Origin of the sequence: Rhodococcus sp. 06-1474-1B, assembly GCF_002258885.1 — a bacterium.
In the GTDB taxonomy this organism is placed as follows: domain Bacteria; phylum Actinomycetota; class Actinomycetes; order Mycobacteriales; family Mycobacteriaceae; genus Rhodococcoides; species Rhodococcoides fascians.
In genome coordinates, this window is sequence record NZ_NOYR01000023.1 from 517,209 (window position 1) to 632,551 (window position 115,343).

100 protein-coding genes (2 of these 100 cut by a window edge) are annotated in these 115,343 nt (G+C 65.7%); 77 read left to right on the plus strand and 23 right to left on the minus strand.

What is annotated here, in order from left to right; translation table 11 throughout:
- The 6 genes from yajC to CH266_RS12725 form a co-directional block, all read left to right on the plus strand.
- A protein-coding gene (gene yajC / locus CH266_RS12700; RefSeq protein WP_027496947.1) for a preprotein translocase subunit YajC crosses the window boundary here: on the plus strand, nucleotides 1-282 show its 3' portion. It extends 144 nt beyond the left edge of the window; the window shows 282 of its 426 coding nt (coding positions 145-426); its start codon lies off the left edge, out of view; the stop codon is at nucleotides 280-282.
- 160 nt (nucleotides 283-442) lie between these two features.
- On the plus strand, nucleotides 443-2,212 hold the full coding sequence (secD, locus tag CH266_RS12705; protein ID WP_094715380.1) for a protein translocase subunit SecD: 1,770 nt from the start codon (nucleotides 443-445) through the stop codon (nucleotides 2,210-2,212).
- 1 nt (nucleotide 2,213) lies between these two features.
- Nucleotides 2,214-3,395, plus strand: a complete 1,182-nt coding sequence (secF, locus tag CH266_RS12710) for a protein translocase subunit SecF (protein ID WP_032372500.1) — start codon at nucleotides 2,214-2,216, stop codon at nucleotides 3,393-3,395.
- A gap of 20 nt (nucleotides 3,396-3,415) precedes the next feature.
- Complete coding sequence (locus CH266_RS12715; protein WP_094715381.1) at nucleotides 3,416-5,119, plus strand: ABC transporter substrate-binding protein; 1,704 nt, start codon at nucleotides 3,416-3,418, stop codon at nucleotides 5,117-5,119.
- Nucleotides 5,116-5,673, plus strand: coding sequence for an adenine phosphoribosyltransferase (locus CH266_RS12720; RefSeq protein WP_094715382.1), 558 nt, complete (start codon nucleotides 5,116-5,118; stop codon nucleotides 5,671-5,673). Before CH266_RS12715 ends, CH266_RS12720 begins: the two co-directional genes overlap by 4 nt.
- Nucleotides 5,674-5,879: 206 nt before the next feature.
- Nucleotides 5,880-8,228 (plus strand): RelA/SpoT family protein, encoded by a 2,349-nt coding sequence (locus tag CH266_RS12725; protein WP_441347056.1) that lies wholly within the window; start codon nucleotides 5,880-5,882, stop codon nucleotides 8,226-8,228.
- Between the two features lie 72 nt (nucleotides 8,229-8,300).
- Here CH266_RS12725 and CH266_RS12730 read toward each other — a convergent pair whose 3' ends face one another.
- On the minus strand, nucleotides 8,301-9,098 hold the full coding sequence (locus tag CH266_RS12730) for a peptidylprolyl isomerase (RefSeq protein ID WP_052068830.1): 798 nt from the start codon (nucleotides 9,096-9,098) through the stop codon (nucleotides 8,301-8,303).
- Entirely contained in the window at nucleotides 9,095-9,958 is an 864-nt protein-coding gene (locus CH266_RS12735; protein ID WP_027496954.1) for a peptidylprolyl isomerase, read from the minus strand. The genes CH266_RS12730 and CH266_RS12735 overlap by 4 nt, the downstream gene beginning before the upstream one ends.
- A gap of 191 nt (nucleotides 9,959-10,149) precedes the next feature.
- Between CH266_RS12735 and CH266_RS12740 the strand changes: the two genes are divergently transcribed.
- Genes CH266_RS12740 through CH266_RS12750 form a run of 3 tightly spaced genes read left to right on the plus strand, consistent with a single transcriptional unit; the run spans nucleotide 10,150 to nucleotide 12,744 of the window.
- A complete protein-coding gene (locus tag CH266_RS12740) occupies nucleotides 10,150-10,842 on the plus strand; it encodes an MBL fold metallo-hydrolase (RefSeq protein ID WP_094715383.1) in 693 nt (230 codons plus the stop codon).
- A 2-nt stretch (nucleotides 10,843-10,844) separates the two neighbouring features.
- On the plus strand, nucleotides 10,845-12,116 hold the full coding sequence (gene hisS, locus CH266_RS12745; RefSeq protein WP_094715522.1) for a histidine--tRNA ligase: 1,272 nt from the start codon (nucleotides 10,845-10,847) through the stop codon (nucleotides 12,114-12,116).
- Nucleotides 12,106-12,744 carry a hypothetical protein gene (locus CH266_RS12750; RefSeq protein WP_094715384.1) on the plus strand — a complete coding sequence of 213 codons (639 nt, stop codon included), beginning with the start codon at nucleotides 12,106-12,108 and terminating at the stop codon, nucleotides 12,742-12,744. Before hisS ends, CH266_RS12750 begins: the two co-directional genes overlap by 11 nt.
- 13 nt (nucleotides 12,745-12,757) lie before the next feature.
- Here the strand turns inward: CH266_RS12750 and CH266_RS12755 are convergent, their stop codons facing one another.
- On the minus strand, nucleotides 12,758-13,228 hold the full coding sequence (locus CH266_RS12755; protein ID WP_094715385.1) for a DUF3237 family protein: 471 nt from the start codon (nucleotides 13,226-13,228) through the stop codon (nucleotides 12,758-12,760).
- Nucleotides 13,229-13,356: 128 nt separating this feature from the next.
- Between CH266_RS12755 and CH266_RS12760 the strand changes: the two genes are divergently transcribed.
- Nucleotides 13,357-14,385, plus strand: a complete 1,029-nt coding sequence (locus CH266_RS12760; RefSeq protein ID WP_094715386.1) for an Rv2578c family radical SAM protein — start codon at nucleotides 13,357-13,359, stop codon at nucleotides 14,383-14,385.
- A gap of 11 nt (nucleotides 14,386-14,396) precedes the next feature.
- Here the strand turns inward: CH266_RS12760 and ypfJ are convergent, their stop codons facing one another.
- Nucleotides 14,397-15,314 carry a KPN_02809 family neutral zinc metallopeptidase gene (ypfJ, locus tag CH266_RS12765; protein WP_032372495.1) on the minus strand — a complete coding sequence of 306 codons (918 nt, stop codon included), beginning with the start codon at nucleotides 15,312-15,314 and terminating at the stop codon, nucleotides 14,397-14,399.
- 169 nt (nucleotides 15,315-15,483) lie between these two features.
- Here ypfJ and aspS point away from each other — a divergent pair, with 169 nt between their 5' ends.
- The gene (gene aspS, locus CH266_RS12770; RefSeq protein ID WP_032372494.1) at nucleotides 15,484-17,271 is read left to right on the plus strand and encodes an aspartate--tRNA ligase; all 1,788 of its coding nucleotides are present in this window, start codon (nucleotides 15,484-15,486) and stop codon (nucleotides 17,269-17,271) included.
- 81 nt (nucleotides 17,272-17,352) lie between these two features.
- On the opposite strand, the gene CH266_RS12775 is transcribed toward aspS, so the two are convergent.
- Nucleotides 17,353-18,387, minus strand: a complete 1,035-nt coding sequence (locus tag CH266_RS12775) for a hypothetical protein (protein WP_094715387.1) — start codon at nucleotides 18,385-18,387, stop codon at nucleotides 17,353-17,355.
- Between the two features lie 230 nt (nucleotides 18,388-18,617).
- Between CH266_RS12775 and CH266_RS12780 the strand changes: the two genes are divergently transcribed.
- The 13 genes from CH266_RS12780 to aroB all read left to right on the plus strand — a co-directional run bounded on the left by CH266_RS12780 (nucleotide 18,618) and on the right by aroB (nucleotide 37,584).
- A complete protein-coding gene (locus CH266_RS12780) occupies nucleotides 18,618-22,007 on the plus strand; it encodes a transglutaminase family protein (RefSeq protein WP_094715388.1) in 3,390 nt (1,129 codons plus the stop codon).
- Nucleotides 22,008-22,133: 126 nt separating this feature from the next.
- Nucleotides 22,134-24,818, plus strand: a complete 2,685-nt coding sequence (locus CH266_RS12785) for a circularly permuted type 2 ATP-grasp protein (RefSeq protein WP_032370481.1) — start codon at nucleotides 22,134-22,136, stop codon at nucleotides 24,816-24,818.
- A complete protein-coding gene (locus CH266_RS12790) occupies nucleotides 24,815-25,723 on the plus strand; it encodes a transglutaminase family protein (RefSeq protein ID WP_032370482.1) in 909 nt (302 codons plus the stop codon). Before CH266_RS12785 ends, CH266_RS12790 begins: the two co-directional genes overlap by 4 nt.
- 153 nt (nucleotides 25,724-25,876) lie before the next feature.
- A complete protein-coding gene (locus CH266_RS12795) occupies nucleotides 25,877-27,046 on the plus strand; it encodes a kinase (protein ID WP_027496966.1) in 1,170 nt (389 codons plus the stop codon).
- A 133-nt stretch (nucleotides 27,047-27,179) separates the two neighbouring features.
- A complete protein-coding gene (locus tag CH266_RS12800; RefSeq protein WP_371828011.1) occupies nucleotides 27,180-28,487 on the plus strand; it encodes a replication-associated recombination protein A in 1,308 nt (435 codons plus the stop codon).
- Between the two features lie 43 nt (nucleotides 28,488-28,530).
- The gene (gene alaS / locus CH266_RS12805) at nucleotides 28,531-31,200 is read left to right on the plus strand and encodes an alanine--tRNA ligase (RefSeq protein ID WP_032370484.1); all 2,670 of its coding nucleotides are present in this window, start codon (nucleotides 28,531-28,533) and stop codon (nucleotides 31,198-31,200) included.
- A 2-nt stretch (nucleotides 31,201-31,202) separates the two neighbouring features.
- Entirely contained in the window at nucleotides 31,203-31,736 is a 534-nt protein-coding gene (gene ruvX / locus CH266_RS12810) for a Holliday junction resolvase RuvX (protein WP_032370485.1), read from the plus strand.
- Nucleotides 31,733-33,166 carry an endolytic transglycosylase MltG gene (locus CH266_RS12815; RefSeq protein ID WP_080729238.1) on the plus strand — a complete coding sequence of 478 codons (1,434 nt, stop codon included), beginning with the start codon at nucleotides 31,733-31,735 and terminating at the stop codon, nucleotides 33,164-33,166. The genes ruvX and CH266_RS12815 overlap by 4 nt, the downstream gene beginning before the upstream one ends.
- Before the next feature lies 1 nt (nucleotide 33,167).
- On the plus strand, nucleotides 33,168-33,980 hold the full coding sequence (locus CH266_RS12820; RefSeq protein WP_094715389.1) for a shikimate dehydrogenase: 813 nt from the start codon (nucleotides 33,168-33,170) through the stop codon (nucleotides 33,978-33,980).
- 142 nt (nucleotides 33,981-34,122) lie between these two features.
- On the plus strand, nucleotides 34,123-34,710 hold the full coding sequence (locus CH266_RS12825; protein ID WP_080729239.1) for a prepilin peptidase: 588 nt from the start codon (nucleotides 34,123-34,125) through the stop codon (nucleotides 34,708-34,710).
- Nucleotides 34,711-34,722: 12 nt separating this feature from the next.
- Nucleotides 34,723-35,910 carry a chorismate synthase gene (gene aroC / locus CH266_RS12830; RefSeq protein ID WP_027496973.1) on the plus strand — a complete coding sequence of 396 codons (1,188 nt, stop codon included), beginning with the start codon at nucleotides 34,723-34,725 and terminating at the stop codon, nucleotides 35,908-35,910.
- Complete coding sequence (locus CH266_RS12835) at nucleotides 35,907-36,461, plus strand: shikimate kinase (protein WP_027496974.1); 555 nt, start codon at nucleotides 35,907-35,909, stop codon at nucleotides 36,459-36,461. The genes aroC and CH266_RS12835 overlap by 4 nt, the downstream gene beginning before the upstream one ends.
- A 10-nt stretch (nucleotides 36,462-36,471) precedes the next feature.
- Entirely contained in the window at nucleotides 36,472-37,584 is a 1,113-nt protein-coding gene (gene aroB / locus CH266_RS12840) for a 3-dehydroquinate synthase (RefSeq protein ID WP_032365738.1), read from the plus strand.
- A 101-nt stretch (nucleotides 37,585-37,685) separates the two neighbouring features.
- On the opposite strand, the gene CH266_RS12845 is transcribed toward aroB, so the two are convergent.
- Nucleotides 37,686-38,336, minus strand: coding sequence for a B-4DMT family transporter (locus CH266_RS12845; protein WP_027496976.1), 651 nt, complete (start codon nucleotides 38,334-38,336; stop codon nucleotides 37,686-37,688).
- Between the two features lie 115 nt (nucleotides 38,337-38,451).
- On the opposite strand from CH266_RS12845, the gene CH266_RS12850 reads away from it, so the two are divergent.
- From CH266_RS12850 to CH266_RS12940, 19 genes are all read left to right on the plus strand, one after another.
- On the plus strand, nucleotides 38,452-39,543 hold the full coding sequence (locus CH266_RS12850) for a M24 family metallopeptidase (RefSeq protein ID WP_032388425.1): 1,092 nt from the start codon (nucleotides 38,452-38,454) through the stop codon (nucleotides 39,541-39,543).
- A gap of 76 nt (nucleotides 39,544-39,619) precedes the next feature.
- On the plus strand, nucleotides 39,620-40,183 hold the full coding sequence (gene efp / locus CH266_RS12855) for an elongation factor P (protein WP_027496978.1): 564 nt from the start codon (nucleotides 39,620-39,622) through the stop codon (nucleotides 40,181-40,183).
- A gap of 1 nt (nucleotide 40,184) precedes the next feature.
- Nucleotides 40,185-40,739: a transcription antitermination factor NusB gene (gene nusB / locus CH266_RS12860; RefSeq protein WP_032365740.1), complete on the plus strand. Its 555-nt coding sequence runs from the start codon at nucleotides 40,185-40,187 to the stop codon at nucleotides 40,737-40,739.
- A 141-nt stretch (nucleotides 40,740-40,880) separates the two neighbouring features.
- The gene (gene pyrR / locus CH266_RS12865; protein WP_027496980.1) at nucleotides 40,881-41,468 is read left to right on the plus strand and encodes a bifunctional pyr operon transcriptional regulator/uracil phosphoribosyltransferase PyrR; all 588 of its coding nucleotides are present in this window, start codon (nucleotides 40,881-40,883) and stop codon (nucleotides 41,466-41,468) included.
- On the plus strand, nucleotides 41,465-42,433 hold the full coding sequence (locus CH266_RS12870) for an aspartate carbamoyltransferase catalytic subunit (RefSeq protein WP_094643175.1): 969 nt from the start codon (nucleotides 41,465-41,467) through the stop codon (nucleotides 42,431-42,433). Before pyrR ends, CH266_RS12870 begins: the two co-directional genes overlap by 4 nt.
- Entirely contained in the window at nucleotides 42,430-43,746 is a 1,317-nt protein-coding gene (locus CH266_RS12875) for a dihydroorotase (RefSeq protein WP_094643176.1), read from the plus strand. Before CH266_RS12870 ends, CH266_RS12875 begins: the two co-directional genes overlap by 4 nt.
- 4 nt (nucleotides 43,747-43,750) lie before the next feature.
- Entirely contained in the window at nucleotides 43,751-44,257 is a 507-nt protein-coding gene (locus CH266_RS12880; RefSeq protein ID WP_027496983.1) for a PH-like domain-containing protein, read from the plus strand.
- A complete protein-coding gene (carA, locus tag CH266_RS12885) occupies nucleotides 44,143-45,384 on the plus strand; it encodes a glutamine-hydrolyzing carbamoyl-phosphate synthase small subunit (protein ID WP_373454737.1) in 1,242 nt (413 codons plus the stop codon). The genes CH266_RS12880 and carA overlap by 115 nt, the downstream gene beginning before the upstream one ends.
- Nucleotides 45,384-48,725: a carbamoyl-phosphate synthase large subunit gene (carB, locus tag CH266_RS12890; RefSeq protein ID WP_094715390.1), complete on the plus strand. Its 3,342-nt coding sequence runs from the start codon at nucleotides 45,384-45,386 to the stop codon at nucleotides 48,723-48,725. The genes carA and carB overlap by 1 nt, the downstream gene beginning before the upstream one ends.
- Complete coding sequence (gene pyrF / locus CH266_RS12895) at nucleotides 48,722-49,552, plus strand: orotidine-5'-phosphate decarboxylase (RefSeq protein ID WP_094643178.1); 831 nt, start codon at nucleotides 48,722-48,724, stop codon at nucleotides 49,550-49,552. Before carB ends, pyrF begins: the two co-directional genes overlap by 4 nt.
- Nucleotides 49,553-49,757: 205 nt before the next feature.
- Nucleotides 49,758-50,078 carry an integration host factor, actinobacterial type gene (gene mihF, locus CH266_RS12900; protein WP_027496987.1) on the plus strand — a complete coding sequence of 107 codons (321 nt, stop codon included), beginning with the start codon at nucleotides 49,758-49,760 and terminating at the stop codon, nucleotides 50,076-50,078.
- Between the two features lie 5 nt (nucleotides 50,079-50,083).
- Nucleotides 50,084-50,695 (plus strand): guanylate kinase, encoded by a 612-nt coding sequence (gene gmk, locus CH266_RS12905; RefSeq protein WP_176457079.1) that lies wholly within the window; start codon nucleotides 50,084-50,086, stop codon nucleotides 50,693-50,695.
- 72 nt (nucleotides 50,696-50,767) lie between these two features.
- On the plus strand, nucleotides 50,768-51,073 hold the full coding sequence (rpoZ, locus tag CH266_RS12910; RefSeq protein WP_008716576.1) for a DNA-directed RNA polymerase subunit omega: 306 nt from the start codon (nucleotides 50,768-50,770) through the stop codon (nucleotides 51,071-51,073).
- Nucleotides 51,074-51,096: 23 nt separating this feature from the next.
- Nucleotides 51,097-52,350 carry a bifunctional phosphopantothenoylcysteine decarboxylase/phosphopantothenate--cysteine ligase CoaBC gene (gene coaBC, locus CH266_RS12915; protein WP_094643179.1) on the plus strand — a complete coding sequence of 418 codons (1,254 nt, stop codon included), beginning with the start codon at nucleotides 51,097-51,099 and terminating at the stop codon, nucleotides 52,348-52,350.
- A 180-nt stretch (nucleotides 52,351-52,530) separates the two neighbouring features.
- The gene (gene metK, locus CH266_RS12920) at nucleotides 52,531-53,745 is read left to right on the plus strand and encodes a methionine adenosyltransferase (protein ID WP_032365746.1); all 1,215 of its coding nucleotides are present in this window, start codon (nucleotides 52,531-52,533) and stop codon (nucleotides 53,743-53,745) included.
- 156 nt (nucleotides 53,746-53,901) lie between these two features.
- Complete coding sequence (locus CH266_RS12925) at nucleotides 53,902-55,869, plus strand: primosomal protein N' (protein ID WP_176457092.1); 1,968 nt, start codon at nucleotides 53,902-53,904, stop codon at nucleotides 55,867-55,869.
- A 516-nt stretch (nucleotides 55,870-56,385) separates the two neighbouring features.
- Nucleotides 56,386-56,805: a PadR family transcriptional regulator gene (locus CH266_RS26120; protein ID WP_032365748.1), complete on the plus strand. Its 420-nt coding sequence runs from the start codon at nucleotides 56,386-56,388 to the stop codon at nucleotides 56,803-56,805.
- Nucleotides 56,806-56,892: 87 nt separating this feature from the next.
- Nucleotides 56,893-57,816 (plus strand): methionyl-tRNA formyltransferase, encoded by a 924-nt coding sequence (gene fmt / locus CH266_RS12935; RefSeq protein WP_032372469.1) that lies wholly within the window; start codon nucleotides 56,893-56,895, stop codon nucleotides 57,814-57,816.
- Nucleotides 57,813-59,282, plus strand: coding sequence for an RsmB/NOP family class I SAM-dependent RNA methyltransferase (locus CH266_RS12940; RefSeq protein WP_032400775.1), 1,470 nt, complete (start codon nucleotides 57,813-57,815; stop codon nucleotides 59,280-59,282). Before fmt ends, CH266_RS12940 begins: the two co-directional genes overlap by 4 nt.
- Here CH266_RS12940 and CH266_RS12945 read toward each other — a convergent pair whose 3' ends face one another.
- A complete protein-coding gene (locus CH266_RS12945) occupies nucleotides 59,283-59,672 on the minus strand; it encodes an MmcQ/YjbR family DNA-binding protein (protein WP_094643180.1) in 390 nt (129 codons plus the stop codon).
- A gap of 36 nt (nucleotides 59,673-59,708) precedes the next feature.
- Here CH266_RS12945 and rpe point away from each other — a divergent pair, with 36 nt between their 5' ends.
- From rpe to CH266_RS25180, 16 genes are all read left to right on the plus strand, one after another.
- Nucleotides 59,709-60,383 (plus strand): ribulose-phosphate 3-epimerase, encoded by a 675-nt coding sequence (rpe, locus tag CH266_RS12950; protein WP_032365752.1) that lies wholly within the window; start codon nucleotides 59,709-59,711, stop codon nucleotides 60,381-60,383.
- A 38-nt stretch (nucleotides 60,384-60,421) separates the two neighbouring features.
- Nucleotides 60,422-61,414 (plus strand): bifunctional diaminohydroxyphosphoribosylaminopyrimidine deaminase/5-amino-6-(5-phosphoribosylamino)uracil reductase RibD, encoded by a 993-nt coding sequence (gene ribD, locus CH266_RS12955; RefSeq protein WP_094643252.1) that lies wholly within the window; start codon nucleotides 60,422-60,424, stop codon nucleotides 61,412-61,414.
- Nucleotides 61,415-62,026 carry a riboflavin synthase gene (locus CH266_RS12960; protein WP_027496999.1) on the plus strand — a complete coding sequence of 204 codons (612 nt, stop codon included), beginning with the start codon at nucleotides 61,415-61,417 and terminating at the stop codon, nucleotides 62,024-62,026.
- Between the two features lie 87 nt (nucleotides 62,027-62,113).
- Complete coding sequence (locus tag CH266_RS12965) at nucleotides 62,114-63,445, plus strand: bifunctional 3,4-dihydroxy-2-butanone-4-phosphate synthase/GTP cyclohydrolase II (RefSeq protein WP_255175898.1); 1,332 nt, start codon at nucleotides 62,114-62,116, stop codon at nucleotides 63,443-63,445.
- Nucleotides 63,442-63,939 (plus strand): 6,7-dimethyl-8-ribityllumazine synthase, encoded by a 498-nt coding sequence (ribH, locus tag CH266_RS12970; RefSeq protein ID WP_032382074.1) that lies wholly within the window; start codon nucleotides 63,442-63,444, stop codon nucleotides 63,937-63,939. The genes CH266_RS12965 and ribH overlap by 4 nt, the downstream gene beginning before the upstream one ends.
- Nucleotides 63,936-64,409: a PH domain-containing protein gene (locus CH266_RS12975; protein ID WP_027497001.1), complete on the plus strand. Its 474-nt coding sequence runs from the start codon at nucleotides 63,936-63,938 to the stop codon at nucleotides 64,407-64,409. The genes ribH and CH266_RS12975 overlap by 4 nt, the downstream gene beginning before the upstream one ends.
- Nucleotides 64,410-64,489: 80 nt before the next feature.
- Nucleotides 64,490-66,583, plus strand: coding sequence for an excinuclease ABC subunit UvrC (gene uvrC / locus CH266_RS12980; RefSeq protein ID WP_048318514.1), 2,094 nt, complete (start codon nucleotides 64,490-64,492; stop codon nucleotides 66,581-66,583).
- Nucleotides 66,584-66,669: 86 nt separating this feature from the next.
- Nucleotides 66,670-67,536 carry an RNase adapter RapZ gene (gene rapZ / locus CH266_RS12985; RefSeq protein ID WP_057474741.1) on the plus strand — a complete coding sequence of 289 codons (867 nt, stop codon included), beginning with the start codon at nucleotides 66,670-66,672 and terminating at the stop codon, nucleotides 67,534-67,536.
- Nucleotides 67,533-68,561, plus strand: coding sequence for a gluconeogenesis factor YvcK family protein (locus tag CH266_RS12990; RefSeq protein ID WP_094643181.1), 1,029 nt, complete (start codon nucleotides 67,533-67,535; stop codon nucleotides 68,559-68,561). The genes rapZ and CH266_RS12990 overlap by 4 nt, the downstream gene beginning before the upstream one ends.
- Nucleotides 68,552-69,535 carry a DNA-binding protein WhiA gene (whiA, locus tag CH266_RS12995; protein ID WP_027497005.1) on the plus strand — a complete coding sequence of 328 codons (984 nt, stop codon included), beginning with the start codon at nucleotides 68,552-68,554 and terminating at the stop codon, nucleotides 69,533-69,535. Before CH266_RS12990 ends, whiA begins: the two co-directional genes overlap by 10 nt.
- 121 nt (nucleotides 69,536-69,656) lie before the next feature.
- Nucleotides 69,657-70,676, plus strand: a complete 1,020-nt coding sequence (gap, locus tag CH266_RS13000) for a type I glyceraldehyde-3-phosphate dehydrogenase (RefSeq protein ID WP_008716538.1) — start codon at nucleotides 69,657-69,659, stop codon at nucleotides 70,674-70,676.
- Nucleotides 70,677-70,681: 5 nt separating this feature from the next.
- On the plus strand, nucleotides 70,682-71,893 hold the full coding sequence (locus tag CH266_RS13005; RefSeq protein ID WP_094643182.1) for a phosphoglycerate kinase: 1,212 nt from the start codon (nucleotides 70,682-70,684) through the stop codon (nucleotides 71,891-71,893).
- Nucleotides 71,894-71,896: 3 nt separating this feature from the next.
- Nucleotides 71,897-72,682: a triose-phosphate isomerase gene (gene tpiA / locus CH266_RS13010; RefSeq protein ID WP_027497007.1), complete on the plus strand. Its 786-nt coding sequence runs from the start codon at nucleotides 71,897-71,899 to the stop codon at nucleotides 72,680-72,682.
- 119 nt (nucleotides 72,683-72,801) lie between these two features.
- Nucleotides 72,802-73,035, plus strand: coding sequence for a preprotein translocase subunit SecG (gene secG / locus CH266_RS13015; protein WP_027497008.1), 234 nt, complete (start codon nucleotides 72,802-72,804; stop codon nucleotides 73,033-73,035).
- 51 nt (nucleotides 73,036-73,086) lie between these two features.
- Nucleotides 73,087-75,918: a phosphoenolpyruvate carboxylase gene (gene ppc / locus CH266_RS13020; RefSeq protein WP_032372464.1), complete on the plus strand. Its 2,832-nt coding sequence runs from the start codon at nucleotides 73,087-73,089 to the stop codon at nucleotides 75,916-75,918.
- Between the two features lie 61 nt (nucleotides 75,919-75,979).
- Nucleotides 75,980-76,165 carry a hypothetical protein gene (locus CH266_RS25180; protein ID WP_139278435.1) on the plus strand — a complete coding sequence of 62 codons (186 nt, stop codon included), beginning with the start codon at nucleotides 75,980-75,982 and terminating at the stop codon, nucleotides 76,163-76,165.
- 53 nt (nucleotides 76,166-76,218) lie between these two features.
- On the opposite strand, the gene pgl is transcribed toward CH266_RS25180, so the two are convergent.
- From pgl to tkt, 5 genes are read right to left on the minus strand one after another with little or no spacing between them, the layout of a single operon-like run.
- The gene (pgl, locus tag CH266_RS13025) at nucleotides 76,219-76,962 is read right to left on the minus strand and encodes a 6-phosphogluconolactonase (protein ID WP_027497010.1); all 744 of its coding nucleotides are present in this window, start codon (nucleotides 76,960-76,962) and stop codon (nucleotides 76,219-76,221) included.
- Nucleotides 76,955-77,863 carry a glucose-6-phosphate dehydrogenase assembly protein OpcA gene (opcA, locus tag CH266_RS13030; protein WP_027497011.1) on the minus strand — a complete coding sequence of 303 codons (909 nt, stop codon included), beginning with the start codon at nucleotides 77,861-77,863 and terminating at the stop codon, nucleotides 76,955-76,957. Before opcA ends, pgl begins: the two co-directional genes overlap by 8 nt.
- Entirely contained in the window at nucleotides 77,860-79,416 is a 1,557-nt protein-coding gene (gene zwf, locus CH266_RS13035) for a glucose-6-phosphate dehydrogenase (protein ID WP_027497012.1), read from the minus strand. Before zwf ends, opcA begins: the two co-directional genes overlap by 4 nt.
- 3 nt (nucleotides 79,417-79,419) lie before the next feature.
- Nucleotides 79,420-80,544: a transaldolase gene (tal, locus tag CH266_RS13040; protein ID WP_027497013.1), complete on the minus strand. Its 1,125-nt coding sequence runs from the start codon at nucleotides 80,542-80,544 to the stop codon at nucleotides 79,420-79,422.
- 3 nt (nucleotides 80,545-80,547) lie between these two features.
- On the minus strand, nucleotides 80,548-82,647 hold the full coding sequence (gene tkt, locus CH266_RS13045; protein WP_032372782.1) for a transketolase: 2,100 nt from the start codon (nucleotides 82,645-82,647) through the stop codon (nucleotides 80,548-80,550).
- 444 nt (nucleotides 82,648-83,091) lie between these two features.
- Between tkt and CH266_RS13050 the strand changes: the two genes are divergently transcribed.
- Nucleotides 83,092-84,096, plus strand: coding sequence for a heme o synthase (locus tag CH266_RS13050; protein ID WP_027497015.1), 1,005 nt, complete (start codon nucleotides 83,092-83,094; stop codon nucleotides 84,094-84,096).
- 28 nt (nucleotides 84,097-84,124) lie between these two features.
- Here CH266_RS13050 and CH266_RS13055 read toward each other — a convergent pair whose 3' ends face one another.
- Nucleotides 84,125-85,090, minus strand: coding sequence for a quinone oxidoreductase family protein (locus tag CH266_RS13055; protein WP_094715392.1), 966 nt, complete (start codon nucleotides 85,088-85,090; stop codon nucleotides 84,125-84,127).
- 135 nt (nucleotides 85,091-85,225) lie between these two features.
- Here CH266_RS13055 and CH266_RS13060 point away from each other — a divergent pair, with 135 nt between their 5' ends.
- The gene (locus CH266_RS13060; RefSeq protein ID WP_027497017.1) at nucleotides 85,226-85,600 is read left to right on the plus strand and encodes a hypothetical protein; all 375 of its coding nucleotides are present in this window, start codon (nucleotides 85,226-85,228) and stop codon (nucleotides 85,598-85,600) included.
- A 190-nt stretch (nucleotides 85,601-85,790) separates the two neighbouring features.
- Here the strand turns inward: CH266_RS13060 and CH266_RS13065 are convergent, their stop codons facing one another.
- The 4 genes from CH266_RS13065 to mptB all read right to left on the minus strand — a co-directional run bounded on the left by CH266_RS13065 (nucleotide 85,791) and on the right by mptB (nucleotide 90,259).
- Nucleotides 85,791-86,795, minus strand: a complete 1,005-nt coding sequence (locus tag CH266_RS13065) for a COX15/CtaA family protein (RefSeq protein ID WP_255175899.1) — start codon at nucleotides 86,793-86,795, stop codon at nucleotides 85,791-85,793.
- 67 nt (nucleotides 86,796-86,862) lie between these two features.
- Nucleotides 86,863-87,663, minus strand: coding sequence for an ABC transporter permease (locus tag CH266_RS13070; RefSeq protein WP_027497018.1), 801 nt, complete (start codon nucleotides 87,661-87,663; stop codon nucleotides 86,863-86,865).
- On the minus strand, nucleotides 87,660-88,604 hold the full coding sequence (locus tag CH266_RS13075) for an ABC transporter ATP-binding protein (RefSeq protein ID WP_032372458.1): 945 nt from the start codon (nucleotides 88,602-88,604) through the stop codon (nucleotides 87,660-87,662). Before CH266_RS13075 ends, CH266_RS13070 begins: the two co-directional genes overlap by 4 nt.
- A complete protein-coding gene (mptB, locus tag CH266_RS13080) occupies nucleotides 88,601-90,259 on the minus strand; it encodes a polyprenol phosphomannose-dependent alpha 1,6 mannosyltransferase MptB (protein ID WP_205912936.1) in 1,659 nt (552 codons plus the stop codon). The genes CH266_RS13075 and mptB overlap by 4 nt, the downstream gene beginning before the upstream one ends.
- A gap of 217 nt (nucleotides 90,260-90,476) precedes the next feature.
- On the opposite strand from mptB, the gene CH266_RS13085 reads away from it, so the two are divergent.
- From CH266_RS13085 to CH266_RS13115, 7 genes are read left to right on the plus strand one after another with little or no spacing between them, the layout of a single operon-like run.
- Nucleotides 90,477-91,358, plus strand: coding sequence for a helix-turn-helix transcriptional regulator (locus CH266_RS13085; protein WP_303396115.1), 882 nt, complete (start codon nucleotides 90,477-90,479; stop codon nucleotides 91,356-91,358).
- Nucleotides 91,355-92,800, plus strand: coding sequence for a Fe-S cluster assembly protein SufB (gene sufB, locus CH266_RS13090; protein WP_027497021.1), 1,446 nt, complete (start codon nucleotides 91,355-91,357; stop codon nucleotides 92,798-92,800). Before CH266_RS13085 ends, sufB begins: the two co-directional genes overlap by 4 nt.
- Nucleotides 92,801-92,824: 24 nt before the next feature.
- Nucleotides 92,825-94,015: a Fe-S cluster assembly protein SufD gene (gene sufD, locus CH266_RS13095; protein WP_094715525.1), complete on the plus strand. Its 1,191-nt coding sequence runs from the start codon at nucleotides 92,825-92,827 to the stop codon at nucleotides 94,013-94,015.
- A 39-nt stretch (nucleotides 94,016-94,054) separates the two neighbouring features.
- Nucleotides 94,055-94,831, plus strand: a complete 777-nt coding sequence (sufC, locus tag CH266_RS13100; protein ID WP_027497023.1) for a Fe-S cluster assembly ATPase SufC — start codon at nucleotides 94,055-94,057, stop codon at nucleotides 94,829-94,831.
- Nucleotides 94,832-94,833: 2 nt separating this feature from the next.
- Entirely contained in the window at nucleotides 94,834-96,126 is a 1,293-nt protein-coding gene (locus tag CH266_RS13105; RefSeq protein WP_032387338.1) for a cysteine desulfurase, read from the plus strand.
- On the plus strand, nucleotides 96,126-96,623 hold the full coding sequence (gene sufU, locus CH266_RS13110; protein WP_032387339.1) for a Fe-S cluster assembly sulfur transfer protein SufU: 498 nt from the start codon (nucleotides 96,126-96,128) through the stop codon (nucleotides 96,621-96,623). Before CH266_RS13105 ends, sufU begins: the two co-directional genes overlap by 1 nt.
- The gene (locus CH266_RS13115) at nucleotides 96,620-97,000 is read left to right on the plus strand and encodes a metal-sulfur cluster assembly factor (RefSeq protein WP_027497026.1); all 381 of its coding nucleotides are present in this window, start codon (nucleotides 96,620-96,622) and stop codon (nucleotides 96,998-97,000) included. Before sufU ends, CH266_RS13115 begins: the two co-directional genes overlap by 4 nt.
- A 21-nt stretch (nucleotides 97,001-97,021) precedes the next feature.
- Here CH266_RS13115 and ku read toward each other — a convergent pair whose 3' ends face one another.
- The 3 genes from ku to CH266_RS13130 are packed head-to-tail and all read right to left on the minus strand — an operon-like array spanning nucleotide 97,022 to nucleotide 99,972.
- Nucleotides 97,022-97,993 carry a non-homologous end joining protein Ku gene (ku, locus tag CH266_RS13120; RefSeq protein ID WP_094715393.1) on the minus strand — a complete coding sequence of 324 codons (972 nt, stop codon included), beginning with the start codon at nucleotides 97,991-97,993 and terminating at the stop codon, nucleotides 97,022-97,024.
- A gap of 51 nt (nucleotides 97,994-98,044) precedes the next feature.
- On the minus strand, nucleotides 98,045-99,187 hold the full coding sequence (locus tag CH266_RS13125; protein WP_032391434.1) for a lycopene cyclase family protein: 1,143 nt from the start codon (nucleotides 99,185-99,187) through the stop codon (nucleotides 98,045-98,047).
- The gene (locus CH266_RS13130; protein ID WP_045841762.1) at nucleotides 99,184-99,972 is read right to left on the minus strand and encodes an SDR family oxidoreductase; all 789 of its coding nucleotides are present in this window, start codon (nucleotides 99,970-99,972) and stop codon (nucleotides 99,184-99,186) included. The genes CH266_RS13125 and CH266_RS13130 overlap by 4 nt, the downstream gene beginning before the upstream one ends.
- Before the next feature lie 156 nt (nucleotides 99,973-100,128).
- Here CH266_RS13130 and CH266_RS13135 point away from each other — a divergent pair, with 156 nt between their 5' ends.
- A complete protein-coding gene (locus tag CH266_RS13135) occupies nucleotides 100,129-101,760 on the plus strand; it encodes an ABC-F family ATP-binding cassette domain-containing protein (protein WP_094715394.1) in 1,632 nt (543 codons plus the stop codon).
- Here the strand turns inward: CH266_RS13135 and CH266_RS13140 are convergent.
- Together CH266_RS13140 and CH266_RS13145 are read right to left on the minus strand one after the other, a co-directional pair.
- Nucleotides 101,748-102,329: a TetR/AcrR family transcriptional regulator gene (locus CH266_RS13140; protein WP_027497031.1), complete on the minus strand. Its 582-nt coding sequence runs from the start codon at nucleotides 102,327-102,329 to the stop codon at nucleotides 101,748-101,750. The genes CH266_RS13135 and CH266_RS13140 overlap by 13 nt on opposite strands.
- Nucleotides 102,330-102,446: 117 nt before the next feature.
- Entirely contained in the window at nucleotides 102,447-105,257 is a 2,811-nt protein-coding gene (locus CH266_RS13145; protein WP_027497032.1) for an aconitate hydratase, read from the minus strand.
- Nucleotides 105,258-105,604: 347 nt separating this feature from the next.
- Here CH266_RS13145 and CH266_RS13150 point away from each other — a divergent pair, with 347 nt between their 5' ends.
- The 8 genes from CH266_RS13150 to CH266_RS13185 all read left to right on the plus strand — a co-directional run bounded on the left by CH266_RS13150 (nucleotide 105,605) and on the right by CH266_RS13185 (nucleotide 114,521).
- Nucleotides 105,605-106,147, plus strand: coding sequence for an Rv1476 family membrane protein (locus tag CH266_RS13150; RefSeq protein ID WP_032382060.1), 543 nt, complete (start codon nucleotides 105,605-105,607; stop codon nucleotides 106,145-106,147).
- Nucleotides 106,148-106,550: 403 nt separating this feature from the next.
- Nucleotides 106,551-108,101 (plus strand): NlpC/P60 family protein, encoded by a 1,551-nt coding sequence (locus tag CH266_RS13155; RefSeq protein WP_441347052.1) that lies wholly within the window; start codon nucleotides 106,551-106,553, stop codon nucleotides 108,099-108,101.
- Between the two features lie 221 nt (nucleotides 108,102-108,322).
- A complete protein-coding gene (locus CH266_RS13160; protein ID WP_441347057.1) occupies nucleotides 108,323-109,687 on the plus strand; it encodes an AAA family ATPase in 1,365 nt (454 codons plus the stop codon).
- On the plus strand, nucleotides 109,684-110,670 hold the full coding sequence (locus CH266_RS13165; protein WP_094715396.1) for a DUF58 domain-containing protein: 987 nt from the start codon (nucleotides 109,684-109,686) through the stop codon (nucleotides 110,668-110,670). The genes CH266_RS13160 and CH266_RS13165 overlap by 4 nt, the downstream gene beginning before the upstream one ends.
- A complete protein-coding gene (locus CH266_RS13170; protein WP_027497035.1) occupies nucleotides 110,667-111,665 on the plus strand; it encodes a VWA domain-containing protein in 999 nt (332 codons plus the stop codon). The genes CH266_RS13165 and CH266_RS13170 overlap by 4 nt, the downstream gene beginning before the upstream one ends.
- 66 nt (nucleotides 111,666-111,731) lie before the next feature.
- A complete protein-coding gene (gene fabG1 / locus CH266_RS13175) occupies nucleotides 111,732-112,454 on the plus strand; it encodes a 3-oxoacyl-ACP reductase FabG1 (protein ID WP_032365773.1) in 723 nt (240 codons plus the stop codon).
- Between the two features lie 60 nt (nucleotides 112,455-112,514).
- A complete protein-coding gene (gene inhA / locus CH266_RS13180; RefSeq protein WP_027497037.1) occupies nucleotides 112,515-113,339 on the plus strand; it encodes an NADH-dependent enoyl-ACP reductase InhA in 825 nt (274 codons plus the stop codon).
- 102 nt (nucleotides 113,340-113,441) lie between these two features.
- Nucleotides 113,442-114,521 carry a ferrochelatase gene (locus tag CH266_RS13185; protein ID WP_032365774.1) on the plus strand — a complete coding sequence of 360 codons (1,080 nt, stop codon included), beginning with the start codon at nucleotides 113,442-113,444 and terminating at the stop codon, nucleotides 114,519-114,521.
- An 83-nt stretch (nucleotides 114,522-114,604) separates the two neighbouring features.
- Here the strand turns inward: CH266_RS13185 and CH266_RS13190 are convergent, their stop codons facing one another.
- On the minus strand, nucleotides 114,605-115,343 hold the 3' portion of the coding sequence (locus tag CH266_RS13190; protein ID WP_176457081.1) for a hypothetical protein. 95 nt of this gene lie beyond the right edge of the window; only the last 739 of its 834 coding nucleotides appear in the window; its start codon lies off the right edge, out of view — the gene reads right to left on this strand; it ends in the stop codon at nucleotides 114,605-114,607.

Below are 115,343 nucleotides of genomic sequence, written 5' to 3' on the forward strand. Positions count from 1 at the left end.
CTGTATGCACGAGTGGTCCTGGTCGAGGACGACACGATCGACCTCGAGATCGCCGACGGCGTCATCACGACGTGGTCACGCGCCGTCGTGCGTGAGGTTCTGCCCGACGACACCGAGTTCGACGACGGCGAGTCGGACGAGAACACCTTCGATTCGGTGCCCGGTGCCGGCACCGCTGCGGTCGGCCCCACCGAGCCGGCAGCTCCGTCGCTGCACAAGGACGTCGGGAACCCCGCCGACGAAACCGTCGAGCAGACGACGAAGCGCCTCGAAAAAGAGTGACGTAACGAAGATCCGAACCGCTGTCGGAGACACAATCCGGCAGCGGTTTCGTCTGCGGTGAGCGTCGTGGTGCACAATCGCACCGCCCGCCGCTGACACAACGAGGCACGAGCCAACAGGAACAGACACTTTTCCACCGCCCAGAGGAGAATCACACACCGTGGCACCTTCCAGCGGATCGGTGCATCCCGCCCGCTATCTCGCCGTCTTCGCGGTGCTGATGGCGGCGGTGTATGCCCTGGTCTTCTTCACCGGAGACAAAGACCCCTCGCCGAAGTTGGGAATCGACCTGCAGGGCGGCACGCGAGTGACGCTGACTGCACGCACGCCCGACGGAAATGCGCCGTCGCAGGACAGCCTCAAGCAGGCGCAGCAGATCATCGAGACCCGCGTCAACGGTCTCGGCGTGTCCGGTTCCGAGGTGGTCATCGACGGCGACAATCTCGTCATCACGGTGCCCGGTGACGACAGCTCTCAGGCGAGAACTCTGGGGCAGACCGCTCGACTGTTCATTCGTCCGGTGGTGGGGTCGGTTGCACCATCCGCAGGCCAGGCGACGCCGGGTTCTCCGCAGACTCCGACGGACCCGACTGCGCCGGCAGATCCGGCGACAGCCGTCGATCCTGCTGCCCCGGCGGCTCCGCAGAGTCGGGTGTTTCCGGCGCAGGATCCGACGACGGTCGACCCGACCCCCGCTCCGACAACCGGTGCTCCCGCCTCGGACGCACCCGCGACGGACGCCCCGACCTCGAGTGATCCCGCCGAAAACGCGTCGCTGTCCGACGCCGATCGGGCAGCCCAGGAGATCGCCGACGCGAAGGCGCTTCGTCAGAGCGAGGATCAGCAGATACAGCAGCTCGCCATGCAGTCGCTCGATTGCAACGCCGCGGACCCGCTCGCCGGCAACGACGATCCTGCACTCCCGCTCGTGGCCTGCTCCACCGACGGAACAGCTGTCTACCTTCTCGGTCCCACGATCATCGACGGCCAGCAGATCGCCGACGCGACGTCCGGATTCGACAACCAGCAGGCTCAGTTCCAGGTGAGCCTGACGTTCGATTCCGAGGGGTCGAACACCTGGGCGCAGTTCACGGCTGCGAACCTGCAGAAGCAGGCCGCATTCGTACTGGACTCGAAAGTGATCAGCGCGCCGGTCATTCAGGGTGCCACTCCCGCCGGTAGTGCCACGTCGATCACCGGCAACTTCAACGCGCAGAGCGCTTCCGAACTGGCCAACACGCTCAAGTACGGTTCGCTGCCGCTGTCGTTCGTGTCCTCCGAGGCCGAAACAGTCTCGGCCACACTGGGATTGGCGTCACTCGAAGCAGGCCTGATCGCCGGTGCCATCGGCTTGGCCCTCGTGCTGGTCTACTGCCTGCTGTACTACCGAGCCCTCGGCCTGCTCACGGCTCTGTCGTTGGCGCTGGCCGGGCTCGTCGTCTACGGCATCCTGATCCTGCTCGGCAGGTGGATCAGCTTCACCCTCGACCTCGCCGGCATCGCCGGCCTGATCATCGGTATCGGTATGACCGCGGACTCTTTCGTGGTGTTCTTCGAACGCATCAAGGACGAGATTCGGGAGGGCCGCAGCTTCCGGTCCGCAGTGCCCCGCGGTTGGGCCCGCGCACGCAAGACCATCCTGTCCGGCAACGCGGTCAGCTTCATCGCCGCTGCCGTTCTGTACGTACTGGCAGTCGGTCAGGTGCGCGGCTTCGCGTTCACGCTGGGACTGACGACCATCCTCGACGTCATCGTCGTGGTGCTGGTGACGTGGCCGCTGGTGAATCTGGCGTCGAAGTCGAAATTCTGGTCCAAGCCGTCCGTCAACGGTCTCGGCGCGGTTCAGCAGATAGCGCTCGAACGAAAGCGCGCCGCCAACAAGGCAGTCGCCGTCAAGACCGGCGCCGCGTCGCCGTCGAAGGAGGCATGACATGTCCGATACGGCCACCTCGACCCCATCGCCTCTCGACGATTCGAGCGTCGACCAGTCCACGCAGCCCAGGCACAGTTGGTTCTCTCGTCTCTACACCGGCACCGGGGCATTCGAGATCGTCGGACGCCGTAGGTTCTACTACGTGCTGACCGGCGTCATCGTGCTGATCTGCCTGCTCAGCTTCCTCGTGCGTGGGTTCACGCTCGGTATCGACTTCGAGGGCGGCACCCGCATCGCATTGCCCGCCGCGGACAACATCTCCACCGAGCAGGTCGAAACCGTCTACAACGACTCGCTGGGCATGCCCCCGGTGTCGGTCCAGACGGTCGGCTCGGGTGCCGCGGCGACGGTGCAGATCCGTTCCGAGGCGCTCGATCCAGCCGAAGTCGACACTCTTCGACAGGCGCTGTTCCAGTCCTTCCAGCCGCAGGACAACTCGGGCACCGCAACGCCCAATGCCATCAGCGTCTCGGACGTGAGTGAGACATGGGGGAGTCAGATCACCCAGAAGGCTCTGATAGCCCTCGCGGTGTTCCTGGTGATCGTCAGCATCTACATCGCCATCCGATACGAACGAGACATGGCGCTGGCGGCCCTGGCCGCACTGGGCTTCGATCTCGTCGTCACCGCGGGCGTCTATTCACTCGTCGGCTTCGAGGTAACCCCGGCCACGGTGATCGGTCTGCTGACCATTCTGGGATTCTCGCTGTACGACTCCGTCGTGGTGTTCGACAAGGTGGAGGAGAACACCCGAGGCATCTTGAATCTGCACCGCAAGACGTACGCGGAGCAGGCCAACCTCGCCGTGAATCAGACTCTGATGCGATCGATCAACACGACCGTGATCGGTGTTCTGCCGGTCATCGCGTTGATGATCGTCGCGGTCTGGCTGCTGGGCGTGGGAACGCTCAAGGATCTCGCTCTCGTGCAGCTCGTCGGCATGATCGTCGGTGCCTACTCGTCCATCTTCTTCGCCACGCCGCTGTTGGTGACCTTGAAGGAGAAGTGGGGCCCGGTCGCGGTCCACACTCGCAAGGTCCACTCCAAGCGTGCCGACGCGGCGGCGCGCGCCGCCGGTCTCGCACCCGAACCGGTGGCCGTCGGCGTGGATGTCAGCAAGGCGTCGGCACCGCAGCCCGGCAATCGCCCCACTGGGAAGCGGAACAAGAAGCGCCGATAGCGAGATCGTAGAGATGGAGAGTGCACGTGGAACGTAGGTGGAGCGCGGCACTGCTGGCAGCGGGTCTGGCCGCAGCGTCGCTCACCGCATGTTCGGCCTCGGAGGACAAGGTGCCTTCCATCGGGTACTCGTTCGACAACGTGGTGAACAACTACAACGCCAGGACCGTCGCCGGGGCCGCGTCGGGAGCGCGTCAGGCGTTCACACGAGTCCAGGTCGGGTTCAGCTATCTCGGACCGGACGGTGATGCGCTGTCGGACAACGACATCGGTACCGTCGCGGTCGTGCCAGGGGACGTTCTGACGCTGCAGTACACGATCGCGCCTGCGGCCAAATACTCCGACGGCGCACCGATGGCGTGCGATGACCTGGTGCTGGCGTGGGCCGCCAACAGCGGCCGGTTCGCCACCGACCGTCCCCTGTTCGACGCGGCGTCGACGGCGGGATACTCCGACATCGCGAGCATCGACTGCGTCCCCGGGTCCAAGGACGCCACCGTCGTCTTCGCCCCGGGCCGTAGCTACCAGAACTGGCGAGCTCTGTTCGGTGCCACCGATCTTTTGCCCGCACACGTGGCTGCGCGCGCGGCCGGGGTACCGAACGTCGTCGATCCCATAGTGGCCGGCGATGACGGTGTCGTCTCTCGGATCGCCGATTTCTGGAACACCGGGTGGACGTTGACGCCCGGTTCTGTCGACACGTCTCTGTTGCCGTCGGCCGGTCCGTACCGCGTCGACTCGTACACCGCCGAGGACGGGTTGGTTCTGGTCGCGAACGACGCCTGGTGGGGCATTCCGCCGGAGACGCAAAGAGTCGTGATCTGGCCCAAGGGCACCGACGTCCCGGCCAAGATTGCCGATGGATCTCTGGACGTGATCGACCAGGGTGCGGGCGCGATCGATCTGGGTTCTACCGAGGGGTTCGAGACCGTCACGGAACCGTCGCGAGGCGTCGAGCAGCTGACGTTCGCGACCCAGGGCGCGCTGGCGGAGGCGAGTGCTCGCCGGGCCGTGGCCGCATGCATCCCGCGAACGGACCTGTTCGACACACTCGGGCACCCTGGCTTCGAGGCACCGCCGGCCGGGCCCGGCTCCGGGGTCGTCGATTCTCGGCTGATGCAACCGGACACACTGGTGTACCCCTCGGTGGCTGCGACGGTCGGGGACCGGTACCAGCGGTCGGACCTGGACCGCGCGGGCAAGGAACTGGCCGCATCGGGTAGCAGTGCGCTGACCGTACGCGTCGGCTACCTGGCACCGGACGCGCGCCGCGCTCAGCTGGTCAGCCGAATGGCGACCGATTGTGCGGCGGCGGGGATCACCGTCGAGGACGCGAGCTCACCGGAGTTCACGCCGTCCGCGCTTCGTGCCGGAACAGTGGACGCCGTTCTCGGCGGCGCGGGGTCGCTGCCAGGGCCGACCGGCTCGGCGTCGTCCGTCGTTGCACGGTACTCGTTGCGAACCGGTATCGGCCTCAACGTGGGCGGGTACAGCAACGGGCGGATCGACTCGATCGTCGACCAGCTGGCGGTGACCGACGATCCCGAGCGCGTGCTGGCGTTGGCGACCGAGGGCGAGAACATTCTGTGGAACGACATGCCGTCGCTTCCGCTGTACAGCGAGCCGCGCACCACCGTCGTGAGCGACGGTATGCAGGACGTCGTGGCCAACCCCACGGCGGCCGGTGCCGGCTGGAACATGGATCGGTGGGTACTTTTGAAATGAGCGATGCGACAGTGGCTCAGGACGGCGGGGTGCGCGGTGATGCCGTGTCGGCCGTGCATCGGCTGACGCGGTGGGTGGACGATTTTCCCGTGGACGGGGTGCGGTTCGGCGACCTGACCCCGGTGTTCGCGGAGGGGCCCGCGTTGCGCAGCGTCGTCACGGCACTGGCGGAGGGTTTCGAGAACGTCGATCTGGTGGCCGGCATCGATGCCCGAGGGTTTCTGCTGGGAGCGGGCGTGGGACTCGAGCTCGGTTGCGGGGTGCTCGCTGTACGCAAGGCGGGCAAACTGCCGCCGCCCGTGCACTCGCGAACCTACGATCTCGAGTACGGAACCGCGGAACTGCAGATTCCGACCTCCATCGAGCTGGCCGGTCGACGGGTGCTCGTGGTCGACGATGTCCTCGCCACCGGCGGTACCGTCGATGCGACAGCTCGGTTGTTGGCCGAGCAGGGCGCGGTGGTGGTCGGGGCGACCGTGGTGTTGGAAATCGAGGCGCTCGACGGCCGCAGCAAGTGCAGTGACTACCCGCTCGCCTGCCTGGTTCGAGTCTGAGGACTAAAGTCGACTGATACAGCGTCGACCGGATCTGTCCTGGCGTCGGCGCGAATGTGTGGCAGGAGGTGATGAGAGTGACCCGTTACATCGATCAGCCCTTGCCCGAGCGGCCCGCAGTCGCCGATCGGCCGGGAACCGGTGCGGATTCGGTCGCGTCCGGCGATACGAGCGCGGTCGTCGATACCGCAGTGGTCAACGATCCGGTGGTGGACAGACCGGGCGTGCGCGAGCCGGGGTCGAGTGATTCGGCGCAGGCCGGCGACCAGGCGCCGTCGGGTGCACGCAATTCGGCACCCGTGCCCACCTCGGCCTCCCGTCGAGTTCGGGCGCGGCTCGCTCGTCGCATCACGGCCGGACGCAGCGCGGCGGTCAAGCCCGTCCTCGAACCTCTGGTCAGTCTGCATCGCGAGCTGTATCCCAAGGCCGATCTGACGCTGCTGCAGCGGGCCTACGACGTCGCGGACGAGCTGCATTCCACGCAGATGCGCAAGTCCGGCGATCCGTACATCACCCATCCACTTGCCGTGGCGAACATCCTCGCCGAACTGGGTATGGACACCACCACGTTGGTTGCGGCGCTGCTGCACGACACGGTGGAGGACACCGGCTACTCGTTGGCCAAGTTGACCGAGGAGTTCGGTGACGAGGTGTCCCATCTTGTCGACGGGGTCACCAAGCTGGACAAGGTCGTACTGGGGACGGCCGCCGAGGGCGAGACCATCCGAAAGATGATCATCGCGATGGCGCGGGACCCGCGGGTGTTGGTCATCAAGGTCGCCGATCGACTGCACAACATGCGCACGATGCGATTCCTGCCCCCGGAGAAGCAGGCCCGCAAGGCCAAGGAAACACTGGAAGTCATTGCGCCGCTTGCTCATCGGCTGGGTATGGCCACCGTCAAATGGGAGCTCGAAGACCTGGCCTTCGCCATTCTCCATCCCAAGAAGTACGACGAGATCGTTCGGCTGGTCGCCGATCGGGCACCATCCCGCGACACGTACCTCGAGAAGGTACGGGCCGAGATCAACGCCACACTGGCGGCATCGAGAATCAGCGCCGTCGTCGAGGGACGTCCCAAGCACTACTGGTCGATCTACCAGAAGATGATCGTCAAGGGCCGCGACTTCGACGACATCCACGACCTCGTGGGAGTGCGCATTCTGTGCGACGAGATTCGCGACTGCTATGCCGCAGTCGGCGTCGTGCACTCGCTGTGGCAGCCGATGGCGGGCCGCTTCAAGGACTACATCGCGCAGCCACGGTACGGCGTCTACCAGTCGCTGCACACGACGGTGATCGGGCCCGAGGGCAAGCCACTCGAAGTGCAGATTCGCACCAGGGACATGCACCGCACCGCGGAGTTCGGTATCGCTGCTCACTGGCGATACAAGGAGACCAAGGGCAAGCACTCGCAGGACAACGCCGAGGTCGACGACATGGCGTGGATGCGCCAGTTGCTCGACTGGCAGCGTGAAGCGGCCGACCCGGGCGAGTTCCTCGAGTCTCTGCGCTACGACCTGGCGGTCAAGGAAATTTTCGTCTTCACCCCGAAGGGCGATGTCGTCACGCTTCCCGCCGGATCGTGTCCGGTCGACTTCGCCTATGCGGTGCACACCGAAGTGGGTCACCGCTGTATCGGAGCCCGGGTCAACGGTCGCCTGGTGGCACTCGAACGAACCCTCGACAACGGCGAGGTGGTCGAGGTCTTCACGTCCAAGGCCGTCACGGCCGGGCCGAGTCGAGATTGGCAGGGCTTCGTCGCGTCACCGCGTGCGAAGACCAAGATCCGTCAGTGGTTCGCCAAGGAACGTCGCGAAGAGGCCCTCGAAGCCGGTAAGGACGCCATCGCGAAAGAGGTCCGTCGCGGCGGACTTCCGTTGCAGCGCTTGATGAATGCCGAGTCCATGTCGGCCATCTCCCACGAACTGCGGTACGTGGACGTGTCGGCGTTGTACACCGCGGTCGGTGAGAACCACGTTTCTGCTCGCCACGTCGTGCAGAGGCTTGTCGCTCATCTCGGTGGTGTCGGTGACGTCGAGGAAGAGCTCGCGGAGCGCTCTACGCCGTCGACCATTCCGACCAGACCGCGTCAGGTCGGAGACGCCGGGGTACTGGTCACCGGTGCCGAGGGTGTCGTGGCAAAACTTGCCAAGTGCTGCACCCCTGTACCCGGGGACGAGATACTCGGGTTCGTCACCCGCGGCGGGTCGGTCAGCGTCCACCGCACCGACTGCACCAATGCGCGGTCGCTCGAGGAGCAGTCCGAGCGCTTCATCGAGGTGCAATGGGCACCGTCGGCCTCCTCGGTGTTCCTCGTGGCCATTCAGATCGAGGCCCTGGACCGGCATCGGTTGCTCTCGGACGTCACGAAGGCTCTGGCCGACGAGAAGGTCAACATCCTCTCGGCATCCGTCGCGACGTCGGGTGATCGGGTGGCGATCAGCAAGTTCACGTTCGAGATGGGTGACCCCAAGCATCTGGGGCACGTGCTCAACGTCGTGCGCAACGTGGAGGGCGTGTACGACGTGTACAGGCTCACCTCGGCGGCCTGACCGAATTCCGACCCGATACGACAACAGGGTGAGCAGAAATTTCTGCTCACCCTGTCCTCGTCGTGCGGTACGTCAGGTTGCCGAGGTGATGACCACCGGATTCGCCGGCGCTCCGTCCTCTGCACCGCCGCTGACTCCACCGGCCGCAATGGCGTCCAGGGTCTGCAGGCCGGCATCGGAGATGGTGCCGAACACCGTGTACTGCGGCGGCAGCACCGAGTCGGCGTACACCAGGAAGAACTGGCTGCCGTTGGTGTCAGGGCCTGCATTGGCCATGGCCAGGGTGCCACGGGGGTAGACGACCGGGTTCTGGGCCTGCGCGGGATCGTCGGCGAACGCCGTTGTGGGGTATTCGTTGGCGAAGCTGTAGCCGGGGCCGCCACGACCCGATCCCGACGGGTCGCCGCATTGCAACACTTCGAGGCCGGGGGAGGTGGTCAACCGATGACACGGTGCGCCGTCGAAGTAGCCCTGCTGAGCCAGGCTGACCACACTGTTGACGGCGCACGGGGCTTCGGTACGGTCGAGCGTCATTCCGATGTCGCCCTGGGTCGTCGACAGCGTCACGTCTACCGTTCCGAAGACGTCGATGTTCTCGGTCGGAGGCGGAGCAACCTCCTTGGCGGCCGGAGACTCCGCCGGGTACGCACACGAGACCGTATCGGTGGTCGGCTGCGGAACGGGCGGCAGCGCACCGAACCGCGACAGATTCAGCGGCGGCCGCGGGGTGGTCGTCGTGGCCGCCGTCGAGGCAGCGGTCGTCGAACCGGCCGGAGTGGGCGTGGCAGCGGTCTCCGTCGATCCGGAGCAGCCGGCGATAAGAAGTGCCGCAGCGGAGGCTGCGATCACCAGACCGGGTACGCGTGTCACAGGTCGCTCTGCATCGAGGTGATGTCTACCGGCTCGGCCGGTGCGCCGTCGGAGGCACCGCCCTGCGCCCCCTTGGCCGCGATGGCATCCAAGGTGGCGAGACCGGTCTCGTCGATCGTGCCGAAGGCGGTGTAGGCGGGCGGGAGTTGCGAATCGCCGTAGACGAGGAAGAACTGGCTGCCGTTGGTTCCCGGGCCGGCGTTGGCCATCGCCAGGGTTCCGCGGGGATACAGGACAGGAGTCTGCGCGGCAGGATCGCCCTCGGCGTACGTGTCGGTGGGGAACTCGTCGGCGAACTGGTAGCCCGGCCCGCCACTACCGGAGCCGGTGGGATCGCCGCACTGCAGCACCTGCAGGCCGGCACCCGTCGTCAGGCGGTGGCAGGTGGTGCCGTCGAAGTAGCCCTGATTGGCCAGGGACACGAAACTGTTCACCGTGCACGGGGATTCGGGGTTGTTCAGTGTCAGGCCGATGTTGCCGGCGGTCGTGGCCATGCTGTAGCTCAAGGGCTCGTCGCTGGTGGGGATGTTCTCGGTGCGGGGAGGGGTGTTGGGCTTGGCGGCCGGCTGCGCGGCGGCAGGGTAGGAACAGTTCACCGTCTCGGGCAGCGGTTCCGTACGGCCCGCAGCGATGATCGAATCGGCCGGTGCAGACGTGGTCGAGTCCTGCGCCGTGCTCGCGTCGTCGTCACCGCGGGTCACCACGAAGACGACCGAGACAACGGCCACGACCGCAACCACACCGAGGATGGAGCCGGCGATCGTCAACTGCTTCCGACGTCGTGCTCGCTCTGCGCGTCGTACGAGTTGGCGTTCGAGCTTTCGCTTGGCAGCCTCGCGCCGTTGCTCGTTGCTGGGCAATTCGTGTCCTCCCGCTTGTCCTGGTTCGACCACGCCTGCTCGCTGAGCGGGTGGGTCGTGTGGTAGCCGGCCGACAATCGGCCAACGCGAGTTTGCCATCATTGCCTGAGAGCATGCTGGGGGGACCCGACGAGAACCTCCCCACTAAGCTGGCTCGGTACTTCGGCCTCTGCCTCTTAGGAGCGATTGTCTTGCTCGTCACCGGATTCCCCGCAGGAATGTTTCAGACGAACTGCTACATCCTCGCTCAGGACGACGCATCCGAGTGCGTCGTGGTCGATCCCGGCCAGGATGCCGTCGATCCGTTGGTCGACTTCCTGACGCGATCCTCGCTGACCCCGACAGCGGTGCTGCTGACCCATGGTCATCTGGACCACACGTGGTCCGTGGAGCCGGTCTGCTCGAAGTACGGAATCCCCGCATACATCGCGCCCGAGGATCGATACATGTTGGCGGACCCGATCAAAGGGACCGGTCCGACGCTCGCTGCCGTGCTCGGCGACCTCGAGTTCCACGAGCCGGACGAGGTCATCGAGTTGGCGCACGAGCAACGTCTGAGCCTCGCGGGAATCGACTTCACGGTCGTGCACACTCCAGGGCACACGCAGGGCTCGGTGGTGTTCCTCACCGAGGCCAACGGTCCCGACGGGACGGTTCCGTTGGCGCTGACCGGCGACACCTTGTTCGCCGGGTCGATCGGCCGGACAGATCTGCCCGGCGGCGACCACGATCAACTTCTACGGTCCATCGCGTCGCGGTTGCTGCCGCTGCGCGACGAGACCGTCGTGCTCCCCGGACACGGCGGACAGAGTTCCATCGGTCAGGAGCGCGGGTCCAATCCGTTCCTCGTTGGACTCGGCGACCCCGAGCAAGGAAAGCTGTGACCGTGAGCAAGCCGACCACCTTTTCCGCGCCCAAGGGCATTCCCGATTACTTCCCCCCGAATTCGGCCGAATTCGTCGCTGTCCGTGAGGGCCTTCTCGGTGCGGCGCGCGCCGCCGGGTACGGCCACATCGAACTCCCGATCTTCGAGGACACCGGGTTGTTCGCCCGGGGAGTCGGCGAATCGACCGACGTGGTCAGCAAGGAGATGTACACCTTCTCCGACCGCGGCGATCGGTCGGTGACTCTGCGTCCCGAGGGGACTGCGGGCGTCATGCGTGCGGTGATCGAGCACGGCTTGGACCGCGGGGCGCTGCCGGTCAAGTTGGCCTACGCCGGGCCGTTCTTCCGGTACGAGCGCCCGCAGGCCGGCCGCTACCGCCAACTGCAGCAGGTCGGTGTCGAGGCGATCGGGGTCGACGACCCGGCGTTGGACGCCGAGGTCATCGCCGTGGCCGATGCCGGGTTCCGCGCCCTCGGTCTCACCGGTTTCAGGCTCGAGATCACCTCGCTCGGCGACGACACCTGCCGCCCGCAGTATCGAGAGTTGCTGCAGCAGTTCCTCTTTGCGCTTCCGTTGGACGAGGACACGCGTCGACGCGCCGAGATCAACCCGCTGCGGGTTCTCGACGACAAGCGGCCGGAGGTCCGCGAGATGACTGCCGACGCGCCGTTGATGCTCGACCATCTCTCCGATTCTGCGAAGCAGCATTTCGACGAGGTGTTGGCCTACCTCGATGTGATGAATGTTCCGTACTTGGTCAACCCGCGCATGGTTCGTGGGCTCGACTACTACACGAAGACGACGTTCGAGTTCGTGCACGACGGCCTCGGGGCCCAATCGGGCATCGGCGGCGGCGGCCGCTACGACGGCCTGATGGAGCAGTTGGGCGGGCAGGCGCTGTCGGGTATCGGATTCGGGCTCGGTGTCGATCGCACCGTTCTCGCGTTGGCCGCCGAGGGCAAGACCGCAGGCACGACGTCGCGGTGTCAGGTGTTCGGCATCCCGATGGGTGCCGCGGCCAAACTCGCGATCGTCGACATCGCAGCTCAGTTGCGTGAACGTGGCATCGCGGTGGACATGGCGTACGGAAATCGCGGCATGAAGGGAGCGATGAAAGCGGCTGATCGTTCGGGAGCCCGATACGCGCTCGTGCTGGGCGATCAAGAGCTGTCGGCCGAATCCATCGTGGTGAAAGACCTTTCGAACGGCGAGCAGGAGACGGTCGCGTTGGCCGACGTGGTCGACGTCCTCGGAGTGCACCTTGGCCGATGACCCTCGGCCCTCGGCGGGTCCGGTAGCCCTCGATCTGGTCTCGGCGGAGTTTCTCGCGCCGCGGTTGCGCAAGATCGTGGTCGGTTCGCTACTGGTCGGGGTCGTGCTGGGCGTCGTTCTGGCGCTCGTCGTCCCCGTGTGGGTGGCAGTCCTCGTCGGAGTGATCGTCGGTGGTCCGGCGGCGCTGTCGGGTTGGCTGGGATTGCGCCGCCGGGTGTGGCTCGACGGGCCACGGCTGTGCACTCGGGGACTGCGTACCCGACGGCTGAACATGCCGGAGGTGGTGACGGCGGAAATGACCATCCGCACGGCCGGAATCGACCAGATCTCGCTGCGGCTCTACGACGGTCGTACTCGTATCGTTCTGCCGTTGGCGCTCTACACCAGGGGCGGCGGCCGCGAACTGCCGATTCTTGCGTTGCGCACGCTCGCCGATTCGCTGTGGACCACCGAACTCGTTCCCGCGGCGGCCATCGCGTCGGTGCTGGTGGATCAGCTGCGGGCCGAGGCTCGCGACGCCGGGCTCGACGAGCGCCCTCTCTACCGAGCGATCGAACTTGTTCGCAGCAAAGGTCGCACTCCGCATGCGACGTTGACCGACCGGGAGGTCGCGCAGCTGCTCGGATGAGAGCGGACGGCTCTCAGGTCACCAGGAATGCGTCGAGCACCACGGCCTCGGCCGATCGTGAGCCGGAGGTGACGACGAGGGCCCGGTTGAGGTACGTGAACTTCGGAACAGCGGTCGACACTCGCAACGTGCCGCGGAAGTAGTAGGTCGCCGGGTCGACCTCTCGGCCGGGATCGTTCAAAGCGTTGATGACCTCGGCCGGTCCGAACTGGACTCCACGATAGTCGAGCGAAAGGTAACCGCCGGTTGCCAATTCGAGGACGAGATCGCTGCTGAACTCGGTGCACCCGTCGGGCCGGGTGACGCTGACGACGGTCGATCGAGCAGCAAGAGTGCCCTCGATGTCGGGGCCGGGTGCGGCCCCGCCGAGGACGGTGGCGACGACTCGGTCGCCTTCGGGCACCGAACCGATCTCGATGGCCGGTCCCAGGGTGAGGCCCAGGCGCAGAATGGGTTCCAGGGTCGGTGTGTTCGGGGCGGTCACGTGCGGTGCACTCCTAGGATCGACTTCGGGCCCTACGCTATCGCTTGTCGGCTGCCGGACCCGACCGGGGGATGCGGGGGAGCGATGCCGACCTTGACACGGCATAGAACAAATGTTCGACTGTGTGCATGCGATGGGCCGGTCAGACTCTCGATGCCGCAGACGAGGGCGCGCTACCGGGGCTGGAACGGTCCGGGCTCGTCCGCAGCGTGCAGACCCCGGAGTTCGAGGGCATCACATTTCACGAGGTGCTGTGCAAGAGTGCCCTGAACGAGGTTCCGGGCGAATCGCAGGTGCCGTTCTCGTGGACCGTCAATCCGATGCGCGGATGCTCGCATGCGTGCCGGTACTGCTTCGCGAGGCCGACACACGAATACCTGGACCTCGATTCCGGCAACGATTTCGACTCGCAGATCGTCGTCAAGACGAACGTTGCGGCAGTCCTCCGCAAAGAGCTCGCACGTCGATCCTGGAAGCGGGAGCCGGTCGCGCTGGGGACCAACACCGATCCCTATCAACGCGCCGAGGGGCGATATCGGTTGATGCCCGGCATCATTCGCGCGTTGACCGAGTCGGGTACGCCGTTCTCGATCCTGACCAAGGGAACGCTGTTGCGACGGGATCTGCCGCTGCTGACCCTGGCTGCACAGAAGGTCGACGTACACGTGAGCATCAGTTTGGCGATCCACGATGCGGATCTGCAGAAGCAGCTCGAACCCGGAACACCAAGTCCGCGAGCACGATTGGACCTCATCCGCGCTGTGCGGGATGCGGGACTCGACTGCAGTGTGCTGGTGGCTCCGGTCATTCCGTTTCTCACCGACGGAGCCAGACAACTCGACGGGCTGATCGCTGCGCTGGCCGAGGCCGGGGCGACGACCGTCACGGCGCTGCCGATGCATCTTCGATCGAGCACCAAGGACTGGTACATGAGCTGGCTGGTGAAGGAGCACCCGGCGTTGGTACGCAGATACCGCCAGCTCTACGGACACGGGGCGTACGTCACTCCGGAGTACAAGCAGTGGCTGAAGGCGAGAATCGATCCGCTGCTCGACACCTACGGTTTCGCCGCCGACCAGATTCGCGCGTTGCCCGCGAACGAGCCTGCCGAACCCCGCGGGTTGGTGACCTCGGGGCCGGCACTCACGCTGTTCTGAGTAGTACTGGTTCAGGGATTGTCGAGGTCGCGAGCCGAGAACGTGTCGCAGGCCGCCACTTGTCCGGTCTCGTAGCCGGTGGAGAACCACGCCTGGCGCTGGGCGGACGAGCCGTGCGTCCAGCCCTCGGGGTTGACCCGGCCGGTGGACGCCTGCTGAATCCGGTCGTCGCCCACCGACGACGCTGCCGACAGGGCATCGTCGATATCGGTGGCGGTCAGCGGTTCGAGGAACGGGACGCCGGTGTCCGGGTCGACGGTCTCGGCTGCGTAATGCGCCCAGATTCCGGCGTAGCAGTCGGCTTGCAACTCCACCTTGACGCCGCCGGACTCGGGTCCCTGCGGATCGGCCTGCGCGCGGCCTATGTCGCCCAGCTGATTCTGGATGTGGTGGCCGATCTCGTGCGCCACGACGTACTCCTGCGCCAGGGGGCCGCCGCTGGAGCCGAATTGATCGACGAGGACCTGAAAGAAGCTCGTGTCGAAATAGGCGGTGGAATCGGCCGGGCAGTAGAACGGACCGACGGAGCTGGTCGCGTTACCGCACCCGGTGTTCGTAGCGCCGGAGAACAACCGCACGTCCGGCTGGACGTAGGCGACGCCGGTCTGCGACTGCAATTGTGATTCCCAGACGGTGTCCAAGCTCGACGCCGTGAACCCGATACGGCAATCGACGCTGCTGTTCGCCTCTGCGACGGTGCATTCGAGAGTTCCCGACGACCCGGAGCCGTTCTGCCCGGCGGAACTGTCGCCGCCGCTGATCTGGTTCAGGATTGCGCCGGGATCGCCGCCGAACAGCAGTGCAAGGACGATGATGACCAGTCCACCCGCTCCGCCGCCGATGGCCAACTTGCCTCGTCCGCCGCCCCCTCCGCTACCGCCGACGGAAACTCGGCCCGGCTCCATTTGCGAGCCTTCTCTGAACGTCATGCTGGAGTTCCCCTCCGCCGAGCCCGCATACTCCGTGCGAACCGATACCGCCGTTGTCGGCCCTAGCTTCGCATGCCGGGACGGGATCTCGTTTCCTTCTGCGGCGATGCGCTCCGTAGGATCGAGGATCGAACAACACGATCAGCGGATTTTTCTCGAAAGGACACCCGTGCTGCGCACCCATCTCGCCGGCTCATTACGCCCCGAGCACGTCGACCGAACTGTGACGTTGACGGGATGGGTGGCCCGTCGACGCGATCACGGTGGCGTCATCTTCATCGATCTGCGTGACGCGTCCGGTGTGTCCCAGGTCGTGTTCCGTGAGGGTGCTGCGCTCGAGCAGGCCCACCGACTGCGCGCCGAGTACGTGGTGAAGGTGACCGGCAAGGTCGAGGGTCGTCCGGAGGGCAACGCGAACTACGAGATCCCCACCGGCGCCATCGAGGTCGAGGCATCCGAGATCGAGGTGTTGTCCGAGGCCGCACCGTTGCCGTTCCAGCTCGACGATCAGCCCGGTGAGGAAGCACGCCTCAAGTACCGCTACCTAGACTTGCGCCGTGAGGGCCCCGGCCATGCCATTCGACTGCGTTCGCACGTCAACGCCGCCGCCCGATCGGTTCTGGCGCACCACGAGTTCGTCGAGGTCGAGACCCCGACGCTGACGCGTTCCACCCCCGAAGGCGCACGGGACTTCCTCGTTCCCGCTCGTCTGCAGCCGGGTAGCTTCTACGCACTGCCGCAGAGCCCACAGCTGTTCAAGCAGCTGCTGATGGTCGGCGGTATCGAGCGGTACTACCAGATCGCTCGCTGCTATCGAGACGAAGACTTCCGTGCCGATCGTCAGCCCGAGTTCACCCAGCTCGACGTCGAGATGAGCTTCGTCACCCAGGACGACGTCATCCTGTTGGCCGAGGAAATTCTGGCGTCGCTGTGGAAGCTCGTCGGGCACCACTTCACGGCACCCATCCCGCGGATCACCTATGCCGAGGCCATGCGCCGGTACGGCTCCGACAAGCCCGATCTTCGATTCGACATCGAACTGGTCGAGTGCACGGACTTCTTCTCCGACACCACGTTCCGCGTCTTTCAGGCTCCGTACGTCGGTGCGGTCGTCATGCCCGGTGGTGCGTCGCAGCCCCGTAAGCAGCTCGACCGTTGGCAGGAATTCGCCAAGCAGCGTGGCCACAAGGGCCTGGCCTACGTGCTGGTCGGTGAGGACGGCACCCTCGGCGGCCCGGTCGCGAAGAACCTGACCGACGCCGAACGGGACGGCCTCGCTGCGCACGTCGGCGCGAAGAACGGCGACGCGATCTTCTTCTCCGCCGGTCCGGTCAAGGCCTCCCGCGGACTGCTCGGCGCCGTCCGCGGCGAGATCGCACGCAAGCTCGACCTGATCGACCCCAAGGCGTGGGCGTTCGTGTGGGTCGTCGACGCGCCGCTGTTCGAGCCCACGTCCGACGCCACCGCCAGTGGCGACGTCGCCGTCGGGTCCGGGGCGTGGACGGCCGTGCACCATGCGTTCACGTCGCCGAAGCCGGAGTCGATGGACACATTCGACACCGATCCGGGATCTGCTCTGGCCTACGCCTACGACATCGTCTGCAACGGAAACGAGATCGGCGGCGGCAGTATTCGTATCCATCGCAAGGACATTCAGGAACGAGTGTTTGCGATCATGGGGATCGGCAAGGAAGAGGCCCAGGAGAAGTTCGGCTTCCTTCTCGATGCCTTCAGCTACGGCGCGCCGCCGCACGGCGGAATCGCGTTCGGTTGGGATCGCATCACCGCGCTGCTCGCCGGAGTCGATTCCATCCGTGAGGTCATCGCATTCCCCAAGTCCGGTGGCGGCATCGACCCGTTGACCGACGCGCCTGCACCGATCACCGCGCAGCAGCGCAAGGAATCGGGCGTCGACTTCAAGCCGGAGAAGAAGGAAGAAGCGCCGACAGAGGCCTAGCTTCCACTCGAGGTCCGCAAGAACGAATGTCCCCGTAACGCAGTGCGTTACGGGGACATTCGCGTCTGTCGTGGTGCGAGATCAGCGCGCGGGAGTCAGGGGCCCGCCGGTGAGTACGCGGTAGGCGTAGTTGGTGGCGATCACCGAGACCGGAAGGGTGATGAGCAGACCGAGGCCGCACAGCACAATGCCGACGAAGTTGATGGCGGCGAGGGCCAGCAACAGCAGCAGGACCGGGCCGAAGTTCTTGACCGTCAGGTCTATAGACGACTTGATCGACTCGATCGCCGACTGGTTGCGATCGATCAGGAAAGTCAGTGCGAAGTTCGCGAGGAAACCGATCACGATCAGCAGGACGGTGCCCAGGAACGGAACGAAGCTCAGCACGACGCTGGCCACCGTCCAGATCACAGCCAGTACCGCAATCTGCGGAACGTTCGTGAGTTGGAAGAACCTGCCGAACGTCGGCTTCTGTGGCCCACCCGTTTCGTCCAACGCTCCCCGTACGTATGCCGCATTCACGAAGTAGGACACGAATGTCGCGATCGTGGTCACCACCAGGAATACGCCCGACGTCGCCGCGACGGCAGTACTTTCACCTCGGTCGGCGGCAGCGACCGCGGCCGTCAGGGTCGACGCGAACGTGACGATGAACACGGCGACGCTGACCGCCCACACGATGGCCGTGATACCGAGCCACGGTCCGGTGTTGGCCTTGAACTTTTCGAAGCCGTAGCTCAGTGCGGCACCGACGTCGAGTCGACCGGGGTTGGGTCCGAGAGGTGTCTGTCCGTAGTTCTGATTTCCGTAGTTCCCGTAGTTCCCGGGCGGCGGTGGGTAATTGCCGAGCGGGGGTGGATAGCCACCGGGCGCACCCTGAGGTGGGTAGTTTCCGGGCGGCGGTGGGTAGTTTCCGGGAGGGGGAGGATAGCCGCCCTGAGGCGGGTAGTTGCCTTGGGGCGGGTAGTTGCCGGGCGGGGGAGGGTAGCTGCCCTGAGGCGGGTAGTTGCCGGGCGGTGGGTACCCGCTTCCCGGTGTCTGCGGCGTGTTCGGGTCCGGCTTGTCCGGGTTGGGTCCGCGACCGTATTGCGGTCCGTCGGGCGGGTTTTCACTCACGATTCACCCTTCATGTCTGGCGTGGTACGTCGACGATTCGTCCGCATTTTCGAAGCTGAACGAACCGTAGACCGCTGAGTTGTGTCAAGGCGTTCGACACGTGGACGGTCGTGCGGGCCCGAATACCGTCGGGCATCGTCGATGGTTCGAATTCTTGCCGAGCGCACCGGGCCGGGGCCCACTAGGGTTGTTGTTTCTACCCATACCGGGACTATCACGAGGGGCTCGCCGTGGGCATCAAGGTTGCACTCGAACATCGCACCAGTTACCGATTCGACCGCACGGTCAAGATCTTTCCGCACGAGATCAGGCTGCGACCGGCACCGCATTCGCGCACTCCGATCGAGGCGTATTCGCTGAAGATCGAGCCGGCCGAGCATTTCGTCAACTGGCAGCAGGACGTCTTCGGCAACTTTCTCGCCCGCGTGGTGTTCCCCGAGCGAACCGACCATCTGTCCATCACGGTCGGACTCGTTGCGGACATGGCGTCGATCAATCCGTTGGATTTTTTCGTCGAGGAATGGGCGGAGCACTTCGGCTTCGCATACGAGGAACACGATCTGCCCGATCTCGAGCCCTATCTTCGCCCGGTGGACGAGGACAAGGCCGGTTCCGGGCCCGGGCCGGTCGTGTCCGCGTGGGTGGAGAAGCTGCAGGCCGCCGTCGTCGAGCGCGGAGAATCGTTGCGCACCATCGACTTTCTCGTCATGGCCAATCAGGCCGTGATGGCGGACGTCGGCTACTCGGTGCGGATGGAGCCCGGAGTGCAGACCCCGGACCTGACGTTGACGTCCGCCGTGGGATCGTGCCGTGACTCCGCGTGGTTGCTGGTGTCGGTCCTTCGTCAGATGGGCCTGGCCGCGCGTTTCGTCTCGGGTTACCTCGTCCAATTGTCCTCGGACGTGAAATCGCTGGACGGTCCGTCCGGGCCGGTCGAGGACTTCACCGACCTGCACGCCTGGACCGAGGTGTACCTCCCCGGTGCCGGTTGGGTCGGAATGGACCCCACCTCGGGCCTGTTCGCCGGCGAGGGTCACATTCCACTGTCGGCCACGCCGCATCCGTCGACCGCGGCCGCGATCTCCGGCGCGACGAGCAAATGCACAGCCGAACTGGACTTCTCGAACACGGTGGTGCGTGTTCACGAGGATCCGCGCACAACGTTGCCCTACACGGCCGAGCAGTGGGACGCGATCGAGGCCACGGCCGAGAAGATCGACCGGCGCATGCTCGACCAGGACATTCGATTGACCGTCGGTGGTGAGCCGACGTTCGTCGCCATCGAGAACCAGGAAGCGCCCGAGTGGAACACCACCGCAGACGGTCCGCACAAGCGCAAGCTGGCCAGCGTTCTCGCAGAACGACTTCGAACCATCTACGCGCCCGACGGCATGGTCCAGCGCAGCCAGGGCAAATGGTATCCCGGTGAGCCTCTCCCACGATGGCAGGTGGGTTTGTTCTGGCGCACCGACGGCCAGGCACTGTGGCACGACTCGGACCTCATAGCCGATCCGTGGTCGGCGGACGATCTGCGTCCTGATCCAGTCGACAATTCCGTATCGCAGAAGCTGATCGACCGACTGGTCGACGGATTGGGTCTGCCCGCCTCGCAAGCGCGTCCGGCCTACGAGGACCCGCTCGTCAAGCTGTTGGATCTGGTGCGTCAGCCCTACGGGGATCCGCCGGCCGACGCCGACGATCTCGAACCGGGGACAGATTCCGCAGCTGCGAGAAGGCTTCTCCTCGAACGGCTCGACGCCAGTACCGACGAACCGGCGGCATTCGTGTTGCCGATCTCGCGGACCGAGGACGGCACTGGCTGGCAGAGCGCAGACTGGAAGCTGCGACGTGGGCGAATCGTGTTGTTGGAGGGGGATTCTCCCGCCGGGCTCCGTCTGCCGCTACGAGCGATCTCGTGGGACGGGGGTCCGGTCGAGAACCCGGCCGATCCCACCGCACCGAAACCCGATCTGCCGACCCCGCAGCTGACGCAGCAACCACCCCGGGCCGTCGACCCGGCCGAGTCACGCTACGCGCAGGCGGTGCGGGAGACGTCCGGAGTGGGTGGAACTGCGGTGACCGCACTGGTCGCCGAGGTACGCGACGGCGTACTGCACGTGTTCATGCCGCCGATGGATCGATTGGACGACTTCGTCGATCTGGTCTCTCGGGTGGAGCGCGCCGCATCCGCGATCGAGACACCGGTCGTCCTCGAGGGTTACGGCCCGCCTTCGGATCCCCGTATCCAAACCCTCACGGTCACTCCGGATCCCGGGGTCATCGAGGTGAACGTTCAGCCGACGTCGTCGTGGGCGGAGCAGAACGAGCTGATGGAGCGCTTGTATCTCGAGGCGCGTAAATCACGGTTGAGTACCGAGGGTTTCGACAACGACGGCACCACCCGGGGCACCGGCGGTGGCAACCACATCACCCTGGGTGGCGTCACACCGTCCGATTCGCCGGTGCTGCGCCGACCGGACCTGCTGGTGTCTCTGTTGACACACTGGCAACGTCACCCGTCGCTGTCGTACCTGTTCTCGGGTCGATTCATCGGTACCACCTCGCAGGCCCCCCGAGCCGACGAAGGTCGTGAGGAGTCGCTCTACGAGCTCGAGGTTGCGTTCAGCGAGATCAAGCGTCTGACCGGTGCCGACCGTTCGGCATCGCCGTGGGTCGTCGATCGGGCGCTGCGGCACCTGCTCACCGACATCACCGGAAACACGCACCGTGCCGAGTTCTGCATCGACAAGCTGTACAGCCCCGACTCCACCCGCGGCAGGCTCGGTCTGCTCGAACTTCGCGGATTCGAGATGCCGCCGCATCATCAGATGGCGATGGTGCAGTCCTTGCTCGTGCGCTCGATGGTCTCGCGATTCTGGGATACCCCGCTCGAAGCACCACTGATTCGGCACGGTGCCAACCTGCACGGTCGATACATGTTGCCGCACTTCGTGATCAATGATATCGGCCGGGTCGCCGAGGATCTCCGTGACCACGGCATCGAATTCGATACCAGCTGGCTGGACCCGTTCACCGAGTTTCGTTTTCCGCGCATCGGTACCACCGTCGTCGGCGATGCCGAGATCGAACTGCGCGGTGCGATCGAGCCGTGGAACACGCTCGGGGAGGAGTCGACGTCGTCCGGCACGGCGCGTTACGTGGATTCCTCGGTCGAGCGCATCCAGGTTCGCGTTGCCGGTGCCGATGTGGGCCGCTACCTGTTGACGTGCAACGGGGTGCCGGTACCGATGTTGCGTACCGAGCGACAGGATGTTCAGGTCGCCGGAGTGCGCTATCGCGCCTGGCAACCGCCGAGCGCGCTGCATCCCACGATCGAGGTACAGAGTCCCTTGCGATTCGATCTGGTGGAGATGCAGACCGGGCGCGCAGTCGGTGGGTGTTCGTATCACGTGGTGCACCCCGGCGGTCGGTCCTACGACGGTCCACCGGTCAATTCGGTCGAGGCAGAAGCGCGACGCAACGGCCGGTTCGAGGAGGGCGGGTTCACGTCCGGCAAGGTGGACATAGCAAGATTGCTCGAGATGCACGCTCGCCAAGCGATCGACGTGACTGCGCCCGGCATGCTGGACCTGCGCCGGACCGGGGTTCACACGTCCTGAGGCGGGCAGAAAAGAACGAGTCGACCGGTAGCGATTGCGGTCCGACGCGGAACGGGTGGATTCGGCAACGACCACACCTCATCCGGCGACGGAGTGTGATCGACCGACGGAAGGAACAACGGCTCGATGGTGCCCGTGGATACCGCTCACAGTGAGGCGGGCCGCAACGAGACGGCGGCCGGTGCGCCCGACCCCGTGTCTCCCGACCTGGTGTCACCGTGGCTCGAATACCACGGTCGACGTGAGGCCGTGACGGGTCGTAGAGATCTGTTCGACGAGATGCTCGGTGCCGACGACACGGTGCGTCCGCACTGGGCGGAGCTGGTCGACGGTATGCGCGACGCCGGCCCGGGTGCGATGCAGACGTTGCAGTCTCGGGTCAGCCGGCTGGTCGACGACCACGGAATCACCTACAACCCGATTCCGACGGGCGGCAACGAGCCCGGGCCCAGTTCCGTGCGGTGGGGACTGGACAGCGTCCCGTACGTCGTTGCAGCGGACGAATGGGATCGGCTCGAAGCGGGGCTGGTCCAGCGTTCGCAACTGCTCGACGCCATCCTGACCGACATCTACGGAGCGCAGGAGACAGTCCGGCGCGGTCTGATTCCGCCCGAGCTGATCTTCGGCAACCCCGGCTATCTTCGGCCTGCTCATGCCATCACCGTTCCGGGTCCGCATCAGTTGTTCATGCACGCAGCCGACATCGCGCGCGGGTCCGACGGCCGGTTCTCGGTCGTTGCGGATCGCACTCAGGCACCGTCCGGGGTGGGGTATGCGCTGGCCGATCGCCGAGTGATGTCGCGGGCGATGCCCGAGTTGTTCCAGGCGAGCAATCCGAGGCCGTTGTCGACATTCGCTCGGGCGATGCGCTTGGCTCTGCGTGACGCTGCACCCGCGTCCGCCGAAGATCCTGTCGTGGTGGTGTTGACGCCGGGTTCGCATTCCGAGACGGCATTCGACCAGGCTTATCTGGCAACGGTTCTGGGCTTTCCGCTCGTCGAGAACGCCGATCTGGTGGTGCGGGACGGCTGTTTGTGGATGCGTTCGCTCGGCACACTGCGTCGGGTGGACGTGGTGTTGCGGCGCGTCGACGCCGAGTTCGTCGACCCGCTGGATCTGCGCCCGGATTCACACCTGGGTGTGGTCGGTCTGGTCGAGGTCCTTCGGCGCGGTGCGGTGAGCGTGGTCAACACTCTCGGTAGCGGAGTCCTCGAGAATCCCGCACTGACACCGTTGCTGCCGGCGTTGAGCCGGGCTCTGCTGGACGAGGATCTGGCTCTCGACTCGGTTCCCACGTACTGGGGTGGAGACCCAATCGCGCTCTCACACATACGAACTCGGTTGCGATCACTGGTGTTGAGATCCACGGTCTCGCGACGTGCGGTCGTGGGTCACGATCTCACCGAGCACGCGGCCCGGGCGCTGTGGGACGAGGTCGAGGCAGCTCCGTGGAAATGGACCGGTCAGGAAGTGCCGGAGTTCTCGCTGGCTCCGGTGGGTTCGTCGTGGGGCAGCGGGTCGGGGGAGCAGTTGGCGGTTGCTCCGGCCCAGGTCGGAATGCGCTTGTTCACCGTCGCGCAGCGGGTCGGCTACACCCCGATGCGAGGCGGTCTCGGTCAGGTCATGATCACGGCGCCGGTCACCGAACCACTGATCACCGTCGCGTCCAAGGACGTGTGGGTCAAGTCGGTGGAGAGGGTCACTCCGGCCGATTCGGCTCCGCACACCCCGCCTGCCACGGTGGAGGAGTTGCCGCAGTACGCCGCGTCCAACGTCGAGGTGGTCAGTTCCCCGCGTGTGCTGGGCGATCTCTTCTGGTTCGGTCGGTACAGCGAACGCGCGGAGGACATGACGCGTCTGCTCATCGCCGCCCGGGAGCGGGATCAGGACTATCGGTCGATGCCGTGGCTCGACGGCAGCGACAGCCTGCCGATTCTGCTGGAAGCGGTCACGAAGGTATCGCGCACGGGACCGGGATTCCTGGACGAGACGATCCGCGCCGATGCGATGGCCGAAATGCGCTCGCTGATGCTCTCGGTGGAGCGCCTCGGTTCACTGGCGCAGTCGGTCGACCGGATGCAACAGGCAGCTCGTGCGGTGCGCGATCAACTCTCGAACGACACCTGGGCAGTGCTCGCTCGCATCGACACCGCGCTCGAGGAGTTGGGCGAGTCGGCCGTCAACAACGGTGCCCAGTTGGCTGCATCGCAATCGAGCGTGCTGCGTGGTCTGCTCGCGCTGTCCGGACTGGCGTCGGAGTCGATGGTTCGGGACGCCGGTTGGTACCTGATGGACGCGGGCAAGCGAATCGAGCGGGGATTGCAACTGACAGCGTTGCTGTCAGCGACACTGAGTCACGCCCTGACGCCGTCCACCGAACAGGCGGTCATCGATTCGGTGCTGTCTGCGGCAGAGTCCTCGGTGATCTATCGCCGACGCAACAGTGGTCGTGCACGGCCGGCTGCAGTTGCGCAGCTGCTGCTGTTCGACGCCGGCAACCCTCGCGCACTGGTGTACCAACTCGACCGCCTTCGTGACGATCTCGGGGCGCTACCGGATGCGTCCGGTAGCTCGCGGCCCGAACAGCTCGTCGAGCAGATGCGGGTTCGGTTGCGGCGCGTCGACCCGGGTGATCTGGAGTCGGTCGACGCCACCGGGCGGCGGGTGGAACTGATCGATCTCGTGGACGGTATTCACGATTCGCTCGAAGAACTGTCCCGAGTTGTTCTCGCGACGCACATGTCGCTGCCGGGCGGTACCCAGCCGCTGTGGGGCAGCGTCGGTGCGCGGATCGGAAGCGGGGCACGATGACGAGTCGTCGGTACCGAATCAAGCACATCACCACGTACACCTACTCCGATCGCGTCACGTCGTCCTACGGGCGAGGATTTCTCGCGCCGCGGGACATGGACGGGCAGCACTGCGTCGAGAAGTCGGTCACGGTGGAGCCGCCACCCACCGATCAATCGTTCGGCGTCGATGTCTACGGCAACGAAGACGTGTACTTCCACGTGACCAACGATCACGAGAAGCTGGTCGTCACGGCGGATTCGCTCGTCGAGGTGTACCCGCGGCCGGTGGACGAGACCACGTCGTGGCCTGCGACTGCCCCGTGGGAATCGGCCCGGATGGCCATGTTCGACCCCACCAGGACCGATGCAGCGGAGTCGGCACGTTCACCGGCGGTGGAGTTCGCCCTCGATCTGCCGACGCCGGAGATCACGGACGAGGTGCGAGCGTACGCCGCGCCCAGTTTCACGCCGGGGCGTCCGCTCGCGGACGTCATCGTCGATCTGACGCACCGAATCTTCACCGACTTTCGGTATCTGTCCGGGTCCACGACGGTATCGACCACCGTGGTCGACGTCCTCGCCGCACGTTCGGGGGTCTGTCAGGACTTCGCTCGGTTGGCCATCGCCTGTCTGCGGTCGCAGGGGTTGGCGGCACGGTACGTGTCGGGCTATCTCGCCACGGAACCGCCACCGGGCAAGGAACGCATGATCGGTGTCGATGCGACCCACGCGTGGGCCGCGGTGTGGATGCCCGACGACCGCTGGCTGGCCTTCGATCCGACCAATGATCAGCTGGTCGACGAGCGGTACGCGACGGTCGCCTGGGGCCGCGACTATGCCGACGTTCCGCCGTTGCGCGGGGTCATCTACACCGAGGCCGAGAAGAGCACGATCGCGGTGTCGGTCGACGTTGCACCGATGTAATTCGCGCTGCATACTTTGGTGGCTTCGGGGTAACCGGCCAGCTGGTCGGGTCTACGAATGGGATCTCGAAAGCCGCAAAACGGACAATCGTGTCTCTTTCGTAGCCGGCGACACGGCACAGTACGACGTAGCGAACAGGTAGCTTGGACAACGATGACCGCAACACTTGCAGACCCTGTATCCGAGGTAGTGGCAGCAGCCCAGCGACTACTGACCAAGCGCACCGGGGCACCGGTGACGCTGATCGATCCCGTCGACCTCGGGGGTAGTGGCCAAGCCATCGTGTTGCGAGTGAAGGTGTCCGAGAATCCTTTTCAGCTTCCGCGAACCCTTGTCATCAAGCAGGTGCGCGATCTTCCCGGAGAATCGGAGCTGCATTCCGAGCTCACCGATGTCGCCGGGTCGAGTGCATTTCTACGCGAGGCCGCCTCGTACCAGTTCGCGAATGCGCTGGCCACCGACAGCAGGCCGGGGCCGGAGCTGCACGCCTACGATCTCGATGCTCGGCTGTTGATTCTGAGCGACCTCGGTGACGCCAGTGCGATCCCCACGCTGCTGCGCAGTTCCGACGCATCGATGGTCACCAACTCGTTGATGGCCATGGCTCAGGCGCTCGGGCGCATGCATGCGGCAACCGTCGGCCGCGAGGACGATTTCGCAGCATTGCTCCGGCGGGTCGGGCAGCCCGACTCTGCAGACGGGATTTCCGCGCAGATACCCGACGCCCTCGCCGCGGTACCCGGCATGTTGACCGGATTGCTCGGAGTAGGGGCGCCACCGGACGTCCTTCTCGAACGGGTCTCGCGCAGCGGACGGCTGTTCGCACACGGCGCGTTCCGTGCCTTCAGCCCGTCGGATCTGTGTCCCGACAACATCATCGTCAACGACGAAGGCGTTCGATTCCTCGACTACGAGTGGGGCGGTTTTCGAGACGCCACTCTCGACATCACGTACGCGTTGGCGTCGTTCCCGGGGTGTCTGTGCAGTTTCGAGCTCTCGCACGATCGCGAGCAGGCCATGATCGACGCGTGGCGTTCGGAGGTCGTCGGCATCTGGCCTGCACTGGCGGACGACCACGTGCTGGCGACCAAGCTGCTCGACGCGAGGTTGATCTGGGTGTGGCTGACCACGTACTGGTTCCTACCCGACGATCACACTCGAATTGCCGCGGCGCGCGCACACCAGCTGTCGGTACCGCGGTCGCAGGCGCTGATTTCGCGTTGGTCGGTGCTCCAGGACAGCGCAGTGCGTTCGGGAGAGCCCGATATCGCCGACTACGCCGAGTCGGTCGTGTCCGCTCTGCGCGCGAAGCGGGACCGCTGAGCGCGAACGCGTTCGCCTTTCGTACCGTCGAATCGGTAGCGTTCGACCGGTGAGCGGCGGTTTCGGAAGTGACATCTCGGACGACAAGTCGGACGGCGACGGATTGTTCGATCCGCCCGCGGCACCGGATCCGATGATCGACGAGCCGCGTCCGACTTCCACGTACACGCGACCCGACGCACCGCTCGCGGTACGCATGCGACCGACGACGCTCGACGAGGTCGTCGGACAGTCTCATCTGCTGGCACCCGGCGCACCGTTGCGTCGTCTCGTCGAGGGATCCGGAGCGTCCTCGGTGATGCTGTACGGCCCGCCCGGAACAGGAAAAACCACGCTGGCGTCGTTGATCTCGGGGGCGACCGGTCGCAAGTTCGAGGCGTTGTCCGCCCTGTCGGCCGGGGTCAAGGAAGTGCGCAACGTCATCGAACTCGCGCGCCGCCGGCTGTTGTCCGGTGAGCAGACCGTGTTGTTCATCGACGAGGTCCACCGTTTCTCCAAGACGCAGCAGGACGCACTGCTCGCCGCCGTCGAGAACCGAATCGTGTTGCTCGTGGCCGCCACGACGGAGAATCCGTCCTTCTCGGTGGTGTCACCACTGCTGTCGAGATCGCTGGTGCTGCAATTGCAGCCGCTCCGCTCCGAGGACATCGAACTGTTGCTGACCCGTGCGGCAAACGATCCCCGAGGCCTGGACGGTGCGGTGACCATCGCCGAGGACGCAATGGATCACCTGGTGCGGCTCGCGGCCGGTGACGCCCGCCGAGCGTTGACGGCCCTCGAGGCGGCAGCGGGTGCCGCAACCGACGGAACGCTGGACCTCGCGACGGTCGAGGCCAGTGTCGACAAGGCCGCGGTGCGCTACGACCGTGACGGCGACCAGCACTACGACGTCATCAGCGCGTTCATCAAGTCGATCAGGGGATCCGACGTCGATGCCGCACTCCATTACCTCGCGCGCATGATCACCGCGGGGGAGGACGCCCGTTTCATCGCGCGGCGGCTCGTCGTCCATGCGAGCGAGGACATCGGGATGGCCGATCCCACCGCACTGCAGACGGCCACCGCCGCGGCGAGTGCCGTGCAGATGATCGGAATGCCGGAGGCGCGACTGGCGCTGGCGCAGGCAACCATTCACCTGGCGACAGCGCCCAAGTCCGGTGCCGTGATCGGCGCCCTCGGAGCGGCCATGGCCGACGTCGCCGCAGGCAAGTCCGGATCGGTGCCTCCGCATCTACGCGACGGCCACTACAAGGGTGCCCAGGGGTTGGGCAACGCGGTCGGATACAAATACCCGCACAGCAGTCCGGGTGGCGTGCTGGGGCAGCAGTATCCGCCCGACGAACTGGTGGGCGTGAACTACTACGAGCCCACCGAACACGGTGCCGAGCGCGAAATCGCGACCAGGGTGGGGAAACTGCGGCGCATCATCCGAGGCCGATAGGCCCTCGAATCGGCACAGGGTCTGACGACGCTAACCTGTATCAGTGCAGACCCATGAGATCCGCAGGCGTTTCCTCGACCATTTCGTGAAGGCGGGACACACCGAAGTACCCAGTGCGTCGTTGATCCTCGACGATCCGAACCTGCTGTTCGTCAATGCGGGCATGGTTCCCTTCGTGCCGTTCTTCCTCGGGCAGCAGACGCCGCCGTACAAGACGGCGACGAGCGTCCAGAAGTGCGTGCGCACCCTCGACATCGAGAACGTCGGTATCACCACTCGGCACAACACGTTCTTCCAGATGGCCGGAAACTTCTCGTTCGGCGATTACTTCAAGCGTGACGCGATCAAGCATGCCTGGACCCTGCTGACCGACAGCGTCGAAGACGGCGGCTACGGGTTCGATCCCGAGCGGATCTGGGCCACGGCCTACCTCGACGACGACGAGGCGATCGAGCTGTGGAAGGAGATCGCCGGTCTGCCCGACGAACGCATCCAGCGTCGTGGAATGGCCGACAACTACTGGTCCATGGGAATCCCCGGACCCTGTGGGCCCTGCTCGGAGATCTACTACGACCGAGGCCCCGAGTTCGGTGCCGAAGGCGGCCCAGAAGCCGACGAGGACCGGTACATCGAAATCTGGAACCTCGTGTTCATGCAGAACGAACGCGGCCAAGGCATCAGCAAGCACGATTTCGAGATCCTCGGCCCACTGCCGAAGAAGAACATCGACACCGGCATGGGCGTCGAGCGCGTCGCATTCCTGCTCCAAGGCGTCGACAACGTGTACGAGACCGATCTCGTGCGGCCGGTCATCGCCAAGGCAGAGGAGCTGTCGGGTCGGACCTACGGCAGTAACCACGACGACGACGTCCGCTTCCGCGTCATCGCCGACCACGCGCGCACCGCTGCATTGCTGATCTCCGATGGAGTCAATCCCGGCAACGACGGCCGCGGCTACGTGCTTCGGCGCCTGCTGCGTCGCATCGTCCGATCCGCGCGACTCCTCGGCGCACCCGACGAGACGATGGCGCAGTTCATCACCGTCGTCCGCGACACCATGGCCGAGTCGTACCCCAACCTTGTCACGGACTTCGATCGCATCCTCACCGTCGCAGTGGGGGAGGAGACCGCCTTCCTCAAGACCCTGACGTCGGGCTCGCGGCTGTTCGAGGGTGCCGCGGAGGCCGTCAAGGCGTCGGGCGCGAAAAAGATCGGCGGTGCCGAAGCCTTCGCGCTGCACGACACCTACGGGTTCCCGATCGACCTGACGCTCGAAATGGCCGCCGAGGCCGGACTGTCCGTGGACGAAGACGGATTCCGCTCGTTGATGGCCGAGCAACGCACTCGCGCCAAAGAGGACGCCCGCGCGCGCAAGCATGCACACGCCGACCTCACCGTCTACAAGGATTTCGTCGACGGTTCGCCGACCGAGTTCACCGGGTTCGACGAACTCGGGTCCGAGGCAACGGTTCTCGCGTTGATCTCCAACGGCGTTCGGGTTCCGACCGCGGTCGCCGGCGAGAGCGTGGAGATCATCCTCGACCGCAGCCCGCTGTACGCGGAATCAGGTGGTCAGATCGCCGACATCGGCACCATCACCGCACCCGGCCTGACCGTCAAGGTCAACGATGTGCAGAAGATCGCCAAGAAGGTGTGGACCCACAAGTCCGTGGTCGACGCCGGCCAGATCACCGAGGGCGACACCGTGCACGTCGACGTCGACCACGCCTGGCGCAAGGGTGCGACCCAAGGGCACTCGGGCACGCACATGGTCCACGCTGCACTGCGCCAGGTGCTCGGACCCAATGCGACGCAGGCAGGCTCGCTGAACAAGCCGGGGTACCTGCGTTTCGACTTCTCCTGGCAGGGATCGTTGTCCGAGGCGCAGCGCGACGACATCGAGAATGTCGCCAACGATGCGGTCGGCTCGGACTACGAGGTCAACACCCTCGTCACCGACCTCGACAGCGCCAAGAAGATGGGGGCCATGGCGCTGTTCGGCGAGAACTACGGCGACGAGGTCCGCGTGGTCGAGATCGGCGGGCCGTTCTCGATGGAACTGTGCGGTGGCACTCACGTCCAACACTCGTCGCAGATCGGTCCGGTCACCATCCTCGGCGAATCCTCGGTCGGCTCGGGAGTACGCCGCGTCGAAGCCTTCGTCGGCCTCGACTCGTACCGCTATCTGGCGAAGGAACGCGCGCTGTTGGCCGGCGTCGCGTCGTCGTTGAAGGTCCCGTCCGAGGAGGTGCCGGCGCGCATCGAGAACCTGGTCGAGCGTCTTCGGGTCGCCGAGAAGGAACTGGAGTCGGTCAAAGCCGCGGCCGTTTTGGCCTCGGCGGGAGAGTACGTCGGTAAGGCCGAACGGTTCGGTGACGTGCGAGCAGTCGTCGCGCAGGCACCCGACGGCGTCGGCGGCAACGACCTGCGGACGCTCGCCACCGACATCCGCGGCCGACTCGGCACCGATCCGGCCGTCGTCGTGCTGTTCGGCACGGTCGGCGGCAAGGTCCCGTTCGTGGTCTCGGTGAACAAGGCCGCCCAGGAAGCCGGAATCGCGGCCGGCGAGCTGGTCGCGTCGTTCGGTCCGAGCATCGGTGGCCGAGGTGGTGGCAAGCCCGAACTCGCCCAGGGATCGGGCTCGGATGTCGCGGGCATCGCCGCAGGGATCGACGCCGCTCGGGCGCGATTGACCGAACTCACCACCCACTGACGATCGTGCCGACTCAGGGGCGAGGCCCCGATCGACCCGGCGTCGACGATCCGGGCCGCGGCAGACGCATCGGCATCGACGTCGGGAGCGTTCGCATCGGCGTCGCGTCGTCCGACCCCGACGGCGTCCTCGCGACGCCCGTCGAAACGGTGCCGCGGTCCAAGGTCAAGGGACCCGATGCGCCGGACGTCGTCCGGGTGGCGGAAATTATCGCCGAGTACGAGGCCGTCGAGGTCGTCATCGGACTGCCTCGGACGTTGCGCGGTGAACGTGGAAGTGCAGTCGACGCGGCGGAGAGATTCGGCCGTTCTCTGCACAGGCGGTTGGCCGGCGTGCCGATTCGCATGGCCGACGAGAGACTGACTACGGTGAGCGCGTCGCGTGCCTTACGGGAGAGTGGTGTGCGCGCGAAGGATCAGCGATCGGTCATCGACCAGGCCGCCGCGGTAGCGATACTGCAGGGTTGGCTCGACGAACGACGGGCCGCGGCGCATCGAGCAACGACGAATTCAGGATCGACGGAGGTCGACGAGTGAGCAACCATGGGTCCGATGATCGGGGTCGACGGCGGGTGGCCCCGGACGAGGCCCACACCGATCCGATCGGGTATCGCGTGGACGAGGGCAGTGAGTTCCACCGGAGTATGAATCGGTCCCGGCCGCCGCAACGCAGTGAACCGCATACGCAGGGCACCCGTCGTGCGGACCGCGAGGCCGGCGGCGGCCCGGCAGTCGACCCGGATGCCGGAGCGATGCCGCAGGCCGTGGGTCGGAGCCGCGCCGCCGGTCGCAGGGAACGCGCCGCGTCCAGCCGGAAGCGTCGTGGCCGAGTCGTCGCCCTGGTTCTCGGGCTGCTGTTGGTCGTCGCCGTGGCAGGAGGGGGGTACTTCGCAGTGAACAAGTTCGGGAATCGAACGACACCGAACGAGGACTTCGCGGCCGGTTCGTCCGGTGACGGAGTCGTGGTTCAGGTCCATCCCAACGACACCGCCCAGCAGATCGGTACCGAGGCTGCGGACAAGGGCGTGGTGGCGAGTTCCGGAGCGTTCCTCGAAGCTGCGCTGCAGAACAATGCGATCACGTCGGTCCAGCCGGGCTTCTACCTGCTCACCAGCGGTGTTCCGGCTTCCCGCGCGGTCGAGGAGCTGGTGGATCCTGCCTCGCGGGTGGGAAACATGGTCATCTCGGAGGGGCGTCAACTCCACGACGCGAGAGACGTCAACACCGGTTCGGTCAAGAAGGGGATCTACACCTTGATCTCCGAGGCCAGCTGCGTGGATCGGACCGGCAGCGGCAGTCCGACGTGCATCAGCTACGACGATCTCAACGCAGCAGGAGCGGTCGACGATCCGGCAGCCCTGGGAGTGCCGCAGTGGGCAACCGACCGCGTCGAGGGCGTGCCGGACCGAGACCGGCAACTCGAGGGTCTGATCTCCGCCGGAACGTGGGACTTCGATCCCAGCGCCGCTCCTGCGGACATCCTGAAGCAATTGGTGTCCGAGAGCGCCACCCGGTACGAGGACACCGGAATCCTCACCGCGGGCAGCAACTCCGGACTGACCCCGTACGACACACTCGTCGCGGCCTCGCTGGTGGAGCGTGAATCCCTGCCGCAGGACTTCAGCAAAGTGGCGCGGGTGATCCTCAACCGTCTCGCGGTGCCGCAGAAGCTCGAATTCGACTCGACGGTGAACTACTCGCTCGACACCACCGAGGTGGCCACCACCGACGCCGATCGCGCCACGGTGACGCCCTGGAACACCTATGCCAGCGAAGGGCTGCCCGCCACTCCGATCTCGTCCCCGAGCATCGGTGCGGTACAGGCCGTCGAGATGCCGGCCGACGGAGACTGGCTGTACTTCGTGACCATCAACCAGGCTGGGGAGACGCTGTTCACCCGCAGTTACGACGAGCACCTGGCCAACATCGGCAAGGTGGAAGCCGGATTCCTCGACAGCGGCCGCTGACATGCGTGCCGCCGTACTCGGCAGCCCGATCGAGCACTCGAAGTCACCGGTGCTCCATCGGGCGGCTTACCGCGCCCTCGGCCTCGACGAGTGGACCTACGACCGCATCGAGTGCACGGCCGAGCAACTTCCCGGACTGGTCGACGGTTTCGGGCCGGATTGGGTCGGCGTGTCGGTGACGATGCCCGGCAAAGTCGCTGCTCTGACGTACGCTTCGGACCGTACCGAACGCGCCGTCCTGGCCGGGTCGGCCAACACTCTGCTGCGGACGGCGTCGGGATGGCGGGCGGACTGCACGGACGTGGACGGCGTCGTCGGCGCACTGCGAGATGCTCGAATCGACGATCTGACCGGTGCCGCCGTGACGGTGGTGGGTGCAGGAGGTACGTCGAGACCCGCGATCGTGGCACTGGCAACACTGGGTGCCGCGTCGGTCACGGTGGTTGCTCGATCGGCCGATCGTGCGACGGCCACTCTCGAGTGCGCGGTGGCCGCCGGGCTCCGCGCCGACTTCGCGCAGTTGAGCGATCCCGGGCTCGCCGACGTCGCAGCGGCGTCGGCCGTGCTGGTCAGCACCGTCCCCGCAGCCGGGGTTGCCCCCTTCGCGGCCGCTCTCGGCCGGGCACCCGTCGTACTCGATGCGATCTACGAACCCTGGCCGACCGCACTCGCCGCTGCGGTCGACGACGCCGGCGGAACGGTTATCAGCGGACTGTCGATGCTGCTCAACCAGGCCTACGGGCAGGTAGAGCAATTCACCGGTATGCCGGCACCACGATCGGCCATGCGAGAGGCGCTCGGCGTCGTTCTGTAGCCGCGTCTGTGGTCGACCGGCGAGCGACCTCGATCTGCGCCCGTCGGGTATGGCTGTGCACAGGGCGGCGGTTGTCCACAGGTCTTTTCGTGACCTGGACTGTGCGCGCAACTCGGTTCGTCTCGGTGCGACGCTTCGAGCCATGTGGAGTCTGGGTGTTGCCGTCACGGTCGGTGCGGTCGCCGGTGTGGTGCTGCGCGTCGTGTTGCGTCGATGGGAGCCGCGTCTTCTACCAGCGCTGTGTGTCCTCGGATCCGGGTGGGCGTGGTGGCGGTTCGGGGAGAGCCCGGATGCCGCGTCGTGGGGGCTGATCACCTGGTGCGTACTGACGTGGTGGTTCGCAGCGCTGATCGCCGTCGACTTGCGGTGTCGCCGGCTGCCGAACGTGTTGACCGTTCCCGGTGCGGTCGTGGTTCCGGCAGTGCTGGTGGCGACGGGTTCGGCTCAGGCTCTGCTGGGCGGCGGGCTGCTGTTCGGCATCTACCTCGTGGTTCATCTCGGTGCGCCGAGGGCGTTCGGCGCGGGTGACGTCAAGCTCGCCTGGTCGGTGGGTTCGATCGCTTGCCTGGGCGGTACAGCCGGGTGGACCGTCGCGGCGTTGGCGGCGCCGGTGGCCACAGCCGTGGTGGGGTCGATCGCGGCGGTCTGCGGATACCCCGGTGCGCGCATCGCGCACGGGCCGTCGATGTGCGCGGCCACCCTGCTGGCAGTTGCGGCGGCCACGACGTGAAAAGATGTTCGAGTGCTGCGCTGGATAACTGCCGGAGAATCCCACGGACCCGCTCTCGTCGCCATCCTCGAAGGAATGGTCGCGGGAGTCGAGGTGACCTCGGACGACATTGCTCGCCAACTCGCTCGCCGCCGCCTCGGTTACGGCCGCGGTGCCCGCATGAAGTTCGAAGCGGACAAGGTGACCCTCACGGGCGGCGTTCGTCACGGCCGGACCATGGGCGGGCCGGTGGCGATCGAGGTCGGTAATACCGAATGGCCGAAGTGGGAACAGGTGATGTCGGCCGACCCCGTCGACGAGGCCGTCCTCGCCGATCTGGCCCGCAACTCTCCACTGACTCGACCACGACCCGGGCATGCCGACTTCTCCGGGATGCTCAAGTACGGTTTCGACGACGCACGCCCGGTGCTCGAGCGTGCCAGTGCGCGTGAGACCGCGGCGCGGGTGGCGATCGGAACGGTCGCGCGGCTGTTCCTGAAGCAGGCGTTCGGCATCGACGTCGTCTCGCACGTGATCTCCATCGGTGCCTCGGATCCCTACGTCGGCCCGCCGCCCGCGGGCGCGGACATCGATGCCATCGACGAGTCTCCGGTACGGGCCTTCGACAAGGCCGCCGAGGAGTCCATGATCGCCGAGATCGAAGCCGCCAAGAAAGACGGCGACACCCTCGGCGGCATCGTCGAGGTCGTCGTGCACGGACTGCCGGTCGGCCTCGGCTCGTTCGTCTCGGGTGAACGCAAGCTCGACGCCAGACTGGCGGCTGCGCTGATGGGCATCCAGGCGATCAAGGGTGTCGAGGTGGGCGACGGTTTCGAGACCGCGCGCCGACGCGGCAGTGTCGCACACGACGAGATCAAGCCAGGGCCCGACGGAGTTCTCCGCTCGACGAACCGCGCGGGCGGGATCGAAGGCGGAATGACCAACGGCGAGGCTCTGCGGGTGCGTGCCGCGATGAAGCCCATCTCCACGGTTCCCCGCGCTCTGTCGACGGTGGACATGTCGACCGGCGACGAAGCGGTTGCCATCCACCAGCGCTCGGACGTATGCGCTGTTCCGGCCGCCGGAGTCGTGGCAGAGACGATGGTTGCCCTCGTGCTCGCGCAGGCAGCGTTGGAGAAGTTCGGTGGGGATTCGCTGGCGGAGACGACGAGCAACGTCGACCACTACGTGAAGGGCACCGCCGCCCGACCTCCGCGATGAGCCCGTACGCGGTCCTCGTCGGACCGCCGGGTGCAGGAAAATCGACCATCGGACGGCGACTGGCCCAGGCGTTGAATCTGGATCTGTTCGATACCGACGTGGCCATCGAACGAAAAACCGGGCGAACCATTGCGGATATCTTCTCGCACGACGGTGAGCCTGCATTTCGCGAGATCGAAGAGCGGATCGTCGCCGATGCCCTGGCCTCGCACGACGGCATTCTTTCCCTCGGCGGCGGAGCCGTGTTGTCGGCTGCAACCCGGAAGCTGCTTGCTGCGCACACTGTGGTCTATCTGGAAATCAGTGTGTCGGAGGGGCTTCGGCGAACGGGAGCCAACACGTCTCGGCCACTGCTCGCGGGCCCGGACCCGCGCGCCAAGTACCAGGAATTGATGCGTCACCGCCGCCCCCTCTATCGCTCGGTTGCCACCGTGCGAGTGCGGACGGACAGTCGTAGTCCGGCCCGAGTCGTGAATCAGTTGGTGGCCAAGCTCACTGCTCTCGCACCGGTGCCCGTTCGCGAAGTGAACGACGAAACCCCCAGTAGATGAAGGTGATTCGATGACAGAGCCCGTACGCGTCCAGGTCGAGAGTGCCAACCCTTACCCGGTGATCATCGGCCGAGGCCTGTTGACGGACCTCGTCGACGAGCTCGCCGGAACCGCGACGGTCGCGATCTTCCATCAGCCACCCCTGGCCGAGACGGCCGAAGCAGTGCGAGCAGCGTTGGCGGACAAGGGGATCGATGCACACCGCATCGAAATTCCGGACGCCGAGGACGGCAAGGACCTCGCGGTCGCCGGATTCTGCTGGGAGGTGCTGGGACGCATCGGCCTGACCAGAAGTGACGCCATCGTCTCGCTCGGCGGCGGCGCGGCCACCGATCTCGCCGGTTTCGTTGCGGCGACGTGGATGCGCGGCGTTCGAATCGTCCACGTTCCGACGACTCTGCTGGCCATGGTCGACGCCGCCGTCGGTGGAAAGACCGGAATCAACACCGATGCCGGCAAGAACCTGGTCGGCTCGTTCCACGAACCGGCCGCGGTGCTGGTCGACCTCGCGACACTCGAGACAGTGCCGAAGAACGAGATCGTGTCGGGCCTGGCCGAGGTGATCAAAACCGGCTTCATCGCCGACCCGGTGATTCTGGACATCATCGAATCAGACCCCGCTGCGGCGCTCGATCCGACCGGCGACGTACTGCCGGAGCTCATCAGACGGTCCGTGGAAGTCAAGGCCAGGGTCGTGGCCGCCGATCTGCGGGAATCGAATCTACGGGAGATCCTGAACTACGGGCACACCCTCGCCCACGCCATCGAGCGACGCGAGCAGTATCGCTGGCGGCACGGAGCCGCGGTGTCGGTCGGGCTCGTGTTCGCCGCCGAGCTCGGTCGTCTGGCGGGCCGGCTCGACGACGCGACCGCGGACCGCCATCGGGCGATTCTCGAATCGGTCGGTCTGCCGGTGACCTACGACGAGCACGCGTTCGCGGATCTGCTCAAGGGAATGCAGACGGACAAGAAGAACCGCGCAGGCCTGCTTCGATTCGTCGTCCTGGACGGATTGGCCAAGCCCGGTCGACTCGAGGGCCCGGACCCGGCTCTGCTCGTCGCGGCTTTCTCGGCTGTGGGGCGCGAGGCTCCGGCGGCCGGTGGTTCCGCCATCATGTTGTAGATCCAGGTGTTGTACGCCTGCCACACGCTTTGAACACACAACGGGCGGTGGTCGATGCATCGGTGCATCGACCACCGCCCGTTGGACGTGTGCCGCGTGGATCAGGAGCCGTCGGCGCTCCCGTGACGGTTGCCGCGCTTGTCCATCCGGGGCTTGCCGTCGGCGTCGACAGCCGAGAACACCTCGGTGTCGGCCTCGCCGTGCTCGGGTGCCCATTGCGGTTCGGCCTGCGACCGTGTGCCCGCCTGGTCCGCCCGCTCGGCCGAGCCCGCGTTCACCAGCTGGCGCTCGTGTGCTCGCTCGGCGTCGGAGGTGGCCAACTTCTTCTTCGCCTCGCGGTTGACGATCTGCCTGCCGACGAACATCGCGATGCTCGCGACGACGAACACCGTCAGGATCGTGAACGCTGCGCCCGAGGTCAGCTCGAAGATCAGTCCGTTCTGGCCCAGGCTGAAGTCGACGAAGAAATCGATGATCCAACTGATCAATCCGGCAAGCAGGCCGCCGACCACAGCAGCCTTCAGCCAGACCATCGTCAGGTCCTCGCCCTTGTCCGGGTCGGGGTTCCTGCGTCGGTCGCGGATCCCGTCGATGCCGGCCCAGACGGCGATGACGAGCACGACGAGGGCATACGCCACCCATCGCAGCGCCGAACCGCTCAGAGGCCACATCGACACCGCTGCCCCCAGCAGCAGTCGAGCGACGACGTTGATCAAAGCCATACCTATGCCACGCACTGCCCACCCAGTCATGCGGCACAGCATATCCGCACGTGGCCGATTGTGTGTCGGGGCCCACAGGTTCGCCGTGGGGGCGGCGCAGCCGAGGCTCCCGATCCGTTGACGGCCGACCAGTAATGTCGGGAACATGTCTGCTGATTTCGGCGCCCGCCGCGGTGCCTTGCGAGAGCTGTTGACCCAGGACGGCCTCGACTCGATTCTGATCACCGACCTGCTCAATGTGCGCTACCTGACCGGCTTCACCGGCTCGAATGCCGCGCTGCTCGTGTCGACCGGAGGTGACGAGCGAACAGTGATCTGCACCGACGGCCGCTACGTCACCCAGGTCGCCGAGCAGGTTCCCGATTTGCGCGCAGAGATCGACCGCGCGTCGGCGCTGCACCTGCTCGGTGCCGGTATTTCCGGTCGCGGCACCCGTGTCGGCTTCGAGAGTCATGTGGTCACGGTCGACGCCCATCGTGCGTGGGCTCAGCTCGACGGCGGCCTCGAACTGGTGCGTGCGCCGGGAGTCGTGGAATCGCTGCGCATGGTCAAGGACGAGTACGAGGTGGGTGTGCTTCGAGACGCGTGCCGCGCCGCCGACGACGCGCTCGCCGAGCTTCTGAGCGGCGGCGGGATTCGTGCGGGCCGGACCGAGCGTGAGGTGGCTCGCGAGCTCGAATCGCTGATGCTCGATCACGGTGCCGACGCCGTCTCGTTCGAGACCATCGTCGCCGCCGGGGTGAACTCCGCGGTGCCGCATCACCGGCCGACCGACGCCGTCCTGGCCGAGGGGGACTTCGTCAAGCTGGACTTCGGCGCGCTGGTGGACGGGTACCACTCGGACATGACGCGCACCTTCGTCATCGGCGAGCCGGCGCAGTGGCAGCGCGAGCTGTACGAACTGGTGCAGCGGTCGCAGGCCGCAGGCCGCGAGGCGCTGGCACCCGGTATCGAGACCGCTTCGGTCGACGCCGCATCGCGGTCGGTCATCGAGGAGGCAGGGTACGGCGAGTACTTCCTGCACGGGCTCGGTCACGGAGTCGGCCTCGAAATTCACGAAGCGCCGGGAATCGCGAAGTCGAGCACCGGTACACTGCTGAGCGGTGCAGCGGTCACGGTCGAACCGGGTGTCTACTTCTCCGGCCGCGGCGGCGTTCGGATCGAGGACACACTCGTCGTTCGCGACGAGGGTCCGGAACTGCTCACCCTGACAAGCAAGGAACTCACGTCCGTCTAGCGCGCGGGCGGGAGCGAATCCCGCACGTGACCGACGGCGCGTCACGCGCACAAACGATTGAGGAGACGCGAAGCAAGTGGCTTCCACCAGCGATTTCAAGAACGGACTGGTTCTCAACCTGGAGAACCAGCTGTGGTCGATCATCGAATTTCAGCACGTCAAGCCCGGTAAGGGGCCTGCGTTCGTGCGAACCAAGCTCAAGAACGTGCTGTCGGGCAAGGTCGTCGACAAGACGTTCAACGCCGGTGTGAAGGTCGAGACCGCAACGGTCGACCGACGCGACATGACGTACCTCTACCACGACGGTAGCGACTACGTGTTCATGGATGCCGACACCTACGACCAGCTCTCCATCGGTGAGGCGACCGTCGGCGACGGCGCGCGATTCCTGCTCGAGAACCTCCGCGTCCAGGTCGCGATGCACGAGGGCGTCCCGCTGTACGTCGAGCTTCCCGTCACCGTCGAGCTCGAGGTCAAGCACACCGACCCCGGCCTGCAGGGAGACCGCTCGACCGGTGGCACCAAGCCGGCCACGCTCGAGACCGGAGCTGAGATCTCGGTGCCGTTGTTCATCAACACCGGCGACAAGCTCAAGGTCGATTCCCGTGACGGCAACTACCTCGGGCGTGTGAACTCCTAACGTGTCATCGAAGAAGTCGACATCCTCCGGTTCGCAGAACGGCGTCCCCGGCGCGAAGAAGCTGGGTGCGCGCCACAAGGCCCGCAAGCGTGCCGTGGATTTCCTGTTCGAGGCAGAAGCGCGCAACGTCGACCCGGTGAATCTGACCAGCGAACGGATCGAACTCGCGCGCGGCGACGACACGATCGCACCGGTCAGTGAGTACACCTCCACGCTGGTCGAGGGGGTGGCAGAGAACCTGGACCGACTGGACGGCGTGATCGCCGATCATCTCAAGGATTGGACGATCGGTCGCCTGCCCGCAGTCGATCGGGCGATCTTGCGGGTCGCGGTGTGGGAGCTCTTCCACGCCACCGACGTCCCACCGGTCGTTGCTGTCGACGAGGCCGTCGAGCTGGCCAAGCAGCTGTCCACCGACGATTCGCCGGGCTTCGTCAACGGTGTACTCGGCCAGATCGTGCTCGTGGCACCGCAGGTTCGCGCCGCTGCGGCTGCTGTGTCGTCGCGTCCCCAGGCCGCAGGCCCGGACGATGCGACGGTCGACTCCGATCTGTGACACACCCGTCCACGGCAGTGTGACCGAACGCTCTGCGAGCCTGGTGGGTTCGGTTCGCAGAGCGTTGCTAGGCTTTACGCAGTTCTAGTGCCAGACATCCTTTAACGATCCGTCCAGAGAGGCGGAGAAGGAGGTCGTAGTTTGCCTGCGCCCGAAAGTTCATCCGCCGATTCTGCCGTCCGTGAGCTGCTGTCCGCAGCCGATGTAGGTCGGACCATCTCTCGCATGGCTCACCAGATCATCGAGAAGACCGCGCTCGACGCTCCCGACTCGCCGCGTGTCGTGCTACTGGGCATTCCCACTCGCGGTACCACCCTGGCCGAGCGTCTCGCCGAACGTATCGAGGCGTTCTCCGGCGTGCGGCCCCCGCTCGGCTCGCTCGACATCACCCTGTACCGCGACGATCTGCGCAACAAACCGCACCGTCCACTCGAACGCACCTCGGTGCCGACCGGCGGAGTCGACGATGCTTTGGTCGTTCTGGTCGACGACGTGCTGTTCTCCGGCCGTACCGTCCGCTCGGCGCTCGACGCGCTGCGCGATCTCGGACGCCCTCGCGCCGTCCAACTCGCGGTCCTGATCGATCGCGGCCACCGCGAACTTCCCCTCCGGGCGGATTACGTGGGCAAGAACGTGCCCACGGCCCGCTCCGAGGACGTCTCGGTACTGCTCTCCGAGCACGACGGGCGGGATGGCGTCAGCTTGTCCGAGGGAGGATCGACGCGATGAAACACCTGCTGTCGGTCGCCGACCTCACTGCGGAATCCGCCACCGAACTGCTCGACGAGGCCGAGCGTTTCGAGCAGGCACTGCTCGGTCGCGAGGTCAAGAAGCTGCCGACGTTGCGCGGCCGGACGATCATGACCGTCTTCTTCGAGAACTCCACCCGAACTCGGGTGTCGTTCGAGGTCGCGGGCAAATGGATGAGCGCCGATGTGATCAACGTCAGTGCCAGCAGTTCGTCGGTATCCAAGGGGGAGTCCCTCCGCGACACTGCGATGACCCTGCGCGCGGCCGGTGCCGACGCACTCATCGTCCGCCACCCTGCGTCGGGTGCCGCGCACCAAATCGCCCGGTGGACCGCCGACCAAGGCGCTGGTCTCGATAGCCGTTCCGCTGGTGCCGGTCCTGCGGTCATCAATGCGGGCGACGGTACCCACGAACACCCCACTCAGGCGCTACTCGATGCCCTGACGGTTCGGCAACGCCTGGGCGATATCGCCGGTCGCCGCATCGCGATCGTCGGCGATGTTCTGCACAGCCGGGTAGCGCGATCGAATGCGATTCTCCTGTCCACCCTCGGAGCCGACGTCGTGCTGGTAGCGCCGCCGACTCTGCTGCCGGTCGGTGTCGAGGGCTGGCCGGTTCGGGTCTCGCACGACATCGATGCCGAGCTACCCGGGTTGGACGCGGTGTTGATGCTTCGGGTGCAGGCCGAGCGGATGAACGGCGGGTTCTTTCCGTCGGCGCGGGAGTACTCGATCACGTACGGGCTCTCGCAGCGCCGACTCGACTTGCTGCCCGAGCACGCCGTGGTGCTGCATCCGGGGCCGATGCTGCGCGGTATGGAGATCGCGTCCTCGGTGGCCGACTCGCCCAAAACTGCAGTCTTGCAACAGGTTACGAATGGAGTTCACGTGCGGATGGCAGTCCTGTTCCGATTGCTGGTCGGTTCGGACGGGGGAGCATCATGACCGCTCCGGCACCGTCGGTACTGCTGCGTGGAGTCCTGCTGTACGGCGAGGGCCCCGAAACGAACGTCCTGATCACTGGCGAGGAGATCGTCGAGATCGGGCCTGACGTCGACGCCGACGGTGCCGACGTGGTCGAGGCGCGCGGCCAGGTTCTGCTGCCCGGCTTCGTCGACATGCACACCCATCTGCGGGAGCCCGGTCGGGAAGACACCGAGACCATCGAATCCGGCTCCGCCGCAGCCGCTCTGGGTGGGTACACCGCCGTGTTCGCCATGGCCAACACCTCGCCGGTCGCGGATTCGGTCGTCGTGACCGACCATGTGTGGCGCCGCGGACAGGAAGTCGGGCTCGTCGACGTGCACCCCGTCGGGGCCGTCACCGTGGGGCTCGAAGGCAAGCAGTTGGCCGAGATGGCCACGATGGCTACCGGGGTCGGTCGGGTCAAGATGTTCTCCGACGACGGCCACTGCGTCGACGACCCACTGATCATGCGTCGCGCACTGGAGTATTCGAGTTCGCTCGGAGTGTTGATCGCCCAGCATGCGGAAGAGCCGCGATTGACCGTCGGTTCGGTCGCTCACGAGGGTCCCAACGCCGCCCGGCTCGGTCTCACCGGTTGGCCGCGTGCCGCCGAGGAATCGATCGTCGCGCGCGATGCCCTCCTCGCTCGGGACGCGAATGCGCGGGTGCACATCTGCCATGCCTCCACTGCCGGCACCGTCGAGTTGCTGAAATGGGCTCGGGGGCAGGGAATTTCGATCACCGCCGAGGTAACGCCCCATCACCTGCTCCTCGACGACTCGCGTCTGGAGACGTACGACGCCGTCAACAAGGTGAACCCGCCGTTGCGCGAGAAGTCCGACGTGGACGCGTTGCGCAAGGGTCTTGCCGACGGCGTGATCGATTGCGTGGCAACCGATCACGCACCGCATGCCGAGCAGGACAAATGCTGTGAGTTCTCCATCGCGCGGCCCGGGATGCTCGGACTGGAGACCGCGCTGTCAATCGTCGTCGACACGATGGTGAACCCGGGTCTGCTGGACTGGCGCGGTGTGGCGAGGGTCATGAGCGAACGCCCGGCCGAGATCGTCGGCCTGGCCGATCAGGGCCGTCCGATCGAGGTGGGCGAAATCGCCAACCTGACGCTGGTCGATCCGCAGGCCGACTGGACGGTGTCGGGCAAGAAGCTCGCCAGCGTCGCACACAACACACCGTTCGAGGACATGAGCTTCTCGTCCAAGGTGACCACGACCGTCTTCCGTGGACGTATCACCGTCCGCGACGGAGTCGTGGCGAACAGGGCAGGGGAGTAGAGCCGTGGACAGAGTTCTCATCGTCATCGGCTTCATCCTGTTCTGGGCGCTGATGATCGCGCTGATCTTCTGGGGTTGGCGCGGGCGTCAGAAGCGTCAGGAAGGACGCATCGGCGAGTTCCCGGCCGTGCCGGACGATCTGGGTGCCAACCGAATCCAGCCGGCCACCGGGCTCTACGTCGGCAGCACCATTGCGCCGAGTTGGCAGGACCGGATCGCCGTGGGCGACATCGGCCACCGCGCCACCGGCGAGCTGTCACGACACGAGAAGGGAATCCTCCTCGATCGGGACGGCGAGTCACCCATCTGGATTCCGAACGAATCGATCCGGGCGATCCGTACCGAGCGCGGACTCGCAGGCAAGGTCATGACCAAGGACGGTCTCCTGGTCATCCGATGGGAATTGCCGACGGGGACCGAAATAGACACCGGCTTCAGGGCCGACGACAAGCAGATCTACCCGGTGTGGACAGAGGGTTTCACCGGAGAAACCAAGGAGGAAACCGCGTGAGCAGCGCAGTTCTTGTTCTGGAGGACGGCCGGACGTTCCGCGGCACCGCGTTCGGGGCCCAGGGGCGCACGCTCGGCGAAGCCGTCTTCTGCACCGGTATGACCGGATACCAGGAGACGCTGACCGATCCGAGCTACCACCGCCAGATCGTGGTGGCCACGGCTCCGCAGATCGGCAACACCGGCTGGAATCAGGAGGACGGCGAGGCGGCCAGTGCCCAGGATCCCAACAAGATCTGGGTCGCCGGTTACGTCGTCCGAGATCCAGCGCGCCGCACCTCGAGTTGGCGTTCGACCGGAACTCTGCAGGATCAGCTCGAGGCGCAGAACGTCGTCGGCATCGCCGGAATCGACACGCGCGCCCTCGTCCGCCACCTGCGCACCCGCGGTTCGATGCGAGCGGGAGTGTTCTCGGGCGACGCCCTCGGCACCTCGGACGAGATGCTCGAGCAGGTGGTCGGTCAGCAGTCCATGCTCGGTGCCGATCTCGCCGGTGAGGTGACCACCGGTGCCGGGTACACCATCGAACCGACCGGCGATGCTCGATTCACCGTCGTGGCAGTCGATCTCGGTATCAAGACCAATACTCCACGGATGTTCGCCGAGCGCGGTATCCGCGTGCACGTGGTGCCGTCGAACACCAGCATCGAGCAGGTTCTCGAACTGAACCCGGACGGTGTGTTCCTGTCCAACGGCCCGGGAGACCCGGCCACGGCAGACACGAGTGTCGCGCTGACCAGGCAGGTACTCGAACGAGAGCTGCCGCTGTTCGGCATCTGCTTCGGCAACCAGATCTTAGGGCGGGCACTGGGTCGCGGCACGTACAAGATGAAGTTCGGCCACCGCGGCATGAACATCCCGGTGATCGAGCACACCACCGGTCGCATCGCGATCACCGCACAGAATCACGGATTCGCACTCGAAGGCGAAGCAGGCGAGGAGTTCGACACCGACTTCGGCCGGGCGCGCATCAGCCACACCTGCGCCAACGACGGCACCGTCGAGGGCGTCGAGCTGATCGGCGGCAGCGCCTTCTCGGTGCAGTACCACCCCGAGGCCGCGGCCGGCCCACACGACGCCGCCTACCTCTTCGACCGTTTCACCAGCGTCCTTCAGGAGAAGAAGTAATGCCACGCCGCACAGACCTGAACCACGTCCTGGTCATCGGATCGGGCCCGATCGTCATCGGCCAGGCCTGCGAGTTCGACTACTCCGGCACTCAGGCCTGCCGAGTGCTTCGTGAGGAAGGACTGCGGGTCAGCCTCGTCAACTCGAACCCGGCCACGATCATGACCGACCCGGAGTTCGCCGACGCGACGTACGTCGAGCCGATCACCGCGGAGTTCATCGAGAAGATCTTCGCTCGCGAGGCCGAGCAGGGCCACCCCATCCAGGCCGTGCTCGCGACCCTGGGCGGACAGACGGCTCTCAATGCTGCTGTCGCTCTGCACGATCAGGGCATTCTCACCAAGTACGGCGTCGAACTGATCGGGGCCGACTTCGACGCGATCCAGCGCGGCGAGGATCGACAGAAGTTCAAGGACATCGTCGCCAAGGTCGGTGGAGAATCCGCCAAGTCGGCCGTCTGCTACACGATGGACGAGGTGCGCGGGACCGTCGCCGAGCTCGGTTTCCCGGTCGTCGTCCGGCCGTCGTTCACGATGGGTGGGCTCGGTTCGGGATTGGCCTACAACGACGAGGATCTGACCCGGATCGCGGGAGGCGGCCTGGCGGCCTCCCCGACGGCCAACGTGCTGATCGAGGAGTCCATCCTCGGCTGGAAGGAATACGAGCTCGAGCTCATGCGTGACGGCCGCGACAACGTGGTCATCGTCTGTTCCATCGAGAACGTGGACCCGGTCGGCGTGCACACCGGTGACTCGGTCACCGTTGCGCCCGCGATGACGCTGACCGACCGCGAGTACCAGAAGATGCGCGACCTCTCCATCGACATCCTGCGCGAGGTGGGCGTCGACACCGGTGGCTGCAACATCCAGTTCGCGATGGATCCGGCCGACGGCCGACTGGTCGTCATCGAGATGAACCCGAGAGTGTCACGCTCGTCGGCTCTGGCGTCCAAGGCCACGGGCTACCCGATCGCCAAGATGGCCGCCAAGCTGGCCATCGGGTACACCCTCGACGAGATCGTCAACGACATCACCAAGGAGACGCCGGCCTGCTTCGAGCCGACGCTGGACTACGTGGTGGTCAAGGCACCACGATTCGCGTTCGAGAAGTTCCCCGGTGCCGACGGCACGCTGACCACGACGATGAAGTCCGTCGGCGAGGCGATGTCCATCGGCCGCAACTTCACCGAGGCCTTCGGCAAGGTGATGCGCTCGCTCGAAACCAAGCGCGCGGGCTACTGGACCGGCCCCGAGGTCGAGGCAGAAAGTCTGGAAGCGTTGCTGAAGGACCTGTCCGTACCGCAGGACGGTCGGATGTACGGGCTCGAGAAGGCATTCGCTCTCGGTGCCACCCTCGAGCAGCTGTTCGAGGCGACCAAGATCGACCCGTGGTTCCTCGACCAGTTCCAGCAGATCCACGAACTCGGCGTCCAGGTTCGCGAGGCGGCCGAATTCGACGAGGCGCTGCTGCGTCAGGCCAAGTACCACGGTCTGTCCGATCGTCAGATCGCCGCTCTGCGCCCCGAACTCGACGGTGAGGACGGAGTGCGGGCGCTGCGCGACGAGCTCGGTGTGCACCCGGTCTACAAGACCGTCGACACCTGTGCGGCGGAGTTCGAGGCCAAGACCCCGTACCACTACGGCACCTACGAGCTCGACCCCGAAGCCGAGACCGAGGTTGCCCCGCAGCCGGACCGGCCCAAGGTACTGATCCTCGGATCCGGTCCCAACCGTATCGGTCAGGGCATCGAATTCGACTACAGCTGTGTGCATGCGGCGCTGACGCTGTCCGAGGCCGGCTACGAGACGGTCATGGTCAACTGCAACCCAGAGACCGTCTCCACCGACTACGACACCGCCGACCGCCTGTACTTCGAGCCGCTGACGTTCGAGGACGTGCTCGAGGTCTACCGAGCAGAGGCGGCGTCGGGCACGGTTCGTGGAGTCATCGTGCAGCTGGGCGGACAGACCCCGCTCGGTCTGGCGAAGCGACTGAAAGCCGCAGGCGTACCCATCGTCGGAACCTCTCCCGAGGCCATCGACCTCGCCGAGGACCGCGGAGAGTTCGGCAAGGTACTGGACGCGGCAGGACTGCCGGCAGCCAAGTACGGCACCGCGACGACGTTCGACGGGGCGCGTGAGATCGCCGCAGGAATCGGTTACCCGGTGTTGGTGCGCCCGTCGTACGTGCTGGGCGGACGCGGTATGGAGATCGTCTACGACGAGGCATCCCTGGCGACCTACATCTCCAATGCGACGGAGATCTCGGACGACCGACCGGTGCTGGTCGACCGGTTCCTGGAAGATGCCGTGGAGATCGACGTCGACGCGCTCTGCGACGGCACCGAGGTGTACATCGGCGGCATCATGGAGCACATCGAGGAGGCCGGCATCCACTCCGGCGACTCCGCATGTGCGCTGCCGCCGATCACGCTCGGCAAGACCGACCTGGAGAACGTGCGTCGATCGACCGAAGCCCTCGCGAAGGGAATCGGTGTCCAGGGCCTGCTGAACGTGCAGTACGCCCTCAAGGACGACATCCTGTACGTCCTCGAGGCCAACCCTCGGGCCAGCCGGACGGTGCCGTTCGTGTCCAAGGCGACGGCCGTGCAGCTGGCAAAGGCCTGCGCCCGAGTGATGTTGGGGGAGAGCATCGCCGAACTTCGGACTGCGGGAATCCTGCCCGAGACCGGAGACGGTGGCACCGTCCCGGCGGGTGCGCCCATCGCCGTCAAGGAAGCGGTGTTGCCGTTCAACAGGTTCCGCCGCGCGGACGGAACCGGCGTCGACACACTGCTCAGCCCGGAGATGAAGTCCACCGGCGAGGTCATGGGAATCGACTTCGATTTCGGTACCGCCTTCGCCAAGAGTCAGACCGCCGCGTACGGTTCGCTGCCCGCCGGCGGTGCAGTATTCGTGTCGGTGGCGAACAAGGACAAGCGGTCGTTGATCTTCCCGGTGAAACGACTCGCCGATCTCGGGTTCGACATCCTGGCCACCGAAGGAACCGCAGATGTGTTGCGGCGCAACGGAATCAAGTGCGAGCAGGTGTACAAGCAGTCGGGCGAGGATGTCCCGGAGGGTGAGCAGACGATCGTCGACCGCATTCTGGCCGGCGACATCGCGATGGTCATCAATACCCCGTACGGCAACTCCGGTCCCCGCGTCGACGGATACGAGATTCGTAGTGCCGCTGTGGCGCAGAACATTCCGTGCATCACCACGGTGCAGGGTGCGTCGGCCGCAGTGCAGGGCATCGAGGCAGCCATCGCCGGTGGAATCGGTGTTCGTTCCCTGCAGGATCTGCATGCGGGTCTGAAGGAAGGCCTGGTTCTGCCGTGAGTCATCACCACAGTTGGTCGGACCGGCTCCGGGCAGCGGTCGCCGCGCGCGGTCGGCTGTGCGTCGGCATCGATCCGCATCCGGCTCTGCTCGAGGCGTGGGACCTGCCGCGCTCGGCGGACGGTCTCGAGGTCTTCGCCGAGCTGTGTGTGGAGGCGTTCGTCGGTGAGGTGGCTGTCGTCAAGCCTCAGGTGGCGTTCTTCGAGTCGTACGGTTCGGCCGGCTATGCGGTTCTCGAGCGCACTGTCGGGGTGTTGCGGGAGGCAGGCACGTTGGTGATCGCCGATGCCAAGCGCGGCGATATCGGAACGACGATGGATGCGTACGCGCAGGCGTGGCTGGAGCCGGGTTCTCCGTTGTCGTCCGATGCCGTCACGGTGTCGCCGTACCTGGGGTTCGACTCGTTGGGTGCGGCGATCGACCGAGCTGTCGCAAACGACCGCGGTGTGTTCGTCCTTGCCCGGACGTCGAATCCGGAAGGTTCCGCGCTGCAGCACGCGTCGATGTCGACGGGTGGGTCCGTTGCGCAGTCGATCGTCGACGCGGCGGCTGCGCGCAACCGCGTCGATGCAGACACGGTGGGCCTGGTGGTCGGCGCCACCCGCGATCACGGCCTCGATCTGTCGGGCTACCGCGGGCCGGTGCTCGCGCCCGGCTTGGGTGCCCAAGGTGCCACGGTGAACGATCTGGCAGAGATCTTCCGTGATTGCCGAGAGCTGCTGTTGCCGAACTCCTCTCGGAGTGTGCTGGCGGCGGGTCCGTCGGTGACGGCGTTGCGTGCGGCGGCGACGCAGTTGCGTGACGAGATCGAAGCGGGTCTCGCATAGTCCATGGTCGCGTCGGCGAGCGTGTGGGGGTGGGTTAGCGGTGAGCGCCCGTCGTCGGTACGGTCGCTAACGCTGCCGACGACAATGCGAATCGACCGGGAATCCCTGCACGGATGGTCCTCGGCAGGCACCTACCGATGAGCGGCGAACCGATCCTGATCGGACCGGTCGCTCGCCCCGAAACGAGAAGACGGAGGAACCGACAGTGGCCCTTCCCCAGTTGACCCCCGAGCAGCGCGCTGCTGCCCTCGAAAAGGCAGCTATCGCCCGCAAGGCTCGCGCCGAGCTCAAGGAGCGCCTCAAGCGCGGCGGCACCGACCTCAAGCAGGTTCTCAAGGACGCCGAGACGGACGAGATTCTCGGCAAGATGAAGGTATCCGCATTGCTCGAGGCGTTGCCGAAGGTGGGCAAGGTCAAGGCCGCGGAGCTGATGACGGAGTTGGAGATCGCGCCCACTCGTCGACTGCGCGGACTCGGGGATCGGCAGCGCAAAGCGCTGTTGACGAAGTTCGATTTCGAGGCCTGACGACGGTGAGTGACACTGCGGCGACGTCCGTGCCGGAGCAGAAGCGGGGCCGGTTGGTGGTGCTGTCCGGCCCTTCCGGCGTCGGCAAGTCCAGTGTCGTTCGGCTCGTGCGCGCGGCGCTACCGGAGCTGGTCTTCAGTGTGTCGGTCACGACGCGATCGCCGCGCCCTGGCGAGGTGGACGGTCAGGACTACCACTTCGTGTCGTCCGAGGAGTTCGACCGGATGATCGCCGACGGTGAGCTGTTGGAGTGGGCGAGTATCCACGGCGGCCTGCAGCGGTCGGGAACTCCTGCGGCCGCAGTGGACGCTGCACTGGAGGCCGGCAGTCCGGTACTGCTCGAGCTCGATCTGGCCGGTGCGCGTGCCGTTCGGGTGTCCAAGCCGGAAGCTCTGTTGGTGTTCATGGCACCGCCGACGTGGGAAGACCTGGTCTCTCGTCTGGTCGGTCGAGCGACGGAGGAGAGCGCCGCAACCGAGCGGCGGCTGGAAACGGCGAGGGTGGAATTGGCGGCACAGGACGAGTTCGACACGGTCGTTGTCAATACCGATGTCGACCATTCGTGCGAACAGTTGGTATCCTTGTTGGTCGGTAGGTCGTCGGTCGGTAACAGCTGACCATTTTCACGGCGCACGAGGCCCCGACCAGCTAGTTCGTAGCACCAACGATGCAATTTCAGGAGATCATCAGTGAGCAGCACTTCAGCGGCCGTTTCCGACTTCGACGGACGCAGCGCTCTGCCGGCCTACGACACGCCGCTCGGCATCACCAATCCACCCATCGACGAATTGCTCGCGCGCACCTCGTCGAAGTACGCCCTCGTCATCTACGCGGCCAAGCGTGCACGCCAGATCAACGACTACTACAACCAGCTCGGTGACGGCATCCTCGAATACGTAGGACCGCTGGTCGAGCCCGGTCTGCAGGAAAAGCCGCTGTCCATCGCGCTTCGCGAGATCCACGCAGACCTCCTCGAGCACACCGAAGGCGAATAAGAACCCGACAGGGGACACCTGACGTGCATGTGGTCGTCGGAGTAGGCGGCGGTATCGCCGCCTACAAGAGTTGTGCGCTCATTCGAAAATTCACCGAGAACGGCCATCAGGTTCGAGTGATTCCGACTGCGTCGGCGCTCGAATTCGTGGGCCGCGCAACATTCGAGGCATTGTCCGGCCAGCCGGTGCACACCGGCGTGTTCGCCGATGTGCCCGAAGTGCCGCACGTCCGGCTGGGGCAGGAAGCGGATCTCGTCGTCGTCGCGCCGGCCACCGCGGACCTGATGGCTCGAATCGCGGGCGGGCGGGCGGACGATCTGCTCACCGCGACGTTGCTGACCGCTCGGTGCCCCGTCGTGTTGGCCCCGGCCATGCACACGGAGATGTGGGAACACCCGGCCACCGTCGCGAACGTCACCACGCTCCGATCGCGCGGTACCCAGGTGATCGAGCCTGCGTCCGGCCGGTTGACCGGACGCGACACCGGTTCGGGCCGACTGCCCGAGCCCGAGGAGATCTTCGCTCTCGCCATGCTGCTGACCGAACGTGCGCACGCGATGCCGCGCGATCTCGAGGGACGGCGAATTCTGATCTCGGCCGGTGGTACGCGGGAACCCCTCGATCCCGTTCGTTTTCTGGGGAATCGGAGTTCCGGCAAGCAGGGGTACGCATTGGCTCGCGTCGCAGCCCAGCGCGGTGCCCACGTGACCTTGATCGCCGGGTACACCAGCGACCTCGAGGCGCCCGCGGCGGTCGATGTGGTCCACGTGAAGACCGCGTCCGATATGCAGGACGCGGTGCGCTCGCATGCGACCGACGTCGACGCAGTGGTGATGGCGGCTGCGGTCGCCGACTTCAGACCCGAGTCCATCGCGAGCAGCAAGATCAAGAAGGGCTCGAACGAACCGTCGTCGATCCCTCTGGTCCGCAACGACGACATCCTCGCCGGTCTCGTGTCGGCTCGGCACAGCGGAGACGTCCGATCGTCGACGGTGATCGTCGGATTCGCCGCCGAGACGGGCGACGCCGACGGTGACGTGCTCACCTACGCGCGAGCCAAGCTCGAACGCAAAGGCTGCGATCTGCTCGTCGTCAATGCGGTGGGTGACGGCAAGGCCTTCGAGGTCGACCACAACGACGGCTGGTTGTTGGGGTCCGACGGCTCCGAGGCCGCGCTGGGGGAGGGCTCGAAAGCTCTGCTCGCCAGCAGGGTGTTGGATTCGGTCGCCCAGATGCTTCGCTCCCGCGATACGCGGCCCACTTCGGACACCCGCTGATGTCGAGGGTGCACGATCGATGTCGTAGCAGCTAGCGTTCTGGGTACCAGGGCGACAGCGCCGTAAAGGTTTGCGTGGCTCCCACAGGGGCGATAACACCGAGGGAACATCAATTTTCGTGGAGTGCTCGGCCGGCATCAGCCGTCGGGTCGGGCAAGAACATGCGTCGAGAGGAAGTCCGTGAGCAAGTCCGGTAGTCGGCTTTTCACCAGCGAGTCCGTTACAGAAGGTCATCCAGACAAGATCTGTGACGCCATCAGCGATTCCATCCTCGACGCTCTTCTCACCGAGGATCCGCGAGCCCGAGTGGCGGTGGAGACGCTCGTCACCACGGGCCAGGTCCACGTCGCAGGTGAGGTGAACACCACCGCCTACGCGGACATCCCGAAGATCGTGCGCGAGAAGGTGCTCGAAATCGGGTACGACTCGTCCGCCAAGGGATTCGACGGAAACTCCTGTGGTGTGAACGTCGCCATCGGCGCGCAGTCACCCGAGATCGCGCAGGGCGTCGACCATTCGCACGAGGCCCGCGTCGAGGGATTGTCCGACGACGAGATCGACCGTCAGGGTGCCGGCGACCAAGGATTGATGTTCGGCTACGCCAACACCGATACACCCGAGTTCATGCCGCTGCCGATTGCGTTGGCACACAGGCTGTCTCGGAGGCTGACCGAGGTTCGCAAGAGCGGTGTGCTGCCGTATCTGCGTCCGGACGGCAAGACTCAGGTCACCATCGAGTACGACGGGGACGACGCCGTTCGTCTCGATACCGTCGTGATCTCGACCCAGCATGCAGCAGACATCGACCTCGACAACCTGCTCACTCCCGACATCCGCGAGAAGGTCCTGGGCTCGGTACTCGCAGAGCTGGACGTACCGACTCTCGACACTTCGAACGTCCGGTTGCTGGTCAATCCCACCGGAAAGTTCGTGCTCGGTGGTCCGATGGGAGACGCCGGTCTGACCGGCCGAAAGATCATCGTCGACACGTACGGCGGCATGGCTCGGCACGGCGGCGGAGCATTCTCGGGCAAGGACCCGTCGAAGGTCGACCGCAGCGCCGCATACGCGATGAGGTGGGTCGCCAAGAATGCGGTCGCAGCCGGTCTGGCCGACCGCATCGAGGTGCAGGTGGCCTATGCGATCGGCAAGGCAGCACCGGTCGGTCTGTTCGTCGAGACGTTCGGCACCGAGAAGACCGATCCCGCGCGTATTCAGGCGGCGATCAGCGAGGTCTTCGACCTCCGTCCCGGTGCCATCATCCGCGACCTCGACCTGCTGCGCCCGATCTACGCGCAGACGGCCGCGTACGGTCACTTCGGACGTACCGACATCGATCTTCCGTGGGAATCCACCGATCGCGCCGACAAGCTCCGGGATGCGGCAGGCCTGTAGGTCCCTCCACTCCGGCAGCGATGCTGCCGCACGTACCCTGTTCGCACCGGCTCGGTGCTCCCACGACGAGTGTGGGGTGACGATCGAGAAGGAGGTGCGGTGGCTGGTGTGACGCCGGTAGCGGCAACCGATCTGCCGATCGCGCGCATTCTTCCGATGCTTCCGCTGCCGCACCTCGACCGCGAGTTCGATTACCTCGTTCCCGAGGACGCCAGCGACGATGCCCAGCCCGGTGTGCGGGTACGCGTCCGTTTTGCCGGCCGGCTCGTCGACGGGTTCGTACTCGCCAGGCTGGCCGAGACCGATCATCCCGGTCGTCTCGGCTGGCTCGACCGGGTCGTGTCCGCCGAGCGCGTACTGACTCCCGAGATCGCCGAGTTGGTGTCGGCGGTGGCCGATCGCTACGCAGGAACGCGAGCGGATGTGCTGCGTCTGGCGGTTCCGGCTCGCCACGCACGGGTCGAGGCAGAGCCCCCTCCGGTCGTCGACGAGGCAGCAGAGCCGGTCGTCGATCGCACGGGCTGGGCGGCGTATACCCATGGCTCCAATTTCCTCGATGCCCTCGGCGAGCACCGTGTTCCGCGTGCGGTGTGGCAGGCCCTACCCGGCGAGGTGTGGCCCGCTCGATTGGCCGAATTGGCTGCCGTCACCGTGGGGAGCGGACGGTCCGCAGTGGTCGTGGTGCCCGACCAACGGGATCTCGATCGTCTGGAGGGTGCATGCGCCGCGGCAGTCGGGGCCGACCGTGTGGTGGCGCTGTCGGCCGGTTTGGGACCGGCCAAGCGGTACCGGCAGTGGTTGCGCTGTCTGAGGTCGGGCCCCGTTGTCGTGGTGGGCACCCGCAGTGCGGTGTTCGCGCCCGTGTCGAACCTCGGCCTGATCGCGATCTGGGACGACGGCGACGACAGTTTCGCCGAACCACGCTCACCGTATCCGCATGCACGTGAGGTGGCGTTGCTCCGCGCGCACGTGTCGGGAGCCGCGGTCGTCGTCGGCGGACATTCTCGGACGGCCGAGGCCGAGGCTCTCGTCGATTCCGGCTGGGCCCACGACCTGGTCGCCCCACGTGAGCTGGTGCGTGAACGGCAACCTCACGTGGTCGCGCTGGCCGACTCGGACCACGCGCTCGCTCGGGATCCGGCAGCCCGGGTCGCGCGGCTACCGGCGATCGCTTTCGAGGCCGCACGTGCGGCGCTGAAAGCGGATACCCCTGTGCTGGTTCAGGTTCCACGCGCCGGTTATGTTCCGTCGCTGGCGTGTGCGAAGTGCCGCCATCCGGCTCGGTGTCGACGCTGCAACGGTCCGCTCGCCCTGCCCTCGGCTCCGGGCAGCGACGGCGCGGGCAGCCCGACGTGTTCCTGGTGCGGAATCGCCGATGCCGCACACCGCTGCACGGTCTGCGGGTCTCGCAACCTGCGCGCGGTGGTGATCGGAGCGGGACGCACGGCCGAGGAGCTCGGCCGCGCCTTTCCTGGCGTGCCGATACACAACTCCGGTGGGGCGACCGTCCTCGATACCGTGCGCCCCGGTGGTTCGCTCGTGGTGTCGACCGTCGGTGCCGAGCCGACCGTGGACGGCGGATACGGCGCCGCGCTGCTGCTCGACGGTTGGGCGTTGCTGGGCCGGGCGGATCTGCGTGCGGCAGAGGAGACACTGCGCCGCTGGATGACGGCTGCGTCGATGGTTCGGCCCGGGGCGGCTGGGGGACGTGTGGTCGTGGTGGCCGAGTCCGAGATCCCCACCGTCCAGGCCCTGGTGCGCTGGGATCCGCTGTGGCACGCGCGCAGTCAGCTGGACGAACGAGTCGAGGTTCGGTTTCCACCGGCCGTTCACGTGGCGGCGATCGACGGGACCACTGACGCGATAACAGCGTTGGTCGACAGTGCAGATCTACCCGAGACGGTCGAGGTACTGGGTCCCGTCGATCTCCCGGACGGTCAACGCGCACCTGCGGGTAGCGGCGAGGACGGGTTGTCCGGAGACGTGCAGCGGCTCCTGATCCGGGTTCCGCGAAGCACCGGAGCAGCGCTGGCGCGAGCGCTGTCGACTGCGCAGGCGTCCCGAAGCGCCAAGAAGCTCGGCGCGGGCGTACGGATTCAGATCGATCCCATTCGGATCGGGTGATGGGCTTTCTCTGTCCTGTTGCGTTCCCGTCGTCCAGATAGAGAGGCAACCTCAGGGCCTTGTCAAAGTTCTATTGCCGATATATCGTCGACTTGTTCAATCGATACGAAGGAGAACGAGATGAATTACGCATTCGAAGGCTTTGCACACGAATTCGGACGCCGCGGAGGTCCCCGAATGGGGTCTTTCGCAGGCAATCGGCACGGAGACCCGCGCCGACGCGGCGCGCCGTTCCAGATGTGGGTTGCGCGGGACGACGAGCACGGCCCGGCAGAAGACGGAGAACCAGACGGCGGAGAACGACACGAGAGAGGTCGGGGAAGGAGAGGTCACGGAGAACACGGCAGACGTCGGGGAGGTCCTGTCGGGCGGGGGCGTGACGGTATGTGGCCCGGTGGTGTCGGGGCCGGCGGTTTCGGGCCGAATGCCGACTTCGGTCGTGGTCGGGGCCGAGGCGGTCGGGGCCGACGTGGCGATGTCCGCGCTGCGATCCTCCTGCTGCTCGAGGACCGGCCGATGCACGGTTACGAACTCATCCAGCAGATCGCCGAGAAGAGCAACGGAACCTGGAAGCCGAGCCCGGGATCGATCTACCCGGCCTTGTCGCAGCTCGAAGACGAGGGCTTGGTGCTGATCGACAAGGTGGCCGGCCGGAAGACGGCAGCACTGACGGCCGAGGGCAGGCGTCATGTCGACGACCATCGAGCAGATCTCGGCAGTCCTTGGGACGACGTAGCCGATTCCGTCGGCATCGATGCGCGTGATCTTCGGGCACTGATCGGACAATTGATGGGAGCGGCCGGTCAGGTGGCCGGAGTCGGAACCGTGCGTCAGGTCGACCAGGCAGCCGAGGTGCTCATCGAGGCACGCCGATCGCTTTATCGCATCCTCGCGGAGGACGCTTCCGACAGTTCCGACAGCACCGACGCGACGTGATCGTCGGTGCGGAATCGTCGCACGCTGCCGTGACTCCCTAGGATGGACAACCGACATCGTTTCGTCCATCCCAGGGAGTTGCCTTCAGTGCGCGTCGTCTTCGCCGGAACACCGGAACCCGCGGTCCCGTCACTCGCGCGACTGGTGGAGTCCGAACGGCACGAGGTGATCGCCGTGGTCACCCGGCCCGACGCCGCAGCCGGCCGTGGACGCAAGACCGTGCGCTCGCCCGTAGGAGTGTTGGCGGACGAGCACGGCATCCCGGTACTCACTCCCGCGAGGCCGTCGGACCCGGAGTTCGTGGCGGCGCTGACCGACCTCGCCCCCGACGTGTGCCCGGTCGTTGCGTACGGCGCGTTGTTGCCGCAACAGGTACTCGACATACCTCGGTACGGCTGGATCAATCTGCACTTCTCACTGTTGCCCGCGTGGCGTGGCGCGGCACCGGTACAGGCCGCGATCGCCGCGGGCGACGACGTCACAGGAGCATCGACGTTCCTTCTCGACGTCGGGATGGACACCGGTCCGGTACTCGGTGTCACCACCGAACGGATTCGGGATTCCGACACCACGGGTGATCTGCTCGGGCGTCTGGCGTCGAGCGGAGCCCACTTGCTCGCCGCGACGTTGGACGCGATCGAGGACGGAACGGCGGCAGCGCTACCGCAATCCGAGGACGGTGTGTCCTACGCGAGCAAAGTGACAGTCGATGCCGCGCGCATCGACTGGACGAGATCCGCGGCATTCGTCGACCGACACATCAGATCCGTCACACCGGCCCCGGGCGCGTGGACGACCATCGGGGATCTCCGCGTCAAGATCGCTCCTGTTCAGCTGTCGCCGGACACGTTGGAGCCGGGAACGATCGACGTACGCAAGACCGGTGTACACATCGGAACCGGAACCGGCGCAGTCGTTCTCGGTGATATTCAACCTCAGGGCAAGAAGGTCATGAGGGCACTCGACTGGGCGCGCGGCGCTCGGCTGGACGATACGGCGGTGGCACGATGACAGAGCCCGACAGGCCTCGTAAGCGCGAGTCGAGCCAGCCCCGCAAGTACGTCAAGAAGTCACCGGGGGCACGTGGGCCCAAAGGGAACCGGCCGCCGCAGGGCACCGGACCCCGTGCGGTCGACGCGATCGATCCGGCACGGCGTGCGGCCAGAGACGTGCTCAAAGCGGTGCGGGAGCGCGATGCTTACGCGAACCTGGTGCTGCCCGGTTTGCTCCGCGAGCGCAAGTTGGACTCTCGCGATGCCGCGCTGGCCACCGAACTCGCCTACGGCGCATCTCGCGCGCGTGGTGTGCTCGACGCCGTGATCGCGCACGCGGCCGGGCGGCCTGCCGCAGAGATCGACGGACCACTGCTCGACATCCTTCGGCTCGGGGCCTATCAGTTGCTGCGCACCCGGGTTGCCCCGCATGCAGCCGTCGCCACGTCGGTGGACCTCGCCCGCTCCGAATTCGGTTCCGGCAAGGCAGGTTTCGTCAATGCTGTGCTGCGACGAGTGTCCGAGCGAACCGCAACGCAGTGGGTCGACGAGCTGGCACCGGCGACGACGGCGGATCCGGTCGGTCACCTGGCATTCGAATACGCCCATCCCAAATGGATTGCGCAGGCCTTCGCCGATGCGCTCGGAGCCGATGCCGGCGAACTCGCCGCGGTCCTCGAGGCGGACGACGCGCGTCCCTCGGTCCACCTCGTCGCGCGACCGGGAGAGATTTCCGCCGAAGAATTGGCGCTGATCACCGGGGGAGAGGAAGGTCCCTATTCGCCGTACGCGGTGCACCTCGACGGCGGCGACCCCGGCAAGCTCGATGCTGTCCGCGACGGTCTGGCCGGAGTCCAGGACGAGGGCAGTCAGCTCGTCGGCCGCGCGCTGACGTTGGCACCGTTGCTCGGCGACGACAGTGGCAGATGGTTGGACCTGTGCGCCGGTCCGGGCGGCAAGGCCGCCCTGCTCGGCGCCCTGGCGGAGATCGACGGTGCACGGGTCGACGCCGTCGAACCGACCCCGCACCGCGCCGACCTCGTGTCCAAGACCACCAAGGACCTACCGGTGACGGTGCACATCGTCGACGGCCGCGAGTCCGGACTCGACGCGGGTTACGACCGCGTGCTCGTCGACGCGCCGTGCACCGGTCTCGGAGCGCTGCGTCGTCGCCCCGAAGCGCGGTGGCGTCGCCAACCGTCCGACGTGGCGGCATTGGTCACCCTGCAGAAGGAATTGCTGGCGGCAGCGATCGATCTGGTCCGGCCCGGCGGGGTGGTGCTGTACTCGACGTGCTCGCCGCATCTGTCCGAAACAGCGGCCGTCGTTGCAGACGCCGTACGCCGGTACGGCGTCGAACAGCTCGACACCCGCGCGCTCGTGCCGGGAGTACCGCAACTGGGTGACGGCCCGTCGGTGCAACTGTGGCCGCATCGGCACGGTACCGACGCGATGTTCATGGCGGCGCTGCGCAAGCCGGTCTGATCACCCTCCGGCCAGGAACGCCTCGGCCACGTCTGCGGGTGCATACACCAGCCACCCGTCGACGAGGAGTTCGCGCAGTTCGTCGTCCTCGGCGTTGTCGACGTCGATCAGAACGGCAGAGAACCCGTCGAAGTGCGGGATCGTGAAGCACGAGCGCGGATGTGCGGCGAGGATGGCTTCCTTCTCGTGCAGGTCGGCAGTCCTGACGGCCAGGATCGGTCCGGCGGGCGGGGTCTCGTCGCCGAATCGTTTCAGGTCGGCCTTGCTGAACGGTCGTACCCACGCGAACACGTGCTTGCCGATGCCCCAGGCGGGATTCCCGTACCGAACGCTTTCGGTGACTTCGGGCAATTCGGCAAGGACGGCGCCCGCGGAGTCCATGGTGGCCATGTCGGCACGATACCGGCTCGACTAGGCTCACCAGTCGTGGTTTCCCCGATGATCGCTCCCTCGATTCTGTCCGCCGATTTCGCGCGCCTCGCCGCCGAAGCCGATGCCGTCGCGGGGGCCGATTGGCTCCACGTCGACGTCATGGACGCACACTTCGTCCCCAACCTCACCCTCGGGCTACCGGTGGTCGAGAGTCTGCTCAAAGCAACGAGCATTCCCCTCGATTGCCACTTGATGATCGAGGATCCGGCGCGCTGGGCCCCGCCGTATGCCGAGGCCGGGGCATACAACGTCACGTTCCACGCCGAAGCAACGGATGACCCCAGCGCCGTGGCGCGCGACATCAGGGCCGCCGGTGCGAAAGCCGGCCTGTCGGTGAAGCCGGGTACCCCGATCGAGCCCTACCTCGAGATTCTGCGCGACTTCGACACTCTTCTGGTGATGAGTGTGGAGCCCGGTTTCGGCGGGCAGTCGTTCATGCCCGAAGTACTGTCCAAAGCCAAAGCTGTTCGGGCACTTGTCGATTCCGGAGATCTACGCTTGGTGGTCGAGATCGACGGCGGCATCAACTCCGACACCATCGAGCAGGCCGCCGAGGCCGGCATCGATTGCTTCGTGGCCGGTTCGGCCGTGTACAACACCGCCGATCCCGCCGCCGCAGTGCGTGATCTCCGCGGCCGGGCCGCCCGCGCATCGCACCACCTGTCGTGACCGACGCCCCGGGCTCGGCCGTGTCGGTCGTCGAGGCCATGGCTCTGGCCGTCGACGCGTCCGAGGCCGCTCGGGGCATCAGCAGCCCCAACCCCGCGGTCGGTGCCGTGATCCTCGACGCCCGCGGCCTCGTCGTGGGCACCGGCTCCACCCGTCCACCCGGCGGCCCGCACGCCGAGATCGTCGCACTCACCGAGGCCGGCGACCGTGCGCGCGGCGGCACCGCGGTGGTGACACTCGAGCCGTGCAACCACACGGGCCGCACCGGACCGTGCTCGCAGGCCCTCGTCGCAGCCGGGGTCGCGTCGGTCGTCTTCGCGGTGGCGGATCCGAACCCGCTCGCGTCCGGCGGGGCAGACGCACTGCGGAACGCCGGGCTTCGCGTCGAACAGGGCGTGGGGACGCGCGAGGTACAGCAGGGGCCACTGCGGGCCTGGCTGCACAAACAACGCACCGGACGGCCGCACGTCACCTGGAAATACGCCGCGACGCTCGACGGACGCAGCGCGGCTGCCGACGGAACGAGTCAATGGATCACCGGACCCGAGGCGCGGGCGCACGTGCACGCCGAACGGGCCAAGCTCGACGCCATCGTCGTCGGAACCGGAACCGTACTGGCCGACGATCCACGGTTGACCGCCCGTCGCGCCGACGGCACCCTGGCACCGCATCAGCCGGTCCGAGTCGTCGTCGGATCGAGGCCGATACCGGCCACCGCCGCGATCCGCGGTCCGGAGGCCACGACGGTGTTTCTCGACACACACGACCCGGCTGCGGTGATCGAGGCACTCGGCGACCACACCGACATCCAGATAGAAGGTGGCCCGACTCTGGCCGGCGCGTTCCTCGCCGCCGGTCTCGTGGACCGCGTCGTCGCCTACCTCGCACCTGCGGTGTTGGGCACCGGCCCCGCCGCGGTGGAGAATGCGGGAATCGGAACAATTGCCGACGCAATTCGGTTCCGCACGGAGACAGTCACCATGATCGGCAACGACGTTCTTCTGAGTGTCGTGCCCGAAGGAGCGAAGTAGATGTTCACCGGAATCGTCGAAGAGCTGGGCGAGATCGTGGCCAAGGACGAACTGCCCGACGCCGCTCGCTTCACCGTCCGGGGCCCGGTGGTGACCTCCGATGCCGGCCACGGGGATTCCATCGCGGTGAACGGAGTGTGTCTGACCGTCGTCGAAGTACTTCCCGACGGCGGATTCACCGCCGACGTCATGCAGGAGACGTTGAACCGATCGAGCCTCGGCGCTCTGGATGTCGGCAGTCGCGTCAACCTCGAACGCGCAGCGGCACTCGGTAGCAGGCTCGGCGGGCACCTCGTCCAAGGACACGTCGACGGAACCGGCACGGTAGCCGGACGCAGCCCGTCCGAGAACTGGACCGTCGTGCGCATCACGATGCCCACGTCGGTAGCGCGCTACGTCGTCGAGAAAGGATCCATCACGGTCGACGGTGTTTCGCTCACCGTGTCCGGGCTCGGAGTCGACGACGGCGGGCACTGGTTCGAGATCTCGCTGATCCCCACCACCCTCGACCTGACCACACTCGGCACGGCCGAGGTGGGTTCACCGGTCAACCTCGAAGTCGACGTCATCGCCAAGTACGTGGAGCGGCTGCAGGCGATCGACGCACAGTAAGTACTGTTGAAGTGCACGCAGGTAACGGTGCATCGGAGACATATCCAGGGCGCTGAGCCAGGCCCGAGACCTATGGAGCGCACTTTCGTGACCAGGTTCGACAGTATCGAGCGCGCAGTTGCGGACATCGCTGCGGGCAAAGCAGTGGTGGTCGTCGACGACGAGGACCGCGAGAACGAAGGCGACCTCATCTTCGCCGCTGAGAAGGCCACCCCGGAACTGGTTGCCTTCATGGTCCGTTACACCTCGGGCTACCTCTGTGTCCCGTTGTCCGGTGAGGATTGCGACCGACTCGGCCTGCCGCCGATGTTCGCCACCAACCAGGACAAACACGGAACGGCGTACACCGTCACCGTCGACGCGCGAGAAGGTATCGGAACCGGTATCTCCGCCTCCGACCGAGCAGCCACGATGCGCCTGCTCGCGGACCCCGACACCGGAGCGAACGACTTCACCCGCCCCGGCCATGTCGTCCCGTTGCGCGCCAAGGAAGGCGGCGTACTGCGCCGCCCCGGCCACACCGAGGCCGCCGTGGACCTCGCCCGCATGGCCGACCTCCGCCCCGCCGGAGTCATCTGCGAGATCGTCAGCCAGAAGGACGAGGGAGCGATGGCGCAGACCGACGAGCTGCGGGTGTTCGCCGACGAACACGACCTCGCACTGATCTCGATCGCCGATCTGATCGCGTGGCGCCGTAAGCACGAGAAGCACGTCGTCCGCGTCGCCGACGCGCGAATCCCCACCAGCCACGGCACGTTCCGGGCCGTCGGCTACCAGAGCATCTACGACGAGGTCGAACACGTCGCGCTGGTGCGCGGCGACATCTCCGGCCCCGACGCCGACGGCAGCGACGTGCTGGTCCGGGTGCACTCCGAATGCCTCACCGGCGACGTCTTCGGATCGCTGCGCTGCGACTGCGGCCCACAGCTCGACGCCGCCCTCGAAATGGTGGCGGCCGAGGACCGGGGAATCGTGCTGTACATGCGAGGACACGAAGGACGCGGAATCGGCCTGCTGCACAAACTCCAGGCCTACCAACTCCAGGACGCAGGCTCGGACACCGTCGACGCCAACCTGCAGCTCGGTCTGCCCGCAGACTCCCGCGACTACGGAATCGGCGCCCAGATCCTCGTCGACCTCGGGGTCTCGTCCATGCGCCTGCTCACCAACAATCCGGCCAAACGAGTCGGGCTCGACGGCTACGGCCTCCACGTCACCGAGCGGGTGCCGATGCCGTTGCGCGCCAACGCCGAGAACCTGACCTACCTGCGCACCAAACGCGACCGCATGGGCCACGACCTGGTCGGCCTGGACGACTTCGAGCAAAATGACCCCGCACACCCCGCAGGCTCCACTCCTGGTGACAACGGTCATTCCGCAGGCTCCACTCCTGCCCGCGAGAACGGGGTCAACCCATGAGCGGCGACGGCGAACCCACCCTTCAGCTGGCAGGCGCGAGTGATCTGAAGTTGGCTGTCGTGGCCGGTCAGTGGCATCGGACGATCTCCGAGGCGCTGCTCGCCGGTGCGCTCCGCAAAGCCGAGTCCGCCGGGGTACGCGACGTCACGGTCATTCGCGTCGCCGGAGCCATCGAACTACCCGTCGTCGCCCAGGCCCTGGCTCGCACCCACGATGCCGTCGTCGCTCTCGGCGTGGTCATCCGCGGCGGCACACCGCACTTCGAGTACGTCTGCGATGCCGTCACAGCCGGCCTGACACGGGTATCGCTCGACGAGGGCACTCCGGTCACCAACGGGGTGCTCACCACCAACGACGAGCAGCAGGCGCTCGATCGCGCCGGTCTGCCCGACTCGTTCGAGGACAAGGGTGGGCAGGCCACCGCGGCCGCCATCGACACGGCCCTGACCCTCAAGCACCTCCGGCAGCCGTGGACGAATCAGGACTTCCAATGACGCGCGACGAATCCCCGTCCGAATGGGACATGGAAGTGAAGTCCCGTAAGTCGGCCCGGTACGCGATCGCTGCCGCGGTGTTGCTCGTCGTCGCTCACTCGACTGTCGCGGTGCTGCTTCGGGTGTCGCCGACCGGGGTCTATTTCAGGACCGCCGATCAGCTGGCGATGGCGGGAATAGGCGTGTTGCTGGCGGGCCTGGCTCTGCTGCTCACCCGCCCGCGCATTCGCGTCGGTCCGGCAGGTGTGGCGGTCCGAAACGTGTTCTCGGAGCGGATGATCGAGTGGGACCTCGTGCGCGGCCTGTCATTTCCCGACGGGGCGATGTGGGCCAGGGTCGACATCCCCGACGACGAGTTCATCAATGTGATGGCCATCCAGTCCAACGATCGTGAGCACGCCGTCGCGGCCGTTCGAAAGTTCCGTGCGCTCGAGCGCGAGTACGCGCCCGCTCGCGTCGATCAGGACTGACTCTCTGCCGCACGCTCTCGTGCACCGCTGCTGAGCTGGAGATGCGGAGAACGTCGGACCCGACCGCTAACGTGGAAGGCGTGTCCGACCCCGCTACCTATCGTCCGGCCACCGGAACCATCCCGGTGGAACCGGGCGTGTACAAATTCCGCGATCCGCACGGTCGCGTCGTCTACGTAGGCAAGGCCAAGAGCCTTCGCAGTCGCCTCAATTCCTACTTCGCCGACGTGGCCTCGCTGCATCCGAGGACCCGGCAGATGGTCACCACCGCGGCGTCCGTGGAGTGGACGGTGGTCACCACCGAAGTCGAGGCACTGCAGCTCGAGTACAACTGGATCAAGGAATTCGATCCACGGTTCAATGTCCGCTACCGCGACGACAAGAGCTACCCGATGCTCGCGGTGACGATGAACGAGGAATTCCCACGCCTGTTCGTGTACCGCGGACCCCGCCGTAAGGGCGTGCGCTACTTCGGTCCCTACGCTCATGCGTGGGCCATTCGCGAGACGCTCGACCTGCTGCTGCGCGTGTTCCCGGCACGAACGTGCTCGACCGGAGTCTTCAAGCGGCACAACCAGATCGGTCGCCCCTGCCTGCTCGGGTACATCGACAAGTGCTCGGCGCCGTGCGTGGGACGCGTCAGTGCCGAAGAACACCGCAGTACCGTCGAGGACTTCTGCGACTTCCTGGCCGGCAAGACCGACAAACTCGTGCGACAGCTCGAGAAGAAGATGCAGGCGGCCTCGGAGGATCTCGACTTCGAGACCGCGGCACGGTTACGTGACGACGTGGGCGCGCTGCGTCGGGCGTTGGAGAAGCAGGCCGTGGTGCTCGGTGACGGTACCGACGCAGATCTGGTCGCATTCGCCACCGACGCCCTCGAAGCCGCCGTTCAGGTCTTCCACGTCCGCGGTGGCCGCGTACGGGGACAGCGCGGGTGGGTGGTCGAGAAGGCGGGTGAGGTGATCGAACGGCAGGACGAGGCCGACCTCCCCGCCCTCGTCGAACAGTTCCTCACCCAGTTCTACGGCGAACAGGCTGCGTTGTCCGCGCAGACCCCGGGCGGCGATGACGGCGGGTCCAACGCGGTTCCGCGTGAGGTACTGGTGCCGGTGTTACCGGACAACGCCGACGAAGTGCAGGTGTGGCTCAGCGAGTTGCGTGGATCCAATGTCACTTTGCGGGTTCCGCAGCGCGGCGACAAGAAGGCACTGGCCGAGACCGTCGAACGCAACGCCAAAGAGGCTCTGCAGCAGCACAAGCTGAAGCGTGCGGGTGATTTCACATCGAGATCTGCTGCGCTGCAAGGCATTCAGGAGGCGCTCGATCTGGATTCGGCACCGCTGAGAATCGAATGCATCGATATCTCGCACGTGCAGGGCACCGATGTGGTCGCGTCACTGGTCGTGTTCGAGGACGGATTGCCGCGCAAGAGCGACTACCGCCACTACGCGATCAAGGAAGCGGCAGGCGACGGGCATTCCGACGACGTCGCCAGCATCGCCGAGGTGACCCGGCGTCGTTTCCTCCGTCATTCTGCAGACGGAGCCAACGCTGTCGGCAGCGGCGGCGATCTGGCTCCCGAAGCCGCGCTCGATCCCCAAACCGGTAGGCCACGCAGGTTCGCTTATCCGCCCAACCTGTTCGTCGTCGACGGCGGTGCACCACAGGTCGCAGCGGCCGCAGCAGTGCTGGACGAACTCGGTGTCACCGACGTCGCCGTCGTCGGGCTCGCCAAACGACTGGAAGAAGTGTGGGTACCGGGGGAGGAGGATCCGGTGATCCTGCCGCGCACGAGTGAATCGCTCTATCTCCTGCAGCGAGTGCGCGACGAGGCGCACCGATTTGCCATCACCTTCCATCGAAGCAAGCGATCGCGCCGTATGACTGCGTCGGCCCTCGACTCGGTGCGCGGTCTCGGCGAGTCGAGGAGAACCGCGCTGGTGGCGCATTTCGGTTCGGTGGCCAATCTCAAGAAGGCAACGGTCGAAGAGATCGTCGAGGTCCCCGGAATCGGCGCGACCACCGCCAAGTCGGTGCTGGCCGCGTTGGGTTCCGACCCGAGCGGGGCCGATGTAGGCGATGATGGCAGCGCAACGGCAACGACACCGGGCGAGAACACGGCCGACCATGCGATCGAACCGCGTGTGGAATCGGCGGGACAGGCTTCGTAGTGAGCGAACACCAGACACAGGCACACCCACCGTCCGAGCCGCACCCCGGAAACCCCGAAGAGCGGGCCGACTCGCCGCACGACGGCATCGAAGTGGCGTTGGTCACGGGCGTGTCCGGCGCCGGGTTGCGCACGGCCGCCAAGATTCTCGAAGATCTGGGTTGGTACGTGGCCGACAACCTGCCGCCCGAGCTCATTTCCAAGATGGTCGATCTCGGGCTGGAGTCGCAGCCCCGTATCGAGCGTCTCGCCTTGGTGATGGACGTGCGCAGCCGCCTGTTCACCGGCGATCTGGGCTGGGTGGTCAAGGAACTCGACTCCAAGGGTGTGCGCAATCGCGTGCTGTTCCTGGATGCGTCCGACGCCGTGCTGGTCCAGCGGTTCGAATCGAATCGGCGCAGTCACCCGTTGCAGAACGACGGCCAGGACGGAACTCTGACCGAGGGGATCACGGCCGAGCGACTACGGCTCGCGCAGGTCAAGGCGGCCGCCGACCTGACCGTCGACACGACCTCGTTGTCGGTGCACCAGCTTCGGCGCAAGATCGAAACGGTCTTCGGGGCCTCCGACACTGTCGGCGTCGGCGTGACGGTCCAGTCCTTCGGCTTCAAGTACGGGCTACCGATGGATGCCGACCTGGTCTGCGACGTGCGTTTTCTGCCCAATCCCCATTGGGTGCCCGAACTGCGCGAACACACCGGTCAGGACGTGGATGTTCGCGACTACGTCCTCGGACAGAACGGGGCGCACGACTACCTGCAGACGTACACGCACCTGTTGAATCTGACCATCGAGGGATACGTGCGGGAAGGCAAGCGATACATGACGGTGGCCGTGGGCTGCACCGGAGGAAAACACCGAAGCGTCGCGATGACGGAGGCCCTGGCCGGTATTCTCGCCGAACAGGGGGACGTATCGGTCCGCGTCCTGCACCGTGATCTGGGCCGCGAATGAGCGATACTCCGCACCGTCCGGTATCGGGTTCGGGTCCCAAGATCGTCGCGCTGGGCGGCGGCCATGGTTTGTACGCGACGCTGTCGGCAGCTCGGCTGCTCAGCAGCGATGTCACTGCAGTCGTGACGGTCGCGGACGACGGCGGGTCCTCGGGTCGTCTGCGGGCAGAACTCGGCGTCATCCCGCCCGGCGATCTGCGGATGGCGCTGGCTGCCCTGGCGCGCTCGGACGCCAGGACCCAGCTGTGGACCGACGTCATTCAGCACCGATTCGGGGGCACCGGCGCCTTGGCCGGCCACTCGGTGGGCAATCTGGTTCTCGCCGGGCTCACCGAAGTACTCGGCGACCCGATAGCTGCCCTCGACGAGATGGTGCACATGCTCGGTATCGACGGACGAGTGCTGCCGATGTCACCGATTGCGCTCGACATCGAGGCCGATGTGTCCGGCCTCGAGGACGACCCACGCGTGAGTCGCGTCATTCGTGGTCAGGTCGCCGTCGCCACGACGCCCGGCAAGGTTCGACGCGTGCGGCTGTTGCCACCGGATCCGCCTGCGACGCCGGAGGCGCTGACCGCCATCGCCGCGGCGGACCTGGTCGTGCTCGGGCCAGGATCGTGGTTCTCGAGTGTCATTCCCCACGTTCTGGTGCCCGATCAGCTCGCTGCATTGGCGCGCACGAGTGCGCCCAAGGTGCTCGTACTCAACCTGGCACCGGAGCTGGGGGAGACCACCGGATTCTCCGCCGAGCGCCATGTCCACGTACTCTCCCAACACGCACCTGATTTGGGAATCGACCACGTGTTGGTCGATTCCGCCTCGGTCCCGGAGGGCAGCAACCGCGAGCACGTGGCGCGCGCCGCTGCCCGGCTCGGCGCTGGGGTCGTCTACGTCGACGTTGCCGAAACCGGCACTCACGCACATCATTACGGAAAGCTGGCTGCTGCTCTCGGAGCCATCGTGTCGTCCACCGACGGCTCGGCACCGACAGCGGCGCGCAGAGAGGGGATCACTTCGTGGCCATGACAGCGGAGGTCAAGGACGAGCTGAGCAGGCTCACCGTCAGTCAGGTCAGCTGCCGCAAGGCCGAGGTGTCCGCCCTGCTGCGTTTCGCCGGCGGGTTGCACATCGTCGCGGGTCGAGTGGTGGTGGAGGCCGAGGTGGATCTCGGCTCCATCGCACGGCGGCTGCGACGCGAGATCTTCGAGCTGTACGGCTACTCCTCGGATGTCCACATGCTCAGTGCCGGAGGCCTGCGCAAGACGTCTCGGTACGTGGTGCGCGTGGCCAAGGACGGTGAGGCTCTGGCCCGCCAGACCGGGCTGCTCGACCTCCGTGGACGTCCCGTGCGTGGCCTGCCCGCTCAGGTCGTGGGCGGCACGGTCGGCGACTCCGAGGCCGCGTGGCGCGGCGCGTTTCTCGCCCACGGCTCGCTCACCGAGCCGGGCCGGTCGTCCGCGCTCGAGATCAGCTGCCCCGGGCCCGAAGCGGCGCTCGCCCTCGTCGGTGCCGCTCGGCGCCTCGGCGTGGCAGCCAAGGCACGTGAGGTGCGCGGCACCGATCGAGTCGTCGTACGAGACGGCGAAGCAATCGGAGCGTTGCTCACGCGCATGGGCGCTCAGGACACCCGGTTGGTGTGGGAGGAGCGCCGGATGCGCCGCGAGGTGCGGGCCACCGCCAACCGTCTGGCCAACTTCGACGACGCCAACCTGCGCCGGTCCGCTCGGGCCGCGGTTGCGGCCGCCGCTCGCGTCGAGCGGGCTCTGCACATTCTGGGCGACGACGTACCCGATCATCTCGCTGCGGCAGGTTCGCTTCGGGTCCAGCACCGCCAGGCCTCGCTGGAGGAACTCGGTCAGTTGGCCGACCCGCCGATGACCAAGGACGCGGTGGCCGGTCGGATCCGGCGTCTGCTGTCCATGGCCGATCGGAAAGCGAAGGAGACCGGGATACCCGACACCGAGTCGGCGGTCACCGCGGAGCTGCTCGACGAGGCGTAGAGCGCCTCGATCGAGTGATGCGCGCGCTCCGCCGGAGCGCACACTAGGGTAGGAACCGCGTGTGGCACCCCGCATGCAGGCACGACCAGACATCTGTTTTCACAACTTTTAGGAGCGAACAGTGACGATCCGGGTAGGCGTCAACGGCTTCGGCCGCATCGGGCGTAACTTCTTCAGGGCTGTCGACGCGCAGAAGGCGCTCGGTACCACCGACATCGAAATCGTTGCTGTCAACGACCTGACCGACAACGCATCGCTCGCACACCTGCTCAAGTACGACTCGATCCTGGGCCGCTTGCCGCACGACGTCTCGCTCGAAGGCGAAGACACCATCGTCGTCGGCGGCCAGAAGATCAAGGCTCTGTCGCTGCGTGAGGGACCGTCCGCACTTCCGTGGGGTGACCTGGGTGTCGACGTCGTCGTCGAGTCCACCGGCATCTTCACCGACGCTGCGAAGGCTCAGGGTCACATCGACGCCGGTGCCAAGAAGGTCATCATCTCCGCGCCCGCCAAGGGCGAGGACATCACCATCGTCATGGGCGTCAACGACGACAAGTACGACGGCAGCCAGAACATCATCTCCAACGCGTCGTGCACCACCAACTGCCTCGGCCCCATCGCCAAGGTTCTCGACGACGAGTTCGGCATCGTCTCGGGTCTCATGACGACCATTCACGCGTACACGCAGGATCAGAACCTGCAGGACGGCCCGCACAGCGATCTGCGTCGTGCACGTGCCGCAGCTCTGAATGTCGTCCCCACCGGTACCGGTGCAGCCAAGGCCATCGGCCTGGTTCTCCCGCAGCTGCTCGGCAAGCTCGACGGCTACGCACTTCGGGTGCCGATCCCCACCGGCTCTGTCACCGACCTGACCGCTCTGCTGAAGAAGAAGGCCAGCGCCGAGGACATCAACGCCGCGATGAAGGCTGCCGCGGAGGGCCCGCTGAAGGGCATCCTGAAGTACAACACCGATCCCATCGTGTCCTCGGACATCGTCACCGATCCGCACTCGTCGATCTTCGACGCGCCGCTGACCAAGGTCATCGACGACCAGGTGAAGATCGTCTCCTGGTACGACAACGAGTGGGGCTACTCCAACCGCCTCGCCGACCTCATCGGTCTCGTCGGCAAGTCCCTCTGACACCGATGGCTGTCAAGACACTGCAGGATCTGCTCGATGCCGGTGTCGAAGGACGTGGCGTCCTCGTGCGATCGGACTTCAACGTCCCGCTCGAGGACGGCACGATCACCGACCCCGGCCGCATCCAGGCGTCGATTCCGACCCTTCGTGCACTGGTCGAAGCCGGAGCGAAGGTCATCGTCACCGCTCACCTCGGTCGCCCCGACGGCAAGCCCGATGCGAAGTACAGTCTGGCTCCGGTCGCTGCCAAGCTCGGCGAACTGCTCGGCCGGCACGTCCAGCTCGCGGGAGACGTTGTGGGTCAGGACGCCGAGGCACGCGCCGAGGGCCTGACCGACGGCGACGTACTGCTGCTCGAGAACATCCGCTTCGATTCGCGTGAGACCAGCAAGGACGAGTCCGAGCGAGCCGCACTGGCTCGCGAGCTCGTTGCTCTCGCCGGCGACGATGCGGCATTCGTCTCCGACGGATTCGGCGTCGTGCACCGCAAGCAGGCGTCGGTCTACGACGTGGCGCAGCTGCTTCCGCATTACGCGGGCACACTCGTCGCGGCCGAGGTCGAGGTGTTGGCCAAGCTGACCGAGGATGCGGCTCGTCCGTACGCGGTGGTGCTCGGCGGCTCCAAGGTCTCGGACAAGCTCGGCGTCATCGAGGCGTTGGCTCCCAAGGTCGACACCCTCGTCATCGGCGGCGGCATGGCGTTCACTTTCCTTGCGGCGCAGGGCTATTCGGTCGGTAACTCGCTGCTTCAGGAGGATCAGATCGGGGTCTGCAAGGACCTGCTCGAGCGCTTCGGCGACGTGATCCACCTTCCGGTCGACATCGTCGTAGGAGACAAGTTCGCGGCCGACGCCGAGTCGAAGACCGTGAAGGCGTCCGAAATTCCGGACGGCTGGATGGGTCTGGACATCGGACCGGACTCGGTCAGTCGTTTCGCCGTCGTGCTGTCCAATGCGAAGACGATCTTCTGGAACGGACCTGCAGGCGTCTTCGAGTTCGACAAGTTCTCGGCCGGTACCAAGGGCATCGCAGAGGCGATCATCGGAGCCACCGAGAAGGGCGCGTTCAGCGTGGTCGGTGGTGGTGATTCCGCGGCTGCGGTACGCACCCTCGGGCTGCCCGACGACGGCTTCTCGCACATCTCCACCGGTGGCGGTGCATCCCTCGAATACCTCGAGGGCAAGCAGCTGCCCGGTCTATCCGTCCTGGAGGCGTAACGCATGGCACGTAAGCCGCTCATCGCGGGCAACTGGAAGATGAACCTCAACCACCTCGAGGCCATCTCGCTTGTGCAGAAGATCGCCTTCTCGCTGCCCGAGAAGTACTTCGACAAGGTGGACGTCACGGTCATTCCGCCGTTCACCGACATCCGCAGCGTCCAGACGCTGATCGAAGGCGACAAGCTCCTGCTCACCTATGGTGCGCAGGACGTCTCCGCCGAGGACAGCGGCGCATTCACGGGCGAGATCAGCGGGTCGATGCTGGCCAAGCTGGGATGCACCTTCGTCGTGGTCGGCCACTCCGAGCGACGCACGTTGCACAGCGAGGACGACGCCGTCGTTCTGGCGAAGACGAAGGCTGCCTTGAAGAACGGGCTCACACCGATCGTGTGCATCGGCGAGGGTCTGAACATCCGTGAGGCCGGTGAGCACGTGGCCTACAACGTGGCTCAGCTCCGCGGTTCGCTCGATGGCCTCTCGGCCGACGACATCGCCAAGGTCGTCATCGCCTACGAGCCGGTATGGGCCATCGGCACGGGACGCGTGGCCTCGGCGTCGGACGCTCAGGAAGTGTGCGGTGCCATTCGGGAGGAATTGAAGGAATTGGCGTCGGCCGAGGTCGCCGCGGGCGTCCGCGTGCTGTACGGCGGTTCGGTCAACGCCAAGAACGTCGGCGAGATCGTCGGCCAGCCCGACGTCGACGGCGCGCTGGTCGGTGGCGCTTCGCTCAAGGCGGACGAGTTCGCCACATTGTCGGCCATCGCCGCAGGGGGACCGTTGCCCTGATCGGCCATCGTCACCGCTGCACAGAACTGGTTTCGGACACCTCGCTTCGGCGGGGTGTCCGAAGTCGTTCGTGGGGCCAGGTAGGCTGCTGAGGGCATCGAATCGAGTTTGAGGTGGACATGGATCTGTTTCTGGATATTCTGCTGGTCATCACCAGCCTGGCGCTGATCTTGCTGATCCTGCTGCATCGCGGCAAGGGTGGCGGTCTGTCCAGCCTGTTCGGTGGCGGCGTGCAGTCCAGCCTGTCCGGCTCCACGGTCGTCGAGAAGAACCTCGACCGCCTCACCGTATTCACCGGCCTCATCTGGCTCATCGCGATCCTCGGGATCGGTCTCGAGATCAAGTACACCTGATCCGTCCCGGCTCCGAGTGCGAGTTGACGGCCGAGCGACGATACTGGGGGGATGAGCGAATCCTCTTACGAGTCAGTCGGTTCCCCGGCATTCGTCACACCGACAGCTCGCGGGCGAGAGTTGACCGAGCCACTGCGGGAGGACATCCGCTATCTCGGCGGCATCCTCGGTGAGATCATTCGGGAACACGAGGGCGACGAGGTCTTCGAGCTCATCGAGTCCGCGCGAGTGGAATCCTTCGCGGTGCGCCGCTCGGAGATCGAACGCGACGACTCTGTCGGCCGGTACACCGATGTCGAAGTGGCTCAAGCTGTTCCGTTGATCCGCGCGTTCAGCCACTTTTCGTTGCTGGCGAACCTGGCCGAGGATCTTCACCGTGAGCGCCGGAGAGCCATTCATCTGGACAACGGAGACCCGCCGCAGGACAGCAGCCTGGACGCCACGTGGTCGAAGATCGACGCCGCCGCTCCGTCGCGCGAGCAGGTCGCCGCCGCGCTGACCGACGCGTTGGTGGCCCCGGTCATCACCGCGCACCCCACCGAAACGCGTCGTCGAACGGTGTTCGACGTCCAATCGAAGATCACCGCACTGATGCGTCGGCGCGAGGTCGCGTCGGCTGCCCCGGAGGGCAAAGCCGCCGGAGCCGCCAAGGAATTGGCCGTGATCGACGTGCAGATTCGCCGGCAGGTGCTGACGCTGTGGGAAACCGCCCTGATTCGGCTGTCGCGATTGCGCATCCAAGACGAGATCGAAGTGGGTCTCCGATACTTCGAGTCCTCGCTGTTCGATGTCATGCCCGCCCTCAATGCCGATGTCCGCGCGGCGCTGCGAGCGCGATGGCCGGAGGACGACCTGCTGCCGCGGCCGATACTTCGGCCGGGGTCGTGGATCGGAGGAGACCGCGACGGTAACCCGAACGTCACCGGCGAGGTGGTGCACACGGCCACTCATCAGGCCGGTTACGTGGCGTTCGAGCACTACCTCGACGAACTGGTTGCGTTGGAGAAAGAGTTGTCGATGTCCGCGCGGCTCGTCGCGGTCACCGAGGAACTGGAGGCTCTGGCCGAGGCGTCTGCGGAACCGGACGACCGCCGGGCCGACGAACCGTACCGTGTTGCCGTTGTCGGTATCCGGGCCCGGCTGACAGCAACGGCACGGGCGGTGCTCGACGCGGTTCCGGTGTCCGGAATCGATCTCGGTGCCAACCCGTATGCGAGCCCGCAGGAAGTCCTCGACGATCTCGACACTCTGGACCGCGCGCTCCGGGCCGACGGAGACGGTCTGATCGCCGACGATCGGCTGCTTCGACTGCGGCAATCGGTCGAGACGTTCGGATTTCATCTCCAGGCTCTGGACATGCGGCAGAACTCCGAGACCCACGAGGAAGTGGTCGCGGAGCTGTTGGCCTGGGCCGGGGTTCATCAGGACTACCGGTCTCTCGACGAGGACGAGCGCGTGTCGGTGCTGTCCCACGAACTCGCCACTCGGCGTCCCTTGATCGGGCCCACCGCGCAACTTAGTGACCTCGCTGCGAAGGAACTGGGCATCGTCAAGGCGGCCAAGGAGGCCATCGACCACCTGGGCCCGGACACCGTTCAGAACTACATCATCAGCATGTGTCAGTCCGTCAGTGACATGCTCGAGGCGGCCCTGCTGCTCAAGGAAGCGGGGATCTTCGATCCCGGCGTCGACGGTTCGGCACCTACGTCGACGGTGGGTGTCGTGCCGCTCTTCGAGACGATCGAGGACCTGCAGCAGGGTGCCGCGACGCTGCTCGCCACTCTCGACGTTCCGATCTATCGAGCTCTCGTCGCCGGTCGAGGCATGAACCAGGAGGTCATGCTCGGTTACTCGGACTCGAACAAGGACGGTGGCTATCTCGCGGCCAACTGGGCGCTGTATCGGGCAGAACTCGACCTGCTCGAAGCGTCCCGTAAGACAGGAATTCGGTTGCGACTCTTCCACGGTCGCGGTGGCACCGTCGGGCGCGGCGGCGGCCCCAGTTACGACGCGATTCTGGCGCAACCGCCCGGCGTGGTGCAGGGATCGCTTCGTCTCACCGAGCAGGGCGAGATCATTGCAGCGAAGTACGCCGAACCGTCGATGGCGCGGCGCAACCTCGAATCGTTGGTCGCGGGCACACTCGAATCGACGCTGCTCGACCTCGAAGGATTGGGTGACGGCGCCGAGGCCGCCTACGACGTTCTGGACGATCTCGCGGCCAAAGCTCGGGCAGCGTACGGCCGGCTGGTGCACGAGGAGCCCGGGTTCGTCGAGTACTTCCGCACGTCCACGCCCGTTGCCGAGGTCGGCGAGTTGAACATCGGGTCGCGTCCGGCGTCGCGTAAGCCGACGAATTCCGTGTACGACCTGCGTGCTATCCCCTGGGTGATGTCGTGGAGTCAGTGCCGCGTCATGCTGCCCGGCTGGTACGGCACCGGATCGGCGTTCGAGGAGTGGGTCGGTGACGACGACTCCAAGCTGGAGGTACTCGCGGATCTGTATCGAAAGTGGCCGTTCTTCCGCACTGTGCTGTCCAACCTGGCGCAGGTCATGGCCAAGTCCGATCTGGGCATCGCCGCTCGGTATGCGGAACTCGTTCCCGACGCCGACCTCCGCGCACGCATCTTCGGCATGATCGAGGCCGAACACGCCACCACCGTTCGGATGTATCTGAAGATCACCGGTCACAGTCGACTGCTTGAGGACAACCCGGCGCTGGAGCGATCGGTACACAACCGGTTCCCGTACCTGGAACCTCTCAACCAGATGCAGGTCGAGATGTTGCGTCGATACCGCAACGGCGACGACGACGAACGGGTCAAACGAGGAATCCTGCTGACGATGAACGGCCTGGCCACGGCACTACGCAACAGCGGCTAGCACCGTACGTCTCGCTGCGCTGCCGCGGAACCGGTGGCCGACAGTCTGCGTCCAACCGGGTATGAGGACGTGCAGAAACACTCTCGACGCGTGGCGGGACGGGACGGCGTATCGGGTGATCGCTCGATCGCGGTATGCGGACTTCCGAGGCGGACTCGGTGACGACGGCGAGTCCATGCGTGGTTCGGACGGCAGTGCTTCGGACGGCGTCGGTTCGAACGACTACGGCGTCGATTCAGGGGAGTGAATCTCCTGAATCGACGCCGCAGTACGTCTGCTGTCAGCTGTGGCTCGAGCCGATCACCGGTCCAGCTGTGAGGCCGCTGCCTCGTCGACGAACCAGACCGTCGATTCCGCGCCGATGGCACCGGCCGACGGCCAGTCGTCGGACGCTGCTCCGCCGACGGCGGCGGCAACGGCCTCGGCCTTCCCTGCACCGGACACCAGCAACCACACGTGCTTCGCCCTCCGGACGGCGGGCAGGGTGAGTGTGATGCGTACCGGCGGCGGCTTGGGGGAGTCCTCGACGGCCACGACGAAGCGATGCTGTTCGCGCACCGCGTCGGTGTGCGGGAAGAGCGAGTTGATGTGGCCCTCGCCGCCCATACCCAACAGGTGGATGTCGAAGTCGGGGCATTGACCGTCGTCGGCCCGTGAGTGCAGCGTCTGTGCGTACGCCGCCGCAGCCGTTTCCGGGTCGGAGCCGTAGGCACCGTCCGACGTCGCCATCGTGAACAGTCGATCCGGGTGCACGTCCACGTGCTTCAGCAGCGCGTCCGATGCCTGGACCTCGTTGCGCTCGGGGTCGCCCGAGGGCAGAAAGCGCTCGTCACCGAAGTAGATATCCACCCGCGACCAGTCGATGGCCCCGGAATCCGCGCGCAATGCCTCGAGGAGGGCGATTCCTGTCCCGCCTCCGGTCAACACCACCGACGCGACACCGCGCTCGGCCTGCGCCGCGACGACAACGTCGACGAAGCGAGTGCGGGCGGCATCGACCAGCCCTTGTGCGTCGAGGTATCGGAGGACCGACTGATTACTCATAGCTCACTTTCGACAGACCGTGGAGGGCGAGTTCGTAGATTTCGTCCGTGTCGAGCCGCCGCAGTTCCTCGGCCAGGCACTCGCGGGTGTTGCGACGTGCCAGAGCAACCTGAGCGTCGGGCTGACCGGTACGCCGCAGTGTGGCGGTTTTTCCAGTCTGCGGACGGGTCAGCGAAATACTGCTGTTCTCCCTGGTCAGCTCGACCTTGAGCTCGCCGGCTCGCCGGTAGACCGGCACGTCGAGCTTCGCCGCCAACCAGCCGGCCAGAATGTCGAGTGCAGGCTCCTCTGCCAGTCCCGACACGGTGGCCGAGGTGACGGCCTCGAACGGTGCCTGATCGAGGGCAGTCGCCAGCAGGCCGCGCCAGTAGGTGATTCGGCTCCACGACAGATCCGTATCACCCTCGGTGTAGCTGCTCAGCCGTCCCTTGATCGCTGCGGTGGTATCCGACGAATTGGTGGCGTCGGTGATCCGCCTGATCGCCAACCGGCCCAGTGGATCCTTCGCCGGTACCGTCGGTGCCTCGTCCGGCCACCAGGCGACGATCGGCGTATCCGGCAGCAGGAACGGAATGACGACGCTGTGTTCGTGATCGGCGAGCTCGCCGTTCAGTCGTAGTACGACGACCTCGGACGCGCCGGCGTCTCCACCGACGCGGATCTGGGCGTCGAGACTCGACTCGGCGGACCGATCACCGTGGATGAGGACGATGACGCGACAGGGATGTTCCCGGCTCGCCTCGTTCGCGGCATCGATCGCCCGTTCGGCCTTGCTCGCATCACGGCTGGCGACGATCAAGGTCAGCACACGGCCGATGGTGACCGCGCCACCTGCTTCACGAACCTCGACGAGCTTCTTGCCGACCTCGGCCGTCGTGGTGGCGGGAATGTCGACAATCACGGCCTTCTCCATTCGCGTCCGGTGCGGTGCATCATCTCGTCACCCGAGGACGGACCCCAGGTGCCGGCCTCGTACGGTTCGGCGGTGCCGCCCGAGGCCCAGTACTCGAGAATCGGGTCGAGAATCTTCCACGACAGTTCCACTTCGGCGTTGACCGGGAACAGTGAGGGCTCACCCAGGAGTACGTCGAGTATCAGTCGCTCGTACGCCTCCGGAGATGACTCGGTGAACGCCTGGCCGTAGCTGAAGTCCATGCTGACGTCGCGCACCTGCATGCTGGACCCGGGAACTTTGGAACCGAAGCGCATCGTGACGCCCTCGTCCGGCTGGACTCGAATGACCAGTGCGTTCTGCCCCAGTTCCTCGGTCATGGTGGCGTCGAACGGCAGATGGGGGGCACGCTTGAACACCATTGCGATCTCGGTGACTCTGCGGCCCAACGCCTTTCCCGTACGCAGATAGAACGGAACTCCACCCCAGCGCCGAGTGTCGACCTCGAGGGTGATGGCGGCGTAGGTTTCGGTGTTCGACTCGGAGTCGAACCCCTCTTCCTCCTTGAGCCCCTTCACTTTCTGGCTGCCCTGCCACCCGGCGGAGTACTGCCCGCGGGCGGACGTGCGATCGAGCGGCTCGGCGAGCTTGGTCGCCGAGAGCACCTTGATCTTCTCGGACTGCAGCTCGGTGGGGTTGAAACTCACCGGCTCCTCCATCGCAGTGATCGCGAGCAACTGGAGGAGATGGTTCTGAATGACGTCGCGGGCTGCCCCGATTCCGTCGTAATAGCCTGCGCGGCCACCCAATCCGATGTCCTCGGCCATCGTGATCTGCACGTGGTCCACATAGTGCGCGTTCCAGATCGGATCGAACAACTGGTTGGCGAAGCGCAGCGCGAGAATGTTCTGCACCGTCTCCTTGCCCAGGTAGTGATCGATCCGAAAGACGGTGTCCTCGGGGAACACTCGGTTCACGATCGCGTTGAGCTCCTTGGCGCTCTGCAAATCGTGACCGAACGGCTTCTCGATGACGACGCGTCGCCAGTTGCCGTCCTGCGCCTGGGCCAGTCCGGAGCGTGAAAGTTGTTGCAGTACAACAGGGAACGCGCCGGGTGGGATCGAGAGGTAGAAGGCATGGTTGCCGCCGGTGCCGCGGGTGGTGTCCAGCTCGGTGAGAGTCCGCGACAACTCGTCGAACGCGGCATCGTCGTCGAACGAACCCTGAACGAACCGGAAGCCCTCGGCAAGGGTGTTCCACACCTCTTCGCTGAACGGAGTTCGAGCATGATCGCGTACCGAGTCGTGCACGATCTTCTCGAAATCCTGGTTCTGCCACTCACGGCGAGCGAAGCCGACCAGGGCGAAACCGGGGGGTAGGAGCCCCCGGTTCGCCAGGTCGTACACCGCAGGCATGAGCTTCTTACGCGCGAGGTCACCGGTCACCCCGAAGATGACCATGCTGCACGGCCCGGCGATGCGGGGGAGCCGCTTGTCTCGCGCGTCGCGAAGTGGATTACGCCAGTCCGCGGAATTCAGGTTTTCTGTGTCTGCGGTGGGCACAGGTCAGCTCTTCTGACCTGCTTGGCGGAGCTGCTCCTCGGTAGCTTCGAGCAGCTCGTTCCACGCAGCCTCGAACTTCTGGACGCCCTCGTTCTCCAACGTCAGGAAGACGTCGGTGAGGTCGATTCCCAGGGCGGAGATGCGGTCGAAGATCTCCTGCGACTCCGGTCCCTTACCCGAGACGGTGTCGCCGACGATCTCGCCGTGGTCTGCGACCGCGTCCATGGTCTTCTCCGGCATCGTGTTCACGGTGTTCGGAGAGACGAGCTCGGTGACGTACATGGTGTCCGGGTAGGCGTCGGACTTGACGCCCGTCGAAGCCCACAGTGGCCGCTGCGGACGTGCACCGTTGCCCGCGAGTTCGCGGAACCGAGGAGCCACCTCGAAGACCTGCTGGTACGCCACGTACGCGAGGCGCGCATTGGCCAGCGCGGCCTTGCCCTTGAGGGCCTCGGCGTCGGGGGTGCCGATGGCGTCCAGGCGGGAGTCGATCTCGCTGTCCACGCGGGACACGAAGAACGACGCCACGGAATGGATCTTGTCGAGGTCGTGACCGGCGGCGCGGGCGGCCTCGAGACCCTCGAGGTACGCGTTCATGACCAGCTCGTAGCGCTCGACGGAGAAGATCAGGGTCACGTTGACGCTGATTCCCTCACCGATCACCTTGGCAATGGCGGGGATGCCTTCTTCGGTTGCCGGAATCTTGATGAGGAGATTCGGACGGTCGACGATCTTCCAGAGTTCGACGGCCTGCTCGTACGTCTTGTCCGCGTCGTGCGCCATGCGGGGGTCGACCTCGATCGACACGCGGCCGTCGACGCCCGCGCTGGCCTCGTACTGCGGTACGAGGATGTCGCACGCCTCACGGACGTCGTCGGTGGTGACGGTGCGAATCGTGGTCTCGACATCGGCACCTTCGCCGGCGAGCTTGGTGACCTGCTCGTCGTAAGCATCGCCCTTGCTCAATGCGGCCTGGAAGATCGACGGGTTGGTCGTCACGCCGACGACGCTCTTGGTGTCGATCAGGTCCTTGAGGTTGCCCGACCGAATGCGGTCGCGGGACAGGTCGTCCAGCCAGACCGAAATTCCGGCGGCGGACAGCTCGGCAAGGTTTTTGTTCTGGGTCATGAGTTATCCCTTCACGTTGGTGATGGAGCGCTGCGCGGCCGCGACGACGGCGTCGGCCGTGAAGCCGAACTCGCGGAAAAGTGTTGCCGCATCGGCAGATTCGCCATAGTGCTCGAGCGAGATGATCTCGCCGAAACCGCCGACGATCTTCCACCACGGCATCGCGATGCCGGCCTCGATGGACACCCGCGCCTTGACGGTGGGCGGAATGACCTGGTCGCGGTAGTTCTGGTCCTGGCTCTCGAACCACTCGACACACGGCATCGACACCACGCGTGCCGCGATGCCCTGCGCCTCTAGCAGCTTCTGGGCCTCCACTGCGTACTGCAGTTCGGAACCGGTGCCGATCAGGACGACGTCAGGGCTGGCCTTCGACGATTCGGAGAGGATGTAGCCACCCTTCGAGACGCCCTCGAAGCTGGTGCCTTCCAGGATCGGGATGCCCTGACGCGTCAGCGCCAGGCCGACGGGCCCGCTGCTGCTCGACCTGGCGAGCACCGACTGCCAGGCGTAGGCCGTCTCGTTGGCGTCACCGGGGCGTACGACAGACAGGTTGGGAATCGCACGCAGGGCCGCGAGGTGCTCGACCGGCTGGTGCGTCGGGCCGTCCTCGCCGAGGCCGATGGAGTCGTGGGTCCATACGTAGATGGGATCGATGTCCATCAGCGACGCCAGGCGAACCGACGGCCGCATGTAGTCGCTGAACTGCATGAACGTTCCGCCGTACGCGCGGGTCGGACCGTGCATGACGATGCCCGACAGGATCGCACCCATGGCGTGCTCGCGGATACCGAAGTGCAGCGTGCGGCCGTAGGGCTCGGCGTCCCAGTCGTCGGTGGAGATCGACGTGGGGCCGAAGGACTTCGCACCCTTGATCGTGGTGTTGTTGCTGCCTGCGAGGTCGGCCGAGCCGCCCCACAGTTCCGGAAGAACGGGTCCGACGGCGTTGAGGACCTCGCCCGACGCCGCACGCGTGGCGACGGCCTTGCTGCCGGGCTCCCACGTGGGCAGCACGTCGGTCCAGTTCTCGGGCAGCGTGCCCTGCTGAAGACGGTCGAGCAACTGCTTGCGCTCGGGCTCACGGGCTGCCCAGGACTCGAACTGCGTCATCCACTCGTTGTGTGCGGCGCGGCCGCGTTCCTGGAGCTTGCGAGTGTGGCCGATGACCTCGTCGCTGACCTCGAACGTCTTGGCCGGGTCGAAGTCCAGGGCCTGCTTGACCTTCGCGACCTCGTCGTCGCCCAGCGCGGCACCGTGGACGGCACCGGTGTTCATCATCGTCGGAGCCGGGAACCCGATGATGGTCCGCAGCACGATGATCGACGGCTTGTCGGTGACGGCCTTGGCGGCCTCGATGGCGTCCTCGATCGCGGTGACGTTCTCGCCGCCCTCGACGACCTGTACGTGCCACCCGTAGGCCTCGTACCGCGCGGCGGTGTTCTCGGACAGGGCGATGTCGGTCGAGTGCTCGATCGAGATCTTGTTGTCGTCGTAGAACAGGATCAGGTTGCCGAGCTGCTGGGTGCCAGCGAGCGACGACGCCTCGGACGTGACGCCCTCTTCGATGTCGCCGTCGGAGGCGATCACGTAGATGAAGTGATCGAACGGGCTCTCGCCGAGCGCAGGTTCGGGATCGAACAGTCCGCGTTCACGGCGCGATGCCATTGCCATTCCCACAGCGGATGCCAGTCCCTGACCGAGAGGGCCGGTGGTGATCTCGACGCCGTCGGTGTGGCGGAACTCGGGGTGCCCCGGGGTCTTGGACTTGTAGGTCCGCAGTGCTTCGATGTCTGCGAGCTCGAGACCGAAACCGCCCAAGTAGAGCTGCAGGTACAGGGTCAGGCTCGAGTGACCGCACGACAGCACGAAACGGTCGCGGCCGATCCAATGGGTGTCGGTGGGGTCGTGGCGCATGGTGCGCTGGAAGAGGGTGTACGCGAGGGGAGCCAAGCTCATCGCGGTTCCGGGGTGGCCGTTGCCGACCTTCTGCACTGCGTCCGCTGCCAGGACACGAACGGTGTCGACCGCCCGGGTGTCCAGGTCCGTCCAGTCGCTGGGGTGGTGCGCCGTGGTGAGGACGTCAATATCGTCTGTGATCGACACGAGCAGAAATCTCCTGACATTCGTTCGAGTTGTGGCTCCGAGGATTCGTCGCTCGGCGGTAACTGCACAGCGCCTGCGTGAGGCGCGAACGTAGTCGATGCCGAAGGACGTCCCCCACCAGCCTAGTTCCGACCGACGCTACTGTCGTGCCTTCCCCCGTCGGAGCACGAACGTGTGTGGCGTCGCCGCATCGTTCTTCGGTTTGGGTGCCCTGCGAATTGGACGTGCAAACCCCGACGTCTACCATCGTCTGTAGTAGGCGCATGCTCGACGGCTCCCGGGGGCAATTTCCGAACCGGGACCATCCGCGTGCGCGTCGGTGGCCGAGGTCCTCGTGAGGCGGTTCTCCCAGGATCGGTCGGCCGCCAGGAACGAACCCGCGTGCCCGACGGCGCGTGGCAAGTGGCCGAGCGCCAGAGAACGACAGTCGTGCGAGGAGACGCAGTGCGAATTGGGCAGCAGCCGGGCGGACACGGTTTCGCCGGCGGCCCCGGATTCGGAGCAGACGACCAGGGCGACACCGAACACGCCGCGCCGGCGTCGGCGCCGCGCAGAGCGTGGGCTCTCTTCCTGGCCTATGTCGCGCTGACGAAGCCTCGGGTCATCGAACTACTTCTCGTCACGACCATTCCCGCGATGCTGCTGGCAGATCGCGGTCACGTGGACCCGTGGCTGATTCTCACCACTTTGTTCGGTGGAATGCTGGCCGCGGCGAGCGCGAACACCTTGAACATGGTGGTCGACGCAGACATCGACAAGGTGATGAAGCGCACCGAGAAGCGGCCGTTGGCCCGCGGCGCGATGCCTGTGTCGCACGCACTGGTGTTCGGTCTCGTCCTCGGAGTGTTCTCGTTCTTCTGGCTCTGGGCGACGACCAACCTCCTCAGCGGCGTGCTGGCCGTCGTCACGATCTGCTTCTACATCTTCGTCTACACCCTGGTGCTCAAGCGCCGAACTTCGCAGAACGTGGTGTGGGGCGGTGCCGCCGGCTGCATGCCGGTCATGATCGGCTGGTCCGCCGTCACCGGCACGATCGGCTGGCAGGCGCTGGTGATGTTCCTCGTCATCTTCCTGTGGACACCGCCGCACACGTGGGCCTTGATGCTTCGCTACAAGGAGGACTACCAGGCGGCCAACGTCCCGATGCTTCCTGCCGTCGCGTCGGAGACCAAGGTCACCAAGCACATCGTGCTCTACGCGTGGGCCACGGTTGCTGCGACGTTGGCACTGGCCCCGGGCTCCGGCGTCGTCTACGCGGTGATCGCGGTGGCATCGGGAATCTGGTTCCTCGTAGTGGCGCATCGCCTGTACGCAGGCGTGCGGGCTGGAACACCGGTCAAGCCTCTCAAACTGTTCATCCTGTCCAACGAATACCTGGCGCTGGTGTTCTGCGGCCTCGCCGTCGACTCTGTCCTCGGCTGGCAGACGCTCGCCCAGCTGGTCTCCTGAGCGAGCGCCTCCTCACATCTGGACCCGATCAGGGGACGAGAACGATCGAACCGGTCGTCTTACGTCCTTCCAGGTCCATATGTCCCTGCGCGACATCTTCGAGCTCGTAGCGAGCGCCGACCTCGACCGTCAGAGCGCCGCTCGACAACGCCTCGAACACATCGCCCGCACGCCATTCGAGCTCGGCCCGGTCCCGTATGTGATGCGCCAGCGTGGGTCTGGTCAGAAACACCGATCCGGCCCCGTTGAGCCGTTGTGGGTCGAACGGCGGTACCGGTCCGCTCGCAGCACCGAACAGGGCCAGCGTGCCTCTGATGCGCAGCGACGCCAGACTGGCCTCGAACGTGTCGGCTCCGACACCGTCGTAGACGGCATGGACGCCCTCGCCGCCGGTGAGCTCGCGAACCTGGGCCGCAATGTCGTCGTCGTACCGCAGTACGTGGGCGGCACCGGCCTGGGCCGACCGCTCTGCTTTGGCATCGGTGGACACCGTCGTGATGACCCGTACGCCCTTTCCGACCGCCATCTGGGTCAGCAGTAGTCCGACGCCTCCCGCGCCCGCGTGCACGAGGACCGTGTCGCCGCTGCGCGCCGGGTAGGTGGACTCGATCAGGTAGTGCGCAGTCATGCCCTGGAGCAGCGCCGACGCCGCCTGATCGGCCGGAACGCCGTCGGGAACGGATATGGCGGACGAGGCGTCCACGACGACGAACTCGGCATAGCTACCCGGCGCGGCCGCCCAGGCGATGCGGTCCCCAGGAGCGAACGCGGTGACGTCAGGGCCGGCCTCGTGGACAACTCCGGAACCCTCGTCGCCGGGGATGTAGGGCAGGGACCGTGGATACAGGCCGCGGCGGAAGTAGGTGTCGATGTAGTTGATCCCGATGGCGTCGACGCGCACGAGAACCTGCCCCGGTCCGGGCTCGGGAATGGGCACGTCCACGACGACCATGACCTCGGGTCCGCCGGTGTTGTCTACTCGAATGGCACGCATATCCCTGTTCTACACGGGAGCGATGTGAGTTCGAGAGCGGACGCACGCTTCCACGACGGGTGCGACAAGTTACCGATCAGTAGCGATTCGGCGGGCCGATGCCGCCACGGTGGACGACCTCGGTATCGTGTCTGCATGGCTACCGAAATCGACAGTGCGGGCAACGAGAAGGACACGTCCAACGAGGTTCCGAAGGGAACTCTCGCGGCTGTGAAGGCTTTTCTCGCCGATCACGGCAACTCGGCAAGTGTGGTGATCCAACCCATCGGTCGGGCCGGAACCCGGCTCACGCTGGTCGGCGCAGACGGAGTGCTCGGAGACCAGGTGGTTCCGTCCACAGCGGTCGCACACGCGATAGTCGCCAGGTTCGACGAACTGACCGAGGCGGAGTGGGACCGCGAGCTGGTCAGTTCGGTCAATCCGGCACCGGGCCATTACGAGAAGATGGCCGGCTGGGTCGCTCGGCAGAAGAAGTTCCCCAAGGCCCGCAACCAGGCCATCGTCGGGTAGGACGAGAGTCGCAAAGTTTTTTCGACTCGACGGGAACCGTCTCGCGGTCCTATGCGTCGAAATCAGTGGAGGGGCAGTCGGCCATCTGAGGGGGAGGTCGGCTGCCCCTCCACTGCGATTCGAAACTGCTGTGCTCGGACACGCGCGTGTCGAGCCGGCTGAGGAGCCGACACCCGAAGACTGCCGGGCCTCAGGACGCTGCGGCGACCCTGTCCACGTCGGCTTCCCGATCGGCAACCGCAGGCCCGCGTGTTCTGCACGATGCCCACAGCGCAGCCGTGGCAGCCGTGCAGGCACCGGCACCGGCAACGTGGAACGCGACGAGTACTGCGGGAACGCCCGTGAAGTACTGCACCAGGCCGATCAGGGACTGGGCCAGCACGATCGCCACCAGAACGTGCAGCCGCTGCTTGACGGCAGTCGGCGCTCCGACCGCGTACAGAGCGAAACCGAGCCCGACGAGCAGCGCGAGATACCCGACCAGGAATTGCGAGTGGGCGTGCACCAGCGTGACGATCTCGATGCCCAGGCGCGGTACCGGCTCGTCGATGCTCTTGTCGCCGGCGTGCGGGCCGGCACCGGTCACCATCGTCCCGGCGATCAGTACGCCGGTCAGCGCGACGCCGGACAGAGCAGTGAGCCCGCGTAGCGCGGCGGGGACGGTGGGCAACGACTTCGGCGCGGCGTCGGTTTCACCCACCTTGACGAACAGCAGGGTAGCCAGCCAGACCATTGCCATCGACACCACGAGGTGAATGGCCACTGTCCACCACAGCAGGCCGGTCAGCACGGTGACGCCACCGATGACGGCCTGCACGACGGTTCCCAGCGGCATGAACCACGCGAAGAGCAACACCTCGCGCCGCCGGGCCGCGCGAGTGACAGAGAGAACGACCGCCGCAGCGGCGATGACCACCACGAAGGTGAGCAGTCGATTGCCGAACTCGACTGCCTGATGCAGCACCGGAACCTCGGATACTCCGACCGGCGTGAAGCTTCCGGGGAAGCACTGTGGCCAGGTGGGGCACCCGAGCCCGGAGCCGGTCACTCGAACCACCGCACCGGTGACGGCTATGCCGCCCTGGGTGAGGATGGCGATGAATGCCAGCACCCGCTGTACCCGCAGCGAGGGCAGGGGCAGGTAGGCCACGAGGCGCAGGAACACGCCGTAGAGCTTCCGTAGGAGGTAGGGCACTCCACGATGGTAAACGCCGATCAACTACACAGCGTCGTTGGGTAGAGCGACCGGCGGAAAGCCTCGCTCAGGTGAATTTGAAGGTTCGGACCGCAAGAGTGCCGCAGACCGCAGCCCAGACGAGCAGCACGGCGATCCCGAAGAGGTCGAACGACGAGGCCACACCGCGGTTGAGCGCCTCGCCGAGTGCGCCGGACGGGACTATCCGTGCGACGTTCTGCAGGCCCTGCGGAATCTGGTCGTCGACGAACACCGCGCTGCCGATCCCGAGCATCACGAACCAGGCGACGTTGGCCAATGCCAACACGATCTCCGCCCGCAGGGTGCCGCCGAGTAGCAACCCCATCGAGGCGAACGTGACCGTCCCCAAAGCGATGACGACCGCTCCCAGCAGCAGACCTGCCGGACTCGGTCGCCAGCCGAGGGCGACGCCGATCGAGCCCAGCAGAACCGACTGCATGATCACCACGATCACGACGGCTACCGACTTGCCGCCGATGATTCCCCACCGTGGGAGAGGCGTGGCACCGAGTCTCTTGAGGGCGCCGTAGCGTCGATCGAACCCGACGGCGATCGCCTGTCCGGTGAATGCCGTCGACATGATGGCCACCATCATCACCGCCGGCACGACCCGCGCGACGCGGTCGTCGCCGAGCTCACCGAACGGCAGCAGAGTGAGTCCGATCAGCAGCGTGATCGGAATGAACATCGTCAACAGCAGCTGCTCACCGTTGCGCAGCAACAACTTCAGCTCGAGACGCGACTGCGCGAACAGCATCCGGGCGGCCGACGCCGGCTGTGGGCGCGGCGCGAACAGTCCTGTCTCGAAACGGTTGTCGGCGAGCCGGGCTTCTCTGCGCACCGTCACATCCTCAATTCTCTGCCGGTCAGTTCGAGGAAGACGTCCTCGAGCCGCCGCTGATCGACCTGCAACTCCGTCGCAAGCACGTTCTGTTGTGCGCACCAGGAGGTGACGACCACCAGGATCTGCGGCTCGATCACTCCGGTGACCACGTACGACCCCGGTGACGTCTCCGACGGTACGTAACCGGAGGGCAGGGCCGCGTCGAGCAGGGACAGATCGAGACCTGGGGGAGCGGAGAAGCGCAGCTGTCCCTCGGCTCCCTGCTTGGTGAGCTCGGACGGGGATCCGGAGGCGACGATGCGGCCGTTGTCGATGATCGTCAACCGATCCGCCAGCTGCTCGGCCTCGTCCATCAGATGTGTGGTCAGTAGAACGCCGACGCCGTCGCGTCGAAGTGCGTCGATCAATTCCCACACCAGCAGTCGGGCCTGGGCGTCGAGTCCGGCTGTCGGTTCGTCGAGAAACACCAACTCGGGGCGGCCGACGATGGCACAGGCCAACGCCAGTCGCTGCTGCTGGCCACCGGACAACCGCCGATAGGGTGTGCGGACCGCCGAGGTCAGGCCCAGACAGTCGAGCAGCCACGTCGTGTCGAGAGGGTCGGCCGAGTACGAGGCGACGAGCTCGAGCATTTCGCCTGCCTTGGACCCCGGGTAGGCACCGCCTCCCTGCAGCATGACGCCGATGCGGGGTCGGAGCTGGGCGGACTCGGCGATGGGGTCGAGGCCGAGAATTCTGACCGTGCCGCTGTCGGGTACGACGAAGCCTTCGCACATCTCGACGGTGGTGGTCTTTCCGGCACCGTTCGGGCCGAGCAGCGCGAGAACTTCACCCGCACCGATGCTCAGGCTCAGTCCGTCGACGGCGGTGGTGCCGTCGTAGGACTTGCGCACGTCGGTCAACTGCACGACAGGTTGCGCCGCATTCGACGTCCCGGAGATCACGAGGACTCAGCGTATTCGTCGGTGTGCCGCTCGGGTGCCGGTGGTCCGCTGCGCGTGGGCCACGGCAGCCGGTTCCGTGTCAGCAGATACAACACGACGATGGTCAGGATGGTCATCACCGCGGCCTGCACGATCTGGAACGGCTGGTATTCGCTGCCGTTCGGCATGAGGATCACGCTGACCAGGGACGAGAAGGCAATGGCGGGACGCCGGAAGGACGGAGTGGTGGCCCATGCGGCCAGCGGAATCACCGCCCACAGCAGGTACCAGGGCTGGACTACCGGGAACAGCAGAACCACTGCTCCCAGCGCCACCCCCAGCGCTCCCACCGAGTGCAGTCGGCCCCTCAGGACAGCAACAAGCATGCGGATGACAATGACGCCGGCGACGACGGCTGCGATCGGTCGAGTGAGACTCAACACAGCAGTGGTGTGATCGCCGAGCCCGAGCAGCACGCCGACGAATCCGGTAGCCAGGCCGAGAATCGTGGGAATCGACATCCAGCTGCGCACCACCCCCGCGGTACCCAGAGTGTGGATCCAACCGAATCCGAGTCCGCTACCCAGGCTCACGGCGACTTGGACGGCAACGGCGATCGTGCCGAGCAGCAGCGCAGCGTAGACGACCGATCTCAGAGTGCCGCCCCACCGTCTCGACAGCGCCATGCCGACGAACCCCAGCGCTATCAGCGACGGGATCTTGATCGTCGACGAGAGTGCGATCACACCCGCTCCGCCGACGAGGAACGCGATATCGGTGCTGCGCAACGCACCCGGGCGCTCGATCGCACGCAGCGCCAGTTCGGTACCCGCGAGCATGAGCCCGATCATCAGGGCCTCGTTGTGAATTCCGGCGACCAGGTGGAACAGCAACAGCGGATTCGCTGCACCGAGCCACAGTGCCGTGACCGACGCGACCCCGCAGCGGCGTGCGAGACGCGGCAGCGCCCAGACGATCAGCGCGACTCCCGCCAAGGCGAGCAGTCGGTGCAGGAAGATGCCGGCGACGATGTTCTCGCCGGTCAAGTACGTGATTCCGCGCCCCATCCACAGGAACAGCGGACCGTAGGGTGCCGGAGTCTCTCGCCAGATGTTGGGCACCGTCCGGGTCAGGACGTTGTCGGCCCCCAGTGCATCCACGGGGCCGATCTCGTAGGGGTCGAGACCGCGGGCCGTGATCTCGCTCTGGGCCAGGTAGGAGTAGACGTCGCGCGAGAACATCGGCGGTGCGACGCTCAGCGGCAGGATCCACAGCAGCAGAGTTCGGTCCATCTGCGATCTGGACAGGCGGCGAGGGGTCGCGCCCGATCGCGTCCGCCCCAGCGCGAACCTGCCGAGCAGTAGCCACGCGAGGACCACGACGACGGTTCCCGTCATGGTCACCGTCAGAGCCGACGTGGCCATGCGCGACGGCAGACTCAGTAATCGGACGCCCGCGATCGGGTTCTGCAGCACCGGCTGCGCACCCGCGCCGAGCGCGCCGATCGCCATCAGCAGCGCGCCCGCGGCTCCGAAACGGCGAATGTTCCGTAGCTGAACGGTCTCGGCGGGATCGAGACCGGGCGCCTCCGGCTCGTCGCCGTGCAACGTGGCGACACCGGCACCCGGTGGGGTCGGTTCCAGGCCGAACACGCGACGCGCAGGGGTGAGAATCATCCTGTGCAGCAACGTGCCGCGCGTGGATTCGGGGTTCTCGGGATCGGGGGACGAGCTGGCACCGGTCGCGGAAGGCGAGTTCTCGGAACTCTGCTCACTCTCGGTCGATGGCACAGTGGGAGCGTAGCTGTGTGCCATGGCGCGATTCACCCGGTCCTCCGGACTCCGCGGCCTGCGTCGCCCGGCTCGGATTCACCTGAGGGATAGGGCACCCTTGCTGGACCAGGTGAAACAATTCCGTCACACTGGTGTTGTGAAAACAACCGAGAGCTCGCTCGTGCGTCCGGAAAGCGTCGATCCATCGACCGCCGGAGCAGGCGCGTCGTCGGTGCGACCGGCATCGGCCCCCGAGGGGCAGACGCGGGGCGCGGTGGTCACCCTACTGCTCGAAGAAGGCCCCATCACCGCGTCCGATATCGGCACTCGCCTGGGATTGAGCGCGGCCGGTGTCCGGCGCCACCTCGATGCGCTCATCGATGCAGGCGAGGCCAGGATCACCACCCCGCCCGGAGCACGTCAGCGTGGACGCGGGCGACCGGCCAAGCATTTTCAGCTCACGGCAGCCGGCCGCAATCGGCTGGGCCACACCTACGACGATCTGGCCGGAGCCGCGATGCGGCAGCTGCGCAAGATCGGTGGCAGCGACGCCATCGAGACGTTCGCGCGCCAACGCGTCAACACCATCGTTGCCGACGTCGAACCCGCGACCGGTTCCGACGCACATGCCGTGGAAACGGCGGCGGGAAGAATTGCCGACGCGTTCAGTGCGGCGGGATTCTCGGCCACCACGCGGCAAGTCGGCAACGGAGTGCAGATCTGCCAACACCATTGCCCGGTGTCGCACGTCGCAGCAGAGTTTCCCGAACTGTGCGAGGCCGAACAAGCAGCGTTCGCCGAGATCCTCGGCACGCATGTGCAGCGTCTTGCCACCATTGCGAACGGCAACTGCGCTTGCACCACACACGTACCGCTCACCTCGACGCGATCGAGGAGCGGTCGATCCGATACCGACGTATCGACAGATAGTTCACACAAGATGACGTCCGACACGCAGCCCCGTGTCGGAGAACGCACACGCCTCCGGAAGGAGCCCGCATGACCGTCACACCAGACCAGGTGACACCCGCCGCGCCGCTGACTCAGGACGAGACCATCGCATCGCTCGGCACCTACGGATACGGCTGGGCCGATTCCGACGTGGCCGGCGCGAGCGCCAAGCGCGGCTTGTCCGAGGCTGTCGTCCGTGACATCTCGGCCAAGAAGAGCGAGCCCGAGTGGATGCTCGAAGCCCGTCTGAAGGCTCTCAAGACCTTCGACCGCAAGCCCATGCCCAACTGGGGTTCCGACCTGGACGGCATCGACTTCGACAACATCAAGTACTTCGTGCGGTCCAGCGAGAAGCAGGCCGCTACGTGGGACGACCTGCCCGAGGACATCAAGAACACGTACGACAAGCTCGGCATCCCCGAGGCCGAGAAGCAGCGCCTCGTCTCCGGTGTCGCCGCTCAGTACGAGTCCGAGGTCGTCTACCACTCGATCCGTGAGGACCTCGAGGCGCAGGGTGTGTTGTTCCTCGACACCGACACCGCACTCAAAGAGCAGCCGGAGCTGTTCCGCGAGTACTTCGGCACCGTCATTCCGGCAGGCGACAACAAGTTCTCTGCGTTGAACACCGCAGTGTGGTCCGGTGGATCGTTCATCTACATCCCGCCGGGCGTGCACGTCGACATCCCGCTGCAGGCCTACTTCCGGATCAACACCGAGAACATGGGCCAGTTCGAGCGCACGCTGATCATCGTCGACGAGGGTGCCTACGTGCACTACGTCGAGGGCTGCACCGCGCCGATCTACAAGTCCGATTCGCTGCACTCCGCCGTGGTCGAGATCATCGTCAAGAAGGGTGGTCGTTGCCGGTACACGACCATTCAGAACTGGTCGAACAACGTCTACAACCTGGTCACCAAGCGCGCCAAGGCAGAAGCAGGCGCAACGATGGAGTGGGTCGACGGCAACATCGGCTCCAAGGTCACCATGAAGTACCCGGCTGTGTGGATGACCGGCGAATACGCCAAGGGCGAGGTTCTCTCGGTCGCGTTCGCAGGGCCCGATCAGCACCAGGACACCGGTTCCAAGATGCTGCACCTGGCACCGCACACGTCGTCGAACATCGTCAGCAAGTCCGTCGCCCGTGGCGGTGGACGGACGTCCTACCGCGGTCTGATCCAGATCAACAAGGGCGCGCACGGCTCGCGTTCGACGGTCAAGTGCGACGCCCTACTGGTCGACACGATCAGTCGGTCCGACACCTACCCGTACGTCGACATCCGTGAGGACGACGTGTCGATGGGTCACGAGGCCACTGTCTCGAAGGTCAGCGACGATCAGTTGTTCTACCTGATGAGCCGCGGCATGACCGAGGACGAAGCGATGGCCATGGTCGTCCGCGGATTCGTCGAGCCCATTGCTCGCGAACTGCCGATGGAGTACGCGCTCGAGCTCAACCGGCTCATCGAGTTGCAGATGGAAGGGTCGGTCGGATAAGTGAACAACCCCCTCACCGGAGTCATGGGTGCCGTGGCATCCGAGAACCCCGATTCCGCCAAGGAAGACAAGTCGAAGCTCGTCGCCAACAAGGGCGCTCAATTCACGTCGTACGACGTGAACGCGTTCGAGGTGCCGTCGGGCCGCGACGAACTGTGGCGCTTCACGCCGCTGCGTCGCCTTCGCGGCCTGCACGACGGTTCGGCAGTCGCCGACGGGACCGCTCAGGTCACCGTCGGGGCTGCAGACCAGGTGGTCGTGGAGACCGTGGGACGCGACGACGATCGACTCGGGAAGGCCGGCGTGCCTGCCGACCGGATTGCCGCACAGGCATATTCGGCCTTCACCGAGGCCACGATCGTCAGTGTTCCCAACGAGGTCGAGGTAGCGGAGCCGATCGAGATCACGATCGACGGACCGGGCGTCGACCACGTCGCCTACGGACACGTGCAGATTCGCCTGGGCACGTTTGCTCGCGCCACCGTGGTGATCGATCAGCGCGGCAGCGGCACGTACGCCGAGAACGTCGAGTTCGTGCTGGGTGACAGCTCGCAGTTGCACGTCGTGCTGATCCAGGACTGGCAGTCGGACGCGGTGCACGTGGCCGCCCACCACGCCCTGCTCGGACGTGACTCGGTGTTGCGCCACTACAACGTCAGCCTCGGCGGCGACTTGGTGCGCATCAGCCCGACCGTGCGCTACAGCGCGCCCGGCGGTGACGCGAACATGCTCGGTGTGTACTTCGCCGACGCCGGTCAACACCTCGAGCAGCGACTGCTCGTCGACCATTCGGCTCCGCATTGCAAGTCGAACGTGATGTACAAGGGCGCGCTCCAGGGCGAAACCGGACCCGGCACCATCGACGCACACACCGTATGGATCGGCGACGTTCTCATTCGCGCCGAGGCCGAGGGCACCGAGACGTACGAACTGAACCGAAATCTCGTGCTCACCAACGGCGCTCGCGCCGATTCGGTACCGAACCTGGAAATCGAAACCGGCGAGATCGTCGGAGCAGGGCACGCCAGTGCTACCGGCCGATTCGACGACGAGCAGCTGTTCTACCTACGTGCTCGCGGCATCTCGGAGGAGGTGGCCCGCCGACTGGTCGTCCGCGGCTTCTTCCACGAAATCATCGACAAGATTCCGGTCCCCGCCGTACGCGAGCGTCTCGATGCTGCCATCGAGACCGAGCTCGCCGTCGTCGGCGCGTAGGCCCAACCGAACCTTTCTCGACTGCACAAAGGAACTTTGATGTCCACACTCGAAATCCGCGATCTGCACGTCAGCGTCGCCAACACCGACTCGTCCGCCGAGCCGATCGACATCCTCAAAGGTGTCGATCTGACCGTGAAGTCCGGCGAGACGCACGCGATCATGGGACCCAACGGCTCAGGCAAGTCCACCTTGTCGTACGCCATTGCCGGCCACCCGAAGTACACCGTCACCTCCGGCACCATCACCCTCGACGGTGAAGACGTTCTCGAGATGAGCGTCGACGAGCGCGCCCGCGCAGGTCTGTTCCTGGCGATGCAGTACCCGGTGGAGGTGCCCGGAGTGTCGATGTCGAACTTCCTGCGCACCGCCGCCACCGCCGTGCGCGGCGAAGCCCCCAAGCTGCGGCACTGGGTCAAGGAAGCCAAGACCGCCATGAGCGAGCTCGAAATCGAGGCGAACTTCCTCGAGCGCAACGTCAACGAGGGTTTCTCCGGCGGCGAGAAGAAGCGTCACGAGATCCTGCAGCTGGGACTGCTCAAGCCGAAGATCGCCATCCTCGACGAGACCGATTCCGGTCTCGACGTCGACGCTTTGCGCGTGGTGTCCGAGGGCGTGAACAAGTACAAGGAGCGTGAAGACGGGGGAGTGCTGCTGATCACGCACTACACCCGCATTCTTCGCTACATCAAGCCCGACTTCGTGCACGTCTTCGTCAACGGTGAGATCGTCAAGTCCGGCGGCGCCGAGCTGGCCGACGAGCTCGAGGCCAACGGCTACGCCGGCTACACGCAGGCCGCGACCACCGGAGCATGAGTATGGCTGCACCGGCAGCTGTGACGGTAGCGACATCGTTCGATGTCGCTACCGTTCGCCGCGATTTTCCTATCCTCTCGCGCACCGTCCGCGACGGAAAGCCGTTGGTGTATCTGGATTCCGGCGCAACCTCGCAGCGGCCGGTGCAGGTACTCGACGCCGAACGCGAGTTCCTCACCACCTGTAACGCGGCTGTGCACCGCGGGGCGCACCAGCTGGCCGAGGAAGCCACCGACGCGTACGAGGGAGCCAGGGCGGACATCGCCGCGTTCGTCGGTGCAGACGTCGACGAGATCGTCTTCACCAAGAACGCAACCGAGTCGCTCAACCTCGTGACGTACGTATTGGCCGATCAGCGCTTCGATCGTCATCTCGGACCCGGTGACGAGATCGTCGTCACCGAACTCGAACACCACGCCAATCTCGTTCCGTGGCAAGAGCTTGCGGCCCGTACCGGCGCAACTCTGCGGTGGTACGGGGTGACCGACGACGGTCGAATCGACCTCGACTCGCTGGAATTGTCGTCCGCGGTGAAGGTCGTCGCGTTCACCCACCAGTCGAACGTGACCGGTGCCGTCGCTCCCGTCGAGGAGTTGGTGCGTCGCGCCCGAGCTGTCGGAGCGCTCGTCGTTCTCGACGCGTGCCAATCCGTGCCCCACATGAAGGTCGATTTCCACGACCTCGACGTCGACTACGCAGCGTTCTCCGGCCACAAGATGCTGGGACCCTCGGGTGTCGGAGTGTTGTACGGCAAGGCCGCGCTGCTCGATGCGATGCCGCCGTTCATCACCGGCGGATCGATGATCGAGACGGTCACGATGGAGAAGACGACGTTCGCTCCTCCGCCGCAACGCTTCGAGGCCGGTGTGCCCATGACGTCGCAGGTCATCGGGCTCGGTGCCGCCGTGCTGTACCTCGACAACATCGGTATCGACGCCGTGGCAGCTCACGAAAAGACTTTGGTCGCAGCCACTCTCGCCGAGTTCGCAAAGATCGACGGCGTTCGAGTCATCGGCCCGACGGAGAACGTCGATCGAGGTTCGGCAGTGTCGTTCGTCGTCGACGGTATCCACGCACACGACCTGGGGCAGATTCTCGACGACGAAGGCGTCGCCATTCGCGTCGGTCATCATTGCGCGTGGCCACTGCATCGGCGCTTCGGAGTCGCAGCGACCGCGCGGGCGTCCTTCGCGTTGTACAACACGGTCGAGGAAGTGCAGGTGCTCGCGAACGCGATTCGTCGCGCGCAATCGTTCTTCGGGACCGACCGCAACGGTGAGGAGGGACACGCCTGATGCGAATGGAACAGATGTACCAGGAAGTGATCCTCGATCACTACAAGCATCCGCACGGTCGTGGACTGCGCGAGCCGTTCGGTGCCGAGGTGCACCACGTCAATCCCACCTGCGGCGACGAGGTCACTCTGCGGGTTCACGTCGACAACGGCACCGTTGCGGACGTCTCGTACGACGGCCAGGGTTGCTCGATCAGCCAAGCCGCCACGTCGGTGCTGACCGATCAGGTGGTCGGCTTGTCAGTTCAGGACGCCCTGAAGACCGTGGATTCGTTCAGCGAGATGGTCGGCAGCAGAGGTACCGTCGAGGGAGACGAAGACGTCATCGGCGACGGCATTGCGTTCGCCGGTGTGGCCAAGTATCCGGCTCGCGTGAAATGCGCCTTGCTGGGTTGGATGGCTTTCAAGGATGCGGTTGTTCAAGTAGTGGACGCAGATACGACAGCTACGACGGGCGGGACCGCCCAGTCGGCACTTTCCGGAGGACAGCAATCATGACCGACGCAACAGAGACCACACCGGCTGTGACGACGACGCCGGTGGAACTCACCGCCGACGAGATCAAGGTGCTCGAGGACCTCGAAGAAGCGATGCGCGACGTCGTCGACCCCGAGCTGGGAATCAACGTCGTCGATCTCGGTTTGGTCTACGACATCAAGATCGACGCCGAGGACATCGTCACCGTCGACATGACACTGACGTCGGCGGCCTGCCCGTTGACGGACGTCATCGAGGATCAGGCCCGTGGTGCGCTCGTGCGCAGTGGGCTCGCCGCCGACCTCAAGATCAACTGGGTCTGGATGCCGCCGTGGGGACCGGACAAGATCACCGACGACGGACGCGAGCAGCTTCGGGCCCTCGGCTTCACCGTCTGACGGTCCATTCCGGCTGCCCCGTCACGCACCCTTCGCTTCGTCGGTCGACGGGGCAGCCTTCTTCGCTGCGGCCTTCTTGGCCGGAGCCTTCTTTGCCGGCGTCTTTCGCGCGGTGGTCTTCTTGGCAGCGGTCTTCTTGGCCGGTGTCTTCGACGACGAAGATTTCGACGATGATGTTGTCGACGAATCGGAACCCGACTTCGCGTTCTTTCCCGCGGCCTCGACGCTGCGCTGGAGGGCGGCGACCAGATCCACGACCTCCGCGTCCTCGCCGTCGTCCTGTGACTCGGCCTCGGTGTGGATGACCTTCTCGCCACCGTTCGCCAGTGTCTCGTCGATCAGTTTGCGCAGTTCGATCTGGTAATCGTCGGTGTACTCCGTCGGATCGAATTCCGAGGACATGCTCTCGACGAGCGACGTCGCCATCTTCACTTCTTGCGGGCGCGCCGACGGGGCGTCGTCGAGCGACGGGAATTCTGCGGCTCGTACCTCGTCCGGCCACAGCAGAGTCTGGATGACCAGCACGTTGTCACGGACTCTCAAGGCGGCCAGCCGCGTCTTCTGTCGCAGCGTGAAATGGACGAGCGCGGTGCGTTCGGTTTCTTCCAGCGTCTCTCGCAGCAGTACGTACGCCTTGGGCGACGACGAGTCGGGCTCCAGGAAGTAACTCTTGTCGTAGAGGATCGGATCGATCTGCTCGGTCGGAACGAATTCGAGAACGGGGATCTCGTGCTTCTCGGCAGCGGGGAGTTTGTCGAAGTCGTCGTCGGTGAGGATCACGCGCTCGCCGTCGGGCGAGTCGTACGCCTTGTCGATGTCGGCGAACTGGACCGATTTTCCGCATTCCTGGCAGATGCGGTCGTACTTGATTCGTCCGCCGTCCTTTGCGTGCACTTGATGAAACCGGATGTCGTGTTGCTCGGTGGCCGAGTAGACCTTCACCGGAACGTTGACGAGTCCGAAGGCGATCGAGCCTTTCCAAATGCTGCGCATGTGTTCATGATCGCCGACCGGGCGCCTGTGTGTCGACCGTTGCCGAGAAACTCAGCCGCGTCTCGGAGCGTGGACGACGGTGCGCGCGATGGCGAGCCTGGCCGAGACCGGAAGCGTAGGGAACATTCTCAGCATTGCGGTCATGGTCCCCATGGCGTCGTCGTGACCGGACAGGTAGGAGCGTTGCAGTTCGACCGGCAGCGAGAAGAAGCTGGCGAAGAACTGCGGAACCATCTCCGGCTCGAGGCTCAACGCAGTGCGCAGACCGAGATTGCGTAGCTTCTGCACCGTCCAGGTGTGGAGTGCACGTCGGCTCCCCGGCTTGCCGGTGCGAAGTCCGTCGACCAGGTGATCGGCAGACGCCAACGACGCGGCGACGCTGTATCCCGTCGCCGGATGCATCAGATTCGACCGCGACCCGAACAGGACGGGCCCGCTTCGTGGGGTGTGCAGCCGCGAGCGCGGCGGAGGTTCGACCGAAAAGCGCACCCGCTCGACGTCCTCGGTCCCGGTCGGCACGAGATCGCGTCGGGCGAGACGATGATGCAGACGAGTCCGGAGTACATCGAGGTGGAGGGCAGGCCTGCCGACCAGGCACGTTTCTTCGAGCAGAACGCGGTGGTCGTCGAGTGCGACGGCATAGAGAAAACTAGGAACTTCACCGGGTCGTACGCCGTTGTCGGTACGCCAATCCATGAACCAGGCGTCGGAGCCTTCCAGAATGGGCTCGGCGCGTTCCCGCTCGACGACGATTCCGTATGCGGTCTGTTGCGCCAGATCACGCGAGTCGAGCGTTCCTCGCGCATCGACGACGTGGCGAGCCGTGACAACCGTCCCGTCGACGGTGGTGACGCGGGTGCCGGTGACGTCGACTGCGGTGCCCGCGTGCACTCGTACGAGGTCGAGGGACAGCGAGGCTTGCAGGGCATGGGTGTCGAGCACGCAGTACGTCCGGTCGATGACGCGATGCCGATCGGTCCACACTGCGGGCCTGCGTGCAGTCGAGGCGATTGCGGACTCCGAGAGCCATGACGGCAATTCGTCCGCCCATGCCGAGTAGGTCGGCGTCCAGGTTCGGGACGGGTGCGGATCGAGCGCGAGAACGTCCATACCCGCGGCCGCGCAGCGGTGGGCGATCGCGCGACCTGCCGGTCCCAGCCCGACCACGGCGACGTCGGCCGACAGGTCGCTCACATTCCGCCGGTGGCGAGCAGGCCACCGTCGACGCGCACCGTCTCGCCGGTGATCCACGAGGACGCGTCCGAGACCAGGAACGCGACGAGCGATGCCACGTCCTCGGGGGTACCGAGTCGCTTCATCGGGTAGCCGGCCGCTGCTGCTTCTTCACCGCCGGCGAACAACGCCTCGGCGAACTTGGTCTTCACCACGCCCGGCGCTACCGCGTTGACGCGGATCTTCGGACCGAGCTGCCATGCCAGCTCCTCGGTGAGCCGAATCAACGCAGCTTTGGATGCGCCGTACGCGGCAATGACTCCGGTGGAGCGGATGCCTGCGACGCTGGCGATGTTGACGACCGCACCGCCGTGTTCTCCCATCCACGCATGGAATGCGTTCTGCACGAAACCGAGTGTGCCGACGACGTTGGTGTCGAAGATCTTGCTGACACCGACGAGGTCGGCATCCATCAGCGAGCCGTAGACGGGGTTGATACCGGTGTTGTTGACCAGGATGTCCAGCGAACCGAAGGTCTCGACGGTGCGGTCCACTGCGGTGCGCCGGTGTTCCGGGTCGCCCGCGTTACCGTCCAGCGCGAGTACGGAGTCGCCGAGTTCCGCCGCGACGGCCAGCAACGGTTCCCGCTTACGCGCAGTGATGGCCACGTTGGCACCGCGCGCGAGCAGTTCTGCGGCGATCGCGCGGCCGATGCCTCGACTACCCCCGGTGACCAGTGCGGTCCGTCCGGTGAGGTCGAGGGGCAGGGCTGGGCGGGCAGTGGCCGTTTCGGTGACGTCGGTCATCGCTCAGACGTTACCGGGGTCACCTGCGTTCCTGGGTGGAGGCACGTGAATGCTGAGCTAAAATGGGGGTTAGCTGTGCCGACCTACGGCGCTTTCATTGCTCGCTCGTCGGTCGACGAGCACTCATCTTGTTCGGCAATCGCTAGGAGCTCACGCGTGATCACCGCCACCGACCTCGAAGTTCGTGCCGGTGTGCGGACCCTTCTGTCCACCGAGGGGCCCGCGCTCCGCGTGCAGGCAGGTGACCGCATCGGGCTGGTCGGCCGCAACGGTGCCGGAAAAACCACCACGCTGCGCATCCTGGCGGGCGAGGGCGAACCGTATGCCGGCGAGGTTGTACGCACCGGAGATCTCGGCTACCTCCCGCAGGATCCCAAAGAGGGCGACCTGGACGTGCTGGCCAAGGACCGGGTGCTGTCGGCCCGCGGGCTGGACACCCTCCTGCACAGTATGGAGAAGCAGCAGGCTCTGATGGCCGAGGTTGCCGACGAGACATTGCTCGACAAAGCCGTCCGTAAGTACGGCGAGCTGGAAGAGCGGTTCGCGTCCCTCGGCGGCTACGAAGCCGAAAGCGAAGCGGCTCGCATCTGCAACAGCCTCGGCTTGGCCGACCGCATTCTCGGTCAACCGCTGCGAACCCTGTCCGGTGGTCAACGTCGACGCGTCGAACTCGCTCGCATTCTGTTCGCCGCGTCCGACGGCAGTGGCGGACGCTCGAACACCACATTGCTGCTCGACGAGCCCACCAACCACCTCGACGCCGATTCCATCACCTGGTTGCGCAGTTTCCTGCAGAACCACGAGGGCGGACTCATCGTGATCAGTCACGATGTCGAACTGCTCGGTGATGTCGTGAACAGGGTGTGGTTCCTCGATGCCGTGCGCGGTGAGGCCGACATCTACAACATGAACTGGAAGAAGTACCTCGACGCACGCGCCACGGACGAGCAACGGCGCCGTCGCGAACGCGCGAACGCGGAGAAGAGGGCGGGTGCGCTGCGCGTCCAGGCCGCCAAGATGGGTGCCAAGGCAACCAAAGCCGTTGCGGCACAGAACATGGCGAAGCGCGCAGACAAGCTGATGGCCAACCTCGATGCGGAGCGCGTATCCGACAAGGTTGCGCACATTCGCTTCCCTGAGCCTGCTCCCTGCGGCAAGACACCGTTGATGGCCAAGAACCTGACCAAGATGTACGGGTCGCTCGAGATCTTCGCCGGCGTCGATCTGGCGATCGACCGGGGGAGCCGCGTGGTGGTGCTCGGGCTCAACGGTGCTGGCAAGACGACACTGCTGCGCATTCTGGCCGGAACCGAGAAGGCAGACACCGGCGAGATCGAACCCGGCCACGGCATGCGCGTGGGTTACTTCGCCCAGGAGCACGACACCCTCGACGACATGGCGTCGGTGTGGGAGAACATCCGGCATGCGGCACCCGACACCGGCGAGCAGGAGCTCAGATCGCTACTCGGTGCCTTCATGTTCACCGGACCACAGCTCGAACAGCCCGCAGGAACGCTGTCCGGCGGTGAGAAGACGCGTCTGGCGCTGGCCGGACTGGTGTCTTCGGCTGCGAACGTTCTGCTGCTCGACGAACCGACCAACAACCTCGATCCGATCTCACGCGAGCAGGTTCTCGACGCACTGCGCAGTTACAAGGGTGCTGTCGTTCTGGTGACTCACGATCCGGGTGCCGCCGAGGCGCTCTCACCAGAACGTGTCATCCTCCTTCCCGACGGCACCGAGGACCACTGGTCGCAGGACTACCTGGAACTGATTCAGCTGGCCTGACCCGGGTCGCGCCTGCGTACCGATTCTTCCACCAGATCCAGAATGGCCGACAGGTTCGACCCGCCGTTGCCCGACGCGATTCTGGCGACCAGACCGTCGAGAACGAGGTCCAGGTAGTCGGCCAGAACATCGTTCGGCACGTCGTCCCGAAGTTTCCCTGCCGTCTTCTGGCGCTCGAGTCGGCCGAGCGTCGCATCGGTCAGTTCGGCCGAACGCTCGGCCCAGCTGGTTCGGAAGTCGGCGTCGGTTCGTAGTCGTCGGGTGATCTCGAGCCGCGTTCCCAGCCACTCGAACTGCTCGGGCTGGGCCAGCATGTCTCGCATCACCTGAACCAGACCCTGCGTCGCCGCGACTTCGGCCATACGCCGGGCGTCCTCCTGCGCCAACGCGAGGAAGAGACCGTCCTTGTCCTTGAAGTGGTGGAAGATGGCTCCGCGGGAGAGGCCTGTCGCCTCCTCGAGGCGTCGCACGGTGGCACCCTCGTAGCCGAACTCTCCGAAGCATTTACGCGCACCGTCGAGAATTTCGCTGCGGCGGGCCGCCAGGTGGTCTTCACTGACCTTGGGCACGTGTGAAACTCCTACTTTCCGATGAAGGGGCCCGTACCGATACGGCGATGGGCCCGAAACACGTATCGAGTTCCGGGCCCATCGCTGTGCGTGGCGTTTGTCTACAGTGCCGTGTGACTAGCCTCTGATCATGTTGCGCAGGACGTACTGCAGGATTCCGCCGTTGCGGTAGTAGTCCGCTTCACCGGGGGTATCGATACGGACCACGGCGTCGAACTCGACCTTGGTTCCGTCTTCCTTGGTCGCGGTCACCGCCATCGTCTTCGGGGTGGTGCCCTCGTTCAGCTTCTCGACGCCGATGATGTCGAACGTCTCGGTGCCGTCGAGCTTGAGCGACGCGGCGCTCTCGCCTGCCGGGAACTGCAGCGGAACGACGCCCATGCCGATGAGGTTGGAGCGGTGGATGCGCTCGAACGACTCGGTGATGACCGCCTTGACGCCCAGGAGCGAGGTGCCCTTGGCCGCCCAGTCACGGGAGCTTCCGGAGCCGTACTCCTTGCCGCCAAGCACGACCAGCGGGATGCCGGCCTTCTGGTAGTTCTGCGACGCATCGTAGATGAACGACTGCGGGCCACCGTCCTGGGTGAAGTCGCGGGTGTAGCCACCCGAGACGTCGTCGAGCAGCTGGTTCTTCAGACGGATGTTCGCGAACGTTCCGCGAATCATGACCTCGTGGTTGCCACGACGCGATCCGAGCGAGTTGTAATCCTTGCGCTCCACGCCGTGCGAATCGAGGTACTGAGCGGCAGGCGTACCGGCCTTGATGGGTCCTGCCGGGCTGATGTGGTCGGTGGTGACCGAATCGCCGAGCAGGGCCAGCACGCGGGCACCCTTGATGTCCTCGACCGGAGCCGGGTCCATCGTCATACCGTCGAAGTACGGAGGCTTACGCACGTACGTCGAGTTGGGATCCCACTCGAACGTGTCGCCCTCGGGGGTCGACAGGTTCTGCCAGCGGCTGTCACCGGCGAAGATCGTCTCGTAGGACTTGCTGAACATGTCCCGGCTGATCGAGGACTTGATCGTGTCCTCGATCTCCTGCGACGACGGCCAGATGTCCTTGAGGTACACCGGGTTGCCCTCGTGGTCGTTACCGAGCGCGTCGGTCTCGAAGTCGAAGTCCATCGTGCCCGCGAGGCCGTAAGCGATGACCAGCGGCGGAGAGGCCAGGTAGTTCATCTTGACGTCGGGGGAGATGCGACCCTCGAAGTTGCGGTTGCCCGACAACACGGCGGTCACCGAAAGATCGTTGTCGTTGATCGCCTTCGAGATCGGCTCGAGCAACGGGCCCGTGTTACCGATGCACGTGGTGCAGCCGTAGCCGCCCAGGAAGTAGCCGAGCTTCTCGAGGTACGGCCACAGGCCGGCCTTCTCGTAGTAGTCGGTCACGACCTGCGAACCGGGTGCCATGTTGGTCTTGACCCACGGCTTGGTGGACAGGCCCTTTTCGACGGCGTTCCGAGCGAGCAGTGCTGCGCCCAGCATGACCGACGGGTTGGAGGTGTTGGTGCAGGAGGTGATACCTGCCACCACGACGGCGCCATGGTCGAGAACGAACTCGCCTGCTTCGTCGGTGATGACACGAACCGGCTTGCTCGGGCGACCTTCGGAGCCGTATGCGGCGGACCGCACGTCGACTGCATCGTCTTCTGCGAAGCTCAGCGACGCGGGATCGCTGGCCGGGAACGACTCGTTGAGGGCCTCGTCCAGCTTGCTGTCACCCTCGTGCGCCGGGTGGTTCTCCTCCACGTAGTTGTGGATGTCCTTGCGGAACGCAACCTTGGACTCGGACAACAGGATTCGGTCCTGCGGGCGCTTCGGGCCTGCGATGGACGGGACGACCGTGTTGAGGTCGAGCTCGATGTACTCGGAGTACACGGCTTCGTTCTTCGGGTCGTGCCACATGCCCTGTTCCTTGGCGTACGCCTCGACGAGAGCGAGCTGCTCGTCGCTGCGGCCGGTGAGGCGCAGGTAGTTGATCGTCTCTTCGTCGATCGGGAAAATGGCTGCGGTGGAGCCGAATTCGGGGCTCATGTTGCCGAGGGTGGCGCGGTTGGCGAGGGGAACCTCGGCCACACCTTCGCCGTAGAACTCGACGAACTTTCCGACGACGCCGTGCTTGCGCAGCATCTCGGTGGCGGTCAGAACGACGTCGGTGGCCGTGACTCCCGGCTGGATCTCGCCCGAGAGCTTGAAGCCGACTACACGCGGGATCAGCATCGACACGGGCTGGCCGAGCATGGCAGCTTCGGCTTCGATTCCGCCGACGCCCCAGCCGAGCACGCCGAGGCCGTTGACCATCGTCGTGTGCGAGTCGGTTCCGACGCAGGTGTCGGGGTACGCCTGACCCTTGCGGGTCATGACGGTCGGTGCGAGGTACTCGATGTTGACCTGGTGCACGATGCCCATGCCGGGCGGGACGACCTTGAAGTCGTCGAAGGCGCCCTGGCCCCAACGCAGGAACTGGTAACGCTCGCCGTTGCGCTCGTACTCGAGGTCGACGTTGCGCTCGAGTGCATCGGCGCGGCCGAACACGTCGAGGATGACCGAGTGGTCGATGACCATGTCGGCGGGGGAGAGGGGGTTGACCTTGTTGGGGTCGCCGCCGAGGGTGGTCACGGCCTCACGCATGGTGGCGAGGTCCACGACACACGGAACGCCGGTGAAGTCCTGCATGATGACTCGTGCAGGGGTGAACTGGATTTCGATACTCGGGTCGGCCGAGGGATCCCACGACGCGATCGAGCGAATATGGTCGGCGGTGATGTTGGCACCGTCCTCGGTGCGAAGGAGGTTCTCCGCGAGGACCTTCAGTGCATAGGGCAGTTTCTCGGCACCGGGCAAGGCCGACAGCCGAAAGATCTCGTACGAGTTCTCTCCGACTTCGAGGGTGCCCTTTGCACCGAATGAATTGTTACTTGCGGTCACTTCAGCTCCACTCGTCTATGAGGCACACCGCCGACGGGGCTGTGTCGACGGTTGAAGCGAGGCGCTGACCGTGTGTCTCGGCATGGCATCCGGCGTGCGGATTGCTTGCGGACCCTCGGGCAGTGTCTCGATGGAAGTCTAACAGTACGCTTGTCCTGTGAAAACGTGCGGGTCCGTTTCGCGGTGGACACCTAGAGAACGACCCACGTCACAATCCTCACGTAGTGCTTCGTGCGACGCAATGAAGGGCGGCCTCAGTTGCCGCGTCGGGCATACCTGCCTCCCGAGAATCGACGGCACCGTGACGTAGGGTTCCACGCGACTGGTTCCTACCGACTGGACGAGAGATGACTGAGCCGATCCACGTTGTTTCCCCACTTGCCACCGATATCCCGGCAGGTCTGGACGTCGACAGCATCGTCGCCACGGTCCGCGAGTCAGGAGTCAGTGCTCCTGCGGCAGAGCAGGACGGACTGACTGCCGCCGTGAACCGAGCCGAGGACCACGGAATCGATCTGAGCATCGTGATCGTCCCCGACGAACCGCGTCACGATTCGCAGCTACGCGACCTCGCCACTGCGGTCGGTGCCCGCGAGGGCGGAACGGTGTTGGTGCTGAGCCCGGGGCAGGTCGGAACGTTCAGCGACTCGATCAGCCGAGTGACACTCGAAGCCGGTCAGGATCGCACGTACACCGGAAATCACGTCGTCGCCGCCGACAACTTCGTCGACACACTCGTCGAGGACCAGACTCCGTGGGGCTTGCTGACGGGTGGGTTGGTGGTGATCGTCGCCGCGGTGGCCGCGTTGACAGCCGCTGTGAAGGTCCGGCGATACCGCGCGCGGTCGGCCACTGCCGACCCGCACGAAGCGCAGCCCGTCGAGCGCTGACGTAGCGCGCACATTCGTCATTCGACCGACCGACATCGACGCGCGATTACGCCACCGGACGTCGGTCCGGAAAAAGTCCGAAAAATTGTTTCGGGCAAACACCGAGTTCACGGCATTATGCCTGGTGGAATTACAAATGTGTCATTTGTGACTGGAGTTTCTTTAGTGTGCGAAGTGTCGTACGGTGCCATTGGCACTGCTGGGGAAGGAGTGTCGCAGAAGGCAGGTGTCGTCCGTGGGGAACTCGGGAGGCCACTGCTTCGGGTGTGACTGACGTGGTTCGCACCTGTCGTGTCGCTGCGCGCCACTTTCCCGCCCGGCGAACATGTTCACCGTCACCTGCGATCGGGGTGGGAACGGGGAACGCCTCGACGGCACGACGGTCCTCTCGGGACCCGAGTGAATGCCGGACCCGAGGGAGACATTTGTGAGCCGACGTCCAGTTCGCGGCACGCGCCGCAGAGCGCTCGTCCGTACCCGATTCGTACTGGCTGGTGCCGGTCTGGTTCTCGCGCTGACCGCGACCATGCCCGGAGTCGCCGCAGCGGTACCGCCGCCCCCGCCCAACCCGTCCGATACCGACATCGCCGCGGCCGGCAGCGCCGTCGACTCACGCCTGGGGCAGGTCGGACAGCTGATCGACGCGATCGCATCCGCCAACCAACAACTCGCACAGCTCGACGACGAGGTCGCCGTGAAGCGAGAAGGCGTCAACAAAGCTCTGGTCGACCTGCAGAACGCCCGGGACGCCGCAGACGTGGCCGCCGCAGTCGTGGGAGCAGCGCAGCAGGCGCTCGCCGATGCAGGCACGCAGATTCAGGCAGCCCAGCGCAAGTTCGACGAATTCGCCAAATCGAGCTACACCCAGGGCTCGGGCGTCGCCTCGATGGCGTCGTTCCTCGGTTCGAGCGGACCGGACGACGTTCTCGACCGCGCCCAGGTTCTGAAGGTGCTGTCCAACAGCCAGAATGCCGTTCTCGACAGCCTCCAGCGAGCCCGGACCGAGCAGGCGAACCGGGACTCGGCCGCCCGCGAATCCAAGCAGCAGGCGGACGCGGCAGCGTCCGAAGCCGAATCGAAGAAAGCCGAGGCCGAGCAGGCCATCGCTGCAGCGCAGGCGGCGTTGCAAGCCGAGGCCGATCAGAAAGCCGCCATCGAGTCCCAGCGAGACGCCGCTCAGACCGAGCTCGACGCAGCCCGAAGCAATGTGGCCGGCCTCCAGGGTCAACGAGCCGCATACAGCGACTGGGAGGCGCAGAAGGCAGCAGAGGACGCAGCAGTAGCAGCAGCCGCAGCTGCCGCTCGTGAGGCCGCGGTTCAGGCGGCGGCCCGGGTGTCGGCCAACCTGGCCGCACAACAGCGAGCCGCTGCGATCGCCGAGGGCCAACGCTCGCACGTCGATGTCGACGAGGACTCGAGTTCGTCCACCGACTCCGACAGTTCGAGCGGAACCACGACTCCGACCCAGCCCACACCCAGCAAGCCCGCTCCCAGCAAACCCAAGCCCTCGACCACACCGTCGGTCACCGGCAGTGCCGCCGTGGAGTTGGCGATCGACCGCGGGATGAGCCAGCTCGGTGTTCCGTATTCCTGGGGCGGCGGCGACGAGAACGGGCCGACCAAGGGAATCCGAGACGGCGGAGTCGCAGACAGTTACGGCGACTACAACAAGGTCGGCTTCGACTGCTCCGGCCTCATGATCTACGCATTCGCAGGTCTGGGTATCTCTCTGCCCCACTACACCGGCTACCAGTACACGGCAGGCAAGCAGGTTCCGTCGTCGCAGATGAAGCGTGGCGACATGATCTTCTACGGACCGAACGCCAGTCAGCACGTCGCGCTCTACCTCGGCGACGGGAAGATGCTCGAGGCTCCGCAATCCGGATCGGTGGTCAAGGTCTCCGACGTCAGATACAGCGGTATGACGCCGTACGCCGTGCGCATGGTGTCCTGAGCTCGCTGTCGCTCCCGAGGTCGCTGTTCGGTACTTCTGTGTCGTTCCGCAGGCTCCACTCCGGCGCGCGGGTCAGGGGTGGGTTTCGGCGCGCGCGAGCATCACCTGGAATAGTTGATCTCGGCGGTATGGAACGTGCCCGACGATGATCGACTGAAAGCGGTGAATTCTTGGTGACATCACGTGACGGCCGGATTTCGAACGACGAGGAGCCGACACAGATCGGGTCTTCGAGTCCGAATCCGCAGGGTGGGGAGCCGGAGCGGGTGGACAGTCCCGATCTCGCCGACGACGTTCGGCTTCTCGAGAAGGCCGTGTACGAGGTCAAAAGGGTGATCGTCGGTCAGGATCGTCTGGTCGAGCGCATTCTGGTCGGCTTGTTGGCCCGTGGGCACGTGCTGCTGGAAGGCGTTCCCGGCGTGGCGAAGACCCTCGCAGTGGAGACGTTCGCCCGCGTTGTCGGTGGCTCGTTCTCCCGCGTCCAGTTCACCCCGGACCTGGTACCCACCGACCTGGTCGGAACCCGCATCTACCGTCAGGGCCGCGAAGAGTTCGACACCGAACTCGGCCCGGTCGTCGCGAACTTCGTCCTTGCCGACGAGATCAACCGAGCACCGGCGAAGGTCCAGTCGGCGCTGCTCGAAGTCATGGCCGAACGGCACGTGACCATCGGGGGCAAGACGTTCCCCATGCCCGATCCTTTCCTGGTGATGGCGACGCAGAACCCCATCGAGAACGAAGGCGTGTACCCGCTCCCGGAAGCCCAGCGCGACCGCTTCCTGTTCAAGATCGTCGTCGACTATCCGACGGTGGAAGAAGAACGCGAGATCGTCTACCGCATGGGGATCAAGGCCCCCGAGCCCAAGCAGATACTCGACCCTGTCGAGTTGGTCCGTCTGCAGAACCTGGCCAGTTCGGTGTTCGTGCACCACGCGCTCGTCGACTACGTGGTTCGGGTCATCGCCGCCACCCGCACGCCCGAACAGTTCGGGTTGGACGATGTCGGCAGCTGGATCGCATACGGGGCCTCCCCGCGTGCCACCCTCGGCATCATCGCTGCGTCCCGCGCCCTCGCCCTGCTGCGAGGCCGCGACTACGTCGTTCCTCAGGACGTGCTCGAGGTGATTCCCGACGTGCTCCGGCATCGGCTGGTGCTCTCCTACGATGCCCTCGCCGACGAAGTGACGCCCGAGACCGTGATCTCCCGCATTCTGCAGACCGTCGGACTACCGCAGGTGTCGCCGCAGGCGGTTCCGATGTCGCAGGACAACGGCACCGCACCCGGTCAGCCCTTCGGTGGTCAACAGGGCACACCACAGTTCCCGGGAGCGGGGCCGCAGTATCCGGCTCAGGGACCGTATCCGGCCCAGGGGCAGTACCCGGGGCAGGGACAGAATCCGGGGCAGGGACAGAGCCCGACCCAGGGGCAGTACCCGGGTCAGCCGCAGTTCCCCGGGCAAGGGCCCGGCTCGGCACCCCAGCCCGGACCCGAGCAGCGCCCACCGGGCGGTCCGGCCGGCGAACCCGCTCCGTCGCTGCACAAGCCGTCGGGTGATGCATCGTCGACCGGTTCGCCGGGTCAGTGAGCGCAGCCGACAGAGCCGGCCGAGGTGCGGTCTCACGGCCCCCGTCGTTTCGGTCCGGCGAACTGCGTGATCCGAAGCTGGCCGCTGCGCTGCGCACGCTCGAGATAACGGTACGTAGGCGTCTCGACGGCGTTCTGCACGGCGACCACCTCGGCCTGATACCCGGCCCGGGATCCGAACCGGGGGACGCGCGCGAGTATCAGCCCGGTGACGACGTTCGGCAGATGGACTGGTCGGTCACTGCCCGGACGACACACCCACACGTGCGGCAGTCTGTGGCCGATCGCGAACTGGAAACGTGGCTTGTCGTCGATCTGTCGGCCAGCCTCGACTTCGGAACCGCGGGGTGCGAGAAGCGCGATCTCGCGGTCGCGGCCTCGGCCGCCATCACCCACCTGACCGGCGGCGGTGGTAATCGCATCGGAGCTGTCGTGGCCACCGGCGCGACGACGACGCGAATCCCAGCGCGCGGTGGGCGGGTGCACAGCCAGTCGATGCTGCGGAAGATCGCTACGACACCGTCCGCCGCGGACGGCGTCCGAGGAGATCTTCGCGACGCCGTCGAGGCGCTGCGGCGTCCCGAACGCCGTCGCGGTCTCGCCGTGGTGATCAGCGACTTCCTCGGCCCGATCGACTGGGAGCGATCACTGCGGGCGATCTCTGCCAGACACGACGTACTGGCCGTCGAGGTACTCGATCCGCGAGACCTCGAACTTCCGGATGTGGGAGACGTGGTTCTGCACGACCCGGAGTCCGGCCGCACTCGGGAGTTCGCCGCGACGCCCAGGCTCCGCGCCGACTTCGCGCGAGCAGCCGCAGCACACCGCGACGACGTGGAGAAAGCGTTGCGCCGATGCGGGGCACCGCGTTTGACTCTGCGCACCGACGGTGACTGGATCGCCGATGTCGTCCGCTTCGTCACTGCTCGCAGGCACACCATCGGCTCCGGTTTCACCAATACCGCGAGGGCAGGTTCGCGATGAGCCTCACCGATTTCTCTGCGCCGTGGTGGCTTGCGTTTCTCGTCGTCGTCCTCGCCCTGACGGCGGGGTACGTCTGGATTCAACGCCGCAAGCAGAAGCACGTGCTGCGTTTCTCCAACATGGAGTTGCTCGAGTCGGTCGCGCCGAACCGGCCCAATCGTCTGCGTCATCTCCCGACCGCACTGGTACTGGTCGGGCTGATGTTCCTGACCGTCGCGTTGGCCGGCCCCACTGCCGATCAACGTGTTCCACGCAACCGCGCGACGGTCATGCTCGTCATCGATGTGTCGCTGTCCATGGAAGCGACGGACGTCGAACCCACTCGGCTGGCTGCGGCCCAAGAAGCAGCGAAGTCGTTCGCCGATGGCCTCACACCCGGCATCAACCTCGGTCTCGTCGCATTCGCCGGCACTGCCTCGGTATTGGTCTCACCCACGGCCAACCGCGACGCCACCAAGTCGGCAATCGACAAACTGCAGCTCAGCGAGCGTACGGCCACCGGTGAAGCAATCTTCACCTCGCTGCAGTCGATCGACACTCTCGGCGCGATCCTCGGGGGTGGCGACGCGGCACCGCCGGCCCGCATCGTGCTGCTCTCCGACGGTAAGCAAACCGTTCCCCAGAACCTCGACGATCCACGAGGCGGCTACACCGCAGCGCGCGCAGCCAAGGACAAGGGAGTGCCGATCTCGACGATCTCGTTCGGCACCAGCTACGGGTCGGTCGAGATCGAAGACGAAGGTGGAGGCGGGGTCGAGCGCGTGCCCGTTCCGGTCGACGACCCGTCGTTGCGCGAGATCGCGACTCTGTCCGGGGGAAGTTTCTTCACGGCCTCCTCGCTCGAGGGCCTCCGAGACGTCTACGACACCCTGGAGGAGCAAATCGGCTTCGAGATCACCCGCGGGGACGCATCGCGACCCTGGTTGATCCTCGGTGTCCTGTGCATCTCGGCCGGGCTCGGTTCGGCGTTGGTGATGCGGCAACGATTGCCGTGATCGCTGTTATTACTCACCAGTAAGTTTCGCTTTGTCATTCCAGGACGAACAGATAGGTTGCTAGGCATGTCCACACCTGACTTCATCGCGCGATCGGTACTCGTCACCGGAGGTAACCGGGGTATCGGTCTGGCCATCGCCCAACGGCTCAGTGCCGACGGACACAAGGTGGCCGTCACCCACCGCGGATCCGGGGCTCCCGACGGATTGCTCGGGGTCGTCTGCGACGTCACCGACTCCGATTCGGTCGACGCGGCCTTCAAGGAGGTCGAGGAGAAGCACGGACCCGTCGAGGTACTCGTCGCCAACGCGGGCATCACCGACGACACCCTGCTGATGCGTATGACCGAGGAGCAGTTCCAGCGGGTCATCGATGCGAACCTGACCGGAGCCTTCCGAGTCGCCAAACGCGCCAACCGGGCCATGCTGCGCGCGCGCTGGGGTCGGATGATCTTCCTCAGTTCCGTTGTCGCGATGGCCGGCGGGCCGGGGCAGATCAATTACGCGGCGTCCAAGGCCGGAGTCATCGGCATGGCCCGGTCGATCACGAGGGAGTTGGGTTCGCGGTCCATCACGGCGAACGTCGTCTCACCGGGATTCATCGAAACCGACATGACCGCAGAGTTGTCGGACGACTTGCGCGGCAAGGCGAAGGAATACATTCCACTTCAGCGTCTCGGTCAGCCCGAGGACGTTGCAGCAGTCGTGAGTTTCCTTGCGGGTCCGGACTCGTCGTACGTGTCCGGTGCTGTCATTCCCGTCGACGGCGGCATGGGCATGGGGCACTGAGAAACCCTCTCGCACAACGATTTCGATAGATATTCACCTCCGAATTAAGGACGCAGCATTATGGGCGGATTGCTCGAAGGCAAGACCATTCTCATCACCGGCATCATCACCGACGCGTCGATCGCGTTCCACGCCGCGGCCATGGCGCAGGAGCAGGGTGCCAAGGTGATCATCACCGGGTTCGATCGGCTGCGGCTCATCGACCGCATCGCGCAGCGGCTGCCCAAGGAGGTGCCCCCGGCGATCGAGCTCGACGCCACCAACGAAGAGCACCTCGCCGCGCTGGCGGACCGAATTCGTGAAGTAGCGCCGGAGGGTATCGACGGAGTTCTGCACTCCATCGCATTCGCACCTCGCACCCTGATGGGCCCGGACGCCAAGCCGTTCCTCGACGGCCCCGGCCCCGACGCGGCGAGGGCATTCGAGATCTCGGCGTGGAGCTACGCATCTCTCGCGCGTGCCGTGCTCCCGGTCATGAACGAGGGTGGCTCGATCGTCGGAATGGACTTCGATCCGCGGACGTCGATGCCGTACTACAACTGGATGGGCGTAGCCAAGGCTGCTCTCGAGTCGGTGAATCGTTACGTGGCACGGGAAGTGGGCGCAGCCAAGCGTATCCGCTCCAATCTCGTTGCAGCAGGACCGATCAGGACTCTTGCCGCCAAGGCGATTGCGGGCACCGCGACCGGCGATGCGGCCAAGATGGACCAGCTGAACGTGTACTGGGACGGCGCCGCTCCCATCGGATGGGACGTCAACGATCCGACCGTCGTCGCCAAGTCGATCGTCGCGTTGCTGTCGGATTGGCTGCCCGGAACCACCGGGTCGATCGTGTACGTCGACGGCGGAGCGAGCCACAACACGTACCTGCCCGAAAACATGTGACACGTCGGTGAGTGGAGTCCGACGTGGGCTCGCTCACCGTAGGTTTCGTCGACCGATTGCGCCCCTGCCGCAGCCCTGCTGCGACAGGGGCACAATGGATTCATGACCACCCCTGGAGATTTCGACGCACTGTTGGTGCTCTCGTTCGGCGGACCGGAAAAGCCCGCCGACGTTCGCCCGTTTCTCGAGAACGTCACTCGCGGACGTGGTGTGCCGCCCGAGCGTCTCGACGCCGTCGTCGAGCACTACATGCACTTCGGTGGCGTGTCACCGATCAACGAACTCAATCGCGACATCATCGCCGCGCTGCAGGCCGAGTTCGATTCGGCCGGAATCGAATTGCCGATCTACTTCGGTAATCGCAATTGGCATCCGATGGTCGAGGACACCGTTGCGACGATGAAGGCGGACGGCGTCCGCTCCGCGCTCGTCTTCCCGACTTCCGCGTGGGGCGGGTATTCCGGGTGCAGGCAGTACCACGAGGACATCGCCAGGGCCCGTGCATCGGTGGGGGACGACGCCCCGCATTTGCTCAAGATCCGTCAGTACTACGACCACCCGTTGATGGTCGAGGCGTTCGCCGAGGCCGTCGATGCCGCGCGCAGGTCTCTGCCGGAGGAGCATCGGGCAGGAGCGCGGCTGGTGTTCACCGCGCATTCCATTCCGTCGGCAGCCGACGCCAATGCAGGCCCACCCGCGGATGGTGGCCACCTGTACAGCCGGCAGGTTGCGGAGGCGTCGCGCCTGGTGGCGGCCGCATCCGGCAGCACCGAATACGATCTGGTGTGGCAGTCTCGTTCCGGACCACCGCAGGTTCCGTGGCTCGACCCCGACATCTGCGATCATCTCGAAGCGCTGTCCGAGAAGTCCGTCGACGCGGTGATCGTGTGCCCGATCGGTTTCGTGTCCGACCACCTCGAAGTGGTGTGGGATCTGGACACCGAAGCCGAGGAGAAGGCCCGTGAACTCGGGATGGCGTTCGCTCGCGCGGGTACGCCCGGTTCCGATGCTCGATTCCCGAAGATGATCAGGGAGCTGGTGGACGAGTATCGCGTCGGCGGGACGTGCCGAGGACTCGGCAGCGTTCCCGGCTACGGATCCACCCTCGACGGCAATCGATGTGCCGTCGGATGTTGCGAGCAGCCGACGCGTCCGTCACGGCCTGCGACGGCACCTGCCTGACTGGCGGCTCCTGCCTGACGGGTGGCTTCTTGCCTGTCTCGCGACCCAGCCCCGACAGGACCGCTACGTGTCGGTCCTGTCGGTCATCGGGCCGACTGCATCGAGGCACCGATGCTCGTCGCCACGGCGATGGTCCGGGCCGTGCGCACGGCGGCCCACAGCGGCCGGACGAGTTCTTCTCGGGCGGCCGCTGCGGCGGCAGTCGGTGCCTCCGACGGAGCCGATCCGGCGGCGACGGTGAGGATGGCCGCAACCCGATCGGCCGATTCGAGCACTCGGAAGGCGCGTTCGGACATCTCGGGGGGATAGCGGTGCCGTGCAGCGTCGGCGATCAGCTCGGCGATGCGAGTGCGCGGGTCGGCCTCGAGAGTGCGGGTGGGGAGCGATTGCATCTGTGCGAGTGCATCCGCCGCGCCGCGCACGGCCTCGCGCATCTCGTACTCGGCCTCACCGAGACCTCGATCTCGGTGGGCGTGAGAGGGAACGTCGATCGAATACACGGTCCAGCGCAGCACGTCGGGGCCCTCGACGACGGGTACCACCCCGATTCCGGCGGAGCCCGGGGTACCGATCATCACCGCCTGCTCGGCACCGATCGCTGCACGAGAGAATTCTGTCCGAGCCGGCAGTTCGGCCACTGCGCCCGCTGCGGGCAGCACCAGACGTATCCGTTCCTCCCCGGCTGCGGGTGAGGGTCCTGCGTTCGCGGCGGTTCGGACCGCGGCGAGCGCCCCGGCGATGCCCTCTGCGTAGCCCGGAAATCGAAGCCCGTACGTCGTTGCTGCCTCGTCGTCACCGGCACCGACCAGATGCATCGGTGCC

Coding starts and splice junctions, on each gene's coding strand:
- aroB (WP_032365738.1), top strand. CDS start 36,472: ATGACAGAGCCCGTACGCGTCCAGGTCGAGAGTGCCAACCCTTACCCG.
- CH266_RS13170 (WP_027497035.1), top strand. CDS start 110,667: ATGAGCCTCACCGATTTCTCTGCGCCGTGGTGGCTTGCGTTTCTCGTC.
- CH266_RS12990 (WP_094643181.1), top strand. CDS start 67,533: ATGAGCGATACTCCGCACCGTCCGGTATCGGGTTCGGGTCCCAAGATC.
- sufB (WP_027497021.1), top strand. CDS start 91,355: ATGACCGTCACACCAGACCAGGTGACACCCGCCGCGCCGCTGACTCAG.
- ppc (WP_032372464.1), top strand. CDS start 73,087: ATGAGCGAATCCTCTTACGAGTCAGTCGGTTCCCCGGCATTCGTCACA.
- CH266_RS13115 (WP_027497026.1), top strand. CDS start 96,620: ATGACCGACGCAACAGAGACCACACCGGCTGTGACGACGACGCCGGTG.
- CH266_RS12785 (WP_032370481.1), top strand. CDS start 22,134: ATGGTGCCCGTGGATACCGCTCACAGTGAGGCGGGCCGCAACGAGACG.
- ku (WP_094715393.1), bottom strand. CDS start 97,993: ATGCGCAGCATTTGGAAAGGCTCGATCGCCTTCGGACTCGTCAACGTT.
- CH266_RS12720 (WP_094715382.1), top strand. CDS start 5,116: ATGAGCGATGCGACAGTGGCTCAGGACGGCGGGGTGCGCGGTGATGCC.
- CH266_RS25180 (WP_139278435.1), top strand. CDS start 75,980: ATGAGGACGTGCAGAAACACTCTCGACGCGTGGCGGGACGGGACGGCG.
- ribD (WP_094643252.1), top strand. CDS start 60,422: ATGGCTCTGGCCGTCGACGCGTCCGAGGCCGCTCGGGGCATCAGCAGC.
- CH266_RS12825 (WP_080729239.1), top strand. CDS start 34,123: ATGTGGAGTCTGGGTGTTGCCGTCACGGTCGGTGCGGTCGCCGGTGTG.
- CH266_RS12960 (WP_027496999.1), top strand. CDS start 61,415: ATGTTCACCGGAATCGTCGAAGAGCTGGGCGAGATCGTGGCCAAGGAC.
- CH266_RS12800 (WP_371828011.1), top strand. CDS start 27,180: ATGATCGACGAGCCGCGTCCGACTTCCACGTACACGCGACCCGACGCA.
- CH266_RS13105 (WP_032387338.1), top strand. CDS start 94,834: ATGGCTGCACCGGCAGCTGTGACGGTAGCGACATCGTTCGATGTCGCT.
- CH266_RS12795 (WP_027496966.1), top strand. CDS start 25,877: ATGACCGCAACACTTGCAGACCCTGTATCCGAGGTAGTGGCAGCAGCC.
- sufD (WP_094715525.1), top strand. CDS start 92,825: ATGGGTGCCGTGGCATCCGAGAACCCCGATTCCGCCAAGGAAGACAAG.
- CH266_RS12940 (WP_032400775.1), top strand. CDS start 57,813: ATGACAGAGCCCGACAGGCCTCGTAAGCGCGAGTCGAGCCAGCCCCGC.
- ribH (WP_032382074.1), top strand. CDS start 63,442: ATGAGCGGCGACGGCGAACCCACCCTTCAGCTGGCAGGCGCGAGTGAT.
- CH266_RS12975 (WP_027497001.1), top strand. CDS start 63,936: ATGACGCGCGACGAATCCCCGTCCGAATGGGACATGGAAGTGAAGTCC.
- CH266_RS26120 (WP_032365748.1), top strand. CDS start 56,386: ATGCACGGTTACGAACTCATCCAGCAGATCGCCGAGAAGAGCAACGGA.
- secF (WP_032372500.1), top strand. CDS start 2,214: ATGTCCGATACGGCCACCTCGACCCCATCGCCTCTCGACGATTCGAGC.
- secG (WP_027497008.1), top strand. CDS start 72,802: ATGGATCTGTTTCTGGATATTCTGCTGGTCATCACCAGCCTGGCGCTG.
- CH266_RS12845 (WP_027496976.1), bottom strand. CDS start 38,336: ATGACTGGGTGGGCAGTGCGTGGCATAGGTATGGCTTTGATCAACGTC.
- CH266_RS12835 (WP_027496974.1), top strand. CDS start 35,907: ATGAGCCCGTACGCGGTCCTCGTCGGACCGCCGGGTGCAGGAAAATCG.
- CH266_RS12760 (WP_094715386.1), top strand. CDS start 13,357: ATGCGATGGGCCGGTCAGACTCTCGATGCCGCAGACGAGGGCGCGCTA.
- inhA (WP_027497037.1), top strand. CDS start 112,515: ATGGGCGGATTGCTCGAAGGCAAGACCATTCTCATCACCGGCATCATC.
- CH266_RS12790 (WP_032370482.1), top strand. CDS start 24,815: ATGACGAGTCGTCGGTACCGAATCAAGCACATCACCACGTACACCTAC.
- fabG1 (WP_032365773.1), top strand. CDS start 111,732: ATGTCCACACCTGACTTCATCGCGCGATCGGTACTCGTCACCGGAGGT.
- tpiA (WP_027497007.1), top strand. CDS start 71,897: ATGGCACGTAAGCCGCTCATCGCGGGCAACTGGAAGATGAACCTCAAC.
- CH266_RS12850 (WP_032388425.1), top strand. CDS start 38,452: ATGTCTGCTGATTTCGGCGCCCGCCGCGGTGCCTTGCGAGAGCTGTTG.
- CH266_RS13055 (WP_094715392.1), bottom strand. CDS start 85,090: ATGCGTGCCATTCGAGTAGACAACACCGGCGGACCCGAGGTCATGGTC.
- CH266_RS12820 (WP_094715389.1), top strand. CDS start 33,168: ATGCGTGCCGCCGTACTCGGCAGCCCGATCGAGCACTCGAAGTCACCG.
- carB (WP_094715390.1), top strand. CDS start 45,384: ATGCCACGCCGCACAGACCTGAACCACGTCCTGGTCATCGGATCGGGC.
- ypfJ (WP_032372495.1), bottom strand. CDS start 15,314: ATGACGTTCAGAGAAGGCTCGCAAATGGAGCCGGGCCGAGTTTCCGTC.
- CH266_RS13005 (WP_094643182.1), top strand. CDS start 70,682: ATGGCTGTCAAGACACTGCAGGATCTGCTCGATGCCGGTGTCGAAGGA.
- mptB (WP_205912936.1), bottom strand. CDS start 90,259: ATGATTCTCACCCCTGCGCGTCGCGTGTTCGGCCTGGAACCGACCCCA.
- CH266_RS13155 (WP_441347052.1), top strand. CDS start 106,551: ATGCCGGACCCGAGGGAGACATTTGTGAGCCGACGTCCAGTTCGCGGC.
- carA (WP_373454737.1), top strand. CDS start 44,143: ATGGGAATTGCCGACGGGGACCGAAATAGACACCGGCTTCAGGGCCGA.
- CH266_RS12875 (WP_094643176.1), top strand. CDS start 42,430: ATGACCGCTCCGGCACCGTCGGTACTGCTGCGTGGAGTCCTGCTGTAC.
- tal (WP_027497013.1), bottom strand. CDS start 80,544: ATGACCCAGAACAAAAACCTTGCCGAGCTGTCCGCCGCCGGAATTTCG.
- CH266_RS12870 (WP_094643175.1), top strand. CDS start 41,465: ATGAAACACCTGCTGTCGGTCGCCGACCTCACTGCGGAATCCGCCACC.
- CH266_RS13130 (WP_045841762.1), bottom strand. CDS start 99,972: ATGACCGACGTCACCGAAACGGCCACTGCCCGCCCAGCCCTGCCCCTC.
- CH266_RS13185 (WP_032365774.1), top strand. CDS start 113,442: ATGACCACCCCTGGAGATTTCGACGCACTGTTGGTGCTCTCGTTCGGC.
- sufU (WP_032387339.1), top strand. CDS start 96,126: ATGCGAATGGAACAGATGTACCAGGAAGTGATCCTCGATCACTACAAG.
- pgl (WP_027497010.1), bottom strand. CDS start 76,962: ATGAGTAATCAGTCGGTCCTCCGATACCTCGACGCACAAGGGCTGGTC.
- sufC (WP_027497023.1), top strand. CDS start 94,055: ATGTCCACACTCGAAATCCGCGATCTGCACGTCAGCGTCGCCAACACC.
- CH266_RS13060 (WP_027497017.1), top strand. CDS start 85,226: ATGGCTACCGAAATCGACAGTGCGGGCAACGAGAAGGACACGTCCAAC.
- CH266_RS12945 (WP_094643180.1), bottom strand. CDS start 59,672: ATGGCCACCATGGACTCCGCGGGCGCCGTCCTTGCCGAATTGCCCGAA.
- CH266_RS12925 (WP_176457092.1), top strand. CDS start 53,902: ATGCTTCCGCTGCCGCACCTCGACCGCGAGTTCGATTACCTCGTTCCC.
- CH266_RS13150 (WP_032382060.1), top strand. CDS start 105,605: ATGACTGAGCCGATCCACGTTGTTTCCCCACTTGCCACCGATATCCCG.